The following is a 115,343-nucleotide window of genomic DNA, read 5'->3' as shown; positions in this document are numbered from 1 at the left end:
AGACCCGGCAGTGCAGATCAGTGCCGCCAGCGGCGCCGAGGCCATCGACCAGCAAGACCTCGATCGCGCCACCAGTGCCCTCGAAAACGCCGGCATCACGCCCAAATCCGGGGAACTCAACGGTTCCACCGGCCTGATTCGCCTTACCAGCAACGACCAGCAGCTGCGCGCCAAGGAACTGATCAGCGAGACGCTCGGCGATGACGCCATCGTCGCGCTGAACCTGGCCGACGCCACGCCGTCGTGGCTGGCCAGCCTCGGTGCCTCACCGATGAAGCTGGGCCTTGACCTGCGTGGTGGTGTCCACTTCCAGCTGGAAGTCGACATGGACGCCGCGGTCAAGCAGCGCCTGGAAGTCAACGCCAGCGCCATCAAGGAAACCCTGCGCGAGGAGCGTATCCGCTACCGCGGCAGCGAAGTCGACGACGGTACCCTGAGCCTGACGTTCTCCGATGAGGAAGACCGTTCGAAGGCGCGCTCACTGATCTCGCGCGACTTCCAGAACTTCGAATACGACGAGCGCGATGTCGAGCGTGGGGCCGTACTGGACCTCACCCTGACCGCTGCCGCCGTCAAGGAGATTCAGGATTACGCGGTCAACCAGAACCTGACCACGATCCGCAATCGCGTCAACGAGCTGGGCGTGTCCGAGCCGCTGGTTCAGCGCCAGGGCCCGAACCGCATCGTGGTCGAGCTGCCGGGCGTGCAGGACACGGCCGCCGCCAAGCGCGTACTGGGTGCCACCGCCAACCTCGAATTCCGTCTGGAAGCGGCCAGCGACACGCCGGCCAGCGAGATGGAGAGCTTCGCGTTCCGCAACCAGCCGAGCCGCACCGCCAACATCATGAAGGACGTGATCATCAGCGGTGACAGCGTCTCCAGCGCCAGCACCAGCTTCGATGAAAGCGGCCGTCCGCAGGTCAACATCAACCTGGACGGAACCGGTGGCTCGATCATGAACCGCGTCACGCGTGCCGCGATCGGCCGCAACATGGCGGTGCTGTTCATCGAGCACAAGACCCGCACGCGCACCGTGATGGAAGACGGCGAGAAGGTCGAGAAGCGCATCCCGTACACCGAGAAGGGGCTGATCAGCCTGGCGACCATCCAGAGTGCACTGGGCAACAGCTTCCGCATCACCGGCCTCGACTCGCCGACGGAAGCCAAGGAGCTGTCGCTGCTGCTGCGTTCCGGCTCACTGGCCGCGCCGATCTACTTCGTGCAGGAACGCACCATCGGCCCGAGCCTCGGTGCCGAGAACATCTCGCGCGGCATCCTGTCCGTCGAGCTGGGCCTGCTGCTGGTCGTGCTGTTCATGCTGGCGCGCTACAAGGCCTTCGGTGTCGTCGCCAACGTGGCCCTGACCGCCAACCTGGCGATCCTGATAGCCGCGATGTCGATGCTGGGCGCCACCCTGACGCTGCCGGGTATCGCCGGTATCGTGCTGACGCTAGGTATGGCGGTGGATGCCAACGTGCTGATCTTCGAGCGTATCCGCGAGGAAATGCGCTCCAAGATGCCGCTGCATCAGGCCGTGCACACCGGCTTCGAGCGCGCCTTCACCTCCATCGTCGATGCCAACATCACCACCCTGCTGGTCGCGGTGATCCTGTTCTCCATCGGCAGTGGCCCGGTCAAGGGCTTCGCGGTGACGCTGTCCATCGGCATCCTGACGTCGATGTTCACGGCGATCATGGTCTCGCGCGGCATCATCAATCTTGCCATTGGTGGCAAGACACTCAAGAAACTCTGGATCTGAGGGGCCATCGTGATGCGACAGTTTGACTTCATGAGCAAGCGGCGCGCGGCCTTCATCGTCTCCATCGTGCTGACGATCGTGGCCATTGGCGCCCTTGTGATTCATGGCCTGAACCTGGGCCTCGACTTTACCGGCGGCACCCTGGTGGAAGTGAAATACCAGGCGGCACCGGCGCTGGAGAGCGTGCGCCAGACACTCGAAGCCGCCGGCTACAAGGATGTCTCGGTCCAGACCTTCGGTGCCAGCAACGAGATTCTGGTGCGTCTGCAGCAGAGCTTCGAAGCCGGCATCGGCAATGACATCGTGGCGCATCTGCAGGCCACCGGTGACAGCGTCAACCTGATCCGCGCCGAGTTCGTCGGCGCCCAGGTCGGTGATCAGCTGCGTGACCAGTCCGGTCTCGGCATGCTGCTCGCCCTGGCCGTGGTGATGGTCTACGTGGCCTTCCGCTTCCAGTACAAGTTCGCCCTCGGCGCACTCATCTCGCTGGGTCACGACGTCATCATCCTGCTGGGCATCTTCGCCCTGTTCGGACTCGACTTCGACCTGACGGTACTGGCCGCGGTGCTGGCCGTGATCGGCTACTCATTGAACGACACCATCATCGTCTACGACCGCATTCGCGAGAACATTCGCAAATCGCGTACCGATCACATGCCGTCGATCTTCAATGACGCCATCAACGCGACGCTGTCACGCACGCTGTCCACCTCCGGCACCACCTTGCTGGTGTTGCTGGCGCTGTTCTTCCTCGGCGGTGACATGATCCACAACTTCGCCATCGCGCTGATCATCGGTGTGGTCGCGGGGACCTTCTCGTCCATCTACGTGGCAGCGGCGCTGTTGCTGGTGGTCGGCCTGCAGCGTGTGGATCTGATCCCCCCGCCCAAGGAGCAGTTCGAGGACGGCGCGCCGTAAGCGCCTCCGCTCGTTAAGCTCGGCACGGATCGCCAGGCACAAAAAAACCCCACCTCATGCGAGGTGGGGTTTTTTTCGTTCTCCAGACGGCCCCGAAGGCTGTCAGGTCACGTCGTCTTGCAGGGTCTTACAGGTGCGGCTGCATGGTCTGCGCCAGCGCCTTGTACAGACGCGCGCCAGCGGCCATCAGGGTGCCTTCGGCAACCACGACCGGCGTGCCGTCGGCACTGCCTGCCAGCGCGCCACATTCCTTCAGGAACAGGCTGACGATCTCGCTGTCACCGGCATCCAGACCCAGCACATAGACGGCATCGACGCGACCAGAGGCCAGCTCGAGCACGTCCAGCAGCGCACAGCCGCTGGTGCGCAGCATCTCGACCTGCGGGCCGACCTGCTGAACGATGGAGAGGTAGGTCGGCAGGTGACGCGGACGCTGCCAGCTTTCCGGCAGGCCCATCGCCAGACGCGCACCTTCGATGGAGGTGGCGTTGGTCACGCGGATACGGTGACCGGAGTGCTGGGCGCCACGACCGCGGCTGACGATGTACTCTTCGTCAGTGAACGGTGCGATGACCACGGCGTGCTCGGCACGGCCCTTGAACAGGCAGACCACGGACAGCGCGAAGCCGGAGGCCGCGGATGCCAGGTTGGAGTAACCGTGCACCGGCTCGATGCGCCAGTGGTAGTCAGAGCCCTGACCTTCACCATCGCGATGGTCGGTATAACGGCCGGAGAGACCGTGTTGCGGATAACCGCGCTCCAGCTGACGCACGATGTGCGCTTCGGCGCGACGTGCAGTGTCTGCAATGAAGGTGTCGAGATCGTTGTCGCCACGGGCGACTTCGATACGTTCACGAGCACGGACGAACTGCTCTGCGGCACCGCGTGCAGCACGCAGCGCAAATTGGACCATCGGATGCATGATCAAGGCCTTGACGAGTCGGGAGCTGTTAAAGAACGGGTGCCACGGCGCGTGAGACATCAACGCGGCGCAACACGGATCGAGCGAAACTGGGTGCAATCAGATCAGGCGGTCATGTAGCCCGTACAGGAATCCTGATACGGCGCGGGGCGCGCTGCATAGTGCAATGTATGCAGGCTGCCAGCCGCCACAGCACGCGGCGCCAGCGAGGGCGAACACATGTTGCGACATGACGGGACGGCGTAGTCTATCAGAGCTCGGCTCGAGCCGCCATTGCCTGCGGCCACCCTCTGCCTGCGCTTCGCCTCCCTGCGCCCTGCCCGCGCGCGCCTCCCTCGCGCCGCTCTTGCCCTCAACACCGGCGGGAAACTGCTCCCTGACGCGGCTTCATGCTAGGATATCGGGTCCTGACGCGCGATTTATCGCTGAGTCTGCGTATGCGGATCACGCACTGCGCCAGCCGCGTCGGCCGACCCGCCCTTCAATTGCTATCCTGGAAGTCCTCATGCTTGAACGTCTGCGCATTGTCCTGATTGGCACCAGCCATCCCGGCAACATTGGTGGTGCAGCCCGCGCCATGCTCAATATGGGCCTGGCCGATCTCGCACTGGTCGCGCCGCGATGTCAGGTGCAATGCCAGGAATCCGCCTCACGCGCCTCGGGTGCCGATGCACTCGTCGCCAGCGCCTCGGTGCACGAGACGCTGGAAGAGGCCGTGGCGGATTGCAGTCTGGTGGTCGGCTGCAGCGCACGTTCGCGCAACCTGCCGTGGCCGATGATCACGCCGCGCGCCTTCGGTGCCACCCTGGCCGATGAAGCCCGCCTGCCGGATGCCCGCGTGGCCATCGTCTTCGGCCGCGAGGATTCCGGGCTCTCCAATGAAGAGCTGCAGCGCTGCCACCGCCACGTGCACATCCCGACCAATCCGGATTTCAGCTCGCTGAATCTGGCCGCGGCGGTGCAGGTGCTGGCCTATGAGTGCCGCCAGGCGTGGCTGGCCGACCAGGAAGCCGCCGGCGAGACGCCGCGTGCCGAGGATGACCAGCCGTTCGGCATCGACTGGGACAGCCCGCTGGCCAGCCATGCCGACCTCGAGCGCCTGTTCGAGCATCTCGAGAAGACACTGATCAGCGTCGACTTCCTCGATCCGGAACAGCCGCGCCAGCTGATGGCACGCCTGCGTCGCCTCTATCTGCGCGCACGTCCGGACAGCATGGAAATCAACATTCTGCGCGGCATTCTTTCCGCGGTGGACAAGCAGGTTCGCCTGGCACAAGCCGACACGGCCAACCGCACTTCCTGAGGACACGCCATGTTCACTCGACTGCGTGAAGACATCGATAGCGTGTTTGCCCGTGACCCGGCGGCGCGCAACTTCTTTGAAGTCCTGACCAACTATCCGGGCCTGCATGCGCTGGTGGCCCATCGCATCAATCACTGGCTATGGCGCCACAACGCCAAATGGCTGGCGCGCACCGGCTCGACCCTGATGCGCTGGCTGACCGGCATCGAGATCCACCCGGGTGCCACCATCGGTCGGCGCTTCTTCATCGACCACGGCATGGGCGTCGTGATCGGCGAGACCGCCCTGATCGGCGATGACGTGACCCTCTATCACGGCGTCACTCTCGGCGGCACCACCTGGAACGCCGGCAAGCGCCACCCGACCCTCGGCGATGGTGTCATCGTCGGTGCCGGCGCCAAGATTCTCGGCCCGTTCACCGTCGGTGCCGGCGCCAAGGTCGGCTCCAATGCCGTGGTCACGCGTGAAGTGCCTGCCGGCGCCACCGTCGTCGGCATTCCCGGCAAGATCGTCAAGCGCGCCGAGCCGGATGTGGCAGAGGAACCGTCAGTCGACCCGGAAAGCCGCGAGGCCATGAAGGAGAAGTTCGGCTTCGATGCCTACGGCATGGGCCAGGACATGCCCGATCCGGTCGCGCGCTCCATGCACGCGATGCTCGATCACATGCATGCCGTGGACAAGCGCATCGAACAGATGTGCGGCACGCTGCGCAAGCTGGATGCCAGCTATCGCGCCGGGCGCCTGCCCGAGCTCGACGATGCTGACTTCGCCCAGCTGATCGATGAACTGGGGCCCTGCGGCGGCGAGACGACCGTCGCTGACGTGGCCGCGGCCCAGGGCAGCACCTCACCCAAGGCCCGGGCAGCCTCCAGTTCCGAGCAGACCTCGCCCCAGCAGGCACCAACTGAGCAGCCGCCGACCGAGCAGGCAAGCGATACGCAGGAGCCCGCTGAACGTCAGCATGGCTAAAGTTGACCAATTCAGTCGGGATTGACCCCGCCAGACCACCCCACCATAATGGGGCGCATTGATACGCCGTCTCGCCAGAGGCGGCGACTACGCCCGGCCTCGTCCTCAACGTCGCAGGCTCCATCTGCTCACGGACTCTGTCATGCGCCTGACCACCAAGGGACGCTACGCCGTCACCGCGATGCTCGATCTGGCCCTGCATGCCAGTTGCGGCCCGACCTGTCTGGCCGATATTTCCGTACGCCAGGGCATCTCGCTGTCGTATCTGGAGCAACTGTTTGCGCGTCTGCGGCGCGCAGGCCTGGTCAAGAGCGTGCGTGGCCCCGGTGGCGGATATCTGCTGGATACCGAACTCGAGACCACCTCGGTGGCGTGCATCATCGACGCCGTCAACGAGTCAGTCGATGCCACACGCTGTCAGGGAATGTCGGACTGCCAGGCCGGTGACACCTGCCTGACGCACCATCTGTGGTGTGATCTGTCCGACGAGATCCACGGTTTTCTCGACGGCATCAGCCTGGCCGACCTGGTCGCGCGCGAAGAGATTCGCCAGATCGCCAGTCGTCAGCGCAAGGCGTGCGAGCCGACACCGATCACCGTCATGCAAGGCAGCTGAGCGGCGTTTGCCAGCCAGGCTGAGCACGGCCAGGCGATGCTCGCCGCGCCCCATCGCCTTCGAGATCGTCTTCATCACGTTCACCGTCATCACTGTCTGTCGTGTCTTCAGGAAGTCACCATGTCCCAGCCGATCTACCTTGACTATGCCGCCACCACGCCCGTCGACCCGCGCGTCGCCGAGCTGATGATGCGTCACCTGACGCAGGACGGCACCTTCGCCAATCCGGCCTCGCGCAGTCACATGCCGGGCTGGCTGGCCGAACAGGCCGTCGAGGGCGCACGACGTCAGGTCGCCGAGCTGATCGGTGCCGACCCGCGTGAGATCGTCTGGACCAGCGGTGCCACCGAAGCCGACAATCTGGCGCTGACCGGCTACATGCGTGCCAATGCCGCGCGTGGCCGCCATCTGATCACCTCGACCATCGAGCACAAGGCGATTCTGGATACCGCCAGTGCGCTGGAAGCGGAAGGCTTCGAGGTCACGCGCATCGCGCCGCAGCCTGACGGCCGCATCAGCCCGGACAGCCTGCGCGACGCCCTGCGCAGCGACACCATCCTGGTATCGCTGATGGCGGTGAACAACGAGCTGGGCAGCCTGAATGACCTGGATGCGCTGGGCGACATCGCCCACTCGCATGGCGCGGCCTTCCATGTCGATGCCGCCCAGGCGCCCGGCAAGGTGCAGATCGATGTCAGCCGTCAGCCCATCGACATGCTGTCACTGTCCGCCCACAAGGCCTACGGCCCCAAGGGCATCGGCGCGCTGTACGTGCGTCGCCAGCCGCAGATCAAGGTCGATGCCCTGATCCACGGCGGTGGTCATGAGCGCGGCATGCGTTCCGGCACCTTGCCGACCCATCAGATCGTCGGCATGGGCGAGGCCTACCGCCTGAGCGCCGAGCAGTTCGACGCCGATCATCAGCACCTCGTCGCGCTGCGTGATCAGTTCGTCGCCGGGCTTGCCGGCCTTGAAGGCGTGCACTTCAATACCGATATAGAGGTCAGCGCGCCCAACATCGTCAATCTCGCCTTCGAGGGCGTGGATGGCGAGGCGATGCTGATGGCGCTGCGCGGCATCGCGATTTCCACCGGCTCGGCCTGCAATTCCGCCAGTGTCGAACCGTCGTTCGTCCTCACCGGCATCGGGGTGCCCCGTCCGCTGGCGCTGGCATCACTGCGCTTCAGCTTCGGTCGTTTCACCACCGCTGCCGACATCGAATCCGCGCTCGGCGAACTCAGGCATGCCCTGACGTCGCTGCGCGCCTGACCCGGGAGACTGCTCATGGCACATCTGTCGATTTCCTCCTCCGCCGCCGACCAGATCCGCGTCGTGCTGGCCGAGCGCGGCCACGGCCTCGGCCTGCGTGTCTCGGTCAAGCCCAGCGGCTGCTCCGGCTACAGCTACGTGCTCGACTTCGCTGACGAGGTCAACGAGGAAGACGCCGTCTTCGTCGATCACGGCGCCACCGTCTATGTCGACACCGAAGCCCTCAACGTGCTCGACGGCTCCGAAGTGGACTACGTCAAGGACGGCCTGAACCGCTACTTCCGCTTCAACAACCCCAACGTCAAGGACGAGTGTGGTTGTGGCGAGAGCTTCAGCGTGTAGACCAAGCTTCAGCGTCCAGGCCAAGCGCAACGTCCGAGCCGACCCCCAGCGCCTCGCCAGCCCATGCCGACGAGGCGCTTGCCATCTGCGCGTCATGCGACTCAGGCATGATGGATGCAGCCGGTGGCACTTGCCGCTATAATGCCGCCCACTTTTGTCGCGCGCATGCCGACAGAGCCCGTTTTCCGCCGTTCGGCATCTGCCGTGCGGCTCTTCAAAGCTTGTCTCAGGAGATTCACCATGACTCAGCGTACTCTGTCCATCATCAAGCCGGATGCCGTTGCCAAGAACGTGATCGGCGAAATCTACTCTCGCTTCGAGAAGGCCGGTCTGCAGATCGTCGCTTCCAAGATGGTTCACCTGTCCAAGGAACAGGCCGAAGGCTTCTACGCTGAGCACAGCGAACGTGGCTTCTTCGGTGAGCTGGTCGGCTTCATGACTTCCGGCCCGGTCATGATCCAGGTGCTGGAAGGCGAAGACGCCATCACCAAGAACCGCGACCTGATGGGCGCTACCAACCCGAAGGAAGCAGAAGCCGGCACCATCCGTGCAGACTTCGCTACTTCCATCGACGCCAACGCCGTTCACGGTTCTGACGCGCCGGAATCTGCTGCTCGCGAAATCGCCTACTTCTTCGGCGACAACGAAATCTGCCCGCGCGGTTGATTTCGCCTTGTACGACTGAGAAGCCCGGCCCTTCGGGGCACGCGCCTTTCAGCCGTGCATGACACGACGGCCCTGCCTGCGAGGCGGGGCCGTCGTGGTATCGGACGTGCTGAAGCGTCGCGCGACAGCATGCACCCCCTGAAGCAGATTCGACGCTTGAGCAGGTCCGATACGCTTTTCTGAAAGCCGCTGCAGCGCCCTCTCCCCACGCCATGTGACGCCCACGCGCACTGCGCTGATGATGAGAGCCTCTTGAGGTCTGCGAACCATCGCCACCTCCGCTGACAGCGTCGCCCTGCAGACGTCTATCCTTTGTGTGACGCCTGCCCATCCCTGACACGACCGGCCCATACCATGACTGATACCACTGCAACTGCCACCGATGCCGCGGCCCCTGCCGCCGTCAAGCTCACCAACCTGCTGGGGCTGCCGCGCCCGGCGATGGAAGCCTTCTTCGAGAGCATCGGCGAGAAGAAATTCCGCGCCACCCAGGTGATGAAATGGATTCACCAGGAAGGCGTCGACAGCTTCGACGAGATGACCAACCTCGCCAAGCCGCTGCGCGAGCGCCTCAAGCAGGTCGCCGAGATCCGTGCGCCGGGCATCGTCTATGAAGGCGAGTCCAAGGACGGCACCCGCAAGTGGGTGCTGGAAGTCAGCGATGGCAGCTATGTCGAGACCGTGCTGATCCCGTCCGAGAACGGCAACCGTCGCACCCTGTGCGTGTCTTCCCAGGTCGGCTGCTCGCTGGACTGCAGCTTCTGCTCCACCGGCAAGCAGGGCTTCGAGCGTGACCTGACCGCCGCCGAGATCATCGGCCAGGTGTGGGTCGCCACCCGTGGCGCCGAAGACCGCAAGGACACCCGCAAGCGTCCGGTCACCAACGTGGTGATGATGGGCATGGGCGAGCCGCTGATGAACTACGACAACGTCGTGCCGGCGATGAAGCTGATGCTGGACGACAACGCCTATGGCCTGTCCAAGCGTCGCGTCACCCTCTCCACCTCCGGTGTGGTGCCCAAGCTGGACCAGCTCGGTGACGAGATGGACGTCAGCCTGGCGATCTCGCTGCACGCGGCCAACGATGAACTGCGCAACGTGCTGGTGCCGATCAACCGCAAGTGGAACATCCGCGCGCTGCTCGACTCCTGCCATCGCTACCTGGCCAAGTGTGACGACGCGCGTATCGTCACCATCGAGTACACCCTGATCAAGGACGTCAACGACCAGATCCAGCACGCCGAGGAACTGGCCGCGCTGCTAGACGAGCTGCCGTGCAAGATCAACCTGATCCCGTTCAACCCGTTCCCGCATTCCGGTTACGAGAAGCCGTCACGCAACCAGGTGATGCGCTTCCAGCAGCGTCTCTATGAGCTGGGCTACACCGCACCGGTGCGCGCCACACGTGGCGATGACATCGACGCCGCCTGTGGCCAGCTGGTCGGTCAGGTCAAGGACCGCACCCGTCGCGCCGAGCGTTACATCAACGCCATCCAGCTCGACGCCGACTGAGCGGCTGCCAGCCCTGACCTGACGCTATCGCCATAGCCATGCGCCGCCCTGCCACCTTGACTTGTGGCAGGTGCGGCGCTTTGATGGGGGCGCTTTTGTTGCCTGCCGCGACCCTCGCCCGCAGGCACATCATGAGCCTTCATTCACGCGAGGATTGCATGCCGAGTCGTCTGCCCCGTCATCGCACCAATGAGCATGACCCTGTCGCCCATGGCACTGTCGCACAGGGCCCCTGCCAGCATGATTCCCACACCCGCACCGCTGCTCGCGGCATCACTCGCCGCACCAGAGCCCTGCTGCTGTGCCTCGGATTTGCCGGCCTGACCCTCGCAGGCTGTGCGACACGCGTGGAAACCAACGACCCCTACGCCCCGCCGGATGACAACAAGGCCTCGAACGCCTACGTGGAACTCGGAGAGGCCTATCTGGGTCGTAATCAGCTGCAACGCGCCGACAGCGCCTTCCAGAAGGCACTCAAGCTGCAGAGCAGCAATGCCGAGGCCAAGGCCGGGCTGGCGATGATCTATCAGCGCCAGGGTGAGAACGTGCTCGCCGATGACTATTTCAATCAGGCCATTTCCAGCGATCCGTCCTTTACCCGTGCGCGCAACAACTACGCGGCCTTTCTCTACTCTCGCGGTGAATACGTCGAGGCCTGTCGGCAGCTCGAGATCGCGGCGGAAGACCTGACCTACGACAATCGTGGCCAGCTCTATACCAATCTGGGCCGCTGTCAGTTGCAGCTGGGCAAGACTAGCGAGGCCGCGAAGAGTTTCGAACGTGCCGTCAAGATCAATCCGCGTGAGTCAGAGGCCTGGTTGGCGGTGGCACGCATGTCACATGACGCCGGCGACAATGACGCCGCCCAGTCGGCGCTGAGCCGCTACTTCCGTCTGTCAGGCACCGATAGCGACAGTCTCGCCCTGGCCGTCGATGTGGCCACGGCTCGCGGCGACAGCCGTCTGGCAGATCTCTACAGCCGTCAGCTGGAGCAGGTCATGACTCGGGAATCCGGTCGCGCGGTGATTCGCACTCCCTGAACGAGGCGCAACGACGCCGCTGATGGCGCCAGCTCACGGGCGGGGTCGCTGCAAGCAGGACCGAGAAGACCGAATTGCCGGTGAAAATCTCGGCGCGGGCTTGGTATAGTGCCGACGCGGACGAACGTGTGTTCGTGCGCGTCGATTGGCATGGGAGGTCATCGCTTTTCACGCTGCTCACTCGCATGATGATCAACGAGTCGTGCAGCACCCGGCCAATCGCGCGACAGCATCAGTCAGCATGCTCCAGCATCAGTGTCAGGAGCAGTTTCCCGCAGTACCGGAAGAGCGCCCGGATGTGCGTTCGGTAGACAGTTTTTCCTTACAAGGATGCGCCATGAGCGAACATCAACCCGCCCCTGATCAGCACGCCAGTGATGCACTGCCTGGCACGCGCCTCAAGCTGGAGCGCGAGCATCAGGGGTTGTCGCGTGATGAGGTGGCGACACAGCTCAACCTGCGCCCCAGCCTGGTCGATGACCTGGAACGCGACCACTACGACCAGATTCCCATCGCCGCGTACCGTCGCGGCTATCTGCGTGCCTATGCCCGCCTGCTGGGCATGGACGAGAAGGCCATCGTCGGGCAGTACAATGCCCAGTTCGGCACCACCGAAGCCGAGCGCTACACCCCCAGTTCCACGCCGTCGGTGCGCCCACCGGGCAAGATGGGCAAGTACCTGTTCCGCCTCGTCAGCCTGCTGGTCATCGCCGGTCTGATCGGTCTCAGCTACGTGTGGTGGCAGAGTGGCGACTATGGCCGCACCTCGCCCGCGGAAACCTCCGCCCTCGAAGGTGGCAGCGATGCGGACAGCGCCGCACCGGTCGTGAACGCCGATGGCTCCATCGAGCTTTCGCTCTCGCAGTCCTCTGCCAGTGAAGCGGCGCCGTCCTCCACTGCTACCGCTGATGCGTCTGCCGTCGAGACAGCAGCCTCGCCCGAGACGACAGCGCAGAGTGCTGACGCGCTCGATACAGGCGCAACCGCGGCCGCGCCGGGCGCTGCAGAGGCTGGCACGTCAGCGTCTGGCGCTGCCACGGATAGCGCCGCTGCCACTGACGTGAGTGCTGTCGCCGATGCCAGTGCCGACACCACACAAGAGAGCGCAGCAGAAGAAGCTGCGCCGGCGGCAGACCCGCGCAAGCTTGAATTGACGTTCAACATCAATTCCTGGACCGACATTCGTGATGCCGATGGCAAGCGCCTGCTGCGCGGCAACAACGAGGCCGGCACCAGCACGACGCTGGAAGGCAAGCCGCCCTTCACGCTGACCATCGGCAATGCCTCTGGCGTCGAATTGCGTTACATGAATGAAGCGGTCGACCTCACGCGCGTCACGCGCGGCAGTGTCGCCAAACTTACCCTCGGTGAATGACCCGGAATCCCATGCATAGTCACTCCCCCATCAAGCGCCGCGTCTCGCGCAAGATTCATGTCGGCAATGTGGCCGTCGGCGGCGATGCACCGATTTCCGTGCAGAGCATGACCAACACCGACACCAACGATGTCGCCGCCACCGTCGCGCAGATCAAGCGCCTCGAGGATGCCGGTGCCGATATCGTGCGTGTCAGCGTGCCGGACATGGATGCCGCCGAAGCCTTCGGTCGCATCAAGCAGCAGAGCAACATCCCGCTGGTGGCCGATATCCACTTCGACTACAAGATCGCCCTGCGTGTGGCGGAACTTGGCGTCGACTGCCTGCGCATCAACCCGGGCAACATCGGTCGTGAAGACCGCGTGCGCGCCGTGGTCAGCGCCGCCCGCGACAACGGCATCCCGATCCGCATCGGCGTCAACGCAGGCTCGCTGGAAAAGGACCTGCAGAAGAAATACGGCGAACCGACGCCGGCGGCGCTGGTCGAATCTGCCATGCGTCACATCGATCATCTGGATCGCCTCGATTTCCAGGACTTCAAGGTCAGCGTCAAGGCCAGCGACGTGTTCATGGCCGTCGCCGCCTATCGTGACCTGGCAGCGCGCATCGAACAGCCGCTGCACCTGGGCATCACCGAAGCGGGCGGCCTGCGCTCTGGCACCGTCAAGTCTTCCATCGGCCTGGGCATGCTGCTGATGGACGGCATCGGTGACACCATCCGCGTGTCGCTGGCAGCGGACCCGGTCGAGGAGATCAAGGTCGGCTTCGACATGCTCAAGAGCCTCAAGCTGCGCGCCAAGGGCATCAACTTCATTGCCTGCCCCAGCTGCTCGCGTCAGAATTTCGACGTCATCAAGACCATGAACGAGCTGGAGACACGTCTTGAAGACGTGATGACGCCGCTGAACGTCTCGGTCATCGGCTGTGTCGTCAATGGCCCCGGCGAAGCCAAGGAGACCGATGTCGGTCTGACCGGCGGCAGCCCCGCCAACCTGGTCTACCTGGACGGCAAGCCGGCCAGCAAGTTGACCAATGACACCCTGGTTGACGATCTTGAGCGACTCATCCGTGACAAGGTCGCGGAAAAAGAGGCCCGTGAGGCCGACACTATCATCCGCCAGAGCTGAGCTTGTCTCGGCTGGCTTGCGCGTCATGATTGACGCGCCTTCGTCTCCCCACCCGCCTGCATGACCTCATGCGAGCGCCGTGGGGAGACGCGCAAGGATTCAGGAGAGAACGTTGAGTACCAAGATCCAGGCCATTCGTGGCATGAACGACCTGCTGCCGGACCAGTCACCGGTATGGCAATACTTCGAGCACCAGGTGGAAGCGCTGATGGGCCAGTACGGCTATCGCGAGATCCGCACCCCCATCGTCGAGCAGACCGCGCTGTTCAAGCGCTCCATCGGCGAAGTCACCGACATCGTCGAGAAGGAGATGTACACCTTCGACGACCGTAACGGCGACAGCCTGACCCTGCGTCCGGAAGGCACCGCCAGCTGCGTGCGCATGGCGATGGAGAATGGCCTGGTCCACAACCAGATCCAGCGTCTGTGGTACACCGGCCCGATGTTCCGCCACGAGCGCCCGCAGAAGGGCCGTTATCGTCAGTTCCATCAGGTGGGCGTCGAAGCCTACGGCATGGAAGGCCCGGACATCGATGCCGAGATGATCCTGATCTCCGCGCGTCTGTGGCGCCAGCTGGGCCTGCTGGAGCACGTCACGCTCGAGCTCAACTCGCTGGGTAGCCTCGAGGCGCGTGCCGCCTATCGTGACCTGCTGGTCGAATACTTCGAACAGCACCTGGATGTCCTCGACGAAGACTCCAAGCGTCGTCTGCACAGCAACCCGCTGCGCATCCTCGACACCAAGAACCCGGACATGGCCGCCGTCGTCGACGCCGCGCCGCGCCTAGGGGATCACCTGGATGAAGAGTCCCGCGTGCACTTCGAGGGCCTCAAGGCACGTCTCGACGCCGCTGGCATCGAGTACGTCATCAACCCGCGCCTGGTGCGTGGCCTCGATTACTACTCGCGCAGTGTGTTCGAATGGACCACCACCGCGCTGGGCAGCCAGGGCACCGTGTGTGCCGGCGGCCGCTACGACAGCCTGTTCGAACAGCTGGGCGGCAAGCCGGTACCGGCGGTCGGCTTCGCGATGGGCGTCGAGCGCCTCATCCTGTTGCTCGAGACACTGGAACTGGTACCGCAGGACGTCCGCGAGACCGTCGATGTCTACCTGATGTCGATGGGCGAGCAGGCCGAAGGCGAAGCCATGCGTCTGGCCGAAGAGCTGCGCACCGCCCTGCCCAATCTGCGTCTGGTACTGCATTGCGGTGGTGGCAGCTTCAAGAGCCAGATGAAGAAGGCCGACAAGAGCGGTGCTGGCATCGCGCTGATTCTCGGTGAGAATGAAGTCATCGAAGGCACGGTGGCGCTCAAGTTCCTGCGCGAGGAACGCGACCAGGAAACGCTGAACCAGCGTGCGCTGGGCGAACGTCTCGACAGCGTCTTCGGCGCCTGAGACTGCCAATGAATATCGGGCGGAGAGCCAGCTCTCCGCCTCACGAATGCAAGTGCCGGCATGCCGGCCAGGTCAAGGAGACCGCCCGTGGCGGAAGAGCTCAGAAGCGAAGAAGAACAGCTTGAAGCCATCAAGCGTTGGTGGAGCGAGAACGGCAAGTCACTGATTGCTGGTGTCGTACTGGCCGGCGCCGGTGTCTTTGCCTTCAAGGCCTGGCAGAACTACGACGCCAGCCAGTCCGAAGCGGCCTCCGTGCGTTACCAGCAACTGATCAGCCTCGTCAGCCAGCCCAAGCTGGAAGACGCCGGCATCAAGCAGGCGCGTACGCTGATCGGCGAACTGGAAAGCGAGCACGGCGACAGCCTCTACACCCAGATGGCGCACCTGCTGGATGCCAGCATGTCGGTCAAGGCCAACGATCTCGATGCAGCCGCCACGGCGCTGCAGAGCGTGATCGACAACAGCGATGACAGCTACCTGCAGGGGCTGGCCAGCCTACGTCTGGCGCGCATCAACGTCGAGCGCGGCGACAACGACGCGGCACTCGCCCTGCTCAAGAGCCCGCCGGCGCCGCTGGCAGCGCAGGCGGCTGCGGTGCGTGGCGATGCCCTGGCCGCACAGGACAAGCGTGATGAGGCCATCGCCGCCTATCAGCAGGCCAGCACCCTGTCGCAGGAAAGTGGTCAGCCGGTCTACGGTCTCGACCTGAAACTCGCCGATCTGGCTGCGGAGTCTTCTTCATGAGCGTCACTCGTCGTCTGAGCGTACCGGCCTCGCTGCTGGCCGTGAGTCTGCTGGCCGGTTGTGCCAGCAGTGCCCAACCGGAATATGCGCCCAAGGAGCTGGTCGATTTCGATCGCCAGGTCGCGCTTGATTCCGTCTGGAGCGAATCGGTCGGCAATGGCCTGGGCCGTGCCCACTATCCGCTGTCACCGATCTTCGCCAACGACAAGCTGTTCGTCGGTGCCGAAGGCGGTGAGCTGGAAGCCCTCGCTGCCGACAGTGGCGACGACATCTGGCAGACACGGTTGCCGGCTGGCATCACCAGCGCACTGAATGCCGATGCCTCCCGCCTCTACGTCGGTACGCGCGATGGCAAGGTCAGTGCCGTCAGCCAGGAAGATGGCAGCATCGAATGGAGCACGCGTGTCTCCAGTGAAGTGCTGGCCGCGCCGCAGTACAACGACGAGCTGGTCGTGGTGCAGAGCGTCGATGGCACCGTGACCGCGCTTGATCGCTTCACCGGCGAAGAGCAGTGGGCCTACTCGGCCACGATTCCGGCCCTGACGCTGCGTGGCACCGGCGCGCCGCGGGTCATCCAGCCGGTCACCTTCGCGGGCTTCGCCAACGGCAAGCTGGTCACGCTCGACAACCGCTCAGGTCAGGAACTGTGGGACCTGCGCGTCGCCGTGCCGGCCGGGCGTACCGAGGTGGACCAGCTGGTCGATCTCGATGGCCAGCCGGTGCTGACGCAGGATGGCCGCTTGTTCGTCACCAGCTACAACGGTCGTCTGATCGCGCTGGACGCCCGCAACGGCGAGCCGCTGTGGGACAAGCCGTCCTCCAGCTATCTGACGCCCATCGTGGTCGGCGATTACCTGTTCAGCATCGACAATGCCAGCCATGTGCTGGCAATGGATGCCAACACGGGCAACGTGCTGTGGAAGTCCGAAGACCTGGAAGGCCGCTGGCTGACCTCTCCGGCCTTCGTCGATGGCAAGCTGGTGGTCGGTGACTACGAAGGCTATGTGCACCTGATCGACGCCCAGAGCGGCGAGATGGCCGGCCGCTATGACGTGGGGGGCGATGGCATCAGCATCACCCCGCTGACCGAAGGCAAGCGCATCTACGTCTACACCAACGATGGCGAGCTGACGGCGCTGGATCTCGAAGCCCCGTAAGCCACTGATCGAGCGCGCATGTCAGCCTGCCCGCAATCTGACATGCGCCTCGTTCAGCCCTCGTTCAGCCCTCGTTCAGCCCTCGTCAAGACAACGGCAGCCATCTGGCTGCCGTTGTCTTAATGCGCCATTGGTAGCAACTCCCTGTCAATGCTAGAATGCTGCCCCCGCTGATCAGGCCTGCCGCACGACGCAGCCATTGATTCAGCCACGAGATCTTTCCGCCGACAGTGCTAACCCCCTGTCGGCGGACCATACTGGATGCATGCGACGCCTGCGTCGTCATCCAGTGCCCCAAGTCCGATATCATCGCTATCGCCCTGCCTGCACAAGGTGCTTTCCAGCCATCATGGTTCGAAGCAGACCGTACGGGGCCGGCATCGATGCTATCCCTGCGAATGCTGTGAGATTCCATGAACCCCGTGATCGCCCTGGTCGGCCGCCCGAATGTCGGCAAGTCGACGCTATTCAATCGCCTCACCAAGACCCGTGATGCTCTGGTCGCCGATTTCCCCGGCCTGACCCGTGACCGCAAGTACGGCACCGGCAAGGTCGGCGGCAAGCCCTACACCGTCATCGACACCGGCGGCATCAGCGGTGACGAGGAAGGCATCGACCTGATGATGGCCGGCCAGTCACTGGCCGCCATCGACGAAGCCGACATCGTGCTGTTCATGGTCGATGCGCGCGCCGGTCTGAACATGGCGGATGAGGCCATCGCCAATCACCTGCGCGTCAACCAGAAGAAGACCTGGCTGGTGGTCAACAAGACCGACGGCATGGACGAGGAGATCGGCAAGTCCGACTTCTGGACCCTGGGTCTGGGTGACCCGCGCGCCATCGCCGCCGAGCACGGCCGCAACGTCACCACACTGCTGGAAGAGGTGCTCTCGCCCTACCCCGAAGTCGAGGAAGGCGAAGACGAGGACCTGCACCCGGAGCTGGATGATCGCGGCGTGCGCATCGGCATCATCGGTCGTCCGAACGTCGGCAAGTCGACGCTGGTCAATCGCCTGCTGGGCGAGGAGCGCGTGGTCGTCTATGACCAGGCCGGCACCACCACCGACGCCGTGGAGATTCCCTTCGAGCGTCGTGGCAAGCCTTACCTGCTGGTCGATACCGCCGGGATCCGTCGTCGCAAGAACGTGCGCGAAGTGGTGGAGAAGTTCTCCATCATCAAGACGCTGGAAGCGATCAAGAAGTGCAACGTCGCCGTGATGGTGCTCGATGCCCGCCAGGGACTCGTCGAGCAGGACCTGCACCTGCTGGACTTCGTGCTGACCAGCGGCCGCGCGCTGGTGCTGGTGGTCAACAAGTGGGATGGCCTGGAAAGCGAAGCCAAGGAGAAGATGCGCTCCGAGATCAAGCGTCGTCTGGGCTTCGCCGACTACGCTGACCTGCACTTCATCTCCGCGCTGCACGGCACTGCGGTGGGTGATCTCTACCCGTCCATCGACCGCGCCTTCGAAAGCGCCGTGGCCCGCTGGTCGACCAAGCGTCTGACCACCCTGCTGCAGGACGCCACCCAGGCGCACCAGCCGCCGATGGTCAACGGCCGTCGCATCAAGCTGCGCATGGCTCACCAGGGTGGCGCCAATCCGCCGCTGATCGTGGTGCACGGCAACCAGACCAACCGTCTGCCGGAAGCCTACAAGCGCTACCTGACCAACACCTTCCGCAAGGTGCTCAAGGTCAAGGGCACGCCGATGCGCTTCGAGTTCCGCTCCGGCGACAACCCCTTCGATGGCGCCCAGGGGGCTGATGACCGCGAGCGCGCGAAAGAGCGTTCACTGGCGCGCACCAAGGAAGCTCGCAAGGAACGCAAGCAGCGCCGTTGATGGCGTGAACTGCGCCTGTGCGTGATGCCAGGCGAGCGGATCTGATCCGCCAGCCTGCCCCATGAAAAAGCCGCCCCTGCAGATGACTGCAGGGGCGGCTTTTTCATGTCACGCGCACTGACGTTTCAGAGCACCTCAAGCGCCACAATCATCTCAAGGGCGTCAAGCACCGGGTTCACGCCTCCAGCGTCTTCTGCCCCGCCCATAGATTGGCGAACTGCCAGGCGGCACGCCCGCTGCGCACCCCGCGCTGGGTGGCGTAGCGCAGCGCCTCGCCACGCGCGGCCTCATCGAAGCTGCCAGCGCCGAGACGCCATTCCACCCAGTGCTGACAGGTCTCCAGATAGGCGTCCTGATTGAAGGGATGGAAGGCCAGCCACAGGCCGAAGCGGTCCGACAGCGAGATCTTCTCTTCCACCGCATCGCCATGATGCAGCTCGCCATCGACGATGTGGGTGGCCTGGTTGTCGCTCATGTGCTCCGGCAGCAGATGACGACGGTTGGAGGTGGCGTACAGCAGCACGTTCTCCGGCGGCCCGGTCAGGGTGCCATCCAGCACGCTCTTGAGCGCCTTGTAGGCGTCATCGCTGCCCTCGAAGGACAGGTCATCGCAATAGACGATGAAGCGATGCGGCTGCTGGGCCAGCTCGGCGACCAGCGCCGGCAGTGTCGGCAGGTCGTGCCGGTCGATCTGGATCAGACGCAGCCCCTCGCGGCCCAGGGTATTGAGCAGTGCGCGGACCAGCGATGACTTGCCGGTGCCACGGGCGCCCCACAGCAGCGCGTGGTTGGCCGGCTTGCCCGCAAGGAAGGCGCGAGTGTTGGCCAGCAGCTCACGCTTCTGGCGTGCGATGCCGAGCAGGTCCTCGAGTGTCAGGGCGTCACGCGGCGCGATCGGCGTCAGTCGCCCTCCCAGGGGGTGGCGGGTCCACAAGGCGGCGACATCGCGTGTCCAGTCCACTTCGACAGCCGTCGGCGGCAGCATCGGTTCGAGTCGGTCCAGCAGATGCGAGAGGCGGCGTTCAAACTCTGGCGACATGGTGATTCCCTGTCAGATACATGGGGTCCGGGCCGTGGCAGGCCCATCAGATCAAACCCAGTATCTCATGCCCGGCGGGGCCGTCTGGCCTGACGATGCTGTGATCTCAGCAACGTATCATTTCGCTGACTGCACCACTGCGCCTATCCGGTTATGCTGTCTGCACGTTTCTTGCACGTTCAGCGTCGCCCTGCCGTGCGCTCGAAGGTTGTCACGTCATCTAGCCAGGAGGCCCCAATGCCAGGATTGCTCGATCTCTCATCTCCCCGCGCCCTGCGTCGTCTGCTCCCGCTGGCGGCGCTTGCGGCGTCCGTCACCCTGAGTGCCTGCGCCAACTCTCCGCTGGGCCGCAGCCAGCTGACCCTCTACTCGGACCAGGAACTGGAGAAGATGGGGGAAGCCAGCTTCAGCAAGTACCAGCAGGAGCTGCCGGTGGTGGAAGGTCGTCAGGATGCCTACGTCAGCTGCGTGGCGGATGCGGTGACCGCCAAGGTGCCCGCCAGCTATGGCATCAGCGGCTGGCAGGTCAAGGTATTCGAGGATGAGTCCGCCAATGCCTTCGCCCTGCCGGGCGGCTACATCGGCGTCAACACCGGGTTGCTTGAGGTCGCCGAGAATCAGGACCAGCTGGCGACCGTCATCGGCCACGAGATCGCCCACGTGCTGGCGCGCCACGCCAACGAACGCGTCTCGACCCAATCCTTGACCTCCGCCGGGCTGTCACTCACCCAGGCACTGGCCGGCCTCGAAGGCACCGGTGGCGACCAGCTCATGGGCCTGCTGGGCATGGGCGCGGAATATGGCGTGCTCAAGCCGTTCTCGCGCTCCCACGAGTCCGAAGCCGACCTGCTGGGGCTGGACCTGATGGCCGAAGCCGGCTTCGACCCGCGCGCCAGCATCAAGCTGTGGGCCAACATGAATGCTGCCGGTGGCGCGCAACCGCCGGTGTGGATGTCGACACACCCGAGTGACGAACAGCGCATGGCGGCCCTCAACGAGCGCCTCGAGACCGCTCTGCCGACCTATCAGCAGGCCCGCGCCGCCGGCGAGAAGCCCAACTGCGATCGACTGCGCTGACCCCACCTGTGTGGCGTGGCATCATCAGCCTCAGGTAACACACGCTCGCGCGGCCCCTGGAGAACCTGGGGCTGCGCGAGCGTGCGGCGCTCTCTATCCAGCCGCCCTCCATCCAGCCGCCCTCTACTCTCTGGCTCTGCTCTCACTAGCCTGCCTTCTGATCTACCTCCCTTGGCTATCTAACGCTCTACCAGCTCCTCGCTTTACCGGCTTGAAAGTCTGAATGTAAAAAGAAGCCATCAAATGTGTCGATATCCGCGAATCATGTAACCGCATTGCTAATCTGGGATCACCTGCTCGCCTGCGCACTGCTCATGCAGACACTTCATGCACAGCGGCGCGAGCGTGTTCCCGACACTCGCTTGAGGATGCCTTACATGACTCGACACGCACTCATCATTGACGACGATCCGGATTTTCGTGAACTCATCAGCGGGCTGCTTTCCGCCCATGGGTTCGACTGCACGCAGAGCGAAGGGCTGCAGGACATCGCCTGCAATCCCGCCTGTCTGGAGACGGACCTCATCCTGGTGGACTACGAATTGGGCGACTTCACCGGCGATGATGTGCTCGGCTATCTGCGCGAACGCAATGTCGAGGCGGGCATCATCCTGATGAGCGCCTGTCACAACGACGACATGCAAGCGATGGTCGCCAGGGGCAAGCGCAGCGGCCTGGAGATGCTGGGCCAGCTCGGCAAGCCCTTCGACATCATGCACCTGGCCTCGCTGCTGGCAGAGCTGGACAAGCAACGCAATCCGCTGTCACTCGATGAACTGGATGATGCCCTGACCGAGCGCCAGCTGCATCTCGTCTATCAGCCCAAGATCGACCTCGCCAGTGGCCGGCTCAGCGGCGCGGAGGCTCTCGTGCGCTGGCAGCATCCTCTGCGCGGCATGGTCATGCCCAACCAGTTCATCGCCCTGGCGGAACGCAGCAACCGTATCGAGGCACTCACCTGGCAGGTCATCGAGAATGGTTTCCGCCAGCAGGGCCAATGGCAGTCCCAGGGCCTTCACCTTGACCTCGCGCTCAATCTGTCACCCCAGCTGCTGCGCACCCGTGACATGCTGAAGACGCTGGATGCGCTGGCCAGTCAGCATCATGTCGATCCGCACTCCATCACGCTGGAACTCACGGAGAGCTGCGGGATCGACTGCCTCACCTACGCTCGTCACCTTCTGAACGCCATTCGCGACCGCGGCTATCGCCTGGCGCTGGATGACTTCGGCACCGGTTTCTCCTCGATGATGCAGCTCTACAACCTGCCGTTCGACGAATTGAAGATCGACCAATGCTTCGTCGGACGCAGCGACAGCCACCCGGAAGCGCGCGCCATCACGCGTACCATCGTCGAGCTGGGCCAACGCCTGAATCTCGCCGTGGTCGGCGAAGGCATCGAGACCGCGGAACAGCGCGATTACCTCTGCGATACCCGCTGCAATATCGGCCAGGGCTATCTGTTCGCGCGCCCCATGCCCGTCAGCGACTTCAATGCCTGGAGCCGCTGCCCGCCCAGCGCCGTCAATGCACTCAGCCAGCGCCACGTCTCCGCCGTCCATTGAGGAGACTGGCGTCCCGCCACAGCGCAGCACAGACAGCGGGAATGCCGCAACTCCCCACTACAGACGCCACCCATGTCACCATGGGTGGCGTCTATGTAGTGAAGGCCAGGATGAATCGTGAAGGCCAGGATGAAGAGAGCGAGAGAAGGCGGGAACGGGAGAACAAGAGGGACGCTAGTGAATGCTGTCGGCTGTCGATCACGCCATCACGTCCCAATACCGTCAGGAGAACAGATAGCCCTCTGCGAGAAGGCTGTCCCGCGTCGGCACACTCAAGGAGCGCAATGTGGCGACATGCTGGTGTACCTCGGGCAGGTCCTCGCTGATCACGGCCTCCTCCAGCGCCTTGGCGCCACTGGCTATGCCGCTGCATCCCAGCGAGGCTGACGCCCCCTTCAGGGAATGCGCCTCACGCTTGAGCTCGGTGAGATCCATCTGCTTCAGCAAGGTCACCATCACGTCGAGGCGTCCTTCGAGTCGCGTCAGGTAATTGCTCAGCAGTCGTGAATAGGCCTCGCCACTCAGGGTCGTGAGCAGCTCCTGACAGGTCGCGTGTTGCAGCAAGGAAGGCGCGGCATCGGGCAGAGCGCGCGCAGCTGAGTCGTCAGTTGCCACATCGAGCGCCGGGGCAGCGTCGATCTGCGCGTCCTGATCATCAGCCGCTGACGAGCTGGTGCCATCATCGCCTGGTGCCTGCAGGGCGGCAGACGGCTCGCCAGCCGAAGCCTCTGGCTTGTCTGGCTCGAGCGACTTCTGCTGCGAATCAGACTTCTGTGAATCAGCCTCCTGTGAATCAGAGGCCTGCGAATCAGAGGCCTGGACCAGATACTGTTGCAGCACCCGATGCAGATCATCACGCGTGAACGGCTTGTGCAGCACCCCCTGCATGCCAGCCTCGATGCAGCGGCGGGCATCCTCCTGCATCACGTTGGCGGTCATCGCGATGATCGGCAGACGAGCGCTGGCGGGTTGCTCGGACTCTTGCTGACGCCAGCGACGTGTCGTCTCGACGCCATCCAGCACCGGCATCTGCATGTCCATGAACACCAGATCGACATCGTTGCCAGCCTGCGCCAGCCATTCGAGTGCCTGCTCACCGTCTTCCACCACCGTGACCTGCTGCCCCAGATACTCGAGCATGGCCCGCGCCAGCGACTGATTGACCTCGTTGTCTTCCACCACCAGCACGCTTGCGTGGGGCAAGGGCGTGTCTCCCACCGCCTGCTGCGGGCAAGCCTCGGCGGCGGTCAATACCGGCAGCGGCACGCGGCACCAGAAGCGACTGCCAAGCCCGAGATGACTCTCGACGCCGATCTCACCGCCCATCGCCTCCACCAGTCGCTTGCAGATGGCAAGCCCGAGCCCGGTGCCCTCATGACGACGCGCAATCGAGGTATCCACCTGGGTGAAGGGGGCAAACAACTGGCTCACCTGGTCGGCGGCGATCCCGCAACCGCTGTCGTGAACCTCGAAATGAAGCGTCTCGCCGTCTTCCGGTGATGCCCTCAGCCGGATGGTGCCCTGGGGACAGAACTTGAAGGCGTTGTTGAGCAGGTTGGTCAGTACCTGACGCAGGCGATTGACGTCACCCTTGACCCAGACAGGCAGATCATCGGCACGTTCTTCGAGGAAGATGCGCGAGCATCCCTTGCCGGCACTGCCTGTCTGGCGATGGTAATGCGCGGCCAGGGAATCGAGGAATTCGGGCAACGAGAAGCAGCGCTGATCCAGCTCCAGCTTGCCGGCTTCGATCTTGGAATAATCCAGCACATCATTGATGACGGCCTGCAGGCTCTCGGCACTCTGGCGCAGCATCGTCAGGTATTGCTGGCCACGCCGGGTCGAGACTTCCTCGCCGATGAGGTCCGACACGCCGACCATGCCATTGAGCGGGGTACGTATCTCATGGCTCATGATCGCCATGAATTCCGACTTGGCACGACTGGCCGCCTGCGCCAGCTGCACCATGCCATCCAGCTCCTGGGTGCGCTCCTCCAGCTTGCGGGTCTTGTAGGCCCGTCCACGACTCTCGACGATCAGCGCGACCACCAGCACGATGCCGCTCAACGTCATCAGCAGCACCAGCGACAGCGCAAGGGCATACAGGTTGAGGAGCTCCGAGCGCTCCTTGGTGCGCTGGATAGCGGCCTCGGCATTGATGTTGAGCAGCAACTCGCCGGTCTGCTCCTGAAGCGAGGCAAGCCGGCTGAGTATCTGCACATATAGGGACGCATCACGCTCCTGACGACTCGCCAGGTCCATGATGGCGCTGTCCAGCACCTCGATTCTGGGCAGCATGGCCATCAGCTGGGCATGCAGGTCGGGCATCCCCGCCAGCATGCTGCCCAGTTGGCCGCTCTGCAGCAGCTGTACCCGGCTATAGAGGATGTCGAGCCGCAACAGCAGCTCGCTGTCATCCATCAAGGCGGGCGGCGTCGGGGTCTTCTGCTCCTCGGCCACCACCATGCGCAGCTCGCGCACTTCCCTGTCGAACTGATAGACCGCCCAGATCAGATTCTCACGCAGCTTGTGCTCGAGTGCCTGCTGACGCTGATAGACCAGAACGCCAGTCACCAATGCCGAGACGAAGAACAACGTCGCGGCAATGGCGATGGCGGTTCTGAAATGCAGAGAACGGAGTGGATTCATGCACGAGCATCCTGGCAGCGCTCATGAAACGGAGCAGGAGAGGCGGGTTCAGCGTTCGATGTCGATTCGCTTCACCTGCCAGACAGAGCGGGTCATGATTTCCTCGTTGAGGAGATCCGGCTGCTCACTGAAGGGGTAGATGATGAAGATGGGGCCATTGTCGCGCACACGCAGTCGCTTGCCATCGACTTCCATGGCCAGTATCACCGGATGATCGAAATAATCCTGCACCGGCGCGGTGGCGGCGTAGTCGTTGAGCGCCACTATACGCATGGTGCCATCCTCGACGCCCACCGCCTCCATCAGCGCCGAACCGAGCGGACCGCTGAAGCTCACTTCGCCGTCATGCCAGGGGGTGGTGGTCACGGTCTCCCGTTGCGTCAGCGCCATGAGCATGGCGCGATCGAAATGTGCCTCGCCTCCGGCGTTGGCATGGGTGATATCCCCGGTGACGCGTAGCACCACCGGCCCCTGCGGAGCCTCCAGGGCCATGGCAAAGGGGGAAAACGACAGCGTCAGCAACAGAAGCCAGTGGCGCATGCGAAGTAACGCCGTGGTGAGACATCGCAGGAGAATGAGAAGCGGCATGGGAAGACTCCAGGGGTCATGGACAACCATGGATGACGGCCGGAGGTTCACCGTCTCGTTTCATCCTCGCCATTCACGGGCCAGCAGCGGCACCGCGCCATGAAGCAGCGAGAGGGGATGAACACGAGTATATGTCGCCATCGTCATGCCAAACGTGAACCATTGTGACGCGGTCTCACGCAAGAGACGCGTAGACTGCTTGCGATACCCACGCGGGGAGGCAACGACATGCAAATCGGCATCCTGGAAGATGATCATGATCAACGTGATTACCTGACCCTGTGTCTCGAGGCTCAGGGACATGAGCTGGCAGGCTTCGAGCGCGCCAGCCAGTTGTTGCGCGCACTGCGCGAGCGCAGCTTCGACCTGCTGATCATCGACTGGCAACTGCCGGATGCCTGCGGCATGGAGCTGACGCGCACACTGCGCAGCGAGCACGGCTGGCGAGGGCTGATCCTGTTCATCACCGCAAGCCAGGGAGAGGAGGATGTCGTGCATGCGCTTCAGCACGGCGCCGATGACTTTCTGGCCAAGCCTATCCGCCCTGCTGAGCTCACGGCGCGTGTGGAAGCGCTGGGCAGGCGTTTCGTCACCTCCGACACCAATTACCTGCAGCCCAAGGTGGCCATCAGCGATCAATATCGGATCGAGCCGGATGAACACACCATCTGGTGCGGCGAGGAGCCGGTCGCCCTGACCCAGCGCGAATATCAGCTGGCCTCCCTGCTACTGCGCCACGTCGGAGAGCTTTACTCACGCGCCTACCTGCTGGAGATGATCTGGGGGGTCAACGGGGACATCTCGACCCGGACGGTCGACACCCACGTCAGCCGCCTGCGGCGCAAACTGGGACTGAACGGCAGCCGTGGGCTCAGGCTGAAAAGCGTCTATCAGTACGGATATCGGCTCGAATCCTGTGCCACGGCCCCCGTCAAGAGCAGCTGAGCGCCAACAGCGAGGCGTGAGCACGCTGGATCATGGCCAACCAAAAAGGAGCGGGGGACTCTATCGAGTCCCCCGCTCCTTTTCATCGTCTGTCGTCTGACTGGTCGGCTAGCTGGTCATCTGGCTGCCCGTCTGGCGGCCATCTGAATCGACGTGCATGCCCGGCAAGCTCCCGCGGATCATCCTTCCGCCAGCATCCTGCGCAACATGCCCGCCACTGGCCCCGTCTCCGGGCGCTTGTGACGCCACAGGAAGTAGGACTCGGCCGCCTGCTCCACCAGCATGCCGAGACCATCCTCAACCCGCGCGCCGCGCTCGCTGGCCCAGCGCATGAAGACGGTCGGCTCGGCGGCATACATCATGTCGTAGGCGAGCGCCTGCGGAGAGAACAGCGAATCCGGCAACGGCGGCAGCTCGCCGCCCAGCGATGCACTGGTGCCATTGATGACCAGATCGAACTGACCCTCGATGGCCGCATAGCTGCCACCGGACAGCTGGCAGCCTTCCCCCGCCAGGTCGGCGAAGTCCTCGGCCAGCGCGCTGGCCTTGGCGGCGGTGCGATTGGCGATCACCAATGCCGCCGGCTGCTTGGCCAGCAGAGGCTCCAGCACACCACGCACGGCGCCACCCGCGCCGAGAATCAGGATGCGCGCACCCTTGAGCGGCGCCTCGAGACGCTCGAGATCACGGGTCAGGCCGACACCATCGGTGGTATCGCCATACAGCTGACCGGTCTTGCCGAGCATCAGCGTATTGACGGCGCCGGCGCGACGGGCACGCGGGCTCAGCACATCGACCAGCCGGAAGGCCTGCTCCTTGAAGGGCATGGTGACATTCGCCCCCTGGCCGCCTTCGGCGACGAACTCGGCCCAACCGGCCGCGAAGTCATCGACCGGCGCCAGTCGCGCTTCGTAGCTCAGCGAGTCCTTGAGCTGCTCAGCGAAGGAGCGATGAATCAACGGGGATTTCGAGTGGGCAATCGGGTTGCCGAATACAGCGTAACGGGACATCAGGACTCCGGGGCAATCACAGAAAAGCGTCAGGTCAATGCGGCGATCAGGCCTCTTCGCCCAGCCAGTCGCGGGCATGCAGGAAGTCACGATACAGCACCGCTTCGGCACTGCCTTCCTCGGGCTCGTAGCCGTACTCCCAGTGCACTACCGGCGGCATCGACATCAGGATCGACTCGGTACGTCCGCCGCTCTGCAGGCCAAACAGCGTGCCGCGGTCCCAGACCAGGTTGAACTCCACGTAGCGCCCGCGACGATAGAGCTGGAAGTTGCGTTCACGCTCGCCATAGGCCGTCTCGCGGCGGCGCTCGACGATGGGCAGATAGGCCTCGAGGAAGCTGTCGCCGACGGATTGCTGGAAGGCGAAGCAGCGCTCGAAGCCCCACTCGTTGAGGTCATCGAAGAACAGGCCACCCACGCCCCGCGTCTCGTCGCGGTGCTTGAGGTAGAAGTACTCGTCACACCAGGTCTTGTAGCGCGGATAGACATCACTGCCGAAGGCGATGCAGGCATCGCAGGCCGTCTGGTGCCAGTGACGCGCGTCTTCTTCATGCGGGTAGAACGGCGTCAGATCGTAGCCGCCCCCGAACCACCATACCGGCGCCTCGCCCTCCTTCTCGGCGATGAAGAAGCGCACATTGCCATGGCTGGTCGGCACGTGCGGGTTGTGCGGATGCAGCACCCAGCTGACCCCGACGGCGTGGAAGCTGCGACCGGCCAGCTCCGGACGTACCGCCGTCGCGGAAGCCGGCAATTCATGCCCGAAGACATGCGAGAAGTTGACGCCACCCTTCTCGAACACGCCGCCATTCTCGATGACCCGTGAGCGACCACCGCCACCCTCGGCACGCTCCCAGCTATCTTCACGGAAACTTGCCTGGCCATCGCAGGCTTGCAGCGCCTCGCACAGGCGGTCTTGCAGATCGAGCAGGTAGACCTTGACGTCTTCGAGATTGGCGTGGGCCACGATGCCTCCGGTAGAACGGGAATGAATGATGACGGGGCGACACCCGTCGTTGGCCGCTGCTGGCGGTGAACTGCCAGCTTACCGCGACACGCTGCGCTCGGCAGGTCGGAAAATGCCCCTCTTGGGCGCCTGGATGACGCGGCACTGATCTGGATCAACCCGAGCGACGATCCTGCTGCTCAGGCGCGCAGCACCTTGCCGGTCGCGAGATCACGAATGGTGCTGGGACGCGGGTTGCCGCCGAGCGGTCCTTCGAGGATCACGTCATTGACCAGCGCATCGCCGAAGGCGTCACGCACCTCGTCTGCGGTCATGGCAGGCGATTCGCCTGCACGGTTGGCCGAGGTCGACACCAGCGGTCCGCCGAAGGCAGCGCACAATGCCTGGACCAGCGGATGGTCGGTCACGCGCACGGCCAGGCTGACGTGTTCACCGCGCAGCAAGGGGTGCGCACGGCCATTGTCAGGCACCAGCCAGGTATAGGGTCCCGGCCAGCTGGCCAGCAGCTGCTCACGCTGCGCGACGGTGACCCCCGCCAGCCAGGGTTCCAGCTGGGCGATATCACCGGCGATCAGGATCAAGCCCTTGGCGGCGTCGCGGGACTTGAGCTTGATCAGCCGAGCCAGGGCCTCACCATCGTCGGGATCACACCCCAGCCCCCAGACGGCCTCGGTGGGATAGGCAACGATGCCCCCATTGCGAAGACAGGCAGCGGCGCCGTCGAGGGCACGCTGATCCAGCGAAACATCACTGACATTCATGATCTGCTCGAACTCCTAGCTGCGGCAACACAATGGCGGCGATTCTAGCACGCTCACCGGCGCGAGACCGACGCTGCACATCGACGCAACACGGCGTCGCGTCGGAGTGGCATAGGCGCACCGCCCGGTTCACGGCATGATGAACGGGTCCATCACCCTCAGGGTATTGCGAAACTGACGCAAAGGCTTGTTTCAAAAGACTATCGAGGTCATTTGGATGCTTTGCTGGACAGTCTCCAGCACCGGGCCTGATGGCGTTTCACCCCCACTTTTCCTCCCCCTTTTCTTCAGACAAGGATGTGATCCATGCGTCGCGCTTTCTCACTGACCACCTCAGCCGCTCTACTGCTGGCATTGGCAGGCTGTGCCAGCTCTGGCCCCCAGACGCCGACCGCGCCGGCGCCACGCCCTGCCCCGCTGCAGGATGCCGCGGCGCAGGCGCCCTTGAGCGACCAGGCGATGCTGGCGACCCTATGGATACAGCGCAGCGCGGAGTTTCATGCCCTGTCACTGCAAGCCTTCAACGTGGCCCACGACCGCCTGAATCTGGCGCTGGCGCGTCGCCACGCGCAGGACAAGCCGCTGGCGGTGGTCGTCGATGTCGATGACACCGTGCTCGACACCACCAGCTACGGCGGCTGGGCACTGCGTGAAGGTCGTACCTACGACAGCCAGAGCTGGGCTGACTGGGTGGATGACGCCGTCTCCACGGCTTCACCGGGCGCCGTGGAGTTCCTCAACTACGCACACGCCAGCGGCGTCGATGTCTACTACATCACCAACCGCAAGGCAGCCGGCAAGCAGGCCACCATCGCCAATCTTGCCGCGCTGGGCTTCCCGCAGGCCAATGCCGAGCACGTGATGCCGCGCATCGACAGCTCCGACAAGACCGCGCGCCGCGCACGGGTCACGCAGGAGCATGACATCGCGCTGCTGATGGGCGATAACCTCGGCGATTTCGATCAGGCCTTCCAGCAGTCCACCACCCGCGCACGCAATGCCGAGGTCGCCCGCCAGGCGGATCAGTTCGGCCGTCGCTTCGTGCTGTTGCCCAACCCGACCTACGGCGAGTGGGAAGGCGTGCTCTACGATGGCAACTGGAGTGCCAGTGAGCGCGAGAAGCGCGCCATGCGTGACGCAGCGCTCAATGCCTGGCAGCCCGAGAGCGGCAAGGTCAGCCTCGGCAAATGAGTTCAGGTTGCCGGCCTCCCGGATCATCAATGCCAGGTCGGCAACATTTGCTCAGAGCGTCAGAGCCGCTTCCAGCCACCCGGTGCCTGCATGACTCGCCCCTCGAGCTCCAGTTCCAGCAACTGCATGCTCAGCTCGCTGACCGAGGTGCCACTCAGCTCGACCAGCTTGTCCAGCGCCAGTGGCACGGCCCCCAGAAAGCACAATGGCGCCGCCTCCTGACTGTCAGGCGGCGTGGCAGCGCGTGACGCTGGCGGCGCCAGAGACGGCAAGGGCAGTGATGTCGTGGGTGTCGCGAAGGTAGCGGAGGTTGTCGCTTGCCGAGCCGAAGTGGCGGAGCGAGAGGCCGCAGAGGTGGCAGCGGGCTGCCTGGATGACGCCACCCGGGGCTGCGTTGACGGCTGCTCGGTCGAGTGAGCCGGCAACAGGTGCTCGAGCTCCGCCAGCATGTCATCGACATCGCGTACCAGCGTCGCCCCCTGACGGATCAACTCCAGACAACCGCTGGCGGTGATGTCATCGATGCGTCCCGGCAGCGCGAACACCTCGCGATTCTGCTCCATCGCCAACCGGGCACTGACCAGCGAGCCACTGCGCAGCGTGGCTTCGACCACCAGCACGCCAAGTGACAGGCCGGTGATCAGCCGATTGCGGCGGGGAAAGTGGCGCGCATGCGCGCCGGTGCCAGGCGGATGCTCCGAGAGCAGCAGACCGCCGCCCTCCAGCAGCCGCTGGCGAAGATGATGATGCTGAGCGGGATAGACCACATCGACCCCACAGCCGAGCACCGCCAGCGTCGAGGGGTTGGCCGCATAGTCGTGCGCGCCGAGACGCGCTGACGCCGCCAGGGCTCCCTGATGCGCCGCGGCATCGACCCCCAGCGCCAGCCCACTGGCGACACTCCAGCCACGTGAGACCAGCTCAGCCGCGAAGTCATGCGCATGCCGCAGGCCTGCCTGGCTGGCCTTGCGTGCGCCGACGATGGCCAGCATGGGCAACTCAAGCAGCGACTGCCGCCCCAGCGCCCAGAGCGCCAACGGCGGGTCCGGCAGGGTGTCGAGCATGGCTGGCCACTCGGGGTCCGCGGGGGTGAGCAGATGATAGCCCTGTGCCGGCGCATGCCAGGCAAGGTCTGCCATCACCTGCTCATGGAGCGGCGAGGATTCAGGGCGCTCGCACCACAGGCGCAGCGGTGCCGCGAGGCGTGGCGGCAATACCGCCAGCCAGCCCTGCGGCCAGTCGGCCCGCTCACGCAGCTTGGCCGCGGTATGCGTGCCAAAGCCCGGCAGGCGCGCCAGAAAGACGAAATCCGCCCGCGAGGGGCCGCGTTGTTCGACATCGATCGACACGCCACACCTCCCGAGCGGATTATTGACTCACCCTGGTTGTTCGCTTCAGCACGACGAGTCGTTTCACCACGCCGATGCTTGCGGATGACAGGGGCTTTCGATCAGCCGTGGGGCTCCAGCAGCTTGTCACCGACGCTCAATGGGCGGCCGGCCTGCATCACCAGCGCGTAGCTGACCTTGTCGTAGATACGAAATACCATCACCAGGCCACCTTCCTCACCGGGCAGGGTGATCGGCTCGCCGGTGACGGGATCGGTGATCGTCTCGCCGCGGCGCTCGATACCGAAGACAAACCCCGGCTGGATGCCTTCACGGCTGCCACGATTGAGCGCGACGATGTCATTGCGACCGATATTGCGCAGTCCATCGGGGGCCGCGAGGATGACGCCGCCCACATCTTCTTCGGTCGGCTGCGGCTGGAAGCTGGTGGTGATCGCACCACCGTCCGCCGGCAGCAGCAGATCGCCATTGAGAATCTCGCGATTGGCCGACAGCACGCGCAGCACGCCGATATCGCCTTCGCGACGCTCAAGCTTGATGTCGCCGATGCTGATCATCTCCAGCCCCAGAAACTCCTGGGTGTCCGGGTCCAGATAGCGCTGGCCCTTGCGGTAGACGCTGTAGGTGTCATTGGCGGACCAGTTGCCGCGGGCGTAGATGGTATCGCCGGCACCGCTGATCAGGCGGGTGTCATCCCCGGCCACGATATAGGGCGCATCGGTGAGCAGCGCCGGGTCAATCACGCGATGCTCTTTCAAGAAGGCCGAGATCTTCTCCAGCGGAATCGGCGGCACCGCCTCGCGCTTGGGAATCTTGCGGATCTGGGGAGACAGCTTCACGACCCCGCCCTGGCCGCGCTCCAGGCGCAGACGTGGCTCGCCATTCTCGTAGTAGAGCGAGATGCGATCGCCCGGATAGATCAGGTGCGGATTCTTGATCTGCGGATTGGCGCGCCAGACTTCCGGCCACAGCCAGGGTTCACGCAGAAAGCGCCCGGAGATGTCCCAGAGCGTATCGCCACGCACCACCACGTAGGTGGAAGGTACGTCATCACGTACGGTTGCTGCCTGTGCCAGCGACATCCCTGCGCTTGCCCCCAGCGTCGCCATGCCGAGGAGTGCCGTAAAGACGGCATTGCCGACCAGTCGTTTCATGCCCATTCCTGCGTCCCTTGCGTTATTGCCACCCATCGCTCGGTGGTGATGGTCTTGTTCTGAACTCCGCACCGCGCAGACCCGCTCTGCCCCGCGCCTGGTGGCTGCTGACCCCTGTCCATCGCCATGTCAGATCAATCCTGACTATTGCCGCGATAGTAGCAGCATTGACGGCATTCGGTTCCGTTCCTCGCTTGCGCACACTACAATATCAGGCAAATCCTTTCTGACAGCACAACGGTAATTACACCAGCCATGGCCAAACGCGAAATCCTTGAATTCCCTGATGAGCGTCTGCGCAACGTTGCCGCCCCGATCGACACGATCGACGCCGAGCTGCAGACCCTGATCGACGACATGATCGAGACCATGTATGACGCCCGCGGCATCGGCCTCGCCGCGTCACAGGTCGACGAGCATCGCCGTCTCATCGTCATCGACGTCAGCGAAGATCAGTCCCAGCCGCTGGTGCTGATCAACCCGGAATACACCCCGATCGGTGATGAACAGCAACCGATGCAGGAAGGCTGCCTGTCGATTCCTGAATATTATGCCGAAGTCCCGCGCTATCTGAAGGTACGACTCAAGGCTCAGGACCGCAACGGCGATGCCTACGAACTGGAAGCCGATGGCCTGCTGGCACATTGCATCCAGCACGAGCACGACCACCTGCAAGGCAAGCTGTTCGTCGACTACCTCTCCCCGCTCAAGCGTGATCGGGTGATGAAGAAGATGCAGAAGCGTCACAAGCTGCAAGAAGCCTGATCCCTCACGCTCGGCCACACGGCCGATATTGAGCGCATGGCGGCACCGCACGAAGGCCGAGGGCATCCCCTCGGCCTTCGTGCGGTTACTGGTCCATCAGCCGCATCTGTCGCGCTGGCCGTCCTGCCGCAACCGTCAGCACCTTGAGCACAGCCGCCTCCGTGCTCCTACATGAGTCATAGCACATGTCGAAAGCCCTGCGCATCGCCTTTGCCGGCACCCCCGATTTCGCCGCCGAGTGTCTGTCCGCCCTGCTGGGCAGTCGCCACGAGATCATCAGTGTCCACACCCAGCCTGATCGCCCCTCCGGGCGTGGTCGCAAGCTGACCCCGGGCCCCGTCAAGCAGCTGGCACTCCAGCACGATATCCCCGTCCATCAGCCGCTCAACTTCAAGGACGAGGCCGATCGTCAGATTCTGCGCGACCTCGATGCCGACATCATGGTGGTGGTGGCCTACGGCCTGATCCTGCCGCAGGCGGTGCTCGATATTCCGCGTCTGGGCTGCCTGAACATCCACGCCTCTCTGCTGCCGCGCTGGCGCGGTGCCGCGCCGATCCAGCGTGCCATCGAAGCCGGTGACAGCGAATCCGGCGTCACCATCATGCAGATGGATGCCGGCCTGGATACCGGTGACATGCTGCTGATCCGCCGCACCCCGATCACCGCCAGCACCACCGGTGGCGAGCTGCATGATGCGCTGGCGGCCCAGGGAGGTGAGGCCATCGTCACGGCCCTCGACGCCATCGCCGCTGGCGACCTGCCCGCGACCCGCCAACCGGATGAGGGTGTGACCTACGCCGCCAAGCTCTCCAAGGCCGAGGCCGAACTCGACTTCACCCGCCCTGCCGCCGAGCTGGACGCGCGCATTCGCGCCTTCAATCCGTGGCCGGTGGCCTGGACACGCCTTGCGGGCGAGCCGCTGCGCCTGTGGATGTCCCGCACCAGCGAGCAGCGCCTTGCGAACAGCGTGGCGCCCGGCACCCTGCTGGCACCCGGCAAGGATTGCCTGCGCATCGCCTGCGGCGATGGCCATGAGGTGCTCGAGATCACTCGCGCCCAGCTGCCCGGCGCCAAGCCGCTGTCCGTCAAGGACCTGCTCAATTCCCGTGCTGCGCGCTTCCCCGAGGGCCTCGTCCTCGGCGCAGATCACGCCCCTGATACCGATTCCCAGACCGAGACTTCCGCATGAGCCAGTCAGACAACCCGTCCTCCAAGGGCAACGGCAAGAAGCGCAACTCCCTGCCGCCAGCCCGCAGCAAGGGCGGCGCTCACAAGCATGGCGGCGCCCGTCGCAAGCCTGACAATGCACCGGCCTCGCCGGGCGCTGCGGTGCGTGTCGCGGCCGCGCGGACGCTGGCCCCGGTGCTGGCCGCGCGCACCTCGCTGAACCTGGACAGCCTGCCGTCCGGCGTCGCCGGGCGTGACCAGGGCCTCTACAAGGCACTGTGCTTCGGCGTCTGCCGTCAGTTGCCGCGTCTGGATGCCTTGGCGGGCAAGCTGCTGAAGTCGTCCTTCAAGTCGCAGGATCAGGACATCCACGCCCTGCTGCTGCTCGGCCTCTATCAGCTGCTGTACATGCGCATCGCCCCGCACGCCGCCGTCGGTGAGACCGCTGGCGCTGCCCGTGGCCTGGGCAAGGGCTGGGCCACCGGCGTGCTCAACGCCTGTCTGCGTCGTTTCCAGCGCGAGCAGGAAGCGCTGGAAGCCGAAGTCGACAAGGACCCCGCCGTCGCCCTGTCCCACCCCCAGTGGTTGCTGGATACCTTCCAGCGCAACTGGCCGGACGACTGGCAGGCCATCGCCGAGGCCAACAACGCCCAGGCGCCGATGACGCTGCGCGTCAATGTCGCCGCCATCAGCCGCGACGACTACCTCGCCCAGCTGGCGGAAGCCGAGATCGAAGGCGTGGCCTGCCCGTTCGCCGAGCACGGCATCACCCTGACCAGCGCCTGCGACGTCAGCGCCCTGCCGGGCTTCGAGGAAGGCCTGGTCAGCGTGCAGGATGAAGCGGCACAGCTGGCCGGTCAGCTGCTGGCACCGGCCGTGACGGCCATCAACGCCGAAGGGGAAGGCGTGCGCCTGCTGGATGCCTGCACCGCGCCGGGCGGCAAGCTGGCGGACATGCTGGAGCGCTTCCCGGGCCTGGACGCCACCGCCATCGACATCGACGGCGAGCGTCTCGAGCGCGTGGAAGAGACGCTGGAGCGTCTCGAGCTGGGTGCCGGTGTCGTATGTGCCGATGCCAGCGAACGCGACTGGTGGGACGGCGAAGCCTTCGACGTCATCCTGCTCGACGCGCCCTGCTCCGGCAGTGGCGTCATCCGCCGTCACCCGGACATCAAGCTGCTGCGTCGCCCGAACGACATCGGCGACCTGGCACGCCTGCAGGGCAAGCTGCTGGCCAATCTGTGGGGCATGCTCAAGCCCGGCGGCACCCTGGTCTACGGCACCTGCTCCATCATCACCCAGGAAAACGCCCGCGTGATGGACCGCTTCCTGGCCGCGACGCCGGACGCCAGGGCCGAGACCATCAAGGCCGATTGGGGCCGTGTCTCCGGTGCTGGCCGCCAGATGCTGCCACAGGTCAATGGTCACGACGGCTTCTACCTGGCCCACATCACCAAGGCCAGCGCCTGATCACAGCCAGGTGAGCCGTGTCGGCGCGACGTCCGTGATGACATGAGACGCCACGCCTGACATTCCCGGACAGCCGCGCCCCGACTCTCGGGGCGCGGCTGTCTTCCGTCCTGGCACTGGTTTATCCTGTGCCGACTGAGCAACAGCGGACGAGCCGGACATGAAAATCATCATTCTGGGCGCAGGTCAGGTCGGCGGAACGCTCGCCGAACACCTGGCCCATGAAGAAAATGACATCACGGTGGTGGATACCGACAGCGAACGACTGCGCGAGCTGCACAACCGACTCGACATCCGCACGGTCACGGGGCCGGCGAGCTATCCGCAGATCCTGCGGCAGGCGGGTGGCGAGGATGCCGACATGCTGATCGCGGTGACCAACTCTGACGAGGTCAACATGATCGCCTGTCAGATCGCCCATAGCCTGTTCCACACGCCGACCAAGATCGCGCGTGTGCGCTCGACCGCCTATCTGACCCGCAAGGGCCTGTTCTCGCATGACGCCATTCCGGTCGATGTACTGATCAGCCCCGAGCAGGTGGTGACGGACCACATCCGCCGCCTGATCGAATATCCCGGCGCCCTGCAGGTGCTCGACTTCGCCAATGGCGTCGCCCAGCTGGTCGCGGTCAAGGCCTACTACGGCGGACCGCTGGTCGGTCAGGAGCTCGGTTTCCTGCGTCGCCACATGCCCAACGTGGATACCCGCGTCGCCGCCATCTATCGTCGCAATCGTCCGATCATCCCGCGCGGTGACACCGTGATCGAGGCCGATGACGAGGTGTTCTTCATCGCGGCACGCAAGGACATCCGCACCGTGATGGGCGAGCTGCGACGCGTCGATCGCAACTTCCGCCGGGTGGTGATCGCCGGTGGCGGCCACATCGGTGAGCGTCTGGCCGAGACGCTGGAGCACAGTCATCAGGTCAAGATCATCGAGCACTCGCTGGCGCGTTGCACCGACCTTTCCGAGCGCCTCGATCGCACCGTGGTCCTGCACGGCAGCGCCACCTCCAAGCGTCTGCTGCTGGAGGAGAACATCGAGGATTGCGATATCTTCTGCGCGCTGACCAACGACGACGAGGTCAACATCATGTCGTCGATGCTGGCCAAGCGACTCGGCGCCAAGAAGGTGCTTACGCTGATCAACAACGCGGCCTACGTGGACCTGGTGCAGGGCGGCGAGATCGATATCGCCATCTCGCCCCAGCAGGCGACCATCGGCGGCCTGCTGACCCACGTGCGCAAGGGTGACATCGTCAATGTCCACTCGCTGCGCCGTGGTGCGGCAGAGGCCATCGAGGCCATCGCCCACGGCGATGAGCGCTCCTCCAAGGTGGTAGGCCGACGCATCGAGGATATCAACCTGCCGGAGGGCACCACCATCGGTGCCGTGGTACGCGGCAAGGAAGTGCTGGTGGCGCATCATGACCTGGTGGTGGAATCCAACGACCACGTCATCCTGTTCGTGGTCGACAAGCGTCGCATCCGCGAGGTGGAGCGTCTGTTCCAGGTCGGGTTGACCTTCTTCTGATGCCGGCCTCCATGACTTCCGCCCCGCGCCCGCCCCGAACGTCACTCGGCGGCCTCGCCACGCAGCGCCTCTCTCAGGGAGGCGCCGCATGAGCCTACGCGTGATCTCTCGCATCCTCGGTATCCTGCTGATGCTGTTCAGCCTGACGCTGGTGCCGCCGATGCTGATCTCGAGGGTCTTCGAGGACGACACCCTGAGCGCCTTCGCCGTGGCGATGGGCATCACCCTGCTGACCGGTTTCGCGCTCTTCTACCCCAATCGGCACGCCCGCAAGGAGCTGCGCAACCGCGATGGCTTCCTGATCACGGTGCTGTTCTGGACCGTGCTGGGGGCCTTCGGCTCGCTGCCCTTCCTGCTCGCCGAAGACCCGAACCTGACCATCATCGATGCCATGTTCGAGTCGTTCTCGGGGCTCACCACCACCGGCGCCACGGTGATGACGGGGCTCGATCTGCTGCCCCACTCCATCCTCTACTACCGCCAGCAGCTGCAATGGCTGGGCGGCATGGGGATCGTGGTGCTGGCGGTGGCGATCCTGCCGACACTCGGCATCGGCGGCATGCAGCTCTACCGCACCGAGATTCCCGGCCCGCTGAAGGACTCCAAGCTGACGCCGCGCATCACCGAGACGGCCAAGGCGCTGTGGTACATCTACGCCGCGCTGACGCTGGTGTGCTTCGCCAGTTACTGGGCGGCCGGCATGAGCTGGTTCGATGCCCTGGGCCACAGCTTCTCGACCGTCGCGGTCGGTGGCTTCTCGACCCACGACGCCAGCATCGGCTACTTCGACTCCGCCAGCATCGAGATGATCTGCGTGTTCTTCATGGTGGTGTCCTCGATCAGCTTCGGCCTGCACTTCGCCGCCTGGCGCGAGGGCCGCATCAGCCATTATCTGCGCGACCCGGAGACACGCTTCTTCCTGATCCTGCTGCTGATCCTGACCTGCGTCACCATCGCCGGCCTGCTGCTGACCGGCAGCTACGATGACAGCAAGGCGCTGCGCCACGGCCTGTTCGAGGCCGTCTCGGTGGCCACCACCACCGGCTTCGGCGTCGCCGATTTCACCGGCTGGCCGGGTGTCTTGCCGATGATGCTGTTCATCGCCGCCTTCATCGGTGCCTGCTCCGGGTCCGCCGGTGGTGGCATGAAGGTCATCCGCATCCTGCTGATCCTCAAGCAGGGCGTGCGCGAGATCCATCGTCTGATCCATCCCAATGCCATCCTGTCGGTCAAGGTCGGCAAGATGCGTATCTCCGAGGGTGTCGCTGAGGCGGTGTGGGGGTTCTTCTCCGTCTACCTGATGCTGTTCGTGCTGATGATGCTGGGCATGCTGGCCACCGGGCTTGACCAGGTGACGGCGTGGTCAGCGGTCGGCTCGGCGCTCAACAACCTGGGGCCGGGACTGGGTGAGGTCGCGACCCACTACGGCGATATTCCGGGGGCCGCCAAGGGCATCCTGATCCTCGCCATGCTGCTGGGACGTCTGGAGATCTTCACCATCCTGGTGCTGTTCACGCCGGCCTTCTGGCGGCGCTGACAGCCGCCAGCGTGCCCAGAGCGTCACCTTGAACGCAAACGCCCCCGCCGGAGGACTCCGACGGGGGCGTTTTTATTGCAGCGCTTCGACTATGACTCGCCGGTAGTGGCGTCACGGCGCGCCAGCAGGCGGCGCATTGGCGCGGTCGGCTCCAGCACATAGTGGATGCGGCTGGCACGATAGCAGTCGTTGAAGGCGTCGAAGTAGTCATCCAGCACGCTGGCCGCGTTCTCCTCCCCCGCCTGACGCAGCAGCTCCGCCGCCACTTCCGCCGTGCACAGGTGCGCCTCGGAGGCAGGCTTGCGCAGGTGATAGCGGGTCAGACGCTGAGTGTGCAGCGGCAATACCGGCAGGCCGTCCAGATAAGGGCTCTTGCGGAAGATGCGCCGCGCCTGACGCCAGGTGCCATCGAGCAGGATGAACACCGGAATGCGTGCCTCGCCACTGGCGGTATGCGTTGCCACATCGGCGCCGACGCCGGCGATGGCATTCACGTCGACCACGCGATCGGCGTAGTCGGGCTGGTCATCCGGGAAGATGATGAAGGGCTGATAGCGCTCATCTTCCAGCAGCGCCAGCAGGCGCGGATCCGGCTCGACGCGATACCAGCTGAAGACCTCGGTGCCCGCCAGCACATCCGAGATCAGGCGCCCGGTATTGGTCGGCTTGTAATGCTCCAGCGGATGGGTGATCAGCCAGAACTTGATCCGCGACTCGGCGGTGACCTGATAGGGACACAGGCAATTGAGCCTGGGCAGGCGGCACGCCTCACAGCGAATCACCTGACTGCCGCGCGCCTTGAATTCGCGGCGCGGATGCCGTCCGTGCCACGCCTCCGGCTCGCCACTGGGCAGCGTGGTGATGCCACTGCCTGCGCCTGGCGCGACGGTATCGATTGCCACAGCGTCGCCATCGACGCTGGAGGCGACAGCGGAAGCAGATTGAGGCGCACAGGCGGCGATATCGTCGCCATCAGCCGGCGGGGGGCGGGAATCACACATGATGAGCAGTCAGAACCAAGGAAAAAGGGACGCGCATTCTAGCATGCGCGTCCCTTTCTCCCATTCTTCTGTCCCGACTCAGGTTGCCGATTCGCGGGATCAGACCTCGTAGCGGTGCTTGCTGCCGGTCACGAACTTGGGCGGACGACGCTTCCAGTAGCCTGCCAGCAGCGACCCCGAGACGTTGTGCCAGATGGAGAAGATCGCCCCCGGCAGCGCCGCCGTGGCGGAGAAGAACTGACTGGCCAGTGACGCCGCCAGGCCGGAATTCTGCATGCCGACCTCGATGGCGATGGTGCGCGAAGTGCGTTCATCCAGCCCGAACAGACGCGACAGGCCATAACCCGCGCTCAGGCCGATGGCATTGTGTGCCACGACCGCCAGCGCGACCAGCGGGCCCAGCGTGGCAAGTCGCCCGACGTTGAGCGAGACCACGATGGCGATGATCAGCACGATGGCCAGCATGGCCAGACTCGCCAATGCCGACTCCCACTCGCGGATCAGATCACGCGCAAAGTGGTGCACGACCACGCCGAGCACGATGGGGGCGACCACCAGCTTGGCGATGCTCAGCAGCATGCCGCTGACCGGCACGTTGATATCGGTGCCCAGCAGCCACCAGGTCAGCAGCGGCGTCATCACGATGGAGAGCAGCGTCGAGGCCATGGTCATCGAGACCGATAGCGCCACGTGTCCGCCGGCCAGCCAGGTCATCACGTTGGAGGAGGTTCCCCCTGCCGTGGCACCGACCAGCACCATGCCCACCGTCAGCGCCGGGTCCAGCCCCAGCAGACGTGCGATCAGGAAGGCGGCCAGCGGCATCACGCTATATTGCAGCAGCAACCCGAGCGCGATGGGGCCGGGGCGACGTGCCACGCGTATGAAGTCGTCACGCGACAGGGTCAGGCCCATGGCGAACATGATCAGCGCCAGCAGAGGCTGAATGGTGTCCTTGAGCGCCACGAACGGCGTCGGAGCCACCACGGCGATGCCGGCAAAGACCAGCGCCCACAAGGGGAAGAAACGATTCAGCGTCTCGAACATGCTTTTCACTTTTCGGTCGCCCGGGGCATCGATTTCCCGGAAATTGCTGGCCCGCCTCCCATGGCAGGCCTGAAGGCGCGCATCATAACGTATCAGGCAGCCCCAGGTGGCCCTGATACAACCAATGGCGCACAAGGCGCGGTACCGCCTGACCGGCACTTTCGGCCAGCGGCAGCACGCCGGGCTCGGCCAGTTCATCGGCATTCGGGTCGACCAGCACGATGGGGGCATCCAGCGGCGCTGCTGCATAGAGGTTGGACGCCGGCATGACCTTGAGCGAGGTGCCGACGATCAACAGCAGGTCCGCCTCGGCGGCGATCTCCTCGGCGACCGCATAGAGCGGCACCGCCTCACCGAACCACACCACGTCCGGGCGCAGCTGACTGCCCTTGTCACACAGGTCCCCGAGGCGAATGCCGCCACGCGGCAAGGGATAGCGCAGGCCGTGGTCGACGCTGGAGCGCGCCTTGAGAATCTCGCCATGCAGATGCACGACCTCGCGCGAGCCCGCTCGCTCGTGGAGGTCGTCGATGTTCTGGGTGATGACCGAGACGCGAAAGCCGTGCTGCTCCAGCTCAGCCAGCGCCTTGTGGGCCGCGTTGGGCCTGGCGCGGCGTACCTGGGTGCGGCGGTCATCGTAGAAGCGCAGCACCTGCTGGGGGTCACGTCGGAAGGCCTGCGGCGTCGCGATGTCTTCCAGACGATGCTCTTCCCACAGGCCATCCTCGGCGCGGAAGGTGCGCAGGCCGCTCTCGGCGCTGATGCCGGCGCCACTCAACACGACCAGATGGCGTCCGTGACGTGCACCGGGGTCCTTGAAGCCTTCACTCATCTAGCACTCTCTCTGGCGTTGGACAGGATCGAACAGCGGGCATGGCGATCACACTCAGTCATCGATGAAGTCCTGACTGCGATCGACACCGAAGCGCCGCTTGTTGCGATAGGGATAGACATCGATCACGCGCCCTTGCGCGATGGCGTCCTGCAGGCCACGCCACCAGCTGGCCTGGAAGATCTCGGGATGCAGCTCATAGAACAGCTTGCGCAGCTGGATATCGGCAAACAGGAAGGGGCCGAACTCCTCGGGGAAGATGTCGTTGGGCCCCACCGAATACCAGGGCTCGCTGGCCAGTTCCTGCTCAGGGTAACGTGCCTCGGGAATCTCACGGAAGTTGCACTCGGTCAGGTAGCTGATCTCGTCGTAGTCATAGAAGACCACCCGCCCGTGGCGCGTGACGCCGAAGTTCTTGAGCAACATGTCGCCGGGGAAGATGTCAGCGGCAGCCAACTGCTTGATCGCATTGCCATAATCATTGAGCACCGCGCGGGTTTCCTCGGCGTCACACTCCTCGAGATACAGGTTGAGCGGCGTCATCATGCGCTCGGTGTAGCAGTGACGTATCAGCACCTTGTTGCCGCGCAGGCTGATCGAGGAGCTGCACACCTCCAGCAACTCTTCGAGGCAGGCCGGGTCGAAGTGGTCCTTGCCGACGGTGAAGTTCGAGAATTCCTGCGTATCGGCCAATCGCCCGACCCGATCATGGCGTTTGACCAGACGGTACTTCTCGCGCACCTGATCACGACTCATGTCCTTGCCGGGGGCGAAGCGGTCCTTGATCAGCTTGAACACCAGCCGGTAACTGGGCAGCACGAAGACCGCCATCACCATGCCGCGCACGCCCGGCGCGATGATGAACTGATCGGAGCGACTCGCCACATGCTGGTTGAGGCCGCGGAACAGCTCGGTCTTGCCATGCTTGTAGAAGCCGATGGCGGCGTACAGCTCGCCGATGGGCTTCTCGGGCATCAAGGTCTGCAGAAACCCGACCACCTCGCTGGGCACTTCGATCTCGATCTGGAAATAGGCCCGCGTGAAGGAGAAGATGATCGAGACCTCTTCCGGCTCGATGATCACGGTATCCAGATAGACGCCATCGCGCTCGGTATGCAGCACCGGCAACACCAGCGGCAGGGTCTGGCCGCCACCCTCGATGCGCCCGACCAGATAGGCCCCCTTGTTGCGATAGAAGACGCTGCGCAGCATCTCGAAGGCGGCATCCGGCGCATCGCGCACCGCCTCAGGCAGCGTCGCGAGCAACATCTCGGCGCCCAGCGTCACATCGCGCCCCTGATGCTCGAAGGCGATCCCCAGTGGCGCCTCGTTGAGCACGGATTCGAGTGCCCCGGCCCAGTCACCCTCGACCGGCACACGATGACTGATGCTCAAGCCGGAATGGCGTGCCGGCCCCTGGCGGGATGGCGAGACGAACATCCAGTCATCGCGGATGTGACGATGGGAAAACACGCTGCAGAAGATGGAGTTGTAGAAGGTCTCGGCCAGCTTGTAGTCGAGGCGTTGATCGATCAGCGCCATGTACTGCCGCTTGGCCTCGCCCCACAGGGTGCACTCGCACAGGCGGTCGGGCTCGAAGGCACGCTCCAGCCGCTCCATGGTGGCGGCGACCTTCTCGTCGTAGAGGTTGATGCGCGCGGCGGAGGCCTGCTGTGCCTCACGCCAGTCGGCCTCGATGAAGCGCCGCCGCGCATCACTGGATATCTGCTTGAAGCGTGATCGATATTCATCGAAACCATGCAACACGGTCGCCGCCAGCCGCTGGCCCTGCTGGCCATTGCCGCGCTCGTCACTGTCTACATCATTGCCCATCGCCGCCTCCCTGCCCTTCAGTCACCTGACATGTCCAAAGCATGCGGACTGTCGCGCCAGCAAGCGAGACGACAATGGTCGCGGGCCTTCAACCCTGACTCACGCTAGGTGCGCCATCCATCAAGGCCGGGGTGGCAGCGGACCGCCTGAAACGCAGAACGCCACCCCGCAAGCGAGGTGGCGTTCATGATGTCTGACGATGGCCAGGGGCGCGTGGCTTACAACTCATGCCCCAGCGAGGCCGCCGAGTCGGCCAGCGGCTTGACGCGGCGCTCGGCCTCGAACAGGTCATCGGCCATGCCGGCCTGCTCGGAACTCATGTCCAGCGCATCGATGCGCGAGGCCTGGAAGCGGTCACGCTGCTCATCCAGGCCGGCGAAATCGAACAGGTCGCGGTCTGCCAGATGTGACGGCGCCACCGAGGTGACGGCATGGAACATGGTTTCCAGCCGCCCCGGATGCTTCTTCTCCCAGTCCTGCAGCATCTCCTTGACCACCTGACGCTGCAGATTCTCCTGCGAGCCGCACAGGTTGCAGGGGATGATCGGGAACTCGCGCGCGTTGGAATAGGCCTCGATATCGGACTCACGGCAATAGGCCAGCGGGCGAATCACGATATGGCGCTGGTCATCAGAGAGCAGCTTGGGCGGCATCGTCTTGAGCTTGCCACCGAAGAACATGTTCAGGAACAGCGTCTCGAGGATGTCGTCGCGGTGGTGGCCGAGGGCGATCTTGGTCGCACCGATCTCGGCGGCGAAGCCATACAGCGAGCCGCGACGCAGGCGCGAGCACAGCCCGCAGGTCGTCTTGCCCTCCGGCACCTTCTCCTTGACGATGGAATAGGTGTCGCGCTCGAGGATGTGGTACTCGACGCCCACCGACTCGAGCCATGCCGGCAGCACATGCTCCGGAAAGCCGGGCTGCTTCTGGTCGAGATTCACTGCCACCAGCGTGAACTGCACCGGCGCATTGCGCTGCAGGTTCATCAGGATATCCAGCATGGTGTAGGAATCCTTGCCCCCGGACAGGCACACCATCACCTTGTCACCATCACGGATCATGCCGTAATCGGTGATGGCGGTACCGACATTGCGCCGCAGGCGCTTCTGCAACTTGTTCAGTTCGCGCTTGGCAGTGGCCGCATCAGTGGGGCTGGACGAAAGCTCGCTATCGGGTGTGAACATGGGGCATCAGGCTGGCAGTTTGGAAGGGCGCACAGTCTAGCATTGGCCAGTAGACGGTCACAGAGGCAGCGTACTTCAGGCGGGGTGCCTGCCCCTGTCGGGCCAGGTGGCGTGACGCCGACGCAAGATACGCCAACGCCCGCAGTCAGCGGGCGTTGGCGTGTGGCATGCGCCGTGGGGAACAGCGGCGCTTGCGCGGACTTCCTGCAAGCTAGAACAGGCGCAGGCTAGAACAGGCGCAGCACTTCCAGATAGCGGATCACCACCCCGCCCAGCATCACGAGGATACCGAAGCGTTGCAGTCTGAATTCAAGCGCAGTGAGCGCAAGCTTGCGTGACCAGAACATCAGCACACCGCGCATGTCCTGTGTCCGGCGAATATAGAGGCCGTAGGCAAACAGCACGATGGCCAGGCCAAGAATCAACAGCGTATTGGTCGCGATCAGCATGTCGCACCTCGTGGGCAAGTACCCCTGAGTCATAAGGAAGGCAATCGCGGGCGGATGCCTTATCTGAAGCCGGGCCCCGAGCAGATGCCCGGGGCCCGACAGTCATCACCTGGCGCAGTGATGACGATCCTGAAGAGAAAGATGCCGTCCTCAGGCCTGACAGAGGCTGGCTGACAGCAGGTCCGTATCACGCGTGGCCTTTGCTCGCTGTCGCCGCTTCATTATGGTTATCAAAGCTGCTCGGTCTTTCATCCTGCATGGCTTGGCCGTCCTGCTGGCCGGTAGTGCACTGGCGTGTAATCAGAGTCGACCTCTCGCCGCAGTGGGCGTGTCGTATGACAGTCAGTGTGGACAAAGGCAGTGAGCCGGGCCATTGGACATTCCGGCAACAGACCTTGGAATAATAGCCTTGAGGATGATGTCGGCTGATGAGACGTCTGATACCGGGCCTGACACGCATCCAGCGCCTGCCCAGCCCCTGCCATAAGCTCCTGACATAAGCCCCGCTCAGGCCTGGCTGGCCAGCGAGGGCGACAGCGGTGCCTGCATCAGGCGCTGCGCCATCAGCGCACTGGTCACGGCGTCCCCCAGCGCGCTGTGGCGACCGATCACCGGCACGCCCAGGGCATCAGCCATCGCCTCGAAGCGCAGGTCCGGGGCGGCGTCCGGCTGCTCATGCTTGCAGCGCCGGACGTAATCGCGCGCCAGATCGTGACGCTGGTTGGGCAGATCAAAGCCGAAGCGTGGCCGCAGGTGACGGTTGATCACCGCGACATCGAAGTCGATGCACCAGCCCACCAGCGGACGATTGCCGATGAACTCCAGCAGCTGTCGCAGCGCATCGCCCAGCGCTTCTCCGCCATGCAGATCGATACCGCGCAGGCGGTGGATGCGGATCGAGTCGCCCTGCAGCCCTTGCGGGCATTGCAGATAGAGCGACAGCGCGCTGGAGGTATGGATATGGCGCGCATCGAAACGCACCGCCGCCAGCGAGACCAGCTCGGCGTGGCCGACATCGAGACTGGTGGTCTCGCAGTCCAGCGCTACACGCTCCCCGCCCCGCTCGGCGGCATGCCAGGGACGAAAGAGCTCGGCAAACTCGCCCTGCGCATGACGACGACGATCACTGGCGCGTCTCAGTTGTTCGAACATGCCACCTCCCCTCGGCCTTGAGGCCGGTTCAGTATTCCAGGTGATAACGATGTGACAGCCGCTGCTTGAAGTCCTTGACCCGACTCAGGGCATCGCGCAATAGATCACGCTCCAACGAGGACAACGACTGGGTGATGATCAGGTTGCGACTCCCCGCCTCCCGCGCCGCCGTGGTCTTGTCCTGGCCATCCCTTCGCGAGTCGCTGGCCCCGCCGGCGGCAGCGCCATGTTTGTCCTCTTCCAGATGGCGCAGCTGCTGGCGCAGACGCAACTCGGCAAACAGGGACAACGCCTCGGCAAGGTCGGCGCTGTCGCTGGCCTCGATACGCCCATCACTGACCAGCGCCTCAAGCCGCGCGAAGGTGCCGGTGGCCATCACTCCGCGTTCCAGCGCCATGGTGCGAACGCCATGCACGATGGGGAAGATGCCGCCCTTCTTGATATCGATGCCGTGTCGCGGCGAGCGCAAGGAGCCGAACAGCGTCAGCGGGGTCGAGAAATGCAGCGCCGGGCGCGCGAAGTGCGACAGCAGCAGCTCATCGCGCGTGGCGTGGCGTACCAGGTGTCCGCGCAAGCTGTCGACCAGCGCTTCATTGCCGCCGCTGGCGCGCGCGTCGAAGACGATGGCCAGATTCATCAGCGCCTCGCCATCGCGTCCGGCGCACCAGCGTGCGATCTTGCCGCGCCAGCGCGACTCGGTGGCGACCCACTCCGGATTGGAGACCATGATGTTGCCCGGGCATGGTGGATAGCCGAGACCCGCCAGGGCGTCACTGAAGCGCTGCAGGGTGTCCTCGTTATCGGGCCACTGGTGGCCATCGGCGATGATCAGCCCATTGTCCTGATCGGTCTTGAGGATCTGTTCGCCGCGCCCTTCGCTGCCCATCAGCATCAGGCAACTCGAGGCCCGGTGCTCCTCCGCCACCAGCATGGCGAAGGTGCGCTCGATCAGGCGCCCGTTGAGCGCACTCAACAGCGCCATCGCATGGCGCATGTGGACTCCCTGCATCGCCAGCGCCCTGACCATTTCCGGCAGACGCGCACTGGCCTGCTCAAGCGCCGCCATGTCAGAGGCGCGCTCGATCTCGAGACTCAACAGCTGACTGCGATTGGAGAAGAACCCCAGCACGTCGGTCAGCTCGATGACCCCGACGACCGCCGCGTCAGGCGTCAGGCGCTCCTTGACCACGATCCGCGCGACCCGGTGGCGGGTCATCTGCACCAGCGCCTGGAACAGATATTCCTCCGCCGTGACCGCCACCAGCGCAAAGCTGCCCAGCGAGGCGAGCGGATGATTGGCAGCCAAACCCTGGATCACCAGCGCATTGAGCAGGTCCGTGCGCGTCACCACGCCCTGACGCCCCTCGACAGTGATGATCAGGCTGTCCGCCCCCGCCGTCTGCATGGCCTTGACGCCCTGCTCGATGCTGGCGCTGGCCGCCAGCTTGAGCGGCGGACGCATGCAGTCCATCACCCGCGCCAGCATGAAGCCTGCCTGGTCGCGACTCGCGCCCTGACGGGTATCACGCTGCGCCGCCAGCAGCCGCGCCTTGTCGCTCAGGCTGTGCTGGAAGTACTCACCGAAGGCAGGACACTCGTCGCACAGCGAGAAGAACAGCTCTGCGGGCAGCTGGTAGCACAGCGTCTCCTGCTCGCAGACGAAGCGGGTGCGGCAATGGCCATTGAGCAGCGTCAGCGCCCCGAACAGGTCCCCCGCGGTGTAATGGCCGATGCGCAGGCTGACCCAGGCATCCAGTCCCTCGCGCTGCGCCTTGTCGAGCGTGGCGGCGTCCGGCAGTGCCGAATCAGCGGCCAGTTCCGCCACCTCGCCCTTGTGAATGATGTAGACCGCCTCACCGACGGCCCCCGGCACCAGCGGCTGCGCCAGTGCCTCGAAATAGTGAAGGTCCACCCCTTCGGCCAGCCGTTGCCGAAGACGCTCATCCAGCAGACTGAACGGCGGCTCCTCGAACGCGATATCCACCAGTGACGCTTGCATGACAGCGACTCCCCTCTGCGCGTGCAGCGCTTATCGATGCACGAGCCCTCAAACCACGAGGCCCCGCCTGCAGGTGCAAGACGGGGCTTCGGGAAACGGGGGCCTGTTCGCGCCGATGCTGCGTGCTGCGCGAATAGGCCCTGCTGCCTGAATCAGTGATCCACTGCTGTTCCGGCCCCGCGCGGAACACGAATGTCCTCGACGATATGCTGGATGTGCTCGGGCGGCGGCGGAGTCATCTTGCAGACGATGACCGCGACGACGAAGTTGAGCACCATGCCCAGCGATCCGATCCCCTCCGGCGACACACCCAGCAACCAGTTCTCGGCGCTGTTGAGTTCCGGCGAGATGAACTTGAAGTAGACGATGTAGCTGAAGGTGAAGACCAGGCCGACCAGCATGCCCGCGATGGCACCTTCCTTGTTCATGCGCTTGGAGAAGATCCCCAGCAGGATGACCGGGAAGAAGCTCGATGCCGCAAGCCCGAAGGCAAAGGCCACCACCTGCGCCACGAAGCCTGGCGGATTGATGCCGAAGTAACCGGCGATCACGATGGCCACGGCCGCCGCCATGCGTGCCGCCATCAGCTCCTGCTTCTCGCTGATGTCTGGCTTGAAGGTCTTCTTGAGCAGGTCATGTGAGATGGCCGACGAGATGACCAGCAACAGACCGGCCGCCGTCGAGAGTGCTGCCGCCACCCCACCCGCCGCCACCAGTGCGATGACCCATGCCGGCAGGTTGCCGATCTCCGGGTTGGCCAGCACGATGATGTCGCGGTCGATGTAGACCTCGCTCTCGTTGTCGGTGGGCGTGTTGCTCACCAGACGCTGACCGTACTCACCGCGGGCCGCCTGACTGTCGGCGCTGCCCTCGTAGCTCGGCTTGCCCGCGAAGGGATCACCGCCACGCATCTGGATGATGCCGTCGCCATTCTTGTCGACCCAGCCGATCAGCCCGGTGTTCTCCCAGTTGTAGAACCAGCCCGGCAGCTCCTCATAGGCCGTCTCGTTGACGGTCTCGACCAGATTCACCCGCGCGAAGGCACCCACGGCCGGCGCAGTGGTGTAGAGCAGTGCGATGAAGAACAGCGCCCAACCGGCGGAGATACGCGCATCCTTGACCGTCGGCACCGTGAAGAAGCGCACGATGACGTGGGGCAGACCCGCGGTACCGCACATCAGCGCGGCGGTGATGAAGAAGACATCGATGGTGGACTTGGAACCCTCGGTGTACTCGCGGAAGCCGAGATCGGTCACCACCTGATCGAGCTTTTGCAGCAGATAGACGCCGGTGTCATTGCCCTGGGCATCGACCAGGGTGCCGCCGAAGCCGGTCTGCGGCAGCACGTGGCCCGTCATCATGATCGACAGGAACACCGCCGGCACCAGGAAGGCGAAGATCAGCACGCAGTACTGGGCCACCTGGGTATAGGTGATGCCCTTCATGCCGCCGAGTACCGCATAGAAGAAGACGATCGCCATGCCGATCACCACGCCGACGTTCACGTCCACCTCGAGAAAGCGCGCGAAGACGATGCCGGTACCGCGCATCTGACCGGCGACATAGGTGAAGGAAATGAAGATGACGCAGACCACCGCCACGGTGCGCGCGACGCTGGAGTAGTAACGGTCACCGACGAAGTCCGGCACCGTGAACTTGCCGAACTTGCGCAGGTACGGCGCCAGCAGCATGGCCAGCAGGACGTAGCCGCCGGTCCAGCCCATCAGGTAGACGGAGGCGTCATAGCCGACATAGGCGATGATGCCCGCCATCGAGATGAACGAGGCCGCCGACATCCAGTCTGCGGCGGTCGCTGCCCCGTTGGCGATGGGGTGAACGCCACCCCCGGCGACATAGAATTCCTTGGTGGAACCGGCTCGCGACCACACCGCGATCCCGATATAGAGCGCAAATGACGCGCCCACGAACAGATAGGTCAGCAGTTGAACATCCATTGGCAGTGTCCTTGGCGATGTCGATCATATTGTTCTTATTCACACAACGGCGCGTCACGACGAGCGGCCTGTGCCCGGCGTGTCACTGACTCATTGCTCGTGAACATCGAAGCGCTCATCGAGCTTGTTCATCGAACGGGCATACAGAATGATCAGCGCGAGGAAGAAGTAGATCGCCCCCTGTTGCGCAAACCAGAAGCCCAGCTTGAAACCGAAGAACTGGATGTTGTTCAACACGTCCACCAGCAATATCCCGCATCCATAGGACACCACGAACCAGACCACGAGATAGCCCATGATCAGTTTGATATTGGCGGACCAATACGCCTTGGCATTCGCTTCCTTCATGATGGTGTTCTCGCATTTTTATTGTGATTGGCGAAGTGGAGTGATTGGCGATCCGGAGATCGATGACCACCCGTCAGCGGATGATCCTTTCTCGGCGGTTGATGGATATTTCCTGCGCCTTTCAAGGCATGACAGGAAACTTGGCGACTCGAATCTGACAGTAGACAAGGCCCTGCAACGTTGCAGGCTGACTTTAGTCGAGAATGTCAGTCACCCCTGATGGAGCAAAGTTGAGAACGATACAATTAATTTTAAATCAACAAGTTGATTCATATCCTAAAGGTGCAATCCCTTGGTCTATTGGCCAAATGGGCGAAGAATGATCGGCGAAAGCTTCGGCGTATTGCGCGCATGACATTGGCCGATGACAGCAAATAGGCCCGTTGTGCAGACGCCATTTCCGGCTTCTTGGCGCCAATCATCGAGGCGTCTGCGTGGCAATGGATGACACAGCCTCTTCCTCACGACTCTCAAGACGCTGAGTCTGTCATGCACAGTGCTTGGGACTCGTGGCGGGGCTGCGTAGAATGGCGCTTCCAGAGAGGAGAGCGACATGTTCCAGGGTTGGTGGCTGATCGCAGTGGCACTCGCATATATCGCGGTGCTGTTCACGATTGCATGGCGGGGGGATCGCAACGCCAAGAAACACGGGTCGCCGAATCGGCGCCCAGCGGTCTACAGTCTGGGGCTTGCGGTCTACTGCACCAGCTGGACCTTCTACGGTAGCGTCGGGCAGGCCGCGACCAGCGGCTGGAGTTATCTGAGCATCTTCATCGGGCCGATTCTGGCCTGTCTGCTGTTCTGGCCGATCCTGCTCAAGATGATTCGGGTCGCCAAGCGCCAGAACATCACCTCGATTGCCGATTTCATCGCCTCGCGCTACGGCAAGACGCAGTCGCTGGCGGTGTTCGCCTCGCTGGTGGCCCTGGTCGGCACCCTGCCCTACATCGCCCTGCAGCTGAAGGCCGTCTCGAGTGCCTATCAGGTACTCACCGACACCAGCGATGTCACGCGGACCGCCTGGCTGGGCGATACCGCCTTCTATGTCGCGGCGATCATGGCGCTGTTCGCCATCCTGTTCGGCACCCGCCACACCGACGCCACCGAGCACCATGTCGGCCTGTTGCAGGCGATCGCCTTCGAATCGCTGGTCAAGCTGGTCGCCTTCCTGACCCTGGGCGTCTACGTCACCTGGGGCATGTTCAATGGCCTGGGCGATCTGTTCACCAAGGCCGACACCTATCTGGAGCTGCAACAGCAGCTGGAGACCCAGACCTTCGGCACCGGCTTCTGGGCCCAGACCCTCTTGGCGATGCTGGCGATCTTCTGCCTGCCGCGCCAATTCCACGTCGCGGTGGTCGAGAATACCCACCACGATGACGCCCGCCGTGCGCGCTGGATGTTCCCGATCTATCTGGTCGCCATCTCCTTCTTCGTGCTGCCGATCGCCGCCGCCGGCCTGACCATGTTCCCCGACGGTTCGGTGTCACCGGACAGCTTCGTGCTGGCGCTGCCGATGGCGGCGGACCAGACCTGGCTGACCCTGCTGACCTTCATCGGCGGTTTCTCCGCCGCCACCGGCATGGTGATCGTCGCCGCCGTCGCGGTCTCGATCATGATCTCCAACGAGATCGTGATTCCGCTGTTGTTCCGCCTGCGCTGGTTCGATACCGAGGCGCGCGACTACAGCCATATCGTGTTGCTGGCGCGCCGTCTGACCATCGTGATGATCCTGGCGCTGGCCTACGGCTTCTATCTGCTGATCGCCGAATACAGCACCCTCTCGGCCATCGGCTTGCTGTCGTTTGCCGCCGTCGCCCAGTTCGCGCCCTCGCTGATGGGTGGCCTCTACTGGAAGCGCGGCAACCGCCTCGGCGTCATCGTCGGCCTGAATGTCGGCTTCGCGGTCTGGGCCTGGACCCTGCTCGTGCCGGCACTGGCACAGGCGGGCCTGATGCCGACCGAGATCGTCAATCATGGCCCGCTGGGCATCGACTGGCTGTCGCCGCATGGCCTGTTCGGCTTCCGCTTCAATGACCCGCTGACCCACGGCGTGATGCTGTCGCTCGGTCTGAACCTGTTCTGCTACATCTTCGTCTCGCAGATGACGCCGCAGCGCGTCGTCGAGCGCATCCAGGCCTCGCTGTTCGTCGACAGTGTCGAGACCCGCCAGACCAGCGTCTCGCGCCCCTGGACCGGCTCCACCTCCGTCTCCGACCTGCGCGTCCTGTGCGAACGCTTCCTGAGCCACGAGCAGGTCGAGCGCGCCTTCGAGGACTACGCGCGCCGCAGTGGCCAGCCGCTGGAGCTGCATGCACGCGCCTCCATCGACCTGATCCAGTTCACCGAACGCTTCCTAGCCTCGGTACTCGGCGCCTCCTCGGCACGCATCGTCGTCAACTCGGCGCTGCAGGGTCGCGGCATCGGCATCTCGGATGTCATCTCCATCGTCGATGAAGCCTCGCAGGTGCTCGAATTCAACCGCGCCCTGCTGCAGGCGACCATCGAGAACATCCACCAGGGCATCAGCGTGGTCGACCAGCACATGCGCCTGGTGGTGTGGAACCAGCGCTATCTGGACATGTTCCGCTTCCCTGACAACCTGATCCGGGTCGGCGCGCCCATCGATCGCATCTTCCGCTACAACGCCCACAACGGCGAATACGGCCCGGGCGACCCCGAAGAGCACGTCGATCAATTGCTGGATGCCATCCGCAACGGCGAGCCGCACCGCTACGTGCGCTATCGCCAGGATGATAGCGTGATGGAGATCCAGGGCAACCCGATGCCCGGTGGTGGCTTCGTCTACACCTATCAGGACATCACCCAGCAGAAGCGCACCGAAGAGGCGTTGATCCGCTCGGAAAACAACATCCGCATCTACACCGACAATGTGCCGGCGCTGATCGCCTACTTCGACAAGGAGTGTCGCTACCTCTTCACCAACCGTGCCTATGAAGCGGTGATGGGCATCGACCGTACCGCCGTGATCGGCGAGCCCGCCGAAGAGGCGATGCCGGAAGACATCTATCGCCAACGCGCGCCGTGGATGACGCGCGCGCTGTCCGGTGAGCGCGTCTCCTTCGAGATCTCGCTGGAAGCCCCGGAAGGCGGCGTGCGCTACATGCTGGTCACCTATACGCCGCACTTCAGCACCAAGGGCAACATCCTCGGCTTCTTCGCGCTCTATCAGGACATCACCGAGCGACGCCTGGCGGAGATCGCCCTCAAGGAGACCAACGAGAACCTGGAGGAGCGCGTGCGCGTGCGTACCCAGGAGCTGTCACAGGTCAACGAGGCCCTGCGCACCGAGAACCGCGTGCGCGCCGAGGCCGAGCAGGCACTGCGTCAGGCCAAGCAGCTGGCCGAGGATGCCAACGCCTCCAAGACACGCTTCCTGGCCGCGGCCAGCCACGACCTGCTGCAGCCACTGAATGCGGCGCGCCTGTTCACCTCTGCCCTCGCCCAGCAGGTCGAAGGCGAGATGAAGACCACCACCAATCACATCGACAACTCGCTGCAGGCCGCCGAGGAACTGCTCAGCACCCTGCTCGACATCTCCAAGCTGGATGCCGGGGCACTGGCGCCACGCCGCAGCGTGTTCCGTCTCTCCGATATCCTCAAGCCGCTCAAGGCCGAGTTCGAGGTGATGGCGGAAGATCGCGGGCTGGACCTGAAGGTGGTGATGACGCAGCTGGCAGTGGACTCCGATGGCCAGATGCTCAGACGCATCGTGCAGAACTTCCTCTCCAACGCGGTGCGCTATACCCGTCAGGGCCATGTGCTGCTGGGCTGTCGCCGTCTGGGCGATCGCATTCGCATCGAGGTCTGGGACACCGGCCCCGGCATTCCCGAGTCGAAGCTGACCGAGATCTTCCAGGAATTCCGGCGTCTCGATCAGACCGAGCGTCACAAGGAAAGCGAGAAGGGTCTCGGCCTGGGACTGTCGATCGCCGAACGCATGAGCCGGGTGCTCGACCACCCGATCACGGTGCGCAGCTGGGTCGGCATCGGCACCGTCTTCGCCGTCAGCGTGCCGATCAGCAAGGAGCTGCCGGCGGCCGAGCTGCCGGATGCCGTCCCGGCTCGCAAGCGCGCCGGCAACAAGCTGACCGGCACTCGCGTCCTGTGCATCGACAATGAGAGCCTGATCCTCGAGGGCATGAAGGCGATGCTGTCCGGCTGGGGTTGCGAGGTGTTCACGGCGACCTCGATCGGCGGCGCCAAGTCGGTGATCCGCAACCTGGATGGTGATCCGGATGCCATCCTCGCCGACTACCACCTCGACAACGAGGTGACTGGCCTGATGGCGCTGGATGCACTGGATGAACGTCTGGCGGGCTCGGTGCCGGGCATCGTGATCACCGCCGACCGCACCGATGAGGTCGCCGAGGAAGTGCGCCGTGCGGGCTATCACCTGCTGCTCAAGCCAGTGCGACCCGCCGCGCTGCGTGCGCTGCTGACGCGCACCCTGCAGGCCAACCGCGCCGAGAAGCACACCAGTGGCGCAAGTGATGCCCCCGACGCCGCGACGGATGACCCAGCCCCCTGATCAGGCGGGCTGGCCTGTCGCTCTTTAGACCTGGTAGAAGCAAAAAGCCCGCCCTGTCAGCGACAGGGCGGGCTTTTTGTGGCTTGAAGGCGCGACTCTCGAGGAGAGCCTCAGCTCAAGCGCTGACGCAGGATCAGGAGCGGACTTTCGGCGGCTCGACTTCCAGACGCTGGGCCGCGATGACGGCCTGGGTGCGCGAATGCACGCCCAGCTTGCGCAGAATGGCGGTCACGTGGGCCTTGATGGTGGCCTCGGACACATTCAGCTCATAGGCGATCTGCTTGTTGAGCAGACCTTCCGTCAGCATGTTGAGCACGCGGAACTGCTGCGGCGTCAGTGACGCGATCGCCTCGGCGAAGCGCGATTCATCCTCGGAAGACTCGCCCATGGCCTCGGCGATATCCGTCGGCAGCCAGACTTCACCTTCGAGGATCTCGCCGATGGCTTCGGCGATGACGTCGAGGCTGGCGGACTTGGGAATGAAGCCGGAGGCCCCATAATCGATGGCGCGGCGCACCACGTAGGGCTCCTCGCTACCGGACACGACCGCCACCGGGATGTCCGGTGTCTGGCCACGCAACTGGATCAGACCGGAGAAGCCGTGGGCTCCCGGCATGTGCAGGTCCAACAGGATCAGGTCGGCATCGGGATGGCGGGCAACGACTTCGTTGGTCGCTTCCATGCTGTCAGCCTCGACGATCTCCGCCTGGGAGGCGACTTGTCTAAGCGCCTGGGTCAGTGCGGCACGAAAGAGCGGGTGATCGTCTGCAACGATGAACTTCTGGGCAAAGGCCATTGAGTCTCCTCCAAAACCCCGATGGTGATCATCACCGACCTTCCTGGCCGGTCAACAATCGCCGTTATTTTCTGGCATGTTACCCCATAAAACGTGCGTTTAACAAAGCAGCCCACCATCGGAAGATGTACTGATGTTTCGCTCGGGGAACACGAGTATCGCACGGATTGATGCCCGGCGAGCGAACAATCCGTGCGCTGATTCTGACAGCATCCTGGGGATGGTGAGTCAGACAACCCTACCCGCAACGCGACTGGCATGCCAGCCGATCAATGCGACACCGGCAATCAGCACGAAGCCGATCAGGCTGGCGATATCCGGCACCTCCCCCCAGATGGCCCAGCCCGCCAGTGCCGAAAACACGATGGTCAGATAGGAATAGATCGACACTTCCCCCGCCGGTGCGAGGCGATAGGCGGTGGTCATCAGAATCTGACCGCCGGCCGCAAAGATGCCGATGCCCAGCAAGGCCAGCGCCTGAGGGCCGCTCGGCATCACCGGATTCATCAACATCGGCACCAATGTCACCACACTGGAGACCAGCGAGAAATGCAGCACGATGGTCGCCGAGGCCTCGCGCCCTCTCATCGCACGGATGAGCGTATAGGCCGCCCCCGCCAGCATTGCCGAACCCAGCCCGACCATGGCGGGCAACAATGCCTCCACCCCGCCCTCGGCAAATGCCAGTTGCGGCTTGATGACCAGCGCCGCGCCAGAGAAGGCGACCAGCATGCCGACCAGCCGCCAGCCACCAAGGCGCTCGGCCAGGAAGAGGCCGGCAAACAGGCTGACGAAGAACGGCGATAGCTTATTCAGAATAGTCGCATCCGCCAGCAGCAGATGATCGATGGCGTAGAAGAAGCTCATCACGCCGCCGAGTCCGATCAGTGACCGCGCCATCAGCATCGGCTGGTGATGCCAGTGGCCCAGCAGACGCGCGCCCGCCATGCGCACCATCACCACCGCCACGCCGAGACTGACCAGGTTGCGCACGAAGACCTTCTCGAACAGCGGCAGGTCGCCGCTCAGCTTGACCATCGCTCCCATCAGCGCGAACGAGATCGCCGACAGGCACATCAGGATGACGGCGCGAGGACGATTCTCGCCCTCAGTGGACGACGCGGCGGCGGGAGAACTGGCTGGCTGAGAGGCGGGGCAGGATGCATCCGACTTGCCTGCTGACATGGGGGCGGCCTTGATCATGAATTGATTGGGGAAATGCGCAGCGAGGCGCGAATGGACTCCGCGGGCACATGCGCTGGCGCGTCATTATCAAGCCAGCGCCTCCTCAATGGCCAACCTTTCACGTCTCGCACAGCGCAAAAGCGCGGGCCAGGAATACGAACAGACAGATGCTCCCGGACAGGCGCACAAAAAAGCGCGGGAGCCAGGCTCCCGCGCTTTGCTGTCGCTGCGTGTCTTGTCAGGCCTCGATGACCGTCACTCGACGCGTTCAGCGGTTGGCGCGCTGCTCGATCAGGTCATCCACCACTGACGGGTCCGCCAGGGTCGAGGTATCGCCGAGACCGTCGGTCTCGTTGGCGGCGATCTTCCTGAGGATGCGGCGCATGATCTTGCCGGAACGCGTCTTGGGCAGCCCCGGCGCCCACTGGATGACGTCCGGCGAGGCGATCGGACCGATGTCCTTGCGCACCCACTGGGTCAGCGTCTTCTTGAGTTCATCACTGGCTTCGATACCGTCGTTGAGCGTCACGTAGATGTAGATGCCCTGGCCCTTGATGTCATGGGGATAGCCGACCACGGCGGCCTCGGCGACCGCTTCATGCGCGACCAGCGAGGACTCGATCTCGGCGGTGCCCATGCGGTGGCCAGAGACGTTGAGCACATCATCGACGCGCCCGGTGATCCAGTAGTAGCCATCCTCATCACGACGACAGCCGTCACCGGTGAAGTACATGCCCGCATAGGTGGAGAAGTAGGTCTGCACGTAGCGTTCGTGATTGCCCCAGATCGAACGTGCCTGCCCCGGCCAGCTGTCGAGAATCACCAGGTTGCCTTCGGTCGCGCCCTCGAGGATGTTGCCCTCGTTGTCGACCAGCGCCGGCTGCACACCGAAGAACGGCAGCGTGGCGGAGCCCGGCTTGAGATCGGTCGCGCCCGGCAGCGGCGCGATCATGATGCCGCCGGTCTCGGTCTGCCACCAGGTGTCCACCAGCGGGCAATTGCCATTGCCGATCACGCGGTGGAACCACTCCCAGGCCTCGGGGTTGATCGGCTCGCCCACCGAGCCGAGCAGCCGCAGGCTCGTGCGCGAGCTTGAGTCCATCACGCTGTCACCATGTGCCATCAGTGCACGCACGGCGGTCGGGGCGGTATAGAGAATGTTGACCTGGTGCTTGTCGACGATCTCGCCGATACGCCCGTGGGTCGGATAGCTGGGCACACCCTCGAACATCAGCGTGGTCGCGCCATTGGCCAGCGGGCCGTAGACGATGTAGCTGTGGCCCGTCACCCAGCCGACATCCGCCGTGCACCAGTAGATATCGCCATCGTGATAATCGAACACGTAGCGATGGGTCATCGCGGCATAGAGCAGATAACCGCCCGTGGTGTGCTTCAGGCCCTTGGGCGTGCCGGTGGAACCGGAGGTGTAGAGGATGAACAGCGGGTCTTCGGCGCCCATCGCCTCGGCCGGGCAGTCACTGGACTGACGGTCCACCAGCTCATGGAACCAGGCATCGCGGCTGCCCCAGTTCACCTCACCGCCGGTACGCCGCACCACCAGCACGTGGTCGACACAGTCGGTGCCATCACGCTCCAGCGCCTCATCGACGTTCTCCTTGAGCGGCACGCGCTTGCCACCCCGCAGTGACTCATCGGCGGTGATCACGATGCGCGAGCTGGAATCGACGATACGCCCCGCCAGCGCGTCCGGCGAGAAGCCACCGAACACCACCGAGTGCACGGCACCGATGCGCGTACAGGCCAGCATCGCCATCGCGGCTTCGGGAATCATCGGCATGTACAGCGTGACCACATCGCCCCGCTTGACGCCCAGTTCCTTGAGGCCATTGGCAAACTGGCTGACACGCGCGTGCAGCTCGCGATAGGTGATCGACTGGGACTCGTTCGGGTCATCCCCTTCCCAGATGATGGCGACCTGATCGCCACGCTCGGCGAGGTGGCGATCGAGGCAGTTGTGCGCCACGTTGAGCTTGCCGTCCTCGAACCAGCGCACATCGACATCACCGGGGCCGAAGTTGGTATTGCGGATCACCGAGGGCGCATCGAACCAGTCCAGTGACTGGGCCTGCTCGGCCCAGAATGTCTCCGGCGCCTCGACGGACTGCTGATACATGGCCTGATAGCGCTCGCGGTCTGCCCAGGCGTGGGCGGCGACATCGGGAGTGACCGGATGAACCTTGGCATGTTCGCTCATGTGGCGTGACCTCTGACGGATTGGCTGGCGACTCGCTGTCCCACGCGGCATGCGTGAAGCACAGGCGAGCCGAGGCAAGTCCATTTCAGCTTAAACCCAAGCATGGGGGGGCCACACACTAGACCTTGGTAGATAAATTTTTACTAATTATTTCAACTGTTTATCAACAAATTACACCAAGGTCACAGCGACGTTCGGAGGACAGAAACCGCCTGAAAAGACACCTTCTGGCGCGACTCGCACTTTGCAATGACGCGCCAGCGAGCGAAATGCGCCTCAACGCGCAGTCGACGCATTGCGCGCCGGATCATTCAATGGCCCGCTCAACTCCTGGCCACAGCGCCGACAGCGATAGCGGTGACCGCGCTGGGCATTGGCATGGCGTCGCGAGCTGAAATAGTGCGCGGTATCGCAGCCACAGCCATACGCCCAGGGCGTCGGACTGGCAGTCGAGACATCCATGCGATGCGTCACCTCCGGCGGGATGCCGTAGAGGTTGGTCATCACCTGCTGCCACTCGGGGCCATGCGGTTTGACACGCGTCTTGCCGGCGCGCTCGACCACCTCCATCACCACCCAGTGCGCGACCTCGTGGGGGACGGTCTGGCTGAGGAAGTGATGGCGGTTCTCGCTGAGCAGTTGCCAATTGAAGCGCAGCCGCTGGCGCGCCGAATCCGCCGTGCCCGCCGTGCGCCCCTTGAGGCGGCAGGAGACCGACGGCATGCGCAGCTCGGGGAACAGGACACGCGCGCGCGCCAGACATGCCAGCACCTGCGCCTCCAGCGTCGCGTGCAGGGCAGGCGCCGTCAGCGCCTCGAGCTCCGCGGCATCGGCCAGCGGCAGTGGCGCCGCGGGGGTCTCCCCCAGGCAGGCCAGAGCATGATCGGGCGCAAAGCGGTGACGACTGACGACACGACGAGTGGTTGATGACATGACACGATGACCAGACAGCAGAGCGAAAGAACGGATGAGCTGATGACGAGCGAGCGTACCACTCCTCGAGGCGTGAAATGATACACTAGCGCCATTCACGCCTGCCCGGTTCCCCTTGGTTCACCCAGGTAGCCAGGCGGCACTGTTCGACTTCTCCCCTTATCGCACGTGAGACTCCCCCATGGCCGAGCCTGTCCAGACCCAGCCGCTGCTGGATGATGAATCCCTCGACATCCTCGACGAATTCCTCGAGTCCGACATCGTCGGCCCGGAAGCTCTCGATATCATCAGTGCGCATGGCTTCATGCTGGCACTGGCCATCGCACCGCGCGAAGTGCCCTCCAGCCTGTGGCTGCCGGAACTCTTCCAGGGGCAGCCAAGCTACGAAAGCCCGCAGCAGGAAGCAGAAGTCGTCTCCCTGTTCGAGCAGATGCGCGCCAACGCCATCGATGCCCTCGAGCACGGCGTGCTGCCGGAACTGCTGTTCGAGCTGGAACTGGGCGGTGCCGACCCGGTCGAGACACCGATCGGCGACTGGTGCGCCGGCTTCATGGAAGGCGTGTTCATGGACGAGGAGGCCTGGTTCGGCACCCAGGAAGAGGCTGCCGCCGAACTGCTGCTGCCGTTCATGGCCATCTCCGGCGTCTTCGACGATGAAGACCCGGAGATCGGTGAGCTGATCGCCGACCCGATCGGTGCCCAGCGCTTCGTCAACCAGCTGCCGGAACTGCTGCTGGACCTCTACCTGCTCTACCGTGTCCCGCCGGAAAGCCCCAAGCCGTCGCCGCGTCGCAAGGGTTCCGCCGCACCGGGCGCAGCCGGCATTCCGCGCAGCAAGCACGCCGGCAACAAGGGCGCTGGCAAGGGTGGCAACAAGAACGGTGGCAAGGGCGGCGGCAAGAAGCGCTGAGCTTGCCATGGCGCTCTTAACGCCATGCAGCCTTGAAAACGACAACGCCGGGCGACCTCATGGGTCGTCCGGCGTTTTGGTTCCACGCAGCCGCGTCTGTTGAAACAGCTGCGAGCCGCTCAGCGCAGCCGCGTCACCAGGCTATCCAGGGTGCCATAGCCCCACTCGCGACAGCGCTGCATCAACGGCCGACGCTGCCAGGCGGCCTGGGTGATCTCGACACTGTGGGCGAAGTGATGCTCGAACAGCGTGGCGACGTCGGCGGCGAAGCGATGGTCCTGCACCTCCTGATTGGCCTCCAGATTCCACTGCAGGCTCCAATGATCGAAGTTGCACGATCCCAGCGTCACCCAGTCATCCGCCAGCGAGAACTTGGCATGCAGAAAGCGGGGCTGGAATTCATGGATACGCACGCCCGCCTTGAGCAGCCCGGCATAGAAGCGCTGCCCCGCCGAACGCACGCCCGGGTGATCATGATGCTGGCCGGCGATCAGCAAGCGGACATCGACACCCCGGCGCGCCGCGCGCTTGAGACGCCGCCGCATGCTGAAGGTCGGCACGAAGTATGGCGTACAGATCCACAGCCGCTTGCGTGAGCTGCTGGCCTGATGCTGCAGGGAATGACGAATGGCCTGATAGCGGAAGCCATGCCCCCAGACCACCCGCCCACGCATGCTCAGATAGCCCTCGACCCGGCACGCACGCACATTGATGCTGCGCACCGCCAGCCGACTGCCATGGCCACGACTGGCCGCGGAGTCCCACACGCGTGCGAACAGGCGCACCCAGTCACTGATGCACGGCCCCTCGATGCGTATCGCGACTTCCGACCAGGCCTCGGCGAAGACGTCCACCGCACCGAAGCCGCCGGTAAAGCCCACCTCCCCATCGACCACCAAAAGCTTGCGATGGTCACGCGTCAGATTGCGCCCCAGCCGCCACCAGGAAAGCGGGTTGTAGATCCTGAGCTGGATATCGGCCTCGATCATGCGCTGGCGGTCAGCTTCCTCGAGGCCCAGCGAGCCGAAGCCGTCCAGCAGCACCAGCACCGTCACGCCGCGGCGACGCGCGCCACACAGCGCATCGATCAGGACGCGACTGAGGTGGCCGCTCTCGGCCAGATACAGCTCGAGCAGGATGGAATGGCGCGCGGATTCCACCGCCTCCAGCATGCTGGGCAGAAAACGCGCGCCTTCCGGCAGCAAGGTGAATCGATTGCCTGATCGCCACATTCCCAGCATGCCTTGCCTCCCGTCATTTCCCTGCACGGCACGATACAGATGACGATGCCCATGACGGTGCATCGCCAGATGCTGCCAGTGTGCGCTTCGCCACTTCGCACTCTGTCGCTACGTACTCTGCCACGGCGTCTGCGGGCAGAATGCGTATAATGTTCAATATCATGCTCGCGCTGAGCGCTACCAGCCAGACCATGAAAACGTCGCAATCAACCCTCATTCATCGTCCCGATGCTTTATTCGTGAACGCCGACAGATTGTCGTTTCCGGTAGTCCGTCCTTGTCCACACCTGCGAGAGCCTCACCATGTCGCCAGTCACCTTAGTCTTGCGCCCGTTGCGCAATGTCAGTCGCCGTCTGCTGGACAAGTGGGTGGAGCTGCGCGCGGTGGAGCCCGACATCAATGCGTTGGACCACAGCGCCTTGAACCTCGACCCGACGCTGCCGGTGGTCTACGTCTTCCCGTACCAGGCATTGTCCGACGAGCTGGTGGTCGAGCAGCTGTGCGAGGCACGCGGCCTGCCCTCTCCGACCCTGCCTCTGAGCATAGGCGACCTGCGCCTGAGCCACTCCCGCCTCCGTCTGTTGCGGCGCTCGCGCAGCGACAGGAGCCTGCTGTCACGCCGCCTGGCCAAGTTGATCGCCGCACTGGAAGACGCCCCGAGTGATGTCGAGGTGCAGCTGGTGCCGGTCAGCGTGTTCTGGGGGCGTGCCCCGGGCAAGGAATTCGGCTTCTGGAAGTTCATCTCCGCCGATAGCTGGCGGGTGACGGGTGTGCTGCGCCGCGCCATCGCGATTCTGGCGCATGGGCGCTCGGTGGATGTGCATTTCGGCCAGCCGCTCAGGCTGCACGAAGCGCTCAGGGAAGGCCCGCAGGACTCGGCGCTGGCGCACCGCCGCATCTCGCGCCTGCTGCGCGTGCACTTCCGGCGCGTGCGTACCCGCCTGCTGGGGCCAGACCTCTCCCACCGCCACACCATGATTCGCAACCTGCAGAAGGCGCCCGCCGTGCAGGACGTGATCAGCGAGCTGGCACGCGAGCAGAATCAGCCGCCGGCACGTCTGGAGAAGCGCGCCCTGCAGTATGGTCGCGAGATCGCCTCCAACATGGGCTATCCGGTGCAGCGCTTTCTGGCGCATGCCCTCAAGCGGCTGTGGCACAAGCTCTACGACGGCGTCGAGGTGCGTGGAATGTCGCAGGTCAAGGCGATCGCCGGCGACTGCGAGCTGATCTACGTGCCCTGTCATCGCAGCCATATCGACTATCTGCTGCTGTCCTACGTGCTGTTCCACGAGGGCCTGATGACGCCCCACGTCGCCGCGGGCAAGAACCTCGACATGCCGATCATCGGCCCGATCCTGCGCCGTGGCGGCGCCTTCTTCCTGCGCAGAAGCTTCCGCGGCAATCGCCTGTATGCCACCGTCTTCGACGAGTACGTGCATCAGCTGATCACCCGTGGCCACCCGCTGGAGTACTTCATCGAGGGTGGCCGTTCACGCACCGGCCGCATGCTGCCCCCACGCCCGGGCATGCTGGCGATGACGCTGCGCTCCTTCCTGCGTGATACACGCCGCGAAGTGGCCTTCGTGCCGGTCTACATCGGCTACGAGAAGGTCTTCGAGAGCCTGAGCTATCAGCGCGAGCTGTCGGGGGCCAGCAAGAAGAAGGAATCACCGCTGGACCTCATCCGCGTGCTCGGCCAGCTCAAGCAGCCCTTCGGCAAGGTCTACCTGAACATCGGCGAGCCGCTCAAGCTGGGCGAATGGCTGGATGACACCGCGCCGGACTGGAAGGCCAGCCGACATCAGCGCCGCCCAGAATGGCTGACCCAGGCGGTGCCGCAACTGGGGCATGAAATCGCCACGCGCATCAATGCCGCCGCCGCGCTCAATCCGGTCTCGCTGACGGCGCTGGTGCTGCTGTCCACCGCCCACCACGCCATCGAGGCCAGCCTGCTGCAACGCCAGCTGGCGATGCTGGTGCGTCTCGCCGACAAGCTGCCGGGCCGCCATGACCACAGCCTGCCCGAGGGCACGCCACAGGAATGGGTCGCACACAGCGCGCATCTGGGGCTGGTCACCCTACGTCCACAGAGTCTTGGCGAGCTGGTGATCGCCACCCCGGAGCAGGCCAGTCTGCTGACCTGGTATCGCAACAACGTGCTGCACCTGCTGGCGCTGCCGGCGCTGATCGCCTTCGCCTTCCGCAATACGGCCCAGTACACCCTCGAGGCTTTGGAAGACCAGATCAGTCCCGCCTGGCCGCTGCTGGTGCGCGAGCTGTTCGTCCCCGAGGCCCCTGAGCTGAAGGCGGATATCGCCGCCACGCTGGCTCTGATGAGCGAGGAAGGTCTGCTGGAGCATCAAGCCGCGACTGGCGACACTCCGGAGCGCTGGTCTCGTCCGGTGGCCAGCCAGGAGCCTTCCGAGCAGCTGCGCCTGCTGGCTCAGCCGGTACAACCGACACTGGAACGCGGCTATCTGTTGATCGCCGCCCTGTTGCAGCACGGCAGCGGCACGCTGGACCGCGAGTCCCTCGAGAGCCATTCCGGCGCCCTGGCCGAACGCCTGACCCTGCTGTCGGGTCTCAATGCACCGGAGTTCTTCGACAAGCGTCTGTTCAGCGGCCTGCTCGATACCCTGCTGGAGCTGGAGTTCATCTGGCTGGAAAGCGGCCAGCTATGCTTCGGCGAAGCGCTGGAAGACCTGCAGGTGCACGGCCGCGATCTATTCGATCCCGCCCTGCGCCATCGCCTGCAGCATGTGCGCCTGCGCGACAGCGACAGCGAGAACGAGACCGAGAACGAGACCGAGAACGAGACCGAGAGCGACGCCCCGACCGAAGGCATGGACGAGGAGCAGGCTCCAGCTCTCGACGGCCACGAGGCTGCTGACGAAGCCGCCTCAGCAGACCACAAGGCGCCCGACACCTCCTCTCAGCGCGAATGAGATGATGGGCCGAGGCCCCTGGCGCAAAAAAGCCCCCGCCGCGATCACATCGCGAGCGGGGGCTGTTGCGTTTGGCGGAGGCTGTTACATCGCTGACGCCATCGTCAGGCGTCAGCGCAGCGCCTGCTTCACATAGACGTCGTAGCGGCTGGTCTTCTCCTCCACCACATGACTCGGCGCGAGCCCGCCGATGGGTTCGGCCTTGCGTGGGCGCTTGACCACCACACGATGCGTCGCGACCTCCAGCGCCGCCTCGAGCAGCGCCGGGGCATCCGCATCATCACCGGCCAGGGCGCGGAAGACACGCATCTCCTTCTTGACCAGTGCCGACTTGTCACGGTGCGGGTACATCGGGTCGAGATGCACCACCTGAGGCGGCTGGTCCCACTGCGTCACCAGCTCCCCAAGCTCCCGCGTGGCATCACCGTGCAGGGCCTGCATGCGCAGCGCGATCTCGCGAATCTCATCATCCGCGCAGCCCTGTGCCCGGGTCAGGCCATCGACCAGGATCGCCGCCGTAGCCGCCACGCGCTCGATCATCAATACCGGTGCCCCGAGACTCGCCAGCACGAAGGCATCGCGCCCGAGCCCTGCGGTGGCATCGACGATGCTCGGCAGTGCGCCTCGGTTCAGGCCACAGGCGCGTGCGATCAGCTGGTTGCGCCCCCCGCCGAAACGACGGCGATGATCGGCACGACCGGCGACGAAATCGACGCACAGCGGCTTGCCGTATTCGCGCTCGTCTCCGGCGATCACCAGGCGCGGTGCGCCCTGCTCGTCCAGCGCCACCTCAAGCTTGAGCGCCGGCATCTCGTCATCTTCCCGCAGCGCGATACCGAAATGTGCCGCCAGCATGGCGAGTTCCGGGCGCGCCTGCAGCCGCGAACGGGCAATGGCGATCACGGGAGCGGCATCGGCCGCTGCATCATGGGCAGCAAGGGAGTCTTCGGGTGGCAGCATGGATGGGCTCTATGAGAAACGGTGAAGAGAAACGGTGAACGCAGGAAAAGGGAAACTCGCATGGCATGCGGTCAGGCTGACAAACGCCGACGGCGCCGCAAGAGCGACGCCGTCAGGGGACAAGCTTACGTCATCGCGCGCATGGCTTACAGCAGCAACAGCATGCCGAACAGCATCATGCCCAGCAGCAGGCGGTAGATGACGAAGGGCAACATGCCGATGCTGTCGATGGCCTTGAGGAACAGCTTGATGCACACCAGCGCGGAGACGAAGGACAGCACCACGCCGAGGGCGACATCGAACAGCTGCGCCTCACTGCCGGTCTCGATCAGCTCCAGGCCCTTGAGCAGGCCGGCCGCGACGATCAGCGGAATCGACAGCAGGAAGGAGAAGCGTGCGGCGCTCTGACGCTCGAAGCCCAGCAGCAGCGCGGCGGTGATGGTGATGCCCGAACGCGAGGTGCCGGGAATCAGGGCCAGCGCCTGGAACAGGCCGATGATCAGCGCGCCCTTGAGCGTCAGCGTCGCCAGGTCACGCGTGCGTGCACCCTTGACGTCCGCCCACCACAGCAGCAGACCGAAGACGATGGTGGTGGTACCGATCACCGCGATCGAGCGCCCGGCCGTTTCCACCACATCGCCCAGCAGGCCGCCGAAGATCACGGCCGGCAGCGTCGCCAGCAACACCGCCCAGCCCAGACGGCTGTCTTCAGTCTGGCGCGCCGCCAGCGTACCGCCGCCACTGAACTGACCAAACCAGCCAGCGAGAATATTGGCGACATCCTTGCGGAAGGCCATCACCACGGCCAGCAAGGTACCGACGTGTACCGCGACATCAAACGCCAGCCCCTGGTCCGGCCAGCCGAACACCTGGGAGGGCAGAATCAGGTGGGCGGAGGAGGAAATCGGCAGAAATTCCGTCAGACCTTGAATGACGGCCAACGCCACCACATGCATGAGTTCCATGAAACATCCTTTTAAGAGAGACGGGCCTCAGTGGCCCACACGGACGACAGACATCGTCTGTGGCACTGCACGTGCCGTAGTGACAGAACAACGCTTTGCCTCAAGCCGCGCCGCAAGTGTCGGGCGCGACATGATGATGCGCGAACCTTATGTCAGCCTTGGCTGAACCCACGATGACGCAACAAGATGGCAATCCCTGGCGCCATCAGCGCCATGCCACCTCATTGCGCAGATAGACCGGCTGGGCCTCGACCGCCGACACCGCTTCACCGCGGGCATATGCCTGGGCAGCCAGCATCACCATGGCCTCGGCATCCGGTTGCGGCTCGGGCAGTTGCAGTGCCAGGCTGGCACGCACGCTCTCGGGCAGCTCGTCGTGCATCACCAGACCCGAGCCGACCGCCAGCCAGTCATGCTCACACAGCGCCGCAGGCAGCTCCAGCAGGCCCGGAGCGCAGACCTGCTCGGGTAGCACCTGCTCGACCTCGATCTCGCCGTCAGCGCGCGTCACGACGCGATAGGCGCCGGTATAGAGCTCGCCCATGCGTGCATCCAGCATCGGCAGCACGAAACGCGCGTGATGCAGGCGGTGGGCCTGCAGTGACAGGGCCGCCAGCGTCGAGACGCCGATCACCGGCACATCGAGACCGAAGGCGAGGCCCTGGATGGTGCCAGCGGCGATGCGCAACCCGGTGAACGAGCCCGGTCCGTGGCCGTAGGCCAGGGCGTCGAGGTCGTTGAGGGTCAGATCGGCAGCGGCCAGCAGCGCCTCGATCATCGGCATCATGCGCTGGGTGTGCTGACGGGGAGCCTCACAGCGCTCGGCAGTAACAACGCCGTCTTGCCACAGGGCAGCGGAACAGGCGGAAGAGGATGCATCGATGGCCAGAAGCGTGGTCATGGGCGGTTCGTCGTCAGAAAAATGTGACGCGATTCTACCCGTCCCCCGCGGGCAGCAAAAGACGCAGGCTGTCCACGGCTGGTGTCGGCCGCGGGCGTCACTCCTGCTGCAACCCCCACGCCCACGCCATCAAGCGGCCTGCCGCAACGCCTGATTCCTGATTCGCGCCAGTATGCGAAGAACAAAAAAACGCCCGCAGACAATGTCTACGGGCGTTCTTCGTCAGGCGGCCGGCTTCACCAGCGCGATCAGATCTGTTCCAGCTGAGCCACCTGAGGCGTGCCAGGCAATCAGTGCTCCAGCGCGCTGACCAGCTGAGCACGAATGTCGTCGACGGAGCCGACGCCTTCGATGCGGTGGTAGGCCGGTGCCTGGGCATCGCCAGTGGCAGACCAGCTGGAGTAGTACTCGACCAGCGGTTCCGTCTGCTCGTGATAGACAGACAGGCGGTTGCGCACGGTGGCTTCGCGGTCGTCTTCACGCTGGATCAGGGCTTCGCCAGTGACGTCGTCCTTGCCTTCTTCGCGCGGCGGGTTGTACTCGATGTGGTAGACACGACCGGAATCCGGGTGCACACGACGACCGGACAGACGCTTGACGATCTCTTCGTCAGCGACGGCGATCTCGACCACGTGGTCCAGCTTCACGCCCGCTTCCTTCATGGCGTCAGCCTGCGGGATGGTGCGCGGGAAGCCGTCGAACAGGAAGCCGTTCTCGCAATCGGCCTGGCTGATGCGCTCCTTGACCAGGGCGATGATGATCTCGTCGGACACCAGTCCGCCGGTATTCATGATCTCCTTGACCTTGAGTCCCAGCTCGCTGCCGGCCTTGACCGCGGCGCGCAGCATATCTCCGGTAGAGATCTGCGGGATGTTGAAACGCTCGCAGATGAACTGGGCCTGGGTGCCCTTGCCGGCGCCGGGGGCGCCCAACAGGATCAAACGCATCGGTACTGCTCCTTGAGTGTGCAAATGAAAAGCATCAAACGGGTGTAAAGGGTCATCTGGCGCTGGTGCACCTTGCCCTCGGCGGCAGATGGCCATCCAAGGCGCTCTGGTCGTCGACACGTTCGAGGTGTAGCGGCGAAACTCGCGGCGTCGAGACGCTCGACTACCTCATGAGGGCCGAACGCATCGAGCGTATCGATGACCAGGATGAATATGGGCAGCGGACCAATATGTGCTGCGCTAAACGACGGCGCGCACGGATGATCTCATTATGTCATCGCCATGCAATGTAGAGCTGACGATACCGTTCACACGACGCCGGCACAAGCACACCAAAGGCGCGTATGCCGCCCTTTGGCACTGTTTTGGCGCGCAGGAGGGCCTGTCGCCCTCCTCGCCGGTTCCCGACCTGCCATACACGGCTGTCATGACACGAAAGCGCCCCCTGCGGCACGCGGTCGCAGAGGGCGTCTTTCCACTCACGCCGGGCCACCTTGCTCAGTCGCCGTGGCATGATCAGGCTGAGTCATGTCAGCCGTTGCTGTGCCAATGCCTCACTCGGTCACGTCTTCGGCCTGGCTGCTGCGACGCAGACGCACTGCCTTGGCGCGCTTGCTGCGCAGACGGATGTTGAGCATTTCCACCGCCAGCGAGAAGGCCATCGCCACGTAGATGTAGCCCTTGGGCACGTGGACACCGAAGCCTTCGACCATCAGCATCATGCCGACCATGATCAGGAAGGACAGCGCCAGCATCTTGATGGTCGGGTGACGATCGACGAAATCGCCGATGGGCTTGGCGGCCACCATCATGATGCCCACCGAGATGACGATGGCGATGACCATCACCATCAGGTGATCGACCATGCCCACCGCCGTGATCACCGAATCCAGCGAGAAGACGATATCGATCAAGGCGATCTGGACCATGATCGCCATGAAGCTGGCGCTGCCCTTCTTCGCGCCCTCTTCGGCGGGATCTTCGCCTTCCAGGTTGGCGTGGATCTCGTGGGTGCTCTTGCCGAGCAGGAACAGGCCCCCGAAGACCAGAATCAGATCGCGTCCCGAGAAGCTGAAGTCGGCCACGCTGAACAGGGGCGCGGTCAGCGACATCAGCCACGACAGTGACATCAACAGCACGATGCGCATGCCCATCGCCAGGCCCAGGCCGATCATGCGCCCGCGCTGACGCTGGGACTCGGGCAGCCGCGCGACCAGAATCGACAGGAAGATGATGTTGTCGATGCCCAGCACGATCTCAAGCGCGGTCAGGGTCGCCAGAGCCACCCATGCCGAAGGGTCCATCAACCATTCCATTGTCTTGCTCCTTGTGTGTTGCGAGAACCGGCCTTCCCGGGTCGTGCCAGCACGATGCGACAGATCGCGGCAGGTTGGCGTGAAGCATCGCATGTTGTGCAGGGCAGCAACAGCGGTCGCCGCCCTGCCACGCCAACGGACATGCACAAAAAAACGGCCTCCCGAAGGAGGCCGTTATGTCAACCAGACCTGTCAGCCAGGTCTGTCAGCGAGGAGCGCCTTCACCTTCCAGGAAGGTCACGGCACCCGCGCTTCATGCCACAGGCATCATCAGAGCAGCATGCGACGCACGTCGGTCAGCACCTGAGCCAGATACGCCGTGAAGCGTGCTGCATCCGCCCCGTTCACCGCACGGTGATCGTAGGACAGTGACAGCGGCATCATCAGACGCGGCTGGAAGGCAGCGCCGTCCCACACCGGCTTCATCTGCGCCTTGGAGACGCCCAGGATGGCGACTTCCGGCGTGTTGACGATCGGGGTGAAGGCAGTACCGCCAATGGAGCCAAGGCTCGAGATGGTGAAGCAACCACCGGTCATCTCTTCGCGCTTGAGCTTCTTGGTCTGCGCCTTCTTGGCCAGTTCCACGGACTCCTTGGCCAGGTCCAGCAGGCTCTTCTGATCCGCATTGCGGATCACCGGCACCATCAGGCCGTCCGGCGTATCCACCGCGATACCGATGTGCACGTACTTCTTGTGCACCAGGGTCTCGCCGTCGGCCTTGAGGCTGACGTTGAACTGCGGATACTTGGCCAGCGCGTGAGCCGCCGCCTTGATCATGAACGGCAGCGGCGTGAGCTTGGCACCTGCCGCTTCCGCCTCGGCCTTCATGGACTTGCGGAAGGCCTCGAGCTCGGTGATATCGGCTTCATCGAACTGGGTCACGTGCGGGACGTTGAGCCAGCTGCGATGCAGATTGGTGGCACCGGCCTTCATCAGGCGGCCCATCTTCTTCTCTTCGATCTCACCGAACTGGCTGAAGTCCTGATCCGGCACCTGCGGGATACCGGCACCGCCGGTGGCCTGCGCGGCAGGGGCTGCCGGTGCGGACTTGGCCTTCTGCATCATCTGCTTGACGTAGGCCTGGACATCTTCCTTCACCACACGGCCCTTCGGACCGCTGCCGGAGACGTCCGCCAGGTCGACACCGAACTCACGTGCCAGCAGGCGAACCGCAGGCCCTGCGTGGACCTTGGCACCCTTGCTCGGCTTGTGAGCGGCCATCTGGGCTTCCGGACTCGGCGCACCGGCCGGTGTCGGAGCCGGCTTCTGCTCGCTCTTCTCCGCCTTGGGAGCAGCCGGCGCTTCGGACTTGGCAGCCTTCGGCGCAGGCGCGGCACCCGCGACCTCGATGTAACCGATCAGGTCACCCTCGGAGACGGTGTCACCTTCCTTGACGGAAAGCTCCACCACCTTGCCCTTGTAGGGGCTCGGGATGTCCATGGTCGCCTTGTCGGACTCGAGCGTGATCAGCGCGTCTTCCTCGTTGACCTCGTCACCGACGGCCACGGCCATCTCGATGATCGGCACGCTGTCGCTGCCGGAGAGATCCGGGACACGCAATTCCTTGCGCTCCGGCTCACCGGAGGCCGGCGCTTCTTCAGCAGCCGGTGCCTCGGAAGACGTGTCTTCAGAGGTGGACTCGGAGGAAGAAGCCTGCTCGGCCGGCGCGGAATCAGACGCGCTGTCACCGCCTTCACCGGCGATTTCCATCTGACCGATGACATCACCGGAAGCGACGCTGTCGCCTTCCTTGACGGTCAGCTTGACGATCTTGCCCTTGTGCGGGCTCGGGACGTCCATGCTGGCCTTGTCGGATTCCAGCGTGATCAGCGCATCTTCGGCGTCGACTTCATCGCCTTCGGAGACGGCCATCTCGATGATCGGCACGGCTTCGGAGTCGCCCAGGTCCGGCACGACGATGTCGACGGTCTGGGTGCCACCGGAAGCGGCCTTCGGCGCAGGAGCGGACTCTTTCGGCGCTTGCTGCTCAGAGGCGTCCTGCTTGGGAGCCTCTTCCTTCGGCGCTTCCTGCTCGTCAGAAGCGTCAGAGGAGGTGTCACCACCGCCTTCGGCTTCCAGCTCCAGGATATCGTCGCCTTCGGAGACGGTGTCGCCTTCCTTGACGAGAATCTTCACCACCTTGCCGCCCTTCGGTGCCGGCACATCCATGCTGGCCTTGTCGGACTCAAGAGTGATCATGGTGTCTTCGGCGGAGATGACATCTCCCACCGCCACCGCTATCTCGATGATCTCGACATCGGAACTACCGCCAATGTCGGGAACCTTGATGATTTCGCTGCTCAAGATCGTGCTCCTTCCAAAACGTGCACGGGGAGCGACACCCGAATCACCTGCGCATCATCATGATGTCGAGGAGGGAGTGCCGCTCGCCTGTTCCGCGATCTCCGCTCAGACGTTCAGCGGATTCGGCTTGTTGGGGTCGATGCCGTAGGTCTTGATCGCTTCCGCGACCACCTTGCGGTCGATCTCACCACGATCCGCCAGCGCCTTCAGGGCCTGGACGGTGACGAAGTTGCGGTCGACTTCGAAGAAGTGACGCAGCTTCTCGCGGGTATCGGAACGACCGAAACCGTCGGTACCGAGCACGTGATAGTCAGCCGGCACCCAGGCACGAACCTGGTCAGCAAACAGCTTCATGTAGTCAGTGGCAGCCACGACCGGGCCGTCACGTCCTTCCAGACACTGAGTGACGTGCGGCTTGGCCGGGGTCTCTTCCGGCTTGAGGAAGGCCTGACGATCCAGTTCCAGCGCTTCGCGACGCAGCTCGTTGAAGCTGGTGACGCTCCAGATGTCGGCGTCGACACCGTAGTCCTGCTTGAGCATCTCGGCGGCTGCCTCGACTTCACGCAGGATGGTGCCGGAACCCAGCAGCTGAACGCGTGCCTTGCCGTCCTTGCCGCCTTCCTTGAGCAGGTACATCCCCTTGATGATGTCCTCTGCGGGCACCGTCTCGAGTGCTGGCTGCTCGTAGTTCTCGTTCATCACCGCCAGGTAGTAGAAGACCGGCTCGTGCTGCTCGAACATGCGCTTCATGCCGTCCTGCACGATGACCGCCACTTCGTGAGCGTAGGTCGGGTCGTAGGTGCGGCAGTTCGGGATGGTCGAGGCCAGGATATGGCTGTGGCCATCCTGGTGCTGCAGACCTTCGCCGTTCAGGGTGGTACGACCGGCAGTACCGCCGACCAGGAAGCCACGTGCCTGCAGGTCGCCTGCGGCCCACGCCAGGTCACCGATGCGCTGGAAGCCGAACATCGAGTAGTAGACGTAGAACGGCATCAGCGGCAGGTTGTGGTTGGCGTAGGACGTTGCCGCCGCCACCCACGCAGACATGGCGCCTGCTTCGGAGATACCTTCCTCGAGGACCTGACCTTTCTGGTCCTCGCGGTAATACATGATCTGACCCTTGTCGACCGGCTCATACTTCTGGCCTGCCGCGGTGTAGATGCCCAGCTGACGGAACATGCCTTCCATGCCGAAGGTACGCGCTTCGTCAGGAATGATCGGCACGACACGCTCGCCGAGGGTCTTGTGCTTGACCAGACCGTTGAGCACGCGCACGAAGGCCATGGTGGTGGACACTTCGCGGCCGTTGGAGCCCTTGAGCTGGGACGCGAAGATCTTGTCGTCCAGCGGCGGGATTTCCAGCGTTTCATACTCGGTGCGACGCTGCGGCAGGTAGCCGTTCAGACGTTCGCGCATGAGGTGCATGTACTTCATTTCCGGGCTGTCGTCCGCCGGCTTGTAGTACGGCACTTCCTCGAGCTGCTCGTCGGTCAGCGGAATACCGAAGCGATCGCGGAATGTCTTCAGCGCTTCGTGTTCCATGGTCTTGACCTGGTGGGCTTCGTTGGCAGCTTCGCCATCGCCCATGCCCATGCCGTAACCCTTGACGGTGTGCGCCAGGATGACGGTCGGACGACCATTGGCGTTGTTGACCGCCTCGTGATACGCCGCGTAGACCTTGTACGGGTCGTGGCCACCACGGTTCAGACGCCAGATATCGTCATCTGACATGTCCTTGACCAGATCGGCCGTCTCCGGGTACTTGCCGAAGAAGTGCTCGCGCGTGTAAGCGCCGCCATTGGCCTTGTAGTTCTGGTAGTCGCCGTCGACCGCTTCGTCCATGCGCTTCTGCAGGATGCCTTTCTTGTCCTGTTCGAAGAGCGGATCCCAGAAGCGACCCCAGGTGACCTTGAGCACGTTCCAGTCGGCACCACGGAAGACGCCTTCCAGCTCGTCCATGATGCGGCCGTTGCCGCGCACCGGACCGTCAAGACGCTGCAGGTTGCAGTTGATGACGAAGATCAGGTTGTCGAGATTCTCGCGGCCAGCCAGCGAGATGGCACCCAGGGATTCCGGCTCGTCACACTCGCCGTCACCCATGAAGCACCACACCTTGCGGTCGTACATGGACTTCAACTCACGCGAGTTGAGGTACTTCATGACGTGCGCCTGGTAGATCGCCTGGATCGGGCCCAGACCCATGGAGACGGTCGGGAACTGCCAGTAATCCGGCATCAGCCACGGGTGCGGATAGGAAGACAGGCCGTTGCCGTCGACTTCCTGACGGAAGCTGTCCATCTGCTCCTGGCTGAGACGACCTTCCAGGAAGGAACGGGCGTAGATGCCCGGCGCCACGTGACCCTGGATGTAAAGCAGATCGCCTTCGAAATCTCCTTCCGGTGCACGGAAGAAGTGGTTGAAGCCTACGTCGTAAAGCGTCGCACTGGACATGAAGCTCGAGATGTGACCGCCCAGGCCCTTGTGGGCACGGTTGTTGCGGATCACCTGAGCGATGGCGTTGTAACGGATAAGCGAACGGATACGACGCTCCATGAACAGGTCGCCCGGCATGCGCGCTTCGCGGTGCACGGGGATACTGTTGCGATGGGGCGTGGTCACCGAGAAGGGCACCTGATGGCCATCACGACGCAGGCGGTCGGCCAGGCGTGACATCAGGTACTGGGCACGATCCTCACCCTCACGATCCAGAACCGATTCCAGGGAGTCCAACCATTCCGTGGTTTCGATCGGATCGAGATCTTCTCTTGCCTCCAGACTCATAGACGTCTCTCCGAGTGAAGAAATTTTTTGTCAAACGTTTCGACGAACAGCGATATCGAAACCAGTGGCGCTCTTCAGTGTGGGCACGACCTTCTGAGTGGGTCGCATCTCCGATAGACCTGTCGTGACCGGGTCTTGCCGGCCGTCAATCTCGACGCGCATCCTGCGCCAAAGCAGGGCACAAGATGCAGTCATTTGGCGTGAAAGATACCGCAAACACCCCCGCGTGCCAATTCAGGGCAGCAAGACTCACCGGGCAGGTGCAAGGCTTGGCTGCCCCGCGGCAGCACTGGCCTCATGCGCCTTGCGGTCGGGACTCATACGCCAGACTGAGCCGCCCTCGATAGCCGTGATGTAGTAAAACTACCAACGCGCCCCGCCACTGGGCGTTTCCTGCCTGGAGACGCCACACAATGCTGCAATGCACCATCGCGAGACACCTGCGACCTTAGTCCTGAATGTCGTCCAGCAGGCGATCGAAGTAAGCCCAATCGAAGGCCGGGCCAGGATCCGTCTTGCGCAACGGCGCAATCCGCGCATGCGAGGTGATGCGCTCGCGCGTCAGCGCGGGATAGCTCGCCATCAGGCCGGCCACGGTGCGTGCCAGGGTGCGATATTGGACATCGCGATAGGGATGCACCTCATCGCCCTCGAGTTCGATGCCGATGGTGAAGTCATTGAGCTCGACGCGTTCACGCTGACCGTCATGCCAGCGCGAGCGACCGGCGTGCCAGGCGCGACGATCGAAGGGCACGAACTGCACCAGGCGACCGTCGCGCTGGATCAGCACGTGCGCCGAGACACGCAGCTGATGGATATCGGCAAAGTAAGGGTGGGCGCCAGGGTCGAGCTGATTGGTGAACAGCTGCTCGATGGCCGGGCCGCCGAAGCGTCCGGGCGGCAGGCTGATGGAATGCAGCACCAGCGCCGAGACTTCTCCCTCGGGACGAGCATTGTGATTGGGAGACGGCACCTGACGGGCGCTCTCCAGCCAGTGCTCGGGGGTGACCGCCAGACGCGTCAGGTGGCCCGACCGCGGGGAAGAGGACAAGGGGGGCATCGAAGACTCCAGACGGGAAGGTCGTCGCACGCGGGGACTGACCGCTCGCGTGGCTTTTCCTATAATGGCGCACATTATGGCATGCTCGGCAGCCACGGGTCTGTGTCACTGCCCCGGCACACGCACAGACCCAGGCTCCGGCAGCACTCTTCGTACAAGGATCAGACGCGCATGAACTTCCACGACGCCCTCGCCGAGGATATCCGTACCAGCGCCGCCCGCCTGCTCGCCGAGGATGTCGGCGGTGGCGATATCACCGCCGAATTGATTCCGGAGCGCCAGTGGGCCAAGGCGCGCGTGATCAGTCGCGAACCGGCCATCCTGTGCGGCGTGCCCTGGGTCGATGAGCTGTTTCGGCGCCTCGATCCGCGCGTCAGCCTCAAGTGGCTGGCCAGCGACGGTGATCGCCTCGAGGCCGACGCGCCCTTCCTGGAGCTGGAAGGCCCGGCACGCTCGCTGCTGACCGGCGAGCGCGCGGCGCTCAACCTGCTGCAGACGCTCTCCGGCACCGCGACCCGCGCCAGCCACTATGCCTCGCTGGTCGAGGGCAGTGGCGTGCGCCTGCTCGATACCCGCAAGACCCTGCCTGGCATGCGTGTCGCCCAGAAATACGCCGTCAGCTGCGGTGGTGGCCACAATCATCGCATCGGCCTCTATGACGCCTTCCTGATCAAGGAAAACCATATCGCCGCCTGTGGCAGCATCGCGGCGGCGGTACGTGAGGCGCGCGACATCGCCTCCGACGTCACCTGTGAAGTGGAAGTCGAGAATTTCGAGGAGCTGGCCCAGGCGCTGGATGCCGGTGCCGACGTCATCATGCTCGACAACTTCGACAACGATCAGCTCATCGAGGCCGTGGCGCGCAACAAGGCGCATGCCAAGCCGGCCGTGCTGGAAGCCTCCGGCAACGTCAGCGAGGCGACCCTGCCGGGCATCGCCGCCACTGGCGTGGATTGCATCTCGATCGGCGCACTGACCAAGGACGTGACCTCCATCGACCTGTCGATGCGCATCTACACTGTCGAGACCCGCTAGCCAACGACAGGGGAATGCCTTCCTGCTGGCCAGCTCCTGTCCTGCAGAGGTCGCCGCTGACGCCGGCCCATCTGTCACGACACATTGCCATGCCGCCAGGGAGGCGCCCCATGTCCCCGCCATCTCCTCATCAGCCGCCGCCTGAAGCCCCCAGGGCATCAGGTGGCGGTTGGCAGACTCGCCGCTGGAGTCTCTACGCGCCGATCTATGACCGTGCGGCCGCTCGCATCCTGCGCTCCGCGCGGCGCGACGCCATCGCGACCCTCGATATCCAGGCGGGCACCCGCGTGCTGCTGCTCGGTGGCGGCACCGGGCTCGACCTGCCCTTCCTGCCCCGTGACATCGAGCTCGAGGTGATCGACGCCTCCCCCGCCATGCTGCGCCGCTGTCGCGAGCGCGCCGAGACGCTGGGCTTCGATGCCAACGTCAAGCCGGGCGACGCCATGGCGCTCGACCTCCCCGATGGCTATTTCGATGTCGTCATCGCCCACCTGATCATCGCCGTGGTGCCCGAGCCCCAGCGCGCCTTCGATGAAGCGCTGCGCGTGCTGGCCAGCGATGGCGAGCTGTCACTGCTCGACAAGGGCCTGCGCGGCAATCGCCCGGCCGGACGGCTGCGGCGTCTGCTCAATCCACTGGCCCGGCTGGTGGCGACCAACCTCAATGTGCCGCTGGACAACCTGCTGGAGGGCCATGCGGTGCAGCGACTCGAGGACCGCGACCTCGGCCCCGGCGGGGCGTTGCGCCACATGCATCTGCGCAAGATCTGATCTGCACTGCCACTCCCCCCTTGCATTGCGCGTTCGGCATCGCCACGCAATGAGCACACCCGGATGACGAAAGCGACACGGCTCGAGGCACCTGCCTGGGCTCTCGTCGCCGTCGCTCCCTGCAAGGAGGTTTGCATGCAGATTGATCTACGCGGCCGCAGCGCCATCATCAGTGGTTCCACTGCCGGTATCGGCTTCGCCATCGCCACAGGGCTTGCCCGCGCAGGCGCCAGTGTCACCTTGACCGGCCGCACCCAGACACGTGTCGATGAGGCCGTCGCCAGCCTCAGAGACAAGGCGCCCGGCAGCGAGGTACAGGGCGTGGCCGCGGACCTGGGCACACGCGAAGGCTGCGACACGCTGATCCGCACCGTGCCGGACACCGACATCCTGATCAACAATGTCGGCATCTTCGCCCCGCAGGATTTCTTCGACACCGACGACGACACCTGGGAGCAGTTCTTCCAGGTCAACGTGATGTCGGCGGTACGCCTGTCCCGCCACTATGCGCGTGGCATGAAGGAGCGCGACTGGGGTCGCATCCAGTTCCTGTCCAGCGAATCGGCGCTCAACATCCCCAGCGAGATGGTCCACTACGGCATGACCAAATCCGCGGTGCAGTCCGTCTCACGCGGGCTCGCCAAGGTGCTGTCCGGCACCCAAGTGACCGTCAACGCCATCCTGCCCGGGCCGACCCGCTCCGAGGGCGTGCTCGAGATGCTCAAGCAGAACGCCGAGGAGCAAGGCAGGTCACTTGAGGAGGTCGAGGCCGACTTCATCAAGCAGGCCCGTCCGACCTCTATCCTGCAGCGCCTGGCAAGCCCCGAGGAAGTCGCCAACATGAGCGTCTACGCCGCCTCCGAACAGGCCAGCGCCACCACCGGCGCCGCACTGCGTGTGGAAGGCGGCATCGTCGATACCATGGCCTGATCGTCTGATCACGCGGCATGACTGACACCATGCCAGACGCGACACCATGCCAGACACAAGAAGCCCCCACCGGTCGACCGGCGGGGGCTTCTTCATGTTCAGCATCACAGTGCTATGCGTTTCAGTCGTCCTGGCGCTTCACTCGTCGAGACGTTTCTCGAAGCGCTCGCGCTTGAGACAGATGCCATCGCGCTTGACGTGCTCAAGCCCCAGACTGTGCCAGCCACGGCGGGCCAGGCCCGGTGACAGCGTCAGACTGGCCTCCAGGCTCATCACGCGCACCTTGCGCTCACGCAGGTCGCGCTCGGCCGCCGCCAGCAACTGGCTGCCGATGCCCTGCCCCATCAGACTCGGATAGACGTAAAGCATCTCGATACGCGCCAGCGGCCATTCGGGGGCGTACTCGCAGAAGCCGATACAGCGGCCATCACGCTCCGCGACCAGCACCTCGAAGCGATGCTGACGCGCGGCCCAGCGCTCGGCGTCGCGCGGGACACGCGCGGCCCACTGCTGGCGCTGCGCCAGATCATAGTGGCCGGCAGCGCCCTGCATGACGGCCTGGTAGAACACCTCGGCCTGGTCCGCGGCATGCTGCGGCTGCGCCGCCACGATATGAACACGCTCCCTGGCCACTTCACGGCTATCGGTCTGGCTGTGCAATCGTTCGTCCTCCTTGTGTCCTCGAACGAGGACGATGTATTCATGGAAAATCTGACAGGCTCACGGCTGACACCTGTCACTGAAGCGTCCTGTTCAGCCGCTGAAGGACACCTCATCGAAGCGGCTGGCCCGGGGGTGATCTCCCGTGATCATGTCCGGCTCCCGCACCAGCTGCCAGGTATGGAAGCCGGCGGCAGCGGCGGCGTCCAGCTCGGCGACGACATCCGACAGGAACAGGATCTCCGCGCCCGGGATACCCAGCTGACCGGCGATGCGGCGATAGCTCTCGGCTTCCTGCTTGGGGCCCGTGGTGGTGTCGAAGTAGCCGGCAAACAGCGGAGTCAGATCGCCGACATCGGAATGCCCGAACAGCAGCTTCTGGGCCTGGATGGAGCCTGAAGAGTAGACATACAAGGACAGTCCGCGTTCCTTCCAGTCACGCAATCCCTTCACGGCATCGGGATAGACATGGCCGGTGAAGTCGCCGTCCGCGTAGCCCTGTGCCCAGACCATGCCCTGCAGTGCCTTGAGCGGCGTGGCCTTGCGGTCGGCATCGATCCAGCCTTCCAGAATGGCGATCACGGCCTCGAGATCGGCCGCGGGCGCTTCGGCCAGCTCACGGGTGGCGGCCAGCTGCTCGGCGACATCCTCACGCTCGGCATTGGCGCGCACGAAATTGCCCAGGTTGGCGCGCGCATAGGGGAACAGCACCTGATGCACGAAGCGAATCGAGCCGGTCGTGCCCTCGATGTCGGTGACGATGGCGCGAATCATGCGGACTCCTGGGAATGCGGGGCTGCGGTCTGGGTAAAGTGCTCGGCCAGCGCTTCATGACGCGGGAAGCGGGCGGCGATGTCATTGTCGGTGAAGTTGGCGATCCAGCCTTCCGGATTGGTGAACAGGCGGATGGCGGTGAAGTCCGGCGTCGGCCCCATGTCGAACCAGTGCGGCGTGCCGGCCGGTACGGCGATCAGGTCATCCTTCTCGCAACCGACCGCCAGCACGCGCTCGCCCAGATGCAGGTAGAAGATGCCGCTGCCGCGCACGAAGAAGCGCACCTCATGCTCCGCGTGGCGGTGCTCATCGAGGAACTTGCCGCGCAGGGCGTCGCGGTCAGGGTGATCCGGCGTCAGGCCGATCACGTCGGCAGTGACGAAGCCGTTCTCGGACTTGAGACGCGCGACATCGTCGGCGTAGGCCGCCAGCACCTGGGTCTGGTCGGTGGGGTCACTCATCTCGCAGCCCGCCGTCCAGCGCTCGAAGCGAATGCCTTCGGCCTCGAGTTCGCTGGCGATCTGCGCGCCATCATTGGTGATCAACTGCGGACGCGAGGCGTCCTGCTCGGCGTAGATGGCCAGAAAGCTCATCGCTGTCTCCTCAGTTCCAGTTCACAACCCATCAGGAAATCGAGCGCTTCGACATGGCGGCGACAGGCCGTCATGCTGCTGGCCCAGGTATAGAGGCCATGGCCGCGGATCAGGTAGCCGTGCAGACCGGCATCGGCGGCCAGGCGGGCACGCACGTCCAGCGCCAGCGCCTCGATATCCTGAGTATTGTCGAAGACGGCCAGACGTACCGCCGTCTCATGACTCTTGACGCCTTCCAGCGCCTTGTTGAGCTCGAAACCCTCCAGGCTCAGGGTGTCGCCTTCATGGCACAGCGACAGCACGGTGGCGGCCCTGGAGTGGGTATGCAGAATCGCCTGCGCGTGGGGCAGGTCTTCGTAGAGCTGACCATGCAGGCGCGCCTCGTCAGAGGCCTTGCGGGAAGTGCCCTGCAGCCTGACGGCAAAATCGCTGACCAGAATGTCGCCACTGGTCAGGCGGCCCTTGTGGCAGCCCGAGGCGGTGACCGCCATCAGGCGATCACTGAGACGACAGGAGAAGTTGCCACCGGTGGCCGGCACCTGCCCGGCAGCGTCCAGCGCCTGACCGGCCTCGATCAACTGTTGGCTCGCCAGTGCAAGGCGGTCGAGGTCCAGTGTCGACCGCAGGCCGTCGGCAGCGGCAATGGCGATAGGGTCTGACATGATCAAAGTTGCCCTCAAGAGTCGCGCGGGGCATTCACGCCCCGTCGCCAGCATCACGATTCAGCGCCACGTGGCGCTGCTCTCGCGGCAGACTACACAAGCCGACCCAGTGAGACCAGTCATGCCGTGCGACGACGGGCATGGCATCATGGCGGCCTGGAACGTCACACGACATTCTGCGCCATCATCACTTCAGCCTCTGCCACGGTCTTGCCATGTCCTCTTCCGATCAGCCCGCCAGCCCCCACCCGACCGCCGACACGGCCGAGCGCCCGATGAGCGACACTGCACTGGCCAGGCGCCTGCCGCTGCTGCCCCCTCATCTGCGTGAGCAGGCCGCGGCGCTGGGGCAACAGGCCATGCAGCCGGTGGGCATCATCGAAAGCTGCTACCCGGACAAGTTCGGCATTCCCCGCCAGCCGGGGCTGGCGCGCCACGCCACCGCCATCCTGCACCTGCTGCCGCCCTTCGATGACCCGGACTGCGTGCGCGACATCGAGGGCTTCAGCCATCTGTGGATCCACTTCCTGTTCCACGCCAGCCCCACACGCTGGACGCCCTTGATCCGCCCGCCGCGCCTGGGAGGCAACGCGCGCACCGGTGTCTTCGCCTCGCGCAGCACCCACCGCCCCAACCGACTGGGGCAGTCGGTGGTCGAACTGGCAGGCGTCGAGACGGCGGCCAACGCCACGCCGGATGGCGGGCAGTCAGGCAAGCGCAACGGCGTGCGCCTGCTGCTGCGCGGCCATGACCTGCTCGATGGCACGCCGGTGATGGACATCAAGCCGTATCTGCCGTGGGTCGATGCCGTGCCCGAGGCGCGTGCCGGCTATGCGCCTGCGCCACCGCCGCGCCACGCCGTCGTCTTCAGCGCAGAGGCCGAGCAGACACTGGCGACCCGGGCCGACAGCGCCACGCTGCGCGCACTGATCGAGGAAGTGCTCGCCCAGGACCCGCGCCCCGCCTATCACGCCGCCAGGCCCGCCGATGGCAAGCGCCAGTATGGCGTGCGGTTAGTGGACGTGGATGTGCGCTTCACGGCCCGCACGCAACCCGATGGCCACTTGTTGATGGAGGTCGCGGCCATCGTGGCCGTCTGATCAAGCCCTTGCGCGAGCCAGGGCAGCGCCTTGTCCAGTGGGGGGCAACGTCTTGCATGAAGCGGATCGAAGGATTGCGCGCGCCAGATCAAGACAATGCCAGATTGGATTGGCAAACCGTCACGAGTCCTGACCATACTGGGCGTGCGTTCCTTCATCTCCACTCGCTTCACCGGGAGTCCGCCGCATGAGTATCCGTCTGCTTGCCTTTGCCGCCAGTACCCGCAAGGCCTCCGTCAATCGACGCCTGATCGAGCGCCTGGCGCACCACGCCCGACAGGAAGGTGCCGAGGTCAGTCTGCTCGATCTCAACGACTTCCCGATGCCGCTCTACGATGGCGACAGCGAAGAGGCCAATGGCCGTCCCGCCAGCGCCGACCGCCTGCAGGAGATGCTGGCCAGCCATCAGGGGCTGTTGCTGGCGACGCCGGAATACAACGGCTTCTTCAGCCCGCTGCTCAAGAACACCTTCGACTGGCTGTCACGCCCGGCGGCGGATGGCCAGAGCGGCATGGACGCCCTGCGCGGCATGCCGGTCGGCATCGTCTCGGCCTCACCGGGCGCCATGGGCGGCATGCGGGCGCTACCCTTCGTGCGCCTGTACCTGAACAACCTCGGCATGCTGGTCGCGCCCCAGCAGATCGCGGTCTCGCGTGCCGCCAGCGCCTTCCACGAGGATGGCAGCCTGGATGACGAAGGCCAGGACCACGCCCTCGCGGCTGTCGCCCGTCAGGTGATCGACCTGGCCAGCCTGCGCGCCTCCTGAAGCGACACGCTTCTTTCCTCACAGCTACGTCCCCGGCCAGACACTTGGCGCCTGCCAAACAGGAACGGCCCCCTGCCATTGGCAGGGGGCCGTTCCTTGATGCGCTGTCTGTGACGTCAGAGCGTCAGTGCATCACCTCAGACTTTGCCCCAGATTCAGGCTCAGGCCGAGAAATCGATACCGATGCGGCGACCGACTTCCTCGTAGGCTTCGATCACGCCGCCCAGGCCCTGACGGAAGCGGTCCTTGTCGAGCTTCTCGCGCGTCTCGGCATCCCACAGACGGCAGCCATCCGGCGAGAATTCGTCACCCAGCACGACTTCACCCTTGAAGACGCCGAATTCGAGCTTGTAGTCGACCAGCAGGATGCCGCCGTCGAGGAACAGCTGCTTGAGGATGTCATTGACCTGGAAGGTCAGTTCCTTGGCGCGCGCCAGGTGCTTGGGCTCTGCCCAGCCGAAGGTCTCGACCAGCGACTCGTTGATCATCGGGTCGCCCTTCTCGTCGTTCTTGAGGAACAGCTCGAAGGTCGGCGGATTGAGCTCGATGCCTTCCTCGACACCCAGACGACGCACCAGTGAACCGGCGGAGATGTTACGCACCACGCACTCCACTGCCATCATGTCGAGACGCTTGACCAGGCACTCGTTGTCGCTGACCAGACGCTCGAAGTGGGTCGGGATACCGGCCGCCTTGAGTTTCTCCATGATGAAGGCATTGAACTTGTTGTTGACCATGCCCTTGCGATCCAGCTGCTCGATACGCTTGCCGTCGAAGGCGCTGGTATCGTCGCGGAATTCCAGCAGCAGAAGATCCGGATCGTCAGTGACGAAGACGGATTTGGCCTTGCCAGCGTAGAGCTCTTCACGCTTTTCCATGAGATTCCCCCTGATGACGCTAGACGCGTCGAGTGTTGAGGCGGTCGACGATGAATCGATCACGCTTGAGTCTGTCACGCCCAGTCGAGAAGGACTGTGGCGCTGGTATATGACGTGATTCAAGAGCTGTCCATCTGGTCAGCTCATCCAGAATCACAAACGCCCGATCGCGAAGCGACCGGGCGTCATGAATATCAGGCGATGGCCTGCCAGCCAAAGCCGCTGTCCTGCGCGGCGATGATCAGGCGACTATCGTCATCCGCAAGCCAGGGGGCCAGTGCCTCCCGGGCCAATGACGGATGGTTGTTGCTCTCCGACAGATGCGAGGCCACCAGCCGCTGCAGGCGCGCCAGCCCCAGATAGGGCAAGGCGGCGCATGCCTGAGCGTTGGCCAGGTGACCGAGCCGCCCCCCGACCCGCCGCTTGAGGCTGGGCGGATACGGCCCGCTGGCCAGCATCTGCGGATCGTGGTTGAACTCCATCACCAGCGCATCGCAATCGGCAAAGCACTGGAGCACATGCTCACTGACATGGCCGAGATCGGTCAGCACGCCGAGGCGACGCGTGGCCGTCTCACCGCGCCGGTTGAAGACGAACTGCACCGGCTCACGCGCATCGTGGGGCACCGTGACCGGCAGAATCTCGAGATCCTTGATCGCGAATTCCTGCTGCGGCGTGATCAGATGGCGACTCGGCAGCGCGCCGAGCTTCTTGGCACGCCCGGCAAGCCAGGTGCCGGTGGTCAGATGCACCGGCACAGCGTGACGACGCGCCAGCGGCCCCACGCCGCTCAGGTGATCACCATGTTCATGCGTGACCAGCACGGCGTCCAGCTGCGAGGGGTGCACGCCGAGGCGCGCCAGGCGGGCCTCGGTCTCCTTGAGGGTGAAGCCGCAATCGACCAGCACCAGTGCCTCGCGAGTGCGGATCAGCGTGCCGTTGCCCTTGCTGCCGCTGCCCAGCGAAGCCATCGCCATCACGCCCTGGGCGTCGTCACCCGGCCCACGGGCGGCCGTCAGGCCAGCCGCCAGCGCCCCACTGCCTGCCACCGGGAGGGGGATCTGAAACGACGCAGCCGCCTCACCCGACGAGTCGTCAGATGAGGCGGCGCAAGGCGTGTCGAGCCACATGCTCAGCGCAGTGTCGACGCCACGGCGTCGAGCAGCTCACGCGCCAGTGCCGGCGTGGTCTCTTCACCATCGGCACGGGTCGCCGTGACCAGGGTGTGGTCATTCTCGGAGCGCAGCTTGAGTACCATCGGTACCGGATCACCATCGCCACCGATACCCAACCAGCCGCCATCACGCTCTTCACGCGGGATGTAATCGACCATGAACTCGCCACGCGAGCGGTCCTGATCGGTCAGCGTCTGGTAGTCGGTATTGAAGTTCTTCTGCAGCTGATAGAGCAGCTCGGCCCAGCTGCGCTCGGTGTCCAGCGCCAGGTCGACCTGCCAGGTGCCATCGCGGCCTTCCAGGCGCACGCGGTCATCACGACTGAGCGACTGGGCCGCCAGCGAGACACCACTATCGGCGGAAGACGCGGCCAGATAGCCGCTCAGCGCGTTCAGGCAGCTGCCGGCGACATCGCCGCCCTGCTGACAACGCACTTCGGAGGCATCGGCACGCAGCCCCTGGCTGACGCTGATGATGCCCTGGGCCGTGGTGATCTCGCCCTTGCCGGCATCGATGCTCTGCACATCCAGGCCCTGGTCGCGCACGAAGGACTGCAGACGCGTCCACACCGCTGCCGGCGCGGCGTTCACGGCCAGCCAGCGGGCATCGCCACTCTGACGCATGGCGACGAACTCGCGCCCGCCCTGCTCGCTGGTCGCCAGCGGCTGGGGTCGCGGTGCCTCGAAGTCGTCGCTGGCCAGGAAGTCACTGCTGGCCTGCGGCACTGGCATGGAATCCTGGTAATCACCACGATTGATCGTGTCCGGCAGCTTCAGCGGCGGCGCGATGCTGGCATCGGCATACTCGCTGTTGCGATCGTAGTAGTAGCCATCACTGGAACAGCCTGCGACCGCGAGCGCCGTCAGCAGGGCCAGTGGCACGAAACGCTGACTCATCAGTTGAGCACCTCGGCCAGTTGCAGTGCTTCCTCGACCGTGGAGTGATACTGCTCGGACAGCCAGGTCAGCGGCAGACGCACGCCGGATTCCGGCGACAGGCCCATGCGATGCATGGCGAACTTGACCGGGATCGGGTTGGACTCGACGCCCATCGCGGAGTGCAGCGGCATCAGGCGCGTGTTGATCTGGTGAGCGCGCTCGGCATCGCCGGCCACGGCGGCTTCGCACATCTCGTGCATCAGGCGCGGCGCGACGTTGGCCGTCACGGAGATATCGCCGTGGCCGCCCATCAGGATGAAGTCGCAGGCCGTGGGGTCATCGCCGGAGTAGAGCGCGAAGTCAGTGCCCTTGAGGCGGTCGATCAGTTCCTGACCACGCTCCAGGTTGCCGGTGGCATCCTTGAGGCCGACGATGTTGTCGAGCTCGGCGAGACGGAAGACCGTCTCGTTGTAGATATCGGAGCAGGTACGACCCGGCACGTTGTAGAGAATGACCGGGATACCGGCCTGCTCGGCGACGGCCTTGAAGTGCTGGTAGAGCCCTTCCTGGGTCGGCTTGTTGTAGTACGGCGCCACGGAGAGGCAGTAATCCGCACCGACTTCCTTGGCGTAGCGAGCCAGCTCGACCGCTTCGGAGGTGGCGTTGGCGCCCGTGCCGGCGATGACCGGAATCTTGCCGGCAACCGTCTCGACCACACAGCGGATGACATCGAAGTGCTCCGCGAAGGACATGGTGGTCGGCTCGCCGGTAGTGCCGGCGGCGACGATGGCATCGGTGCCATTTTCGAGGTGGAAGGCGACCAGCTGGCGCAGGGCGTCCCAGTCGATCTCGCCGGTGGCCTTCATCGGGGTCGCCAGTGCGACAATGCTACCTGTGATCATCCCTCGAATTCTCCTCTGGTGCCTGATGCGCCAGGCGTGTCCCTGCGCTGTTGAAACAACGGATCTCGGGGACAGACATCTGACATAAATTGGTTGACGCAGGACTCTGATTGCGTGGGCACGCCGACACGCGAGTCGCGTCAAGGGTGATGATGTTACAAAGACCATCGAAGCCTGTACAGACGCCATCTGCACCGGTTGTGCAAAGCGGTGGATTCCCTCGCCTGTCCGTGGGGCAGATGCACGGCGGATGGGCGCGATGGCGCCGGTCGCCAAGACGGTGAAACACAAGAGTTCTGCCCTGTCTTTGACAAGTCAGGACGCCCTGCGTGTAATGCAGGACACACCGCAGAAGCGGGCAAGCGCGATGCCCATCACTGCCGGTTTTTTTCATCATTCAGCACTGTCAGCCGCCACATGGCCGTCAGTCATCGCCAGGAGAGCACGATGAGCGTCAGCCTCGGTCAGCCAATTCCCGACTTTACCGCCCAGGCCACCAGTGACACCGAAGTCACTCCGGCCAGCCTCAAGGGCAAGCAAGCCGTCATCTATTTCTACCCGAAGGACCACACGCCGGGCTGCACCACCGAAGGCGGTGACTTCCGCGACAACCTCGAGGAATTCGAAGCGGCCAACACCGTGATTCTCGGCGTTTCCCGCGACAGCCTGCGCACCCACGAGAACTTCCGCGCGAAACAGGGCTACCCGTTCGAGCTGATCAGCGATCCGGACGAGACCCTGTGCAAGATCTTTGACGTCATTCACATGAAGAAATTCATGGGCAAGGAAAGCCTCGGCGTGGTGCGCTCCACCTTCCTGATCGACGCCGATGGCAATCTGGCGCGCGAATGGCGTGGCGTGAAGGTCAAGGGCCATGTCGAGGAAGTGCTGGAAGCCGCTCGCGAGCTCAACGCTGACCGCTAGTGTCGAGTGGCAGCTGTCCGAGTGACAGCAGCTCATGTGACATCAGCTCGTGGAGAAACAGCTGAGCAGAGAGCGCCTGTGCGCCAGCCGCCTCAGCCATGAAAAAAGCCCCGCCGATTGGCGGGGCTTTTTCGATCAGGCGCTCTTGTCCGCGACCCGATTCTCCTCGGCGCGCGCCCGGCGCGGCCAGGCGTAGAGCAGCGACTTCATCAGGGTCGCCAGCGGGATGGCGAAGAACACCCCCCAGAAGCCCCAGATGCCGCCGAAGAACAGCACCGCGAGGATGATCGCCACCGGATGCAGATTGACCGCCTCCGAGAACAGCAGCGGCACCAGCACGTTGCCATCCAGCGCCTGGATGATGCCGTAGGCGATCATCACGTACATGAAGGTATCGCCTAGCCCGTAATGGAAACCGGCAACGGCGGCGACCGGCAAGGTTGCCCCTGCCGCGCCGATGTAGGGAATCAGCACCGAGAAGCCGACCACGATCGCCAGCAGCGCCGAATACGGCAGCCCGAAGGCGACGAAGGTGACGTAGCTGACGCCGCCGACGATGACGATCTCGATCACCTTGCCGCGCACGAAGTTGGCGATCTGGTCATCCATCTCGTTCCAGACCCGGCTCATCAGCAGGCGCTTGCGTGGCAGCAGCGCCAGCGTAAAGTCCACCAGCCGCTCGCGGTCCTTGAGCATGAAGAACACCAGGATCGGCACCAGCACCAGGTAGATCACCACGCCCATCAGGTTGCCCAGCGACGCCAGCGACAGCGATACCGCGCGCTGCCCGAACTGGGTCAGCTCACGTCCGGCGGCACCGACCCACTGCTGGACCTGCTCCGGCGTGATCAGGCCGGGGAAGCGCTCCTGAAGCTCGCCAAGCCAGCGCTGCCCGGAGGCGAACATGCCGGGAATCTCCTGGATCAGATTGGCCAGCTGATGCCAGACCAGCGGCAGCAGAATCAGCGCACTGGCCAGCATGATGCCCATGAACACCAGCGTCATCAGGCTGACCGCCGCCAGGCGCGGCAGGCCGCGGCGCTCCATCCAGCTCACGCCGCTCTGCAGCAGGAAGGCGACGATCAGGGCGGTGAAGAATGGCGCCAGCATGCTGCCGAGCAGAATGACGGCGGCGAACACCAGCACCAGCACCAGAAACAGCACCACCGCTTCTTCGTCGGAGAAATAGCGCTCGATCCAGCCACGCAACAACGTCTTCATGGTCATGACGGATCTTCCTCGCACAGCGCCTTGATCACGAAGCGATAGTCGCCCTCTGGCGTCTCTTCACGCGAGACCAGCGCGTGATCGCTCAGCGCCAGATAGGCAGGGATGTCGCCCCAGGCGCCGGCGTCGCTGGCGAGGACCTCGAGTTGCTCGCCGGCACTCATGCCAGCCAGTTTGAGCTTGGTGCGCAGCAGCGGCAACGGACAGTGCAGGCCGCGCGCATCCAGCGTCTGCAGGTGGGTATCGGCCGTGGAGTCAGCCATCGGATTCGCAGTCTCAGCGCCAGGTCGTTCGAATGCCATCTGCCCTTCCGTTCTCGTTATGATGTTCTGCCGCACGCCATGGAGGGTGCAGCTTGAAAACGCCCCGATTTAAGGGCACCTTGCCTGACAAAGCAACTTTCCGCCCTGCGCGGCTGCGTCTTGCCCGAACTCGCGCAGGGCCGTCAACGCCAGTGCGGCGCCCGGCAATCCTGCGAGCCGACCGCACCTTGCGCCATATCGAAGAGGATTGCCTGCATGTCGTTGCTGCCCCCCTTGAGCGGACGCGTCCGCATCGGACGCCGCGGGCTTGCCACCCTGTCGAGCGCCCTGCTCGGCCTGTTGCTGATGGGCGCGCCGGTCGCCAGTGCGCCGGCCGCATCCCAGAACGACTATGGACTGCCGGACCTGGGGAGTGCGAGTGGCGGCATCTCCAGCAACGATGAATATCGTATCGGTCGCGCCTGGCTGCGTCAGTTCCGCGCCCATGTGCGTGAATGGGATGATCCCATCACTCTGGACTGGATCGGTAGCATCGTGCGTCAACTGGCGCCGTGGAGCGAGCTGGATGAGCGCAATTTCATCATCACGCTGGTCGCCAGCAGCCAGCTGAACGCCTTCGCGGTGCCCGGCGGCGTGGTCGGCGTCAATACGGGGCTGTTCGCCTTCGCGCCGGACCGCGACGCCTTCGCCTCGGTACTCGCCCACGAACTGGGCCACCTCTCCCAGCATCACTTCGCGCGCAACATGGAGCGCCAGGCCGAGACACGCCTGCCGACGCTGGCCGGCTTTCTCGCCGGCATGGTGATCGCGGCGGGCGGTGGCGGCTCAGCGGGCATCGCGACCATGGCCGGCACCCAGGCCGCTGCCATTTCCGATCAGCTGGCCTATTCGCGCCGCTTCGAGCAGGAGGCCGACCGCGTCGGCATCGATGCGCTGTCACGCGCCGGCTTCGACCCCGAAGCCATGCCGCGCATGTTCCGCGCCATGCAACGCATGGCCAGCCTGCAGGGCGGCAATGCACCGGAATTTCTGCTCACGCACCCGGTGACCGAGGCGCGCATCGGCGACACCCAGGCCCGTGCCGACGCCATGCAGAAGGTGACCCCCGATCCGCTCGCGCAGCTCGCTTACGCGATGATCCGCGCCCGCGCCCTGCTGGCGCTCAATCTGCGCCAGCCCGAGCAGGGGCTGACGACACTGCGCGAAGACAACCCCGACCCCGACGCGATTGCCTACTATCAGGCGCTGGCCGCGGCGGAGCACAACCAGGTCGACAAGGCACTGGCCGCGCTGGACCGCCTGCACGACAAGCATCCTGACCTGACCTTGATCAGCGCCAGTGCGGTCGAGGTCGCGCGGGATGCCCGGCGTTATGAGGAGGCGACCCGCCGCGCCAGACGCCTGCTGCGCCTGCAACCCGACTACCTGCCGACCCGACTGGCCATGGCGGAAGTCGCGCTGCAACAGGAACCCGCCGCCGCGCGCCAGCAGCTGGAGGACATGCGCCGCGATCATCCCGATGACCCCAAGGTCTGGAGTCTGGCCTCCGAAGCCAGTGGGCGCAGCGGCCACACCGCCGAGGCCTTCCTGTATCGCGCCGAATTCGACCAGCTGGAGGGCCGCATGGACAAGGCCTTCGCTCAGCTCAAGCTGGCCGACGAGGCCGCGCGCAAGAACGGCGACTTCAGCATGGCCAACCGTATCAGTTCACGCCGGGAGGACTTCAAGCGCTATCGCAACGCCATCGAGGAGTTCTGAGGCACGCTCCCTCTCGCTGCACCAGGCAAACAAAAACCGCCGCCCCGGGGAATCGGGAGCGGCGGTTCTGGTTCATGCAGACATCAATCGGTGGCGATCAGCGTCAGCGCTCAGCCGCGATTGAATTCCAGCATCCGCGTCAACGGCTTCAGGGCGCGCTCACGCAGGTCATCATCGACGAAGACTTCCTCGGCATTGGCTTCCGCCGGATCGCGACGCAGCACGGCGGCCAGATTCTCCAGGCCGTTCATCGCCATCCACGGGCAGTGCGCACAGCTCTTGCAGGTCGCGCCATTGCCGGCGGTCGGCGCCTCGTACAGCTGCTTGTGCGGCGCGGCCTGCTGCATCTTGAAGAAGATGCCACGATCGGTCGCGACGATCAGCTGCTGATTGTCGAGCTCGACGGCGGCCTTGATCAGCTGCGAGGTGGAACCGACCACATCGGCCAGCTCGACCACCGACTGCGGTGATTCCGGGTGCACCAGCACCGCGGCGTCCGGGTAGACCTTGAGCAGGTCACTGATGCCCTGGGCAAGGAACTCGTCGTGGACGATACAGGCACCGTCCCACAGCAACATGTCGGCACCGGTCTGCTTCTGCACGTAGGCGCCCAGATGCTTGTCCGGCGCCCAGATCAGCTTCTCGCCCCGGGCGTGCAGGTGCTCGATGACATCGACGGCGATCGAGGAGGTCACCACCCAGTCGGCGCGCGCCTTCACGGCCGCCGAGGTATTGGCGTACACCACCACGGTGCGGTCGGGATGGGCATCACAGAAGGCCGCGAACTCGTCTTCCGGGCAGCCGAGGTCCAGCGAGCAGGTCGCCTCCAGCGTCGGCATCAGCACGCGCTTCTCCGGCGACAGGATCTTGGAGGTCTCGCCCATGAAGCGCACGCCAGCGACGATCAGTGTCGAGGCATCATGGCGGGCGCCGAAACGTGCCATCTCGAGCGAGTCGGCCACGCAGCCGCCGGTTTCCTCGGCCAGCTGCTGGATGGCGTCGTCACAGTAGTAATGCGCGACCAGCGCGGCATCACGCTCGATGAGCAGCTGCTTGATCTCGTCGATCAGCGCGGCATCCTCGGCGGCGGGGCGTGTCGGGCAGTAAGCGCGGGCCAGATGCTCGCGCACCTGCTCACGGACGGCATTGTGGGCCTCACGACCCGGCATGGCATTAGTCAGGCTGTTCATGTGTCTCTCACCTAGCCCACAGGGGCTCCCCCTGTGCTGAGTGGGTCAGGACTCGGCCCGGACACGAACGGCCCGTGGCGGCCCTGCCAGCGCTGCAGCTGGGCTCCCCAGACTGCGGCGTGTGCCTTGGGCGTCTATCGCCCGCAACGTCGTCCGCACTGGGCGGACATGAGCCTTGGCTCGCCCACAAGGATACGCCTGGCGCGATCGCGGCTCCAGTCGACTTGGGGGCAACGGACTCTTTCCTTTCGCGTAACAAAAATTGCCCCGCGCCAATGAAGGCACGGGGCAAGATCTGGTGGGTCGTGAGGGATTCGAACCTTCGACCAATTGGTTAAAAGCCAACTGCTCTACCACTGAGCTAACGACCCAAAACTGGGTGGCGGATGGTGGGTCGTGAGGGATTCGAACCTTCGACCAATTGGTTAAAAGCCAACTGCTCTACCACTGAGCTAACGACCCGCCGCCGGGTGCTTTGCAAGAGACCATTCCAGAGAATGGTGGGTCGTGAGGGATTCGAACCTTCGACCAATTGGTTAAAAGCCAACTGCTCTACCACTGAGCTAACGACCCTTGCGAAGCGGGACGTAAGATACCGCCGATCCCGTTTCGACGCAAGCCTTTTGCAAAAAAACTTCAAGTAAATGACCAGCTTGTCCGCTGGCACCTCGCGAAACGCCAGCGCCAGCGCGCGGCCAGCCCCTGTGACAAAGACACGCAAGCCCGCGATGGGCGCGGGCTTGCGGGTTACCACTTAGGTCGCACGAGCTTGTGGCACGTCCACGAGCTTATGCCATGTCAGTGAATGACGGCGCATCGCCGCCCTCACCGACTGCGCCATCAGCGCGGCTTGCGCGTACGCTGCGGCGGCTTCTTCATGGCGCGCACCGGACGACGCTTCTGCTTGTCGCGGCTCCAGCGGTTCTGCTCGTCCGGCGTCAGGGCCGGCGCCTTGCGATGCTCGAGACCAGCCAGCGTGGACAGTTCATCGATCTCGCTCTGCTCCATCTCCACCCACTCACCGGCGCGAGCGCGCTTGTCGAGGAAGATGTTGCCGTAGCGCACGCGCTTCAGGCGGCTGACGGTCAGGCCCTGGGAATCCCACAGACGGCGAACCTCACGGTTGCGGCCTTCCATGATCACGACGTGGAACCAGCTGTTGATGCCTTCGCCACCGAATTCCTGCACATCGGTGAAACGCGCCGGGCCATCTTCGAGCATCACGCCATTGACCATGTTGACGACGTGCTCGCGCTTGACCTCACCCATGACACGCACGGCGTACTCACGCTCGATCTGGGTCGACGGGTGCATCAGACGGTTGGCCAGCTCACCATCGGTGGTGAACAGCAACAGACCGCTGGTGTTGATGTCGAGACGACCGATCGCGATCCAGCGCTCGCCCTTCAGGCGCGGCAGACGCTCGAAGACGGTGCGGCGGCCTTCCGGGTCCTTGCGCGTGCACAGCTCGCCTTCCGGCTTGTTGTACATGATGACGCGACGCGCCGTCTCTTCCGCGCCCTTCAGGCTCTGCGGGCGATCATCGAGGCTGACCTGGTCACGCGGGCCGACGCGATCGCCCAGCTGGGCGACCTTGCCGTTGACCTTGACGCGACCGGCGCTGATGGCGACTTCCATCTCACGGCGGGAGCCGAGACCGGAGCGCGCCAGCACCTTCTGCAGTTTCTCGTCCTCGACCAGCTTGTCGCCCTTGGCCTGCGGCGGCAGCGGACGCAGTTCCGGCGCGTCGGCGGCGGCCGGCTTCTTGCCGACATTGGCCTTGCTGCCGCGCGTGGACTTGCCGGTATCACGGGTCGGGCGGGCCTGCTCGCCACGCTTGTCGGCAGAATCTGCCGCGCGCTTGTCCGTGACATTCTTGTCCGCGAAGGCCTTGCCGGTCACGGCCTTGCCACCGGCGTGCTTGCCGCCAGCCTGCTTATTGCCTGCCTGGCTGCTGCCGGGGCGAGAGGTCTTGCGCTTATCAGAGTCTGTCTTGCTCATGACATGAACCATTTCATCTATAGGAGTTTCGCCTACGCAGGGTCGTCATCATCGACGGTCCCGGCAGCGGAGGAGTCGTGCGGCTGCGCATCGGCAGCGTCGTCATCCTCGTCTGCACCGCGCAAACGTTGGCTGAGGCGCGCTTCGAGTGTGGCGAAGTCGAACCCCGAGCCGGTGGACGCCATCCCGGCGTGGTCATTTTCCGCCTGTGAGGCGGAGGGTGCTGCTGTGTTCGGTGTGTCAGCCGAGGCGCCGGAGGTATCGAGTGCGCGCATCTTCAGCGCCTCTTCCAGCTGCTCGGCGGTGACGTCCGGCGGTTGCCAGTCGTCGGGCACCGGGGTGCCAGTGTCGGTCTCAAGACCTGTCTCAAGCCCTGTCTCAGCGCCTGACTCAGTCTTTCCCCCAGTCTTTTCCCCAGTCTCTGCGTCAGGTGCTGACTCAGGCGCTCTCTCACGCTCTGGATCGACCCCCGCATCAGCGCCGTCCGCCGGTGCCTCCTCCGCCTCGCCGTCCGGGTCATCCGGCAGCGGCAAGGTCTGAGAGGGCGGCACATCATACAGGTCTGCCTCGAGCTGTTCGAGTCCTTCGAAGCCTTTCAGTTCATGCACCGGCGGCAGCTCTTCCAGCGTCTTGAGCCCGAAGTCATCGAGGAACTGACGCGTGGTGGCGAATACCGCCGGACGCCCCGGCACATCACGGTGGCCGACCACTCTCACCCAGCCGCGCTCGACCAGGGTACGCATGATCGAGGAGCTGACCGTCACGCCACGCACCTGCTCGATATCGCCGCGGGTCACCGGTTGACGATAGGCCACCAGCGCCAGGGTCTCCAGCAAGGCGCGTGAATAACGTTGCGGGCGCTCTTCCCACAGCCGCGATACCCAGGGGGAATACTGCTGGCGAACGCGCAGCCGCCAGCCACTGGCGGTCTCGATCAGCTCCAGCGCGCTCTTGTCGGCCGGGTGACGCGCTTCCAGCTTGCCCAACGCCTCGCGCAGCGCAGGCCTGGTCGGGCTTGAATACTCATCGAACAGACCGGCCAGGCGCTCAAGCGTCAGCGGCTCGCCGGCGGCCAGCAGGGCCGCTTCGATGATCTGGTCCAGCGGGACATCGCGCAAACTCATGACGCCGCGTTCTCCTGCTCGTCGGATGGGGGTAAGGAAGGTGACGTCTGCGCATCATCAAACGCTGCGTCATCGTACGCTGCGTCATCGAACGCCCCCTGATCGGCCGCCACCTCGTCTTCGTCGGCGAATTCCAGCGCCAGCCAGTCCTCGTCATCCTCGGGGTCCGGTTCCGGCGTGCGGGCGCGCACGTGAATCGGTGACAGCGGCGCGTTCTGGACGATCTCGATCATCGACTCCTTGGCCAGCTCCAGAATCGCCATGAAGCTGACCACCACCCCGGCACGCCCTTCCTCGAGCGTGAACAGCTTCTCGAAGGGCGTGAAGTGCTCATGGGTCAACAGATTCATGATCGCCAGCATGCGCTCGCGAGTCGACATCACCTCACGCGAGATGGTGTGCGCCTGGACGAGGTCCGCCTGACGCAAGAGACCGGACAGCGCGCCGAGCAATTCCGACAGGTCGACATCAGGGTGCACCACCCGCGTCTCGAGCTCGGGCAGGTCTGCCGTGGCCACGAACCAGTCGCGGCCCTGACGCGGCATCTCATCCAGCCCTTCGGCGGCCAGCTTGGTCTGCTCGTATTCCTGCAGGCGGCGAATCAGCTCGGCGCGCGGGTCCTCTTCCTCGTCGTCATCAGTCGCCTTGGGCTGACGCGGCAGCAGGCTGCGCGACTTGATCTCCGCCAGCATCGCGGCCATCAGCAGGTATTCACCGGCCAGATCGATCTGCATGGCGTGCATCAGCTCGACATACTCGATGTACTGGTGGGTGATGGCCGCGACATTGATGGCGAGGATATCGAGATTCTGGCGACGGATGAGGTAGAGCAGCAGGTCCAGCGGCCCCTCGAAGGTCTCGAGAAAGACACGCAGCGCCTCCGGCGGGATGTACAGGTCCTGCGGCATCTCGGTGAGCGCGGTGTCGTTGACGCGCGCCAGCACCGTCGACGCCGCCGTCGGGGGCGTGACGAGAGGAGCGGGCTGATGCCCATCGGTGAGGGCAAAACTGGCGCCATCGAGCAGGTCGCTCATGACATCTCCTGCAGGAGGCGGGTGAAGGTGGGTCTGGGGGACGGGCATTCTAGCGGCTCGCGCCCCATCCCCCAAGTCTTTACGCCGCCGGTGATACGCCGGGGCCGCGCTCGGCGCCGCCCGCCTCTAGCGATAGGTCAGGCCGATCACGCGCCGCAGCTCATCCAGGGTGTCGCGCACGGTGTCGCGGGCCCGCTCGGCGCCTTCTGTCATCATGGTGCGCACCTTGCCATGCTCCCCTTCCAGTGCCTCGGCACGCTCACGAATCGGCGTCAGCGCTGCGTCGACATGCTCGATCAGACAGCCCTTGCAGTCCAGGCAGCCGATGCTGGCATCACGGCAGCCTTCCTCTGCCCACTGGCGGTCCGAGGCGGGCGTGAAGCTTTCATGCAGCGTCCACAGCGGGCAGCGCTGCGGGTCGCCGGGGTCCTTGCGACGCACGCGCGCAGGGTCGGTGGGCATCTCGCGCACGCAGGCCGCGATATCGTCGCGCCCGCTGCGCAGGAAGATGGCGTCTTCCCGTGCGGCCTTGTGCGTCTTGAGCTCCATGCCCAGCAGCGGCTCGACCTCACCCTGCCAGTGTTCCGGCTCGCCGAGGATGCGCCGCCCGCCACCTTCCAGATAGCCGAGCAGGCGCTCCTGCTGGTTGCGGTTGAGCTTGCTGGTCTCGGCCAGCAGGCCGCGCGCACGCTCGAAGGCCTCGAGATCGCCCTCTTCCTGATAGTCGCTCAACCATTCGCGATACAGGCGACCGCTCTTCTTGCCCAGGCGCGCGATGGCGCGTTCGGCCTGCTCCTCGAAGCCGGCATCGCGGCCATAGCGATGATTGAAGCGTCGGGCGACCTCACGGGTGAACTCGATATGCGCACGCTGCTCGGGGCCGGCGGGCACCACCTGCCCCCGCAGCGCCAGAATGTCGGCCGCCTGCATCAGGGGCGCACCGAGCATGGCCAGGCTGGCGCCCTGCTGCTCACCGAGCCCGGCGACCATCTCGCGGTAGCTGGGCAGACGCTCCAGCCAGGCCTTGGGCGTGACGCTGGCCAGGATCATGTGCACGTCGGTCAGCTCCGGCACCCACGACTGGATGAACAGGGTAGCGACCTTGGGGTTGACCCCACAGGCGAGACAGTCGATCACCATCGCCCAGCTGTATTGCTCGATCTCGTGAGGCGCGTGACCGCTGACCGCCAACGCGTTCCAGTCGGCGACCAGAAAATAGGCATCGTGATGGTATTGCAGCTCGGTCCAGCGCCGGATCACTGATTGATAGTGTCCGAGTTGCAGGTGTCCGGTGGGGCGTAAGCCGGACACCAGCCTGGCCGAGGTATCGGTGGCACTCACCTTGTGAGTTCTCCCTGAGGCGTATGAAGCCGCCAGTCTAGCAACCCGAGGCCCCGATCAGCATCCCCGCGACGTCGTGTCCCTGACAACATGCGCCACGCGACCGGATCACGCAGCGGCCAGCGCGCCTGTCAGCCGGCGGCGATGCCGGTGCGATAGCGCCCGGCGTAGTCGAACAGCTTGTCGCGGATCTGCCAGTAACGCCCGCTCTTGCGCCCGATGACGAAGTCCGGCGCCTTGAGACGCTCCTCGCCCGCCAGCACCTCGGCGATGTCCTTCGGCGCCCAGTCACTGCCCGGCGCGCGCAGATGACGCGCGAGGAAGCTCAAGCGGAAGGCGTGACGCTGGGCGGAGGTCTCGAGCGCGAACCACTCGGACAGATCGGTGCCATCCTCGTCGTAATAGGTCACCTTCAAGCGTGGCAGACCGCGCCCGTTGCGCGCCTCCTCCAGCTGCCAGCCGCTGACGCGCAGCACCCGCGCATCACGCAGCTTGAGCGCATCGCGCAGCTTGTCATCCGGGTCGACCAGCCGTGCCTGACAGGCGTGACAATGGCGGGCGGCGATGTCATTGGCCTCGCCACACTGCGGGCAGGCCTTGGCACGATAGCGGAAGTCGCACTGCACCAGCGGCCTGCCCTCGCCCTCCGGCGACTCGACCAGCCCCTGACACCGGCGCCCGAAGTGCTCGACCACCAGCTCGCCATCCTTGCGTCCCCAGAAAAGATTGGCGTTGCCGCACACCGGGCACTCGACCTGGACGATCTCGGTGTCGCCAGCCGGCTTCGGCGTCGCCACCTCCGGCGCGTAGAGGTCCCAGGGATTGCCGGCGTAGTCGAGAATCAGACAGTTCGTCTTGCCGGGACTCAGACGCAGGCCGCGCCCGACGATCTGCTGGTAGAGACTGACGGATTCCGTGGGCCGCAGGATGGCGATCAGATCGACATGCGGCGCATCGAAGCCGGTGGTGAGCACCGCGACATTGACCAGATACTTGAGCTGCTGGGCCTTGAAGGCATTGATCAGCCGCTCGCGCTCCTCGCCGGGGGTCTCACCGGTGATCAGCGCCGCCTCGTCGTCAGGCAGGAGTGCGGTGACTTCCTCGGCATGCTCGACGGTGGAGCAGAACACCATCACGCCGCGCCGCTCGCGTGCCTGGGCGACGATATCCAGCACGATGCCCGGCGTCGCGCGGGAGCCCTGCACCACCTCGTTGAGCTCCGCCTCCTGGAAGCTGCCGCCGATACCGGGCGCCAGCTGCGAGAAGTCATAGCGCGCCACCGCGACATCGACGCGCCGCGGCTCACTCAGAAAGCCCTGCCGCACCATCAGGCGCAGCGGCTGCTCGAAGACGCAATCACGGAAGAAGCAGTCATCATCACCCCGCACCATGCCGTGATAGTGACGGTGGAAGATGAATCCCTGACCGAGGCGATACGGCGTCGCCGTCAGTCCCAGCACCTTGAGGCGCGGATTGTGCTCGCGCAGATGATTGATGACCTTGCGATAGCTGGCGTCCTTCTCCAGCGAGACCCGGTGACACTCATCGATCACCAGCAGCGTGAAGGGCGCCGCCTGAGCATCAGTCGTCGGCTCAGCCGGCGTGAAGGCATCAAGATTGCGCACCACTGACTGCACCGAGCCGAACACCACCTGACGCGAGGCCTGCTTGCGCTTGAGGCCGGCACTGAAGATGTCGGCGTCCTTGCCATAGGATTCGTACTTGGCGTGGTTCTGCTCGACCAGCTCGCGCACATGCGCCAGCACCAGCACACGGCCACGCGCGATACGCGCAAGCTCCGCGATCACCAGCGACTTGCCGCTGCCGGTGGGCAGCACGATCACCGCCGCCTCATCACTGCGGCGAAAGTGCTCGACGGTACGCCGCACGGCCTCCTGCTGATACGGACGCAGCTCAAACATGCAGCGCCGTCCAGCGAGATACGCGAGTGGGAGCGCTGCCGGCAGGCAGGCCCAGGGACGTGAGGGCTGACAGGGACGTGAGGGCTGACAGGGACGTGAGGGCTGACAGGGACGTGAGGGCTGAGAGGAACATTGACATCAAGGGGCCGCCGAATCGCAGGAAGGGACAATGCCCCCATTATCCGCATCAGCGACTGCAGCGGCAAAGTGGGTGTGGATAACCTGAGCCCGCCAACCTTGGCCCGTAAGTCTTGACCCGTCAGGATCAGAAGCGCGGCGCGCGTCCCTCGAGCTTGGCCTTGATGCACTCGGTCTGCTCCGCGCGCCCCAGCAGCGAGGACTGCAGTTCTGCCTCAAGCGCCAGCGCCTCGGCTTCCGGCGCCGCGAGGGCCTCGTCATAGAGACGCGTGATGGCGCGGATGGCGCTGGGAGAGCGCCCGGCAATCTGGCGCGCCAGGGCCAACGCCTCCTCCTGTGGGCTGGAGATGATGCGCGTGACCAGGCCGGCACTCTGCGCCTCGTTGGCCTCGACCTTGCGCCCGCTCCACGTCAGCTCGTGCAGCCAGTCCGGTCGCACGCCACGCGCAGTGACACTGATGCCCATGTCCGGAATGATGCCCCAATCGATCTCGAGCACCGCCAGGCGCGCATCAGGATCACACAGGCGGATGTCCGCCCCCAGCGCGATCTGCAGGCCGCCACCGAAGACATTGCCATGCAAGGCGGCGATGACCGGCACCCCGACATCTCGCCAGCCCAGCGCCAGCTGCTGCACGGTATTGCGCTGCGGCGCACAGCCATTGGCCCCCGCGACCAGCAACTGCGGCACGCGAGCGGCGTCGCCCATGATGGCGGCGATATCCAGCCCCGCACAGAAACTGGGCCCCTCGCCCGACAGCACGATGGCGCGCAGGCCTGATTCCCGGGCGCGGGCATGCAATTCCTGCTGTACCGCCAGCAGGGCATCGATCATCTTCCAGTCGATGCCGTTGTGCTTGTCAGGGCGATTGAGGCGCACGTCGGCGACATGCTCACTGATCGAGAGGGTCACATAACGTTCAGGCGTGAGGTGGGTAGCGTCAGACATGGCGGTCTCCCTGCGACGGATAACGAGCAAGCACGCGCTCGAACGATTTCACGACAGTGCCGAGCGATGGCACTCATCCAGTGATAAACCCAAAAGGCGCAGGCAACCACACTGCGTTCGTCGAGCTGCCCGCGGGCATGACTCGCTACGTCTCAGTGTGACTGCCTGCGCCCGGTTGTTGAACGGTCGTTTGGTCGCAGAAGTGACGATGGTCTACTCGCGCTTGGCGCCCGACACCTCTGACAGCGATCGCGGCTGGAAGCTCTCGGCCTGGGCCATCGCCCAGACACGACGATAGAAGGGATAGTCATCCCCTTGCGTCAGCAGTGCGCCCTTGGTCAGGAAGGGATGCAGGTGCGAGAACAGCTTGACCTCATTCTCGGAGACACGATGCACCAGGTGGTCCGGGGTGATCTGCCAGGGCGTATGCAGGCCCGCCGCCGACAGGATCTCGGCCAGCGCATGCAGGGTGTTGTGATGGAAGTGACGCACCTGATCGGCCTTGTCTTCCACGACCAGCGATTTCTGGCGCAGATCATCCTGGGTGGCGATCCCCGTCGGGCACTTGTTGGTGTGACAGCTCAGTGACTGGATGCAGCCCAGCGCGAACATGTAACCGCGTGCGGCATTGACCCAGTCCGCCCCAAGCGCCATCACGCAGGCGATATCGAAGGCACTGATGATCTTGCCGCTGACCCCGATGCGCACCTCATCACGCAGCCCTGCGCCCACCAGCGAGTTGTGGACAAACTGCAGCCCTTCACGCAGCGGGGTGCCGAGGTGGTCGGTGAATTCGGTCGGCGCGGCGCCGGTGCCGCCCTCACTGCCATCGACGACGATGAAATCGGGCACGATCCCCGTCTCGAGCATCGCCTTGACGATGGCCATGAACTCCCACGGCTGACCGAGGCACAGCTTGAAGCCCACCGGCTTGCCACCCGACAGCTCGCGCAGGCGCTGGATGAAGCTCAACAGCTCAAGCGGTGTGGAGAACTCACCGTGGTTGGAGGGCGAGATGCAGTCCTTGCCCATCGGAATCCCGCGCGTCTCGGCGATCTCCTCGCTGATCTTGCTGGCCGGCAACACGCCCCCGTGGCCGGGCTTGGCACCCTGGCTGAGCTTGATCTCGATCATCTTGACCTGCTCGCTGGCCGCCTGACGGGCAAACTTCTCGCCATCGAAGCGCCCTTCCTCGTCGCGGCAGCCGAAGTAGCCACTGCCCAGCTCCCAGATCAGATCGCCCCCGAATTCGCGGTGATAGGGACTGATGCTGCCTTCGCCGGTGTCATGGGCGAAGTTGCCCAGCCTGGCGCCCTTGTTCAGGGCGCGGATGGCATTGGCGCTCAAGGAGCCGAAGCTCATCGCCGAGATATTGAACAGCGAGGCATTGTAAGGATGCGAGCACTGGGAGTTGCCGACGTTGAGACGAAAGCCCTTGGGGTCCGGCACGCTCGAGGTCTGCATGGAGTGGCCGATGAACTCATAGCTGTCGGAATAGACATCGAGCAAGGTGCCGAACGGCTGGGAGGAGTTGTGCTGACGGCCACGCGCATAGACCAGCTCGCGCTGCTTGTGGGAAAACGGCAGCTGATCGGTGTCCGACTCGAACAGGTACTGACGCATTTCCGGACGCAGCGCCTTGAACAGATAACGCATGTTGCCGATCACCGGATAGTTGCGACGCACGGCGTAATCCGGCTGCTGCATGTCGTAGATGCCGACGGCGACCAGAAAGGCCATCAGCAGCGTCAGCGGCCATATCCAGGGCGTCAGCTCCGACAGCCCCAGGCAGACCAGCAAGCCGAGGACACAGAGCCCGAAGACGGAGTAGCGAGGTAACAGCGACCATTTCAGTTTCATCAAGGCTTCCTTTGCCAGCGAACAGCAATGTCAGGGCTGTCGTTGTGGGAGGGTCAGGGGTTGCGGCCAGGGGTTGTGATCAAGAGTCGCGACCACGGGTTGCGTCCAGTGCGGCGGCCACGGAACACGCCATGCCTGTCAGGGAGGCATCATCATCGATAGCGATGGCGACATCACGATGACGCCAGCCTGCCGTATGCCGGGCCGACTGTCCTGCTCAACGGTGGAACCCGCTGTTGAGCCAGTCGCACCACGATGCTTTCGGCATGCCTGTAAACAAGAAGACGCCCTCGTGGCGTGAACCACGAAGGCGTCTCCCGTTACTGCATTTCGCCACTGGTGGCGTGCGCCAGCCTCATCGGCCGATGAGGCCGAGTCGCTGGCGCGTCACGTCGCTCAGTCAACCCAGCGACGGGCATTGCGGAACATGCGCAACCAGGCGCCATCCTGCTGCCAGTCGTCCGGACGCCAGGAGTTGGTGACGGCACGCGCCACACGCTCCGGGTGCGGCATCATGATGGTCACGCGACCATCATCGGTGGTCAGACCTGTGATGCCGGACGGCGAGCCGTTCGGGTTGGCCGGATAACGCGTGGTGGTCTGGCCGTAGTTGTCGACGTAACGCAGCGCGACCTGGCCGCTGCTCTGCATCTTGCGCAGGTGAGCGCTGTCGCGGAACTCGGCACGCCCTTCGCCATGCGCGATGGCGATCGGCAGGCGCGAGCCTTCCATGCCATCGAGGAACAGCGAGGCGCTCTTCTCGACTTCGACCATCGCGACACGGGCCTCGAACTGCTCGGACTCGTTGCGCACGAAGCGCGGCCAGGCCTCGGCACCCGGGATCAGCTCCTTGAGCTGGGAGAGCATCTGGCAACCGTTGCAGACGCCCAGCGCGAAGCTGTCGTCACGGTTGAAGAAGCGCTCGAACTGTTCACGCGCACGCGCATTGAACAGCACTGACTTGGCCCAGCCACCGCCAGCGCCCAGCACGTCACCGTAGGAGAAGCCGCCACAGGCGACCAGGCCCCGCATGGTGTCCAGATCGACACGCCCTTCGAGGATGTCGCTCATGTGGACATCGACGGCCTCGAAGCCGGCACGGTCGAAGCTTGCCGCCATCTCGAGCTGACCATTGACGCCCTGCTCGCGCAGGATCGCCATGCGCGGACGTGCACCGGTGTTCAGGTACGGCGCCGCGATATCCTCGTTGACGTCGAAGGTGGCCTGGGCGGTCAGGCCCGGGTCACGCACGTCGTTGATGGACTCGAATTCGCTCTTGGCGCAATCGGCGTTGTCACGTGCGGCCTGCATGCGATAGCTGGTCTCGGCCCACAGGCGCTCGGCACTGGCGCGGGTGGTGGAGAGCAGGTTCTGGCCCAGCAGCGTGATGTTGATCTGCTCATCGGCACGCGGCGTGGCGATCACGCCACTGTGCTCGAGGCCCACGGCCTTGAGCTCGGCGAGGATGGACTCGGTATGCTCGCGACGCACCTGCACCACGGCACCCAGTTCTTCGGCGAACAGCGCGCCGGTGGCCTGACCCGGCTCGGCGGCGGTCCAGTCGAGGGAGATATCGAGACCGACACGTCCCGCGAAGGACATTTCCATCAAGGTGGTCAACAGACCACCGTCGCTGCGGTCGTGATAGGCCAGCAGCTTGCCTTCGACATTGAAGCGCTGGATGGCCTCGAAGAAGTGCTTGAGGTCTTCGGGCTTGGCAAGATCCGGCGCTTCGTTGCCGACCTGACCATAGACCTGCGCCAACGCGGAGCCACCGAGGCGGTGAGCGCCATGGCCGAGATCGATCAGGATCAGATCTGTCTCCACGGCCTCGCCATTCAGCGTGCGACGCAGCTGCGGCGTGAGGGTACGCATGGCATCGGTGACCGGCGCGAAGCCTGTCATCACCAGCGACAGCGGCGCGGTGATCGACTTGTCTTCGCCGTTCTCGTCCTGCCAGGCGGTGCGCATGGACATGGAGTCCTTGCCGACCGGAATGGTCAGGTCCAGCGCCGGGCACAGTTCCATGCCGACGGCGTGGACGGCCTCGTAGAGCGCCTGATTCTCGCCGGTGTGATCGGCAGCGCTCATCCAGTTGGCGGACAGCTTGATGTCAGACAGCTTGGCGATCGGCGCGGCGGCCAGGTTGGTGATCACCTCGGCCACGGCCAGACGCGCGGACGCGGCCGGCGAGATCAGTGCGACCGGCGTACGCTCGCCCATCGCCATCGCTTCACCGACATGGCTGTCGAGGGAGCTGGTGGTGACGGCGCAATCGGCCACCGGCACCTGCCACGGACCGACCATCTGGTCGCGCGCGACCATACCGGTGATCGAGCGGTCACCGATGGTGATCAGGAATTTCTTGGAGGCGACGGTGGGCAGCTGCAGCACACGGGTCATCGCTTCGCGCGGGTCGAGGTTGTCGAGACCCAGCGCCGGCAGTTCCAGCGTCTGGCGCTCGAAGCTGCGTGACATCTTGGGCGGCTTGCCGAACAGCACGTCCATCGGCAGATCGACCGGACGCGTATCGAAGTGACCATCCTTGACGACCAGCTCGTGCTCCTCGAGGGCTTCACCGACCACGGCGTACAGGCAACGCTCACGCTCGCACAGGGCTTCGAAGGTGGCCAGATTCTCCGGCGCCACCGCCAGCACGTAACGTTCCTGGGATTCGTTGCACCAGATTTCCAGCGGGCTCATGCCGGATTCGGCGCTCGGCACGGCGCGCAGGTCGAACAGGCCACCGCGACCGCCATCCTTGACCAGCTCCGGCAGTGCGTTGGACAGACCGCCCGCGCCGACGTCGTGGATGAAGCAGATCGGGTTCTTGTCATCCAGCGCCCAGCAGCGATCGATGACTTCCTGCACGCGACGCTCCATCTCGGCGTTGTCACGCTGCACGGAGGCGAAATCGAGGTCTTCGCTGGAGCTGCCGGAGGCCATGGAAGAGGCAGCACCGCCGCCCAGACCGATCAGCATCGCCGGGCCGCCCATCACGATCAGCTTGGCGCCGACCGGAATATCGCCCTTCTCGACGTGCTGGCTGCGGATGTTGCCGTAACCGCCGGCGAGCATGATCGGCTTGTGATAGCCACGACGCTCGATGCCGCCGGCACCGAAGGCATCCTGCTCGTAGGTACGGAAGTAGCCGCTGAGGTTGGGACGGCCGAATTCGTTGTTGAACGCAGCGCCCCCGATCGGGCCTTCGAGCATGATGTCGTAGGCGGTCTTGATGCGCTCCGGCTTGCCGTAGTCGTGCTCCCACGGCTGTTCGAAGCCCGGGATACGCAGGTTGGAGACGCTGAAGCCGGTCAGACCCGCTTTCGGCTTGGAGCCGACACCGGTCGCACCTTCATCACGGATCTCGCCACCGGCACCGGTCGCGGCGCCCGGATAGGGAGCGATGGCGGTCGGGTGGTTGTGGGTCTCGACCTTCATCAGGATGTTGATCGGTTCCTGATGGTAGCGATAGATGTGGCCTTCGCCTGTCGGGAAGTAACGCCCGGCAGTCGGACCTTCCATCACGGCGGCGTTGTCACTGTAGGCGGACAGCACGCCATCCGGATGATGCTGGTAGGTGTTCTTGATCATCTTGAACAGCGAGTGCGACTGCGCCTCGCCGTCGATGGTCCAGTCCGCATTGAAGATCTTGTGGCGGCAATGCTCGGAGTTCGCCTGAGCGAACATCATCAGTTCGATGTCGGCAGGATTGCGGCCCAGAGTCTTGAAGGACTCGACCAGATAATCGATCTCGTCATCGGCCAGCGCCAGACCCAGGCTACCGTTGGCCTTGGCCAGGGCTTCGCGGCCACCGCCGAGGATGTCGACATGGGCAAGCTTGGCAGGTGCCTGATGCTGGAACAGACGTGCCGCGTCCTGAGTGCGGGTCAATACCGTCTCGGTCATGCGGTCGTGCAGTCGGGAGGACAGCGTGGCGAAGAGCTCTTCGCTCAGGGGCGCGTCCAGCTTGATGCGGTAGGCGATGCCACGCTCGAGGCGGCGGACTTGCGGCAGGCCGCAGTTGGCGGCGATATCCGTGGCCTTGGAAGACCAGGGAGACAGCGTGCCGAGGCGGGGGATGACGAGGAAGAGATGTCCTTCCGGAGCGCTCTCGTCACGACTGGGGCCGTAGTCCAGCAGGCGCTCCAGTGTTGTCCGATCGGAACTGCTCAGTTCACCATCGACCTCGGCCAGATGAAGGTACTCGGCATGAAGAGATTCCACCTCCGGCACCAGCTCGCGTAATGCAGCCAGTAGACGGGTGTGACGGAAGGCGGAAAGGGCAGGCGCGCCTCGCAGTTCGAGCATGGTCAGGGAAAGCCTCTGAAGCAGCGTGAACGGACAACCGCCAAACGGCGGCAGCAAGCGCATATCATACGTGAAAGGCGAGCCTTAACGAAGCCCGCAGGCGACATGCGTTGGATGACAGTGTGTTGAGCTGCCGGTATGGTGGAAGCCCTGCCGTGAATGATGCTGACGCATGCTCAAGACTTCGCCCTCTTCTCTCATTCCGCCCGTGCGACAGCTGCTGCGCCACGCGCGGCGTTTCCTCGTCGCGGCGCTGGCCCTCGCCTTGCTGATACTGCCCGAGCGCACCCTCATCGAGATGCCCACGCGGCTGGACGATGTCCGCGCGCGCGACTTCATTCAGGTCGCCACGCGCAATACCCCCACGACCTTCTATCGTGGCCGTCAGGGGCCTACCGGTTTCGAATACGAGCTGGCACGGGACTTCGCCGATTATCTTGGCGTGAGTCTGTCGATGGATTCCGAGCACAATATCGAGAGCCTGACCCAGAGCGTGCTCAATGATCAGGCCGATCTTGCGGCCGCGACCCTGCCGCTGGATCTCTCCGAACAGGACCTGCGCTTCTCGCGCCCCATCCTCGAATTGCAGGCGATGGTGGTCTATCGCCGCGGGATGCACCCGCCCAAGGAATTGAAGGATCTGGTCGGCAAGCGCATCGGCGTCATCAAGGGCGCCGGCACCAGCCTGGTACTGCGCGAAGTCCAGCAGGACATCCCCGAGCTCAGCTGGAAGGAAACCGGCGAGCTTGAGGTGGCGGACCTGCTGCAACGCATCGAGGAAGACAAGCTGGATGCGGCGGTCGTCTATGCCCATCAATTCAAGCTCAATCGCCTGTTCTTCCCCAATGTGGAGAACGGCTTCGACGTGGGCGATCCGCTGACCCTGGCCTGGGCCTTCCCCGCGCATGGCGACATCTCATTGCTGACCGCCGCCAATGATTTTCTCGAGACACGTCGCCAGGATGGCACCCTCGATCAATTGGTCGAGCGCTATTTCGGCCATGATGACTATCTCGAGTATGTCGGCGCACGGACCTTCATCCGCCAGGCACGCGACCGCCTGCCGCGTTATATCGACACCTTCAAGGAAGCCGCGCGCGAAACCGGCATCGACTGGAAACTGCTGGCCGCCACGGGCTATCAGGAATCGCACTGGCAGCCGAAGGCCACCTCTCCCACGGGGGTGCGCGGCCTGATGATGCTGACCAATGTGACGGCGCGCGAAATGAAGATCGCCAACCGTTTGGACCCCGTTCAGAGCATCGATGGTGGCTCACGCTATCTTGTGAGTATAAAGGGACGCTTGCCGGACGAGATCAAGGAACCGGATCGCACCTGGATGACGCTGGCAGCCTACAATGTCGGCCTGGGTCACCTGTTTGACGCCAGACGGATCGTGAAGATGAAGGGCGGCGACCCGAATCGCTGGAAGGATGTCCGCGAAGCCCTGCCCTTGCTGCAGAATCGTGAGTGGTACCAGAAAGTCCGTTATGGTTATGCACGTGGCGGAGAACCTGTCATCTATGTCCGCAATATCCGTCGTTATTATGAAATACTGAATTATGTTTACCGTAGCCAGCAGCAGTTCTATCAGCTGGATGAGCGTCCGATTACCGACGACGAAGGCGACAGCAACCCCTTCGATACAGTGCCTCCGATTCTCTGAGGATGGAGTTCGGACCGTCAGCACTCCGGTGCCTCAAGTGCACGCATCTTCACCACGCATCAAGAGCCTCTAAGGACAGGGAATGACACGCAGACTCGTCTTGATGTCGCTAAGCCTGATCGCGTTCGGCATCGCCTTGCTGGGGCTCTGGCCGTCTGCCGGCAATGAAGCCAATGCGCTGCTGCTGATGATGTTGACCCTGCAAGCCGCCGGCCAGGCTGCCTGGCATTGGCGCAATACCTCCCTCAGTCAGCTGTTCCTCAGCGCCTCATTGATCCTCAATATCCTGCTGATCTGCACCTTCCTGCTACCGGAAAGCTGGGTGGGGGTGGACCACTGGGGAGACCTGCTGATCAATCTGCCGGGCGATTGGCACATCGCCAATATCCGCCCGCCTATCCTGATCCTGTTCGCCTGTTTCGGCCTCACTACCTGCGCCCTGTTGCGCATGCGACTGGGGTTCGGCTCTGCCATCCAGCTGACGCAAGTCACGCTGCTGTTGCTGTTTGCCATGATGTCCGATGCCAGTCTTTCCGTCGCCAGCATGGTGCTGGCAGGCCCGGAACGCATCACGCTGACCAGCTTCGTCAGTCTGCTGTTGATCGCTCAATGGATCGATCTACAGCCGGCATTCATGCAGATGTGGCGCCGCAATCTCATACCGCTGATCATTTCCTCCTCGATCACCCTGGTCTGTCTGCTCGCCTGGCAGCAGCAGAGCCAGGACGAGAACAATCGCATCAACCAGTCGACCTACGTACTGGGCGACAAGATCGCCACGGAGCTGTCTCGCGAGATCAACGACCAGCTCAATGCGATGCGACGTTTCGCCGGTTTCTGGAGCCTGATGGGGCAGACACCGTCACGCGGAGAGTGGCAACGCCTGGCACGCAGCTATTACAAGGATTTCGATTACTTCCAGAACATCGCCTTCATCGACCCGGACAGCGTGATAACGCGCGTCTTCCCAGACAAGGGCCGCAATCATGATGTGCTGGGCGTACGCCTGCTGGATGCTCAGCCGGATACGCCGCTGCGCAACCCGCTGGAACTTGGCATCGAGGGCCATACCGGCATCATCGACCTGATTCAGGGCGGCAAGGGCATGGTGTCCTACCTGCCGGTGCGCGATCCTCGTGATGGCACCATCCTGGGGGCGATCGCCATGGTGGTGGATCTGGCCCCTCTGCTCGACAGGGCCATGGACACGGCACGCAATGAGGCATTTGCGGTCACCCTGTCAGAGCGCGGCAACATCTATATCCATGTCGGCCCGGAAAGCCGTCTGGCGCCCTGGGGCCATCGCATCCCCATCGAGCTGCCCGCCACCGACCTGACCCTGGGTCTGCAGCCGACACAGCAGTTCCTGGCGGCCACTCGCGGCCGTCTGCCGGAAGTGACGTTGCTGACGGGCATGCTGCTGGCCTATCTGCTCTTCCTGGTGATCTACATGTATCGCCGCGTCTCGCAGGAGCACGGCATCGTCAAGAATGCCAATGATGCACTTCGCGAAGAGATGGTGCGGCGAGAGCGACTGCAGAACGAGATCCAGTGGCTGGCGCGTCACGACGAGCTGACCCAGCTGCCCAATCGTCGCTATTTCCTCGAGCAGGTGCAGAGCTTCAGCGGCAAGATGCCTCTGACGGTCATGATTCTGGATATCGACTTCTTCAAGACGATCAACGACAAACTGGGTCACTTGGAGGGAGATCGCTACCTGCAGAAGATTGCCGCCGTCTCACGGGCGCCCGTGGAGTCTGCCGGCGGCATACTGGCGCGCTTCGGTGGCGAGGAGTTCGTGGTGTGCATTCCGGAATGCCCGCGCGCGGTAGGCCGCACTCTGGCGGAAGAGCTGCGGCGTGCCGTGCAGGCTGCAGGACTGCCGCAGCCCGCCACGGACAGCGTCGTCACGGTATCCGTGGGCATGGCATGCGTGGCGCGCGCTCCGTTGCGGCTGGATGCACTGTTGCAGGCAGCGGATGAGGCGCTGTATCGCGCCAAGTCCAGTGGTCGCAATCAGGTTCAGGTCGCTGCCTGACGACTCATGGAGACCAACACGATCGCAACGCGGAGAGATCTGTGCGAGCGGAACTGAGCGGAAAGACCTGCTCGGGCGGATCTGAGCGGAAGGTTCAGCATGAAAGGATCAGCGCGGAAGCTCACCGCGCCGCTCAGCGAAGAAGGACTTGAGCAAGCGCTTGGCCTGAGCGGCCAATAGCCCCCCTTCCACCTCGACGTGATGGTTATGCCAGGGCTGTGCAAACAGGTTGGCACGCGATTCCACCATGCCGGTCTTCGGCTCTGCCGCCCCGTAGACGACCCGCTTCACCCGCGCGTGGATCAAGGCGCCACTGCACATCATGCAGGGCTCCAGCGTCACATACAGCGTGCAATCGTCGAGACGATAGTTGCCGAGTCGGGCCGCCGCCGCGCGCAAGGCCTGCACCTCGGCATGTGCCGTCGGGTCCGGGGTGCTGACCGGCGCATTGTAGCCAGTGCCGATGATGTCGCCCTGGGGATCCACCACCACCGCGCCGACAGGCACCTCGCCAGCCTCGAATGCCAGCCGCGCCTGGTCCAGCGCCCGATGCATATAGTAATGATCCCCACGTGGCCCACTCCGGGCCTGCGGCGCTATCGCCAACTCGTCACTCACCGTTGTTCTCCGGTATCCTGAGGCCATTGTTTCGCTCACCATGATAACGGCTTGGCGCTCGCGCTTCCTCCTGCATTGCCCGACCCGCTCGGTCTGGCACTGCTCCGAGCGCCTGCCCCTCAGCACAAGGATAGATCCATGACCCAAACAGCTACTGCGCCTCTTGAGGCTCTGGTCACCCTGCTGGGTCTTGAGACCCTGGAAGAGAACCTGTTCAGAGGGCACAGTCAGGACCTCGGCTTCCCTCAGCTATTTGGTGGACAGGTACTCGGACAAGCGCTGTCCGCAGCGACACGCACGGTACCGGTCGAACGCCAGGTTCACTCTCTGCATGGCTACTTCCTGCGCCCGGGCGATGCCCACAAGCCTGTCATCTATCAGGTTGATGGCGTGCGTGATGGCGGCAGTTTCACGACCCGCCGCATCAGTGCCATCCAGAATGGCAAGACCATCTTCTTCTGCAGCGCCTCCTTCCATGGCAAGGAGGCGGGATTCGAGCATCAGCTCGCCATGCCCGATATCGAGTCCCCAGAGCAGTTGATCGAACAGGGGGCACGTATCGAGCGCTACGAAGGCCACCCCATCGAGTTCCTGCGCCTGAAGGCGCCGATCACGGCGAGTGATGATGACGCCTGCCCCCCACCACGCCAGCGGCTGTGGTTCCGACTGGCAGGCGAGCTGCCGGAAGATGATGCCCTACATCGCTACCTGCTGACTTACAGCTCCGACTTCAATCTGCTGGCGACAGGCCTCGGCGGACATGGTGTGCGGTTCGGTTCGCCCGAACTGCAAATGGCGAGCCTGGATCACTCGCTATGGTTCCACCGCGATGTACGCGTCAATGATTGGCTGCTCTACGAGATGGATAGCCCGTGGGCGGGAGGCGCACGCAGCTTCGCTCGCGGCAGCCTCTACAACCGGCACGGTGAACTGGTGGCATCCAGCGCCCAGGAAGGCCTGACACGCCTGCGCAAACGTCCCTGAACGAATCGCCCTGTGCGAATTGTCCTGTGCGAATTGTCCTGAGCGAATCGTCCTGAACAACAATGCCCCTCCTGAGACATTCTCAGGAGGGGCATTGTCATTTTTGGCTGCGTCTATCTACAACCTACAGCACTGAGAGTAGCGCACTGCGACTCACTATTATCGCGTCATTACGGGAGTCACTTCAGTGCTGTTCTGACGCGCGTGCAGTTTTCATCCCGATAGCGCTGCTTGTAGTCATTGCGCTGGGACTGCCAACTTCGCATCTGGCCCGACGACCCGCCGCCGCGACGCCTATCGGTATAATATTCGATCTTGTCCTTGATGAACTGACAGCGCTCTATCTTCCTCTCTCGCTCCCCGGCAGATGCCATTTCTGATGACATCAGCCCCATCAAAAGGGCCATCATCCCTGCCACTAGAAGTCTTGATAACGAATATGAAAAGCCCCTCGACATGTCGCCTCCTTGCGCCTGTTCATGGATAGCTTCAATGAGTGATATTCAATGACAGCGCAGACACCGAGCAGGTGCAGCAACAGCAAAGATATCTCCCGATAAAGATACCTCTCAACAGCGTGGAATGCCTGTCGATCAAGTACACTCAATGGAGCGTCAGAACGCTTTCCCAGTGATACTGATCCATAAATAAAGATGCCTCTATCACAGAAGTGATAGAGGCATCTTTGTCTCATATAGCTCATGTAGCCATGTCTTGTGCTATACGCATTTACCCCAGCACGGCAGTTCTTTTGCGCCAACTTTCCCTGAGCACGGCTTTTCCTGCACACAAAGAGAACCGCCCCTGTAGCAAGGCTACAGGGGCGGTTCGGTATAAGTGCCTGACGAACTTTTCATGACTGTCATGGGGCGGCCATCCGCGACTCTTGCAGGGAGAAACCCTACCTGGCGGGGCTATCACACCAATGATCTAGCAGCTTTCATCAGCAATTCTCGGCACAATTTGCTTGCACGAGGCTTTTTTGCGCCAATTTTTTCTGCGCACAAAGAGAACCGCCCCTGCAGCAAGGCTACAGGGGCGGTTCGGGATAAGTGCCTGACGATGACCTACTCTCACATGGAGAAACTCCACACTACCATCGGCGCTAAGCGGTTTCACTTCCGAGTTCGGCATGGGATCGGGTGGTTCACGCTCGCTATGGTCGTCAGGCGAAACGGTGGCATCTTGCGATGCCTGAGTCCCGAGGCTTGTGGCCTCGCGACTCGCAATATGAATCATGCTGACCGATATGTCTCGATCCTGTCGCAATCCCGGCGGTTTGCCTACGCAAACCCCTTGGGTGTTATATGGTCAAGCCTCACGGGCAATTAGTACTGGTTA

Annotated in this window: 90 protein-coding genes, 3 tRNA genes, 1 rRNA gene and 1 pseudogene (1 of these 95 running past the window's edge); 38 read left to right on the top strand and 57 right to left on the bottom strand. The window is 64.1% G+C overall.

Annotated features, from left to right (window positions below):
* Together secD and secF are read left to right on the top strand one after the other, a co-directional pair.
* Positions 1-1,759, top strand: partial view of a protein translocase subunit SecD gene (gene secD / locus QD208_RS11600; protein ID WP_054556870.1) — the 3' portion only. The gene continues 92 nt to the left of window position 1, outside the view; only the last 1,759 of its 1,851 coding nucleotides appear in the window; its start codon lies off the left edge, out of view; it ends in the stop codon at positions 1,757-1,759.
* Between the two features lie 12 nt (positions 1,760-1,771).
* Positions 1,772-2,677, top strand: coding sequence for a protein translocase subunit SecF (secF, locus tag QD208_RS11595; RefSeq protein ID WP_279836888.1), 906 nt, complete (start codon positions 1,772-1,774; stop codon positions 2,675-2,677).
* 127 nt (positions 2,678-2,804) lie between these two features.
* Here secF and QD208_RS11590 read toward each other — a convergent pair whose 3' ends face one another.
* On the bottom strand, positions 2,805-3,599 hold the full coding sequence (locus QD208_RS11590; RefSeq protein ID WP_043333816.1) for an inositol monophosphatase family protein: 795 nt from the start codon (positions 3,597-3,599) through the stop codon (positions 2,805-2,807).
* Positions 3,600-4,104: 505 nt separating this feature from the next.
* On the opposite strand from QD208_RS11590, the gene QD208_RS11585 reads away from it, so the two are divergent.
* From QD208_RS11585 to der, 14 genes are all read left to right on the top strand, one after another.
* Positions 4,105-4,902 (top strand): RNA methyltransferase, encoded by a 798-nt coding sequence (locus QD208_RS11585; RefSeq protein ID WP_054556868.1) that lies wholly within the window; start codon positions 4,105-4,107, stop codon positions 4,900-4,902.
* 9 nt (positions 4,903-4,911) lie between these two features.
* Entirely contained in the window at positions 4,912-5,871 is a 960-nt protein-coding gene (gene cysE, locus QD208_RS11580) for a serine O-acetyltransferase (RefSeq protein WP_215823443.1), read from the top strand.
* Between the two features lie 142 nt (positions 5,872-6,013).
* The gene (locus QD208_RS11575; RefSeq protein WP_043333815.1) at positions 6,014-6,487 is read left to right on the top strand and encodes a Fe-S cluster assembly transcription factor; all 474 of its coding nucleotides are present in this window, start codon (positions 6,014-6,016) and stop codon (positions 6,485-6,487) included.
* A 120-nt stretch (positions 6,488-6,607) separates the two neighbouring features.
* On the top strand, positions 6,608-7,756 hold the full coding sequence (locus tag QD208_RS11570; RefSeq protein WP_225347262.1) for an aminotransferase class V-fold PLP-dependent enzyme: 1,149 nt from the start codon (positions 6,608-6,610) through the stop codon (positions 7,754-7,756).
* A 15-nt stretch (positions 7,757-7,771) separates the two neighbouring features.
* Positions 7,772-8,098, top strand: coding sequence for an iron-sulfur cluster assembly accessory protein (locus tag QD208_RS11565; protein ID WP_279836887.1), 327 nt, complete (start codon positions 7,772-7,774; stop codon positions 8,096-8,098).
* A 240-nt stretch (positions 8,099-8,338) separates the two neighbouring features.
* A complete protein-coding gene (ndk, locus tag QD208_RS11560; RefSeq protein WP_043333812.1) occupies positions 8,339-8,764 on the top strand; it encodes a nucleoside-diphosphate kinase in 426 nt (141 codons plus the stop codon).
* A 354-nt stretch (positions 8,765-9,118) separates the two neighbouring features.
* A complete protein-coding gene (rlmN, locus tag QD208_RS11555) occupies positions 9,119-10,276 on the top strand; it encodes a 23S rRNA (adenine(2503)-C(2))-methyltransferase RlmN (RefSeq protein WP_043333811.1) in 1,158 nt (385 codons plus the stop codon).
* 158 nt (positions 10,277-10,434) lie between these two features.
* Positions 10,435-11,316: a type IV pilus biogenesis/stability protein PilW gene (gene pilW, locus QD208_RS11550; RefSeq protein ID WP_279836885.1), complete on the top strand. Its 882-nt coding sequence runs from the start codon at positions 10,435-10,437 to the stop codon at positions 11,314-11,316.
* A gap of 337 nt (positions 11,317-11,653) precedes the next feature.
* Positions 11,654-12,691, top strand: a complete 1,038-nt coding sequence (locus QD208_RS11545; RefSeq protein WP_279836884.1) for a RodZ domain-containing protein — start codon at positions 11,654-11,656, stop codon at positions 12,689-12,691.
* An 11-nt stretch (positions 12,692-12,702) separates the two neighbouring features.
* Positions 12,703-13,818 carry a flavodoxin-dependent (E)-4-hydroxy-3-methylbut-2-enyl-diphosphate synthase gene (ispG, locus tag QD208_RS11540; protein ID WP_043333809.1) on the top strand — a complete coding sequence of 372 codons (1,116 nt, stop codon included), beginning with the start codon at positions 12,703-12,705 and terminating at the stop codon, positions 13,816-13,818.
* 112 nt (positions 13,819-13,930) lie between these two features.
* Complete coding sequence (gene hisS / locus QD208_RS11535; RefSeq protein WP_279836883.1) at positions 13,931-15,214, top strand: histidine--tRNA ligase; 1,284 nt, start codon at positions 13,931-13,933, stop codon at positions 15,212-15,214.
* A gap of 87 nt (positions 15,215-15,301) precedes the next feature.
* Positions 15,302-15,958: a tetratricopeptide repeat protein gene (locus QD208_RS11530; RefSeq protein WP_279836882.1), complete on the top strand. Its 657-nt coding sequence runs from the start codon at positions 15,302-15,304 to the stop codon at positions 15,956-15,958.
* Positions 15,955-17,115 carry an outer membrane protein assembly factor BamB gene (gene bamB / locus QD208_RS11525; RefSeq protein WP_043333807.1) on the top strand — a complete coding sequence of 387 codons (1,161 nt, stop codon included), beginning with the start codon at positions 15,955-15,957 and terminating at the stop codon, positions 17,113-17,115. Before QD208_RS11530 ends, bamB begins: the two co-directional genes overlap by 4 nt.
* Before the next feature lie 413 nt (positions 17,116-17,528).
* Positions 17,529-18,953: a ribosome biogenesis GTPase Der gene (gene der / locus QD208_RS11520; protein WP_043333806.1), complete on the top strand. Its 1,425-nt coding sequence runs from the start codon at positions 17,529-17,531 to the stop codon at positions 18,951-18,953.
* A gap of 175 nt (positions 18,954-19,128) precedes the next feature.
* On the opposite strand, the gene QD208_RS11515 is transcribed toward der, so the two are convergent.
* On the bottom strand, positions 19,129-19,992 hold the full coding sequence (locus QD208_RS11515) for an ATP-binding protein (protein WP_279836881.1): 864 nt from the start codon (positions 19,990-19,992) through the stop codon (positions 19,129-19,131).
* Positions 19,993-20,229: 237 nt separating this feature from the next.
* Between QD208_RS11515 and QD208_RS11510 the strand changes: the two genes are divergently transcribed.
* Both QD208_RS11510 and QD208_RS11505 read left to right on the top strand, forming a co-directional pair.
* The gene (locus tag QD208_RS11510) at positions 20,230-21,069 is read left to right on the top strand and encodes a M48 family metallopeptidase (RefSeq protein ID WP_279836880.1); all 840 of its coding nucleotides are present in this window, start codon (positions 20,230-20,232) and stop codon (positions 21,067-21,069) included.
* A 377-nt stretch (positions 21,070-21,446) separates the two neighbouring features.
* Positions 21,447-22,634, top strand: a complete 1,188-nt coding sequence (locus QD208_RS11505) for an EAL domain-containing response regulator (protein ID WP_279836879.1) — start codon at positions 21,447-21,449, stop codon at positions 22,632-22,634.
* Between the two features lie 222 nt (positions 22,635-22,856).
* Here the strand turns inward: QD208_RS11505 and QD208_RS11500 are convergent, their stop codons facing one another.
* Both QD208_RS11500 and QD208_RS11495 read right to left on the bottom strand, forming a co-directional pair.
* Positions 22,857-25,283: an ATP-binding protein gene (locus QD208_RS11500; RefSeq protein ID WP_279836878.1), complete on the bottom strand. Its 2,427-nt coding sequence runs from the start codon at positions 25,281-25,283 to the stop codon at positions 22,857-22,859.
* A gap of 48 nt (positions 25,284-25,331) precedes the next feature.
* Complete coding sequence (locus QD208_RS11495) at positions 25,332-25,823, bottom strand: hypothetical protein (RefSeq protein WP_279836877.1); 492 nt, start codon at positions 25,821-25,823, stop codon at positions 25,332-25,334.
* Between the two features lie 276 nt (positions 25,824-26,099).
* Here QD208_RS11495 and QD208_RS11490 point away from each other — a divergent pair, with 276 nt between their 5' ends.
* A complete protein-coding gene (locus tag QD208_RS11490) occupies positions 26,100-26,816 on the top strand; it encodes a response regulator transcription factor (protein ID WP_043333802.1) in 717 nt (238 codons plus the stop codon).
* 179 nt (positions 26,817-26,995) lie between these two features.
* Here QD208_RS11490 and aroE read toward each other — a convergent pair whose 3' ends face one another.
* The 3 genes from aroE to QD208_RS11475 form a co-directional block, all read right to left on the bottom strand.
* Positions 26,996-27,829, bottom strand: coding sequence for a shikimate dehydrogenase (aroE, locus tag QD208_RS11485; RefSeq protein WP_279836893.1), 834 nt, complete (start codon positions 27,827-27,829; stop codon positions 26,996-26,998).
* Positions 27,830-27,872: 43 nt separating this feature from the next.
* Positions 27,873-28,793 (bottom strand): oxygen-dependent coproporphyrinogen oxidase, encoded by a 921-nt coding sequence (gene hemF, locus QD208_RS11480; RefSeq protein ID WP_279836876.1) that lies wholly within the window; start codon positions 28,791-28,793, stop codon positions 27,873-27,875.
* A gap of 179 nt (positions 28,794-28,972) precedes the next feature.
* Positions 28,973-29,554 (bottom strand): Sua5/YciO/YrdC/YwlC family protein, encoded by a 582-nt coding sequence (locus QD208_RS11475; RefSeq protein WP_279836875.1) that lies wholly within the window; start codon positions 29,552-29,554, stop codon positions 28,973-28,975.
* A gap of 306 nt (positions 29,555-29,860) precedes the next feature.
* Here QD208_RS11475 and QD208_RS11470 point away from each other — a divergent pair, with 306 nt between their 5' ends.
* Positions 29,861-30,745 (top strand): 5'-nucleotidase, lipoprotein e(P4) family, encoded by an 885-nt coding sequence (locus tag QD208_RS11470; RefSeq protein ID WP_279836874.1) that lies wholly within the window; start codon positions 29,861-29,863, stop codon positions 30,743-30,745.
* A gap of 59 nt (positions 30,746-30,804) precedes the next feature.
* Here QD208_RS11470 and dprA read toward each other — a convergent pair whose 3' ends face one another.
* Both dprA and QD208_RS11460 read right to left on the bottom strand, forming a co-directional pair.
* Positions 30,805-32,094 carry a DNA-processing protein DprA gene (gene dprA / locus QD208_RS11465; RefSeq protein ID WP_279836873.1) on the bottom strand — a complete coding sequence of 430 codons (1,290 nt, stop codon included), beginning with the start codon at positions 32,092-32,094 and terminating at the stop codon, positions 30,805-30,807.
* 101 nt (positions 32,095-32,195) lie between these two features.
* Positions 32,196-33,248 (bottom strand): LysM domain-containing protein, encoded by a 1,053-nt coding sequence (locus tag QD208_RS11460; RefSeq protein ID WP_279836872.1) that lies wholly within the window; start codon positions 33,246-33,248, stop codon positions 32,196-32,198.
* A gap of 255 nt (positions 33,249-33,503) precedes the next feature.
* Between QD208_RS11460 and def the strand changes: the two genes are divergently transcribed.
* From def to QD208_RS11435, 5 genes are all read left to right on the top strand, one after another.
* A complete protein-coding gene (def, locus tag QD208_RS11455; RefSeq protein ID WP_043333797.1) occupies positions 33,504-34,013 on the top strand; it encodes a peptide deformylase in 510 nt (169 codons plus the stop codon).
* A 185-nt stretch (positions 34,014-34,198) separates the two neighbouring features.
* Positions 34,199-35,203, top strand: coding sequence for a methionyl-tRNA formyltransferase (gene fmt / locus QD208_RS11450; protein WP_279836871.1), 1,005 nt, complete (start codon positions 34,199-34,201; stop codon positions 35,201-35,203).
* Positions 35,200-36,651, top strand: coding sequence for a 16S rRNA (cytosine(967)-C(5))-methyltransferase RsmB (gene rsmB, locus QD208_RS11445; RefSeq protein ID WP_279836870.1), 1,452 nt, complete (start codon positions 35,200-35,202; stop codon positions 36,649-36,651). Before fmt ends, rsmB begins: the two co-directional genes overlap by 4 nt.
* Before the next feature lie 160 nt (positions 36,652-36,811).
* A complete protein-coding gene (gene trkA, locus QD208_RS11440) occupies positions 36,812-38,185 on the top strand; it encodes a Trk system potassium transporter TrkA (RefSeq protein WP_043333795.1) in 1,374 nt (457 codons plus the stop codon).
* A gap of 88 nt (positions 38,186-38,273) precedes the next feature.
* On the top strand, positions 38,274-39,722 hold the full coding sequence (locus QD208_RS11435) for a TrkH family potassium uptake protein (protein WP_043333794.1): 1,449 nt from the start codon (positions 38,274-38,276) through the stop codon (positions 39,720-39,722).
* Between the two features lie 89 nt (positions 39,723-39,811).
* On the opposite strand, the gene QD208_RS11430 is transcribed toward QD208_RS11435, so the two are convergent.
* From QD208_RS11430 to QD208_RS11385, 10 genes are all read right to left on the bottom strand, one after another.
* Positions 39,812-40,723: a DTW domain-containing protein gene (locus QD208_RS11430; RefSeq protein ID WP_082388815.1), complete on the bottom strand. Its 912-nt coding sequence runs from the start codon at positions 40,721-40,723 to the stop codon at positions 39,812-39,814.
* A 99-nt stretch (positions 40,724-40,822) separates the two neighbouring features.
* On the bottom strand, positions 40,823-41,767 hold the full coding sequence (locus QD208_RS11425; protein WP_043333793.1) for a bile acid:sodium symporter family protein: 945 nt from the start codon (positions 41,765-41,767) through the stop codon (positions 40,823-40,825).
* An 82-nt stretch (positions 41,768-41,849) separates the two neighbouring features.
* A complete protein-coding gene (locus QD208_RS11420; protein WP_052384572.1) occupies positions 41,850-42,599 on the bottom strand; it encodes a Sir2 family NAD-dependent protein deacetylase in 750 nt (249 codons plus the stop codon).
* Positions 42,600-42,653: 54 nt separating this feature from the next.
* The gene (gene aceK, locus QD208_RS11415; RefSeq protein WP_279836869.1) at positions 42,654-44,432 is read right to left on the bottom strand and encodes a bifunctional isocitrate dehydrogenase kinase/phosphatase; all 1,779 of its coding nucleotides are present in this window, start codon (positions 44,430-44,432) and stop codon (positions 42,654-42,656) included.
* A 218-nt stretch (positions 44,433-44,650) separates the two neighbouring features.
* Entirely contained in the window at positions 44,651-45,616 is a 966-nt protein-coding gene (ttcA, locus tag QD208_RS11410; RefSeq protein ID WP_082388814.1) for a tRNA 2-thiocytidine(32) synthetase TtcA, read from the bottom strand.
* Between the two features lie 227 nt (positions 45,617-45,843).
* Positions 45,844-46,065 carry a hypothetical protein gene (locus QD208_RS11405; RefSeq protein ID WP_043333792.1) on the bottom strand — a complete coding sequence of 74 codons (222 nt, stop codon included), beginning with the start codon at positions 46,063-46,065 and terminating at the stop codon, positions 45,844-45,846.
* Between the two features lie 507 nt (positions 46,066-46,572).
* A complete protein-coding gene (locus QD208_RS11400) occupies positions 46,573-47,217 on the bottom strand; it encodes a 3'-5' exonuclease (RefSeq protein WP_215823455.1) in 645 nt (214 codons plus the stop codon).
* 28 nt (positions 47,218-47,245) lie between these two features.
* Positions 47,246-49,216: a DUF294 nucleotidyltransferase-like domain-containing protein gene (locus tag QD208_RS11395; RefSeq protein WP_279836868.1), complete on the bottom strand. Its 1,971-nt coding sequence runs from the start codon at positions 49,214-49,216 to the stop codon at positions 47,246-47,248.
* 152 nt (positions 49,217-49,368) lie between these two features.
* The gene (locus QD208_RS11390) at positions 49,369-51,171 is read right to left on the bottom strand and encodes a sodium:solute symporter family protein (protein ID WP_225347281.1); all 1,803 of its coding nucleotides are present in this window, start codon (positions 51,169-51,171) and stop codon (positions 49,369-49,371) included.
* Between the two features lie 90 nt (positions 51,172-51,261).
* On the bottom strand, positions 51,262-51,519 hold the full coding sequence (locus QD208_RS11385) for a DUF4212 domain-containing protein (protein ID WP_043333789.1): 258 nt from the start codon (positions 51,517-51,519) through the stop codon (positions 51,262-51,264).
* Between the two features lie 553 nt (positions 51,520-52,072).
* Here QD208_RS11385 and QD208_RS11380 point away from each other — a divergent pair.
* On the top strand, positions 52,073-56,071 hold the full coding sequence (locus QD208_RS11380; protein WP_279836867.1) for a NahK/ErcS family hybrid sensor histidine kinase/response regulator: 3,999 nt from the start codon (positions 52,073-52,075) through the stop codon (positions 56,069-56,071).
* A 133-nt stretch (positions 56,072-56,204) separates the two neighbouring features.
* Here the strand turns inward: QD208_RS11380 and QD208_RS11375 are convergent, their stop codons facing one another.
* From QD208_RS11375 to QD208_RS11360, 4 genes are all read right to left on the bottom strand, one after another.
* On the bottom strand, positions 56,205-56,867 hold the full coding sequence (locus tag QD208_RS11375) for a response regulator transcription factor (protein ID WP_043333788.1): 663 nt from the start codon (positions 56,865-56,867) through the stop codon (positions 56,205-56,207).
* Positions 56,868-57,095: 228 nt separating this feature from the next.
* Positions 57,096-58,052, bottom strand: coding sequence for a DMT family transporter (locus tag QD208_RS11370; RefSeq protein WP_279836866.1), 957 nt, complete (start codon positions 58,050-58,052; stop codon positions 57,096-57,098).
* A gap of 268 nt (positions 58,053-58,320) precedes the next feature.
* Positions 58,321-60,267 (bottom strand): acetate--CoA ligase, encoded by a 1,947-nt coding sequence (gene acs / locus QD208_RS11365; RefSeq protein ID WP_107335998.1) that lies wholly within the window; start codon positions 60,265-60,267, stop codon positions 58,321-58,323.
* Between the two features lie 276 nt (positions 60,268-60,543).
* Positions 60,544-61,200 (bottom strand): SprT-like domain-containing protein, encoded by a 657-nt coding sequence (locus tag QD208_RS11360; RefSeq protein WP_279836865.1) that lies wholly within the window; start codon positions 61,198-61,200, stop codon positions 60,544-60,546.
* Positions 61,201-61,381: 181 nt separating this feature from the next.
* Here QD208_RS11360 and QD208_RS11355 point away from each other — a divergent pair, with 181 nt between their 5' ends.
* Positions 61,382-62,110 carry a YecA family protein gene (locus tag QD208_RS11355; protein ID WP_064503292.1) on the top strand — a complete coding sequence of 243 codons (729 nt, stop codon included), beginning with the start codon at positions 61,382-61,384 and terminating at the stop codon, positions 62,108-62,110.
* A gap of 119 nt (positions 62,111-62,229) precedes the next feature.
* Here QD208_RS11355 and QD208_RS11350 read toward each other — a convergent pair whose 3' ends face one another.
* A complete protein-coding gene (locus QD208_RS11350; protein WP_054556850.1) occupies positions 62,230-63,351 on the bottom strand; it encodes a phospholipase D-like domain-containing protein in 1,122 nt (373 codons plus the stop codon).
* A 303-nt stretch (positions 63,352-63,654) separates the two neighbouring features.
* On the opposite strand from QD208_RS11350, the gene plsB reads away from it, so the two are divergent.
* Positions 63,655-66,297: a glycerol-3-phosphate 1-O-acyltransferase PlsB gene (plsB, locus tag QD208_RS11345; RefSeq protein ID WP_279836864.1), complete on the top strand. Its 2,643-nt coding sequence runs from the start codon at positions 63,655-63,657 to the stop codon at positions 66,295-66,297.
* Positions 66,298-66,408: 111 nt separating this feature from the next.
* Here plsB and QD208_RS11340 read toward each other — a convergent pair whose 3' ends face one another.
* The 8 genes from QD208_RS11340 to ampD form a co-directional block, all read right to left on the bottom strand.
* Complete coding sequence (locus QD208_RS11340; protein WP_225348174.1) at positions 66,409-67,107, bottom strand: class I SAM-dependent methyltransferase; 699 nt, start codon at positions 67,105-67,107, stop codon at positions 66,409-66,411.
* A gap of 296 nt (positions 67,108-67,403) precedes the next feature.
* The gene (locus tag QD208_RS11335; protein WP_054556849.1) at positions 67,404-68,222 is read right to left on the bottom strand and encodes an undecaprenyl-diphosphate phosphatase; all 819 of its coding nucleotides are present in this window, start codon (positions 68,220-68,222) and stop codon (positions 67,404-67,406) included.
* Between the two features lie 205 nt (positions 68,223-68,427).
* Complete coding sequence (gene tsaB / locus QD208_RS11330) at positions 68,428-69,123, bottom strand: tRNA (adenosine(37)-N6)-threonylcarbamoyltransferase complex dimerization subunit type 1 TsaB (RefSeq protein WP_279836863.1); 696 nt, start codon at positions 69,121-69,123, stop codon at positions 68,428-68,430.
* Between the two features lie 290 nt (positions 69,124-69,413).
* Positions 69,414-70,070, bottom strand: coding sequence for an adenylate kinase (gene adk, locus QD208_RS11325; RefSeq protein ID WP_215823460.1), 657 nt, complete (start codon positions 70,068-70,070; stop codon positions 69,414-69,416).
* 554 nt (positions 70,071-70,624) lie between these two features.
* The gene (locus QD208_RS11320; protein WP_043333781.1) at positions 70,625-71,386 is read right to left on the bottom strand and encodes a TerC family protein; all 762 of its coding nucleotides are present in this window, start codon (positions 71,384-71,386) and stop codon (positions 70,625-70,627) included.
* 270 nt (positions 71,387-71,656) lie between these two features.
* Positions 71,657-73,690 carry a pyruvate dehydrogenase complex dihydrolipoyllysine-residue acetyltransferase gene (gene aceF / locus QD208_RS11315; RefSeq protein WP_279836862.1) on the bottom strand — a complete coding sequence of 678 codons (2,034 nt, stop codon included), beginning with the start codon at positions 73,688-73,690 and terminating at the stop codon, positions 71,657-71,659.
* Positions 73,691-73,795: 105 nt separating this feature from the next.
* Entirely contained in the window at positions 73,796-76,471 is a 2,676-nt protein-coding gene (gene aceE, locus QD208_RS11310) for a pyruvate dehydrogenase (acetyl-transferring), homodimeric type (protein WP_279836861.1), read from the bottom strand.
* 448 nt (positions 76,472-76,919) lie between these two features.
* The gene (gene ampD, locus QD208_RS11305) at positions 76,920-77,531 is read right to left on the bottom strand and encodes a 1,6-anhydro-N-acetylmuramyl-L-alanine amidase AmpD (RefSeq protein ID WP_052384569.1); all 612 of its coding nucleotides are present in this window, start codon (positions 77,529-77,531) and stop codon (positions 76,920-76,922) included.
* A gap of 171 nt (positions 77,532-77,702) precedes the next feature.
* Between ampD and nadC the strand changes: the two genes are divergently transcribed.
* From nadC to QD208_RS11290, 3 genes are all read left to right on the top strand, one after another.
* Positions 77,703-78,566, top strand: coding sequence for a carboxylating nicotinate-nucleotide diphosphorylase (gene nadC / locus QD208_RS11300; protein WP_054556845.1), 864 nt, complete (start codon positions 77,703-77,705; stop codon positions 78,564-78,566).
* A 110-nt stretch (positions 78,567-78,676) separates the two neighbouring features.
* Positions 78,677-79,336: a class I SAM-dependent methyltransferase gene (locus tag QD208_RS11295; RefSeq protein WP_279836860.1), complete on the top strand. Its 660-nt coding sequence runs from the start codon at positions 78,677-78,679 to the stop codon at positions 79,334-79,336.
* Positions 79,337-79,471: 135 nt separating this feature from the next.
* A complete protein-coding gene (locus QD208_RS11290; protein WP_279836859.1) occupies positions 79,472-80,266 on the top strand; it encodes an SDR family NAD(P)-dependent oxidoreductase in 795 nt (264 codons plus the stop codon).
* Positions 80,267-80,404: 138 nt separating this feature from the next.
* On the opposite strand, the gene QD208_RS11285 is transcribed toward QD208_RS11290, so the two are convergent.
* The 4 genes from QD208_RS11285 to QD208_RS11270 form a co-directional block, all read right to left on the bottom strand.
* The gene (locus QD208_RS11285; protein ID WP_052384567.1) at positions 80,405-80,926 is read right to left on the bottom strand and encodes a GNAT family N-acetyltransferase; all 522 of its coding nucleotides are present in this window, start codon (positions 80,924-80,926) and stop codon (positions 80,405-80,407) included.
* Positions 80,927-81,019: 93 nt separating this feature from the next.
* On the bottom strand, positions 81,020-81,700 hold the full coding sequence (gene mtnC / locus QD208_RS11280; RefSeq protein WP_279836858.1) for an acireductone synthase: 681 nt from the start codon (positions 81,698-81,700) through the stop codon (positions 81,020-81,022).
* Complete coding sequence (locus QD208_RS11275; RefSeq protein ID WP_052384566.1) at positions 81,697-82,293, bottom strand: cupin; 597 nt, start codon at positions 82,291-82,293, stop codon at positions 81,697-81,699. The genes mtnC and QD208_RS11275 overlap by 4 nt, the downstream gene beginning before the upstream one ends.
* Positions 82,290-82,955, bottom strand: a complete 666-nt coding sequence (locus QD208_RS11270; protein WP_279836857.1) for a methylthioribulose 1-phosphate dehydratase — start codon at positions 82,953-82,955, stop codon at positions 82,290-82,292. The genes QD208_RS11275 and QD208_RS11270 overlap by 4 nt, the downstream gene beginning before the upstream one ends.
* Positions 82,956-83,314: 359 nt before the next feature.
* On the opposite strand from QD208_RS11270, the gene tsaA reads away from it, so the two are divergent.
* Positions 83,315-84,055 (top strand): tRNA (N6-threonylcarbamoyladenosine(37)-N6)-methyltransferase TrmO, encoded by a 741-nt coding sequence (tsaA, locus tag QD208_RS11265; RefSeq protein ID WP_279836892.1) that lies wholly within the window; start codon positions 83,315-83,317, stop codon positions 84,053-84,055.
* 187 nt (positions 84,056-84,242) lie between these two features.
* Complete coding sequence (locus tag QD208_RS11260) at positions 84,243-84,821, top strand: NAD(P)H-dependent oxidoreductase (RefSeq protein WP_043333775.1); 579 nt, start codon at positions 84,243-84,245, stop codon at positions 84,819-84,821.
* A 161-nt stretch (positions 84,822-84,982) separates the two neighbouring features.
* Here the strand turns inward: QD208_RS11260 and purC are convergent, their stop codons facing one another.
* The 4 genes from purC to dapA all read right to left on the bottom strand — a co-directional run bounded on the left by purC (position 84,983) and on the right by dapA (position 88,654).
* On the bottom strand, positions 84,983-85,699 hold the full coding sequence (purC, locus tag QD208_RS11255) for a phosphoribosylaminoimidazolesuccinocarboxamide synthase (RefSeq protein WP_043333774.1): 717 nt from the start codon (positions 85,697-85,699) through the stop codon (positions 84,983-84,985).
* A gap of 194 nt (positions 85,700-85,893) precedes the next feature.
* A complete protein-coding gene (locus tag QD208_RS11250) occupies positions 85,894-86,676 on the bottom strand; it encodes an MBL fold metallo-hydrolase (protein WP_213114027.1) in 783 nt (260 codons plus the stop codon).
* A 155-nt stretch (positions 86,677-86,831) separates the two neighbouring features.
* Positions 86,832-87,770 carry a hypothetical protein gene (locus QD208_RS11245; RefSeq protein ID WP_279836856.1) on the bottom strand — a complete coding sequence of 313 codons (939 nt, stop codon included), beginning with the start codon at positions 87,768-87,770 and terminating at the stop codon, positions 86,832-86,834.
* Positions 87,770-88,654: a 4-hydroxy-tetrahydrodipicolinate synthase gene (gene dapA / locus QD208_RS11240; protein WP_043336386.1), complete on the bottom strand. Its 885-nt coding sequence runs from the start codon at positions 88,652-88,654 to the stop codon at positions 87,770-87,772. The genes QD208_RS11245 and dapA overlap by 1 nt, the downstream gene beginning before the upstream one ends.
* Positions 88,655-89,101: 447 nt before the next feature.
* Between dapA and QD208_RS11235 the strand changes: the two genes are divergently transcribed.
* Positions 89,102-89,578, top strand: a complete 477-nt coding sequence (locus QD208_RS11235) for a peroxiredoxin (RefSeq protein ID WP_054556838.1) — start codon at positions 89,102-89,104, stop codon at positions 89,576-89,578.
* A 135-nt stretch (positions 89,579-89,713) separates the two neighbouring features.
* Here the strand turns inward: QD208_RS11235 and QD208_RS11230 are convergent, their stop codons facing one another.
* On the bottom strand, positions 89,714-90,805 hold the full coding sequence (locus QD208_RS11230; RefSeq protein ID WP_043336373.1) for an AI-2E family transporter: 1,092 nt from the start codon (positions 90,803-90,805) through the stop codon (positions 89,714-89,716).
* Positions 90,802-91,068 carry a sulfurtransferase TusA family protein gene (locus QD208_RS11225; protein WP_043336423.1) on the bottom strand — a complete coding sequence of 89 codons (267 nt, stop codon included), beginning with the start codon at positions 91,066-91,068 and terminating at the stop codon, positions 90,802-90,804. Before QD208_RS11225 ends, QD208_RS11230 begins: the two co-directional genes overlap by 4 nt.
* A gap of 255 nt (positions 91,069-91,323) precedes the next feature.
* Between QD208_RS11225 and QD208_RS11220 the strand changes: the two genes are divergently transcribed.
* Positions 91,324-92,826, top strand: a complete 1,503-nt coding sequence (locus tag QD208_RS11220; RefSeq protein ID WP_279836855.1) for a M48 family metalloprotease — start codon at positions 91,324-91,326, stop codon at positions 92,824-92,826.
* Positions 92,827-92,936: 110 nt separating this feature from the next.
* Here the strand turns inward: QD208_RS11220 and nadA are convergent, their stop codons facing one another.
* The 12 genes and pseudogenes from nadA to purL all read right to left on the bottom strand — a co-directional run bounded on the left by nadA (position 92,937) and on the right by purL (position 108,696).
* A complete protein-coding gene (gene nadA / locus QD208_RS11215) occupies positions 92,937-93,995 on the bottom strand; it encodes a quinolinate synthase NadA (RefSeq protein ID WP_279836891.1) in 1,059 nt (352 codons plus the stop codon).
* A gap of 317 nt (positions 93,996-94,312) precedes the next feature.
* Positions 94,313-94,387, bottom strand: a tRNA-Lys gene (locus tag QD208_RS11210).
* A gap of 16 nt (positions 94,388-94,403) precedes the next feature.
* A tRNA-Lys gene (locus QD208_RS11205) sits at positions 94,404-94,478 on the bottom strand.
* A 36-nt stretch (positions 94,479-94,514) separates the two neighbouring features.
* Positions 94,515-94,589, bottom strand: a tRNA-Lys gene (locus tag QD208_RS11200).
* A 267-nt stretch (positions 94,590-94,856) separates the two neighbouring features.
* Positions 94,857-95,717 (bottom strand): 23S rRNA pseudouridine(2605) synthase RluB, encoded by an 861-nt coding sequence (rluB, locus tag QD208_RS11195; protein ID WP_043336411.1) that lies wholly within the window; start codon positions 95,715-95,717, stop codon positions 94,857-94,859.
* Positions 95,718-96,619: 902 nt separating this feature from the next.
* Positions 96,620-97,141: pseudogene (scpB, locus tag QD208_RS17675) on the bottom strand (SMC-Scp complex subunit ScpB); the annotation flags it as partial.
* Positions 97,138-98,175: a ScpA family protein gene (locus tag QD208_RS11185; RefSeq protein ID WP_279836853.1), complete on the bottom strand. Its 1,038-nt coding sequence runs from the start codon at positions 98,173-98,175 to the stop codon at positions 97,138-97,140. The gene QD208_RS11185 and the pseudogene scpB, both read right to left, overlap by 4 nt.
* A gap of 126 nt (positions 98,176-98,301) precedes the next feature.
* Positions 98,302-99,516 carry a hypothetical protein gene (locus tag QD208_RS11180; protein WP_043336371.1) on the bottom strand — a complete coding sequence of 405 codons (1,215 nt, stop codon included), beginning with the start codon at positions 99,514-99,516 and terminating at the stop codon, positions 98,302-98,304.
* 131 nt (positions 99,517-99,647) lie between these two features.
* A complete protein-coding gene (locus QD208_RS11175) occupies positions 99,648-101,438 on the bottom strand; it encodes a DEAD/DEAH box helicase (RefSeq protein ID WP_279836852.1) in 1,791 nt (596 codons plus the stop codon).
* 265 nt (positions 101,439-101,703) lie between these two features.
* A complete protein-coding gene (locus QD208_RS11170; protein ID WP_131432728.1) occupies positions 101,704-102,525 on the bottom strand; it encodes a crotonase/enoyl-CoA hydratase family protein in 822 nt (273 codons plus the stop codon).
* A 213-nt stretch (positions 102,526-102,738) separates the two neighbouring features.
* Positions 102,739-104,385, bottom strand: a complete 1,647-nt coding sequence (locus QD208_RS11165) for an FMN-binding glutamate synthase family protein (protein ID WP_199852285.1) — start codon at positions 104,383-104,385, stop codon at positions 102,739-102,741.
* 396 nt (positions 104,386-104,781) lie between these two features.
* A complete protein-coding gene (gene purL / locus QD208_RS11160) occupies positions 104,782-108,696 on the bottom strand; it encodes a phosphoribosylformylglycinamidine synthase (RefSeq protein ID WP_279836851.1) in 3,915 nt (1,304 codons plus the stop codon).
* A gap of 172 nt (positions 108,697-108,868) precedes the next feature.
* On the opposite strand from purL, the gene mltF reads away from it, so the two are divergent.
* Both mltF and QD208_RS11150 read left to right on the top strand, forming a co-directional pair.
* Positions 108,869-110,362: a membrane-bound lytic murein transglycosylase MltF gene (mltF, locus tag QD208_RS11155; RefSeq protein WP_082388806.1), complete on the top strand. Its 1,494-nt coding sequence runs from the start codon at positions 108,869-108,871 to the stop codon at positions 110,360-110,362.
* An 82-nt stretch (positions 110,363-110,444) separates the two neighbouring features.
* Complete coding sequence (locus QD208_RS11150) at positions 110,445-112,400, top strand: diguanylate cyclase (protein ID WP_052384859.1); 1,956 nt, start codon at positions 110,445-110,447, stop codon at positions 112,398-112,400.
* A gap of 108 nt (positions 112,401-112,508) precedes the next feature.
* On the opposite strand, the gene tadA is transcribed toward QD208_RS11150, so the two are convergent.
* Complete coding sequence (tadA, locus tag QD208_RS11145) at positions 112,509-112,955, bottom strand: tRNA adenosine(34) deaminase TadA (RefSeq protein ID WP_279836850.1); 447 nt, start codon at positions 112,953-112,955, stop codon at positions 112,509-112,511.
* 201 nt (positions 112,956-113,156) lie between these two features.
* Between tadA and QD208_RS11140 the strand changes: the two genes are divergently transcribed.
* Positions 113,157-114,002, top strand: coding sequence for an acyl-CoA thioesterase II (locus QD208_RS11140; RefSeq protein ID WP_248380608.1), 846 nt, complete (start codon positions 113,157-113,159; stop codon positions 114,000-114,002).
* 179 nt (positions 114,003-114,181) lie between these two features.
* On the opposite strand, the gene QD208_RS11135 is transcribed toward QD208_RS11140, so the two are convergent.
* Together QD208_RS11135 and rrf are read right to left on the bottom strand one after the other, a co-directional pair.
* The gene (locus QD208_RS11135; RefSeq protein WP_054556829.1) at positions 114,182-114,460 is read right to left on the bottom strand and encodes a hypothetical protein; all 279 of its coding nucleotides are present in this window, start codon (positions 114,458-114,460) and stop codon (positions 114,182-114,184) included.
* Between the two features lie 596 nt (positions 114,461-115,056).
* Positions 115,057-115,172, bottom strand: a 5S ribosomal RNA gene (gene rrf / locus QD208_RS11130).
* Positions 115,173-115,343: the final 171 nt, after the last annotated feature.

The organism is Cobetia sp. 29-18-1 (assembly GCF_029846405.1).
GTDB lineage: Bacteria > Pseudomonadota > Gammaproteobacteria > Pseudomonadales > Halomonadaceae > Cobetia > Cobetia amphilecti.
Note: the sequence above shows the minus strand (reverse complement) of the source record. Positions and strands in the feature narration are given on the sequence as shown.

Coding starts and splice junctions, on each gene's coding strand:
- secF (WP_279836888.1), top strand. CDS start 1,772: ATGCGACAGTTTGACTTCATGAGCAAGCGGCGCGCGGCCTTCATCGTC.
- QD208_RS11590 (WP_043333816.1), bottom strand. CDS start 3,599: ATGCATCCGATGGTCCAATTTGCGCTGCGTGCTGCACGCGGTGCCGCA.
- QD208_RS11585 (WP_054556868.1), top strand. CDS start 4,105: ATGCTTGAACGTCTGCGCATTGTCCTGATTGGCACCAGCCATCCCGGC.
- cysE (WP_215823443.1), top strand. CDS start 4,912: ATGTTCACTCGACTGCGTGAAGACATCGATAGCGTGTTTGCCCGTGAC.
- QD208_RS11575 (WP_043333815.1), top strand. CDS start 6,014: ATGCGCCTGACCACCAAGGGACGCTACGCCGTCACCGCGATGCTCGAT.
- QD208_RS11570 (WP_225347262.1), top strand. CDS start 6,608: ATGTCCCAGCCGATCTACCTTGACTATGCCGCCACCACGCCCGTCGAC.
- QD208_RS11565 (WP_279836887.1), top strand. CDS start 7,772: ATGGCACATCTGTCGATTTCCTCCTCCGCCGCCGACCAGATCCGCGTC.
- ndk (WP_043333812.1), top strand. CDS start 8,339: ATGACTCAGCGTACTCTGTCCATCATCAAGCCGGATGCCGTTGCCAAG.
- rlmN (WP_043333811.1), top strand. CDS start 9,119: ATGACTGATACCACTGCAACTGCCACCGATGCCGCGGCCCCTGCCGCC.
- pilW (WP_279836885.1), top strand. CDS start 10,435: ATGCCGAGTCGTCTGCCCCGTCATCGCACCAATGAGCATGACCCTGTC.
- QD208_RS11545 (WP_279836884.1), top strand. CDS start 11,654: ATGAGCGAACATCAACCCGCCCCTGATCAGCACGCCAGTGATGCACTG.
- ispG (WP_043333809.1), top strand. CDS start 12,703: ATGCATAGTCACTCCCCCATCAAGCGCCGCGTCTCGCGCAAGATTCAT.
- bamB (WP_043333807.1), top strand. CDS start 15,955: ATGAGCGTCACTCGTCGTCTGAGCGTACCGGCCTCGCTGCTGGCCGTG.
- der (WP_043333806.1), top strand. CDS start 17,529: ATGAACCCCGTGATCGCCCTGGTCGGCCGCCCGAATGTCGGCAAGTCG.
- QD208_RS11515 (WP_279836881.1), bottom strand. CDS start 19,992: ATGTCGCCAGAGTTTGAACGCCGCCTCTCGCATCTGCTGGACCGACTC.
- QD208_RS11510 (WP_279836880.1), top strand. CDS start 20,230: ATGCCAGGATTGCTCGATCTCTCATCTCCCCGCGCCCTGCGTCGTCTG.
- QD208_RS11505 (WP_279836879.1), top strand. CDS start 21,447: ATGACTCGACACGCACTCATCATTGACGACGATCCGGATTTTCGTGAA.
- QD208_RS11500 (WP_279836878.1), bottom strand. CDS start 25,283: ATGAATCCACTCCGTTCTCTGCATTTCAGAACCGCCATCGCCATTGCC.
- QD208_RS11495 (WP_279836877.1), bottom strand. CDS start 25,823: ATGCGCCACTGGCTTCTGTTGCTGACGCTGTCGTTTTCCCCCTTTGCC.
- QD208_RS11490 (WP_043333802.1), top strand. CDS start 26,100: ATGCAAATCGGCATCCTGGAAGATGATCATGATCAACGTGATTACCTG.
- QD208_RS11475 (WP_279836875.1), bottom strand. CDS start 29,554: ATGAATGTCAGTGATGTTTCGCTGGATCAGCGTGCCCTCGACGGCGCC.
- QD208_RS11470 (WP_279836874.1), top strand. CDS start 29,861: ATGCGTCGCGCTTTCTCACTGACCACCTCAGCCGCTCTACTGCTGGCA.
- QD208_RS11460 (WP_279836872.1), bottom strand. CDS start 33,248: ATGAAACGACTGGTCGGCAATGCCGTCTTTACGGCACTCCTCGGCATG.
- def (WP_043333797.1), top strand. CDS start 33,504: ATGGCCAAACGCGAAATCCTTGAATTCCCTGATGAGCGTCTGCGCAAC.
- fmt (WP_279836871.1), top strand. CDS start 34,199: ATGTCGAAAGCCCTGCGCATCGCCTTTGCCGGCACCCCCGATTTCGCC.
- rsmB (WP_279836870.1), top strand. CDS start 35,200: ATGAGCCAGTCAGACAACCCGTCCTCCAAGGGCAACGGCAAGAAGCGC.
- trkA (WP_043333795.1), top strand. CDS start 36,812: ATGAAAATCATCATTCTGGGCGCAGGTCAGGTCGGCGGAACGCTCGCC.
- QD208_RS11435 (WP_043333794.1), top strand. CDS start 38,274: ATGAGCCTACGCGTGATCTCTCGCATCCTCGGTATCCTGCTGATGCTG.
- QD208_RS11430 (WP_082388815.1), bottom strand. CDS start 40,723: ATGTGTGATTCCCGCCCCCCGCCGGCTGATGGCGACGATATCGCCGCC.
- QD208_RS11425 (WP_043333793.1), bottom strand. CDS start 41,767: ATGTTCGAGACGCTGAATCGTTTCTTCCCCTTGTGGGCGCTGGTCTTT.
- QD208_RS11420 (WP_052384572.1), bottom strand. CDS start 42,599: ATGAGTGAAGGCTTCAAGGACCCCGGTGCACGTCACGGACGCCATCTG.
- aceK (WP_279836869.1), bottom strand. CDS start 44,432: ATGGGCAATGATGTAGACAGTGACGAGCGCGGCAATGGCCAGCAGGGC.
- ttcA (WP_082388814.1), bottom strand. CDS start 45,616: ATGTTCACACCCGATAGCGAGCTTTCGTCCAGCCCCACTGATGCGGCC.
- QD208_RS11405 (WP_043333792.1), bottom strand. CDS start 46,065: ATGCTGATCGCGACCAATACGCTGTTGATTCTTGGCCTGGCCATCGTG.
- QD208_RS11400 (WP_215823455.1), bottom strand. CDS start 47,217: ATGTTCGAACAACTGAGACGCGCCAGTGATCGTCGTCGTCATGCGCAG.
- QD208_RS11395 (WP_279836868.1), bottom strand. CDS start 49,216: ATGCAAGCGTCACTGGTGGATATCGCGTTCGAGGAGCCGCCGTTCAGT.
- QD208_RS11390 (WP_225347281.1), bottom strand. CDS start 51,171: ATGGATGTTCAACTGCTGACCTATCTGTTCGTGGGCGCGTCATTTGCG.
- QD208_RS11385 (WP_043333789.1), bottom strand. CDS start 51,519: ATGAAGGAAGCGAATGCCAAGGCGTATTGGTCCGCCAATATCAAACTG.
- QD208_RS11380 (WP_279836867.1), top strand. CDS start 52,073: ATGTTCCAGGGTTGGTGGCTGATCGCAGTGGCACTCGCATATATCGCG.
- QD208_RS11375 (WP_043333788.1), bottom strand. CDS start 56,867: ATGGCCTTTGCCCAGAAGTTCATCGTTGCAGACGATCACCCGCTCTTT.
- QD208_RS11370 (WP_279836866.1), bottom strand. CDS start 58,052: ATGTCAGCAGGCAAGTCGGATGCATCCTGCCCCGCCTCTCAGCCAGCC.
- acs (WP_107335998.1), bottom strand. CDS start 60,267: ATGAGCGAACATGCCAAGGTTCATCCGGTCACTCCCGATGTCGCCGCC.
- QD208_RS11360 (WP_279836865.1), bottom strand. CDS start 61,200: ATGTCATCAACCACTCGTCGTGTCGTCAGTCGTCACCGCTTTGCGCCC.
- QD208_RS11355 (WP_064503292.1), top strand. CDS start 61,382: ATGGCCGAGCCTGTCCAGACCCAGCCGCTGCTGGATGATGAATCCCTC.
- QD208_RS11350 (WP_054556850.1), bottom strand. CDS start 63,351: ATGCTGGGAATGTGGCGATCAGGCAATCGATTCACCTTGCTGCCGGAA.
- plsB (WP_279836864.1), top strand. CDS start 63,655: ATGTCGCCAGTCACCTTAGTCTTGCGCCCGTTGCGCAATGTCAGTCGC.
- QD208_RS11340 (WP_225348174.1), bottom strand. CDS start 67,107: ATGCCGGCGCTCAAGCTTGAGGTGGCGCTGGACGAGCAGGGCGCACCG.
- QD208_RS11335 (WP_054556849.1), bottom strand. CDS start 68,222: ATGGAACTCATGCATGTGGTGGCGTTGGCCGTCATTCAAGGTCTGACG.
- tsaB (WP_279836863.1), bottom strand. CDS start 69,123: ATGACCACGCTTCTGGCCATCGATGCATCCTCTTCCGCCTGTTCCGCT.
- adk (WP_215823460.1), bottom strand. CDS start 70,070: ATGCGTTTGATCCTGTTGGGCGCCCCCGGCGCCGGCAAGGGCACCCAG.
- QD208_RS11320 (WP_043333781.1), bottom strand. CDS start 71,386: ATGGAATGGTTGATGGACCCTTCGGCATGGGTGGCTCTGGCGACCCTG.
- aceE (WP_279836861.1), bottom strand. CDS start 76,471: ATGAGTCTGGAGGCAAGAGAAGATCTCGATCCGATCGAAACCACGGAA.
- ampD (WP_052384569.1), bottom strand. CDS start 77,531: ATGCCCCCCTTGTCCTCTTCCCCGCGGTCGGGCCACCTGACGCGTCTG.
- nadC (WP_054556845.1), top strand. CDS start 77,703: ATGAACTTCCACGACGCCCTCGCCGAGGATATCCGTACCAGCGCCGCC.
- QD208_RS11295 (WP_279836860.1), top strand. CDS start 78,677: ATGTCCCCGCCATCTCCTCATCAGCCGCCGCCTGAAGCCCCCAGGGCA.
- QD208_RS11290 (WP_279836859.1), top strand. CDS start 79,472: ATGCAGATTGATCTACGCGGCCGCAGCGCCATCATCAGTGGTTCCACT.
- mtnC (WP_279836858.1), bottom strand. CDS start 81,700: ATGATTCGCGCCATCGTCACCGACATCGAGGGCACGACCGGCTCGATT.
- QD208_RS11275 (WP_052384566.1), bottom strand. CDS start 82,293: ATGAGCTTTCTGGCCATCTACGCCGAGCAGGACGCCTCGCGTCCGCAG.
- QD208_RS11270 (WP_279836857.1), bottom strand. CDS start 82,955: ATGTCAGACCCTATCGCCATTGCCGCTGCCGACGGCCTGCGGTCGACA.
- tsaA (WP_279836892.1), top strand. CDS start 83,315: ATGCAGCCGGTGGGCATCATCGAAAGCTGCTACCCGGACAAGTTCGGC.
- QD208_RS11260 (WP_043333775.1), top strand. CDS start 84,243: ATGAGTATCCGTCTGCTTGCCTTTGCCGCCAGTACCCGCAAGGCCTCC.
- purC (WP_043333774.1), bottom strand. CDS start 85,699: ATGGAAAAGCGTGAAGAGCTCTACGCTGGCAAGGCCAAATCCGTCTTC.
- QD208_RS11250 (WP_213114027.1), bottom strand. CDS start 86,676: ATGGCGATGGCTTCGCTGGGCAGCGGCAGCAAGGGCAACGGCACGCTG.
- QD208_RS11245 (WP_279836856.1), bottom strand. CDS start 87,770: ATGAGTCAGCGTTTCGTGCCACTGGCCCTGCTGACGGCGCTCGCGGTC.
- dapA (WP_043336386.1), bottom strand. CDS start 88,654: ATGATCACAGGTAGCATTGTCGCACTGGCGACCCCGATGAAGGCCACC.
- QD208_RS11235 (WP_054556838.1), top strand. CDS start 89,102: ATGAGCGTCAGCCTCGGTCAGCCAATTCCCGACTTTACCGCCCAGGCC.
- QD208_RS11230 (WP_043336373.1), bottom strand. CDS start 90,805: ATGACCATGAAGACGTTGTTGCGTGGCTGGATCGAGCGCTATTTCTCC.
- QD208_RS11225 (WP_043336423.1), bottom strand. CDS start 91,068: ATGGCTGACTCCACGGCCGATACCCACCTGCAGACGCTGGATGCGCGC.
- QD208_RS11220 (WP_279836855.1), top strand. CDS start 91,324: ATGTCGTTGCTGCCCCCCTTGAGCGGACGCGTCCGCATCGGACGCCGC.
- nadA (WP_279836891.1), bottom strand. CDS start 93,995: ATGCCGGGTCGTGAGGCCCACAATGCCGTCCGTGAGCAGGTGCGCGAG.
- QD208_RS11185 (WP_279836853.1), bottom strand. CDS start 98,175: ATGAGCGACCTGCTCGATGGCGCCAGTTTTGCCCTCACCGATGGGCAT.
- QD208_RS11175 (WP_279836852.1), bottom strand. CDS start 101,438: ATGTTTGAGCTGCGTCCGTATCAGCAGGAGGCCGTGCGGCGTACCGTC.
- QD208_RS11170 (WP_131432728.1), bottom strand. CDS start 102,525: ATGTCTGACGCTACCCACCTCACGCCTGAACGTTATGTGACCCTCTCG.
- QD208_RS11165 (WP_199852285.1), bottom strand. CDS start 104,385: ATGAAACTGAAATGGTCGCTGTTACCTCGCTACTCCGTCTTCGGGCTC.
- purL (WP_279836851.1), bottom strand. CDS start 108,696: ATGCTCGAACTGCGAGGCGCGCCTGCCCTTTCCGCCTTCCGTCACACC.
- mltF (WP_082388806.1), top strand. CDS start 108,869: ATGCTCAAGACTTCGCCCTCTTCTCTCATTCCGCCCGTGCGACAGCTG.
- QD208_RS11150 (WP_052384859.1), top strand. CDS start 110,445: ATGACACGCAGACTCGTCTTGATGTCGCTAAGCCTGATCGCGTTCGGC.
- tadA (WP_279836850.1), bottom strand. CDS start 112,955: ATGCATCGGGCGCTGGACCAGGCGCGGCTGGCATTCGAGGCTGGCGAG.
- QD208_RS11140 (WP_248380608.1), top strand. CDS start 113,157: ATGACCCAAACAGCTACTGCGCCTCTTGAGGCTCTGGTCACCCTGCTG.
- QD208_RS11135 (WP_054556829.1), bottom strand. CDS start 114,460: ATGTCGAGGGGCTTTTCATATTCGTTATCAAGACTTCTAGTGGCAGGG.